89 protein-coding genes, 1 tRNA gene and 4 pseudogenes are annotated in these 103,437 nt (G+C 74.0%); 57 read left to right on the top strand and 37 right to left on the bottom strand.

What is annotated here, in order from left to right; genetic code table 11:
- The 7 genes from LPU43_RS03460 to LPU43_RS03430 form a co-directional block, all read left to right on the top strand.
- The coding region (locus LPU43_RS03460) for a 4Fe-4S binding protein (protein ID WP_229398743.1) at positions 1–378 on the top strand (378 nt) is incomplete at its 5' end.
- Positions 375–1,145, top strand: a complete 771-nt coding sequence (locus tag LPU43_RS03455; RefSeq protein WP_229398742.1) for an NADH-quinone oxidoreductase subunit J — start codon at positions 375–377, stop codon at positions 1,143–1,145. The genes LPU43_RS03460 and LPU43_RS03455, both read left to right, overlap by 4 nt.
- A 58-nt stretch (positions 1,146–1,203) precedes the next feature.
- Positions 1,204–1,503, top strand: coding sequence for an NADH-quinone oxidoreductase subunit NuoK (gene nuoK / locus LPU43_RS03450; protein WP_229398741.1), 300 nt, complete (start codon positions 1,204–1,206; stop codon positions 1,501–1,503).
- Positions 1,504–1,530: 27 nt separating this feature from the next.
- Entirely contained in the window at positions 1,531–3,474 is a 1,944-nt protein-coding gene (gene nuoL, locus LPU43_RS03445) for an NADH-quinone oxidoreductase subunit L (RefSeq protein ID WP_229398740.1), read from the top strand.
- A gap of 64 nt (positions 3,475–3,538) precedes the next feature.
- On the top strand, positions 3,539–5,074 hold the full coding sequence (locus LPU43_RS03440) for an NADH-quinone oxidoreductase subunit M (protein WP_229398739.1): 1,536 nt from the start codon (positions 3,539–3,541) through the stop codon (positions 5,072–5,074).
- Positions 5,071–6,624 (top strand): NADH-quinone oxidoreductase subunit NuoN, encoded by a 1,554-nt coding sequence (gene nuoN, locus LPU43_RS03435; protein WP_229398738.1) that lies wholly within the window; start codon positions 5,071–5,073, stop codon positions 6,622–6,624. The genes LPU43_RS03440 and nuoN overlap by 4 nt, the downstream gene beginning before the upstream one ends.
- A gap of 90 nt (positions 6,625–6,714) precedes the next feature.
- Positions 6,715–7,797, top strand: coding sequence for a polyprenyl synthetase family protein (locus LPU43_RS03430; protein ID WP_229398737.1), 1,083 nt, complete (start codon positions 6,715–6,717; stop codon positions 7,795–7,797).
- A gap of 95 nt (positions 7,798–7,892) precedes the next feature.
- On the opposite strand, the gene LPU43_RS03425 is transcribed toward LPU43_RS03430, so the two are convergent.
- Positions 7,893–9,098, bottom strand: coding sequence for an MFS transporter (locus LPU43_RS03425; protein WP_229398736.1), 1,206 nt, complete (start codon positions 9,096–9,098; stop codon positions 7,893–7,895).
- A gap of 153 nt (positions 9,099–9,251) precedes the next feature.
- On the opposite strand from LPU43_RS03425, the gene LPU43_RS03420 reads away from it, so the two are divergent.
- A complete protein-coding gene (locus tag LPU43_RS03420; protein WP_229398735.1) occupies positions 9,252–10,034 on the top strand; it encodes an IclR family transcriptional regulator in 783 nt (260 codons plus the stop codon).
- Positions 10,035–10,051: 17 nt separating this feature from the next.
- Here LPU43_RS03420 and LPU43_RS03415 read toward each other — a convergent pair whose 3' ends face one another.
- The gene (locus LPU43_RS03415) at positions 10,052–12,169 is read right to left on the bottom strand and encodes a PhoX family protein (RefSeq protein ID WP_229398734.1); all 2,118 of its coding nucleotides are present in this window, start codon (positions 12,167–12,169) and stop codon (positions 10,052–10,054) included.
- 252 nt (positions 12,170–12,421) lie between these two features.
- Between LPU43_RS03415 and LPU43_RS03410 the strand changes: the two genes are divergently transcribed.
- Together LPU43_RS03410 and LPU43_RS03405 are read left to right on the top strand one after the other, a co-directional pair.
- Positions 12,422–12,937 (top strand): sigma-70 family RNA polymerase sigma factor, encoded by a 516-nt coding sequence (locus LPU43_RS03410; protein ID WP_255684276.1) that lies wholly within the window; start codon positions 12,422–12,424, stop codon positions 12,935–12,937.
- Positions 12,934–13,635 (top strand): anti-sigma factor family protein, encoded by a 702-nt coding sequence (locus LPU43_RS03405; RefSeq protein ID WP_229398733.1) that lies wholly within the window; start codon positions 12,934–12,936, stop codon positions 13,633–13,635. Before LPU43_RS03410 ends, LPU43_RS03405 begins: the two co-directional genes overlap by 4 nt.
- Before the next feature lie 25 nt (positions 13,636–13,660).
- On the opposite strand, the gene rarD is transcribed toward LPU43_RS03405, so the two are convergent.
- The 4 genes and pseudogenes from rarD to eccE form a co-directional block, all read right to left on the bottom strand.
- Positions 13,661–14,593 carry an EamA family transporter RarD gene (gene rarD, locus LPU43_RS03400; RefSeq protein ID WP_229398732.1) on the bottom strand — a complete coding sequence of 311 codons (933 nt, stop codon included), beginning with the start codon at positions 14,591–14,593 and terminating at the stop codon, positions 13,661–13,663.
- Positions 14,594–14,631: 38 nt separating this feature from the next.
- Positions 14,632–15,093 (bottom strand): GNAT family N-acetyltransferase, encoded by a 462-nt coding sequence (locus tag LPU43_RS03395; protein ID WP_229399311.1) that lies wholly within the window; start codon positions 15,091–15,093, stop codon positions 14,632–14,634.
- Between the two features lie 70 nt (positions 15,094–15,163).
- Positions 15,164–15,550 carry a phage holin family protein gene (locus tag LPU43_RS03390; protein ID WP_229398731.1) on the bottom strand — a complete coding sequence of 129 codons (387 nt, stop codon included), beginning with the start codon at positions 15,548–15,550 and terminating at the stop codon, positions 15,164–15,166.
- A 62-nt stretch (positions 15,551–15,612) separates the two neighbouring features.
- A pseudogene (gene eccE, locus LPU43_RS03385) lies at positions 15,613–17,569 on the bottom strand (type VII secretion protein EccE).
- A gap of 199 nt (positions 17,570–17,768) precedes the next feature.
- On the opposite strand from eccE, the gene LPU43_RS03380 reads away from it, so the two are divergent.
- Both LPU43_RS03380 and LPU43_RS03375 read left to right on the top strand, forming a co-directional pair.
- Complete coding sequence (locus LPU43_RS03380) at positions 17,769–18,086, top strand: WXG100 family type VII secretion target (RefSeq protein WP_229399310.1); 318 nt, start codon at positions 17,769–17,771, stop codon at positions 18,084–18,086.
- A gap of 25 nt (positions 18,087–18,111) precedes the next feature.
- The gene (locus tag LPU43_RS03375) at positions 18,112–18,405 is read left to right on the top strand and encodes a WXG100 family type VII secretion target (protein WP_229398729.1); all 294 of its coding nucleotides are present in this window, start codon (positions 18,112–18,114) and stop codon (positions 18,403–18,405) included.
- A 129-nt stretch (positions 18,406–18,534) separates the two neighbouring features.
- On the opposite strand, the gene mycP is transcribed toward LPU43_RS03375, so the two are convergent.
- Positions 18,535–19,749: a type VII secretion-associated serine protease mycosin gene (mycP, locus tag LPU43_RS03370; protein ID WP_229398728.1), complete on the bottom strand. Its 1,215-nt coding sequence runs from the start codon at positions 19,747–19,749 to the stop codon at positions 18,535–18,537.
- Positions 19,750–19,901: 152 nt separating this feature from the next.
- Here mycP and LPU43_RS03365 point away from each other — a divergent pair, with 152 nt between their 5' ends.
- Positions 19,902–23,111, top strand: a complete 3,210-nt coding sequence (locus LPU43_RS03365) for an SseB family protein (protein WP_229398727.1) — start codon at positions 19,902–19,904, stop codon at positions 23,109–23,111.
- The gene (locus tag LPU43_RS03360) at positions 23,108–23,473 is read left to right on the top strand and encodes a UCP033725 family protein (protein ID WP_229398726.1); all 366 of its coding nucleotides are present in this window, start codon (positions 23,108–23,110) and stop codon (positions 23,471–23,473) included. Before LPU43_RS03365 ends, LPU43_RS03360 begins: the two co-directional genes overlap by 4 nt.
- A gap of 16 nt (positions 23,474–23,489) precedes the next feature.
- On the opposite strand, the gene LPU43_RS03355 is transcribed toward LPU43_RS03360, so the two are convergent.
- From LPU43_RS03355 to LPU43_RS03345, 3 genes are all read right to left on the bottom strand, one after another.
- Positions 23,490–24,422 carry an alpha/beta fold hydrolase gene (locus LPU43_RS03355; RefSeq protein WP_229398725.1) on the bottom strand — a complete coding sequence of 311 codons (933 nt, stop codon included), beginning with the start codon at positions 24,420–24,422 and terminating at the stop codon, positions 23,490–23,492.
- 134 nt (positions 24,423–24,556) lie between these two features.
- Positions 24,557–26,983, bottom strand: a complete 2,427-nt coding sequence (locus LPU43_RS03350; protein ID WP_229399309.1) for an immune inhibitor A domain-containing protein — start codon at positions 26,981–26,983, stop codon at positions 24,557–24,559.
- A 248-nt stretch (positions 26,984–27,231) separates the two neighbouring features.
- Positions 27,232–29,544: an immune inhibitor A domain-containing protein gene (locus tag LPU43_RS03345; protein WP_229398724.1), complete on the bottom strand. Its 2,313-nt coding sequence runs from the start codon at positions 29,542–29,544 to the stop codon at positions 27,232–27,234.
- 200 nt (positions 29,545–29,744) lie between these two features.
- On the opposite strand from LPU43_RS03345, the gene LPU43_RS03340 reads away from it, so the two are divergent.
- Entirely contained in the window at positions 29,745–30,224 is a 480-nt protein-coding gene (locus LPU43_RS03340) for a hypothetical protein (protein ID WP_229398723.1), read from the top strand.
- Here LPU43_RS03340 and LPU43_RS03335 read toward each other — a convergent pair.
- Both LPU43_RS03335 and acs read right to left on the bottom strand, forming a co-directional pair.
- The gene (locus tag LPU43_RS03335) at positions 30,143–32,851 is read right to left on the bottom strand and encodes an immune inhibitor A domain-containing protein (RefSeq protein ID WP_229398722.1); all 2,709 of its coding nucleotides are present in this window, start codon (positions 32,849–32,851) and stop codon (positions 30,143–30,145) included. The genes LPU43_RS03340 and LPU43_RS03335 overlap by 82 nt on opposite strands.
- A gap of 351 nt (positions 32,852–33,202) precedes the next feature.
- The gene (acs, locus tag LPU43_RS03330; protein WP_229398721.1) at positions 33,203–35,167 is read right to left on the bottom strand and encodes an acetate--CoA ligase; all 1,965 of its coding nucleotides are present in this window, start codon (positions 35,165–35,167) and stop codon (positions 33,203–33,205) included.
- Positions 35,168–35,477: 310 nt separating this feature from the next.
- Here acs and LPU43_RS03325 point away from each other — a divergent pair, with 310 nt between their 5' ends.
- Positions 35,478–36,224, top strand: a complete 747-nt coding sequence (locus LPU43_RS03325) for a Fic family protein (protein WP_229398720.1) — start codon at positions 35,478–35,480, stop codon at positions 36,222–36,224.
- Positions 36,225–36,236: 12 nt separating this feature from the next.
- Here the strand turns inward: LPU43_RS03325 and LPU43_RS03320 are convergent, their stop codons facing one another.
- From LPU43_RS03320 to LPU43_RS03300, 5 genes are all read right to left on the bottom strand, one after another.
- Positions 36,237–36,869, bottom strand: coding sequence for a TetR/AcrR family transcriptional regulator (locus tag LPU43_RS03320; RefSeq protein WP_229398719.1), 633 nt, complete (start codon positions 36,867–36,869; stop codon positions 36,237–36,239).
- Positions 36,764–38,128 carry a methyltransferase gene (locus LPU43_RS03315; protein ID WP_229398718.1) on the bottom strand — a complete coding sequence of 455 codons (1,365 nt, stop codon included), beginning with the start codon at positions 38,126–38,128 and terminating at the stop codon, positions 36,764–36,766. Before LPU43_RS03315 ends, LPU43_RS03320 begins: the two co-directional genes overlap by 106 nt.
- Positions 38,125–39,021 carry a hypothetical protein gene (locus LPU43_RS03310; protein ID WP_229398717.1) on the bottom strand — a complete coding sequence of 299 codons (897 nt, stop codon included), beginning with the start codon at positions 39,019–39,021 and terminating at the stop codon, positions 38,125–38,127. Before LPU43_RS03310 ends, LPU43_RS03315 begins: the two co-directional genes overlap by 4 nt.
- A 309-nt stretch (positions 39,022–39,330) precedes the next feature.
- Positions 39,331–40,134: an HAD family hydrolase gene (locus LPU43_RS03305; RefSeq protein ID WP_229398716.1), complete on the bottom strand. Its 804-nt coding sequence runs from the start codon at positions 40,132–40,134 to the stop codon at positions 39,331–39,333.
- 394 nt (positions 40,135–40,528) lie between these two features.
- Entirely contained in the window at positions 40,529–41,866 is a 1,338-nt protein-coding gene (locus LPU43_RS03300; protein WP_229398715.1) for a C39 family peptidase, read from the bottom strand.
- A gap of 317 nt (positions 41,867–42,183) precedes the next feature.
- Between LPU43_RS03300 and ssd the strand changes: the two genes are divergently transcribed.
- The 9 genes and pseudogenes from ssd (at position 42,184) to LPU43_RS03255 (ending at position 50,327) form a co-directional block, all read left to right on the top strand.
- Positions 42,184–43,287, top strand: a complete 1,104-nt coding sequence (ssd, locus tag LPU43_RS03295) for a septum site-determining protein Ssd (RefSeq protein ID WP_229398714.1) — start codon at positions 42,184–42,186, stop codon at positions 43,285–43,287.
- A complete protein-coding gene (locus LPU43_RS03290; RefSeq protein WP_229398713.1) occupies positions 43,284–44,534 on the top strand; it encodes a TadA family conjugal transfer-associated ATPase in 1,251 nt (416 codons plus the stop codon). Before ssd ends, LPU43_RS03290 begins: the two co-directional genes overlap by 4 nt.
- A complete protein-coding gene (locus LPU43_RS03285) occupies positions 44,531–45,625 on the top strand; it encodes a type II secretion system F family protein (protein ID WP_229398712.1) in 1,095 nt (364 codons plus the stop codon). The genes LPU43_RS03290 and LPU43_RS03285 overlap by 4 nt, the downstream gene beginning before the upstream one ends.
- Complete coding sequence (locus tag LPU43_RS03280) at positions 45,625–46,362, top strand: type II secretion system F family protein (protein WP_229398711.1); 738 nt, start codon at positions 45,625–45,627, stop codon at positions 46,360–46,362. Before LPU43_RS03285 ends, LPU43_RS03280 begins: the two co-directional genes overlap by 1 nt.
- A 49-nt stretch (positions 46,363–46,411) precedes the next feature.
- Positions 46,412–46,579, top strand: coding sequence for a DUF4244 domain-containing protein (locus LPU43_RS03275; protein ID WP_013283643.1), 168 nt, complete (start codon positions 46,412–46,414; stop codon positions 46,577–46,579).
- A gap of 53 nt (positions 46,580–46,632) precedes the next feature.
- Positions 46,633–47,022 (top strand): TadE family type IV pilus minor pilin, encoded by a 390-nt coding sequence (locus LPU43_RS03270; RefSeq protein ID WP_229398710.1) that lies wholly within the window; start codon positions 46,633–46,635, stop codon positions 47,020–47,022.
- Positions 47,023–47,114: 92 nt separating this feature from the next.
- Positions 47,115–47,483: pseudogene (locus tag LPU43_RS03265) on the top strand (Rv3654c family TadE-like protein); the annotation flags it as partial.
- Positions 47,484–47,882: 399 nt separating this feature from the next.
- Positions 47,883–49,262, top strand: a complete 1,380-nt coding sequence (locus tag LPU43_RS03260) for an eCIS core domain-containing protein (protein ID WP_229399308.1) — start codon at positions 47,883–47,885, stop codon at positions 49,260–49,262.
- A 183-nt stretch (positions 49,263–49,445) separates the two neighbouring features.
- Positions 49,446–50,327: a hypothetical protein gene (locus LPU43_RS03255; protein ID WP_229398709.1), complete on the top strand. Its 882-nt coding sequence runs from the start codon at positions 49,446–49,448 to the stop codon at positions 50,325–50,327.
- Positions 50,328–50,335: 8 nt separating this feature from the next.
- Here the strand turns inward: LPU43_RS03255 and LPU43_RS03250 are convergent, their stop codons facing one another.
- From LPU43_RS03250 to sftH, 3 genes are all read right to left on the bottom strand, one after another.
- Positions 50,336–50,914: an LURP-one-related family protein gene (locus tag LPU43_RS03250; RefSeq protein WP_229398708.1), complete on the bottom strand. Its 579-nt coding sequence runs from the start codon at positions 50,912–50,914 to the stop codon at positions 50,336–50,338.
- A gap of 53 nt (positions 50,915–50,967) precedes the next feature.
- Entirely contained in the window at positions 50,968–51,174 is a 207-nt protein-coding gene (locus LPU43_RS03245) for a hypothetical protein (protein WP_229398707.1), read from the bottom strand.
- A 95-nt stretch (positions 51,175–51,269) separates the two neighbouring features.
- Positions 51,270–53,843, bottom strand: coding sequence for a DEAD/DEAH box helicase (sftH, locus tag LPU43_RS03240; protein ID WP_373321644.1), 2,574 nt, complete (start codon positions 53,841–53,843; stop codon positions 51,270–51,272).
- 63 nt (positions 53,844–53,906) lie between these two features.
- On the opposite strand from sftH, the gene LPU43_RS03235 reads away from it, so the two are divergent.
- The 8 genes and pseudogenes from LPU43_RS03235 to LPU43_RS03200 all read left to right on the top strand — a co-directional run bounded on the left by LPU43_RS03235 (position 53,907) and on the right by LPU43_RS03200 (position 64,151).
- On the top strand, positions 53,907–54,263 hold the full coding sequence (locus tag LPU43_RS03235; RefSeq protein WP_229398705.1) for an STAS domain-containing protein: 357 nt from the start codon (positions 53,907–53,909) through the stop codon (positions 54,261–54,263).
- The gene (locus tag LPU43_RS03230; RefSeq protein ID WP_229399307.1) at positions 54,260–54,697 is read left to right on the top strand and encodes an ATP-binding protein; all 438 of its coding nucleotides are present in this window, start codon (positions 54,260–54,262) and stop codon (positions 54,695–54,697) included. Before LPU43_RS03235 ends, LPU43_RS03230 begins: the two co-directional genes overlap by 4 nt.
- Before the next feature lie 354 nt (positions 54,698–55,051).
- On the top strand, positions 55,052–57,427 hold the full coding sequence (locus LPU43_RS03225; RefSeq protein WP_229398704.1) for a sodium-translocating pyrophosphatase: 2,376 nt from the start codon (positions 55,052–55,054) through the stop codon (positions 57,425–57,427).
- 146 nt (positions 57,428–57,573) lie between these two features.
- Positions 57,574–58,116 carry a hypothetical protein gene (locus tag LPU43_RS03220; protein ID WP_229398703.1) on the top strand — a complete coding sequence of 181 codons (543 nt, stop codon included), beginning with the start codon at positions 57,574–57,576 and terminating at the stop codon, positions 58,114–58,116.
- Complete coding sequence (locus LPU43_RS03215; RefSeq protein ID WP_229398702.1) at positions 58,107–58,733, top strand: hypothetical protein; 627 nt, start codon at positions 58,107–58,109, stop codon at positions 58,731–58,733. The genes LPU43_RS03220 and LPU43_RS03215 overlap by 10 nt, the downstream gene beginning before the upstream one ends.
- A 371-nt stretch (positions 58,734–59,104) precedes the next feature.
- Positions 59,105–61,960 carry a type I DNA topoisomerase gene (topA, locus tag LPU43_RS03210; RefSeq protein WP_229398701.1) on the top strand — a complete coding sequence of 952 codons (2,856 nt, stop codon included), beginning with the start codon at positions 59,105–59,107 and terminating at the stop codon, positions 61,958–61,960.
- Positions 61,961–62,056: 96 nt separating this feature from the next.
- Positions 62,057–63,080, top strand: a pseudogene (locus LPU43_RS29025) (IS30 family transposase).
- Between the two features lie 105 nt (positions 63,081–63,185).
- A complete protein-coding gene (locus LPU43_RS03200; RefSeq protein WP_229398700.1) occupies positions 63,186–64,151 on the top strand; it encodes a DUF559 domain-containing protein in 966 nt (321 codons plus the stop codon).
- A gap of 59 nt (positions 64,152–64,210) precedes the next feature.
- Here LPU43_RS03200 and LPU43_RS03195 read toward each other — a convergent pair whose 3' ends face one another.
- Positions 64,211–65,527, bottom strand: a complete 1,317-nt coding sequence (locus LPU43_RS03195) for a D-arabinono-1,4-lactone oxidase (RefSeq protein ID WP_229398699.1) — start codon at positions 65,525–65,527, stop codon at positions 64,211–64,213.
- A gap of 225 nt (positions 65,528–65,752) precedes the next feature.
- Between LPU43_RS03195 and LPU43_RS03190 the strand changes: the two genes are divergently transcribed.
- Entirely contained in the window at positions 65,753–66,337 is a 585-nt protein-coding gene (locus LPU43_RS03190; RefSeq protein WP_373321657.1) for a TetR/AcrR family transcriptional regulator, read from the top strand.
- Positions 66,338–66,365: 28 nt separating this feature from the next.
- Here the strand turns inward: LPU43_RS03190 and LPU43_RS03185 are convergent, their stop codons facing one another.
- On the bottom strand, positions 66,366–67,574 hold the full coding sequence (locus LPU43_RS03185; RefSeq protein ID WP_229398697.1) for an amino acid deaminase/aldolase: 1,209 nt from the start codon (positions 67,572–67,574) through the stop codon (positions 66,366–66,368).
- A 404-nt stretch (positions 67,575–67,978) separates the two neighbouring features.
- On the opposite strand from LPU43_RS03185, the gene tmk reads away from it, so the two are divergent.
- The 6 genes from tmk (at position 67,979) to LPU43_RS03155 (ending at position 73,752) form a co-directional block, all read left to right on the top strand.
- Entirely contained in the window at positions 67,979–70,039 is a 2,061-nt protein-coding gene (gene tmk / locus LPU43_RS03180) for a dTMP kinase (RefSeq protein WP_229399306.1), read from the top strand.
- Positions 70,039–71,328 carry a DNA polymerase III subunit delta' gene (locus LPU43_RS03175; RefSeq protein ID WP_229398696.1) on the top strand — a complete coding sequence of 430 codons (1,290 nt, stop codon included), beginning with the start codon at positions 70,039–70,041 and terminating at the stop codon, positions 71,326–71,328. Before tmk ends, LPU43_RS03175 begins: the two co-directional genes overlap by 1 nt.
- A 204-nt stretch (positions 71,329–71,532) precedes the next feature.
- Entirely contained in the window at positions 71,533–71,862 is a 330-nt protein-coding gene (locus LPU43_RS03170; RefSeq protein ID WP_229398695.1) for a YbaB/EbfC family nucleoid-associated protein, read from the top strand.
- 1 nt (position 71,863) lies between these two features.
- Positions 71,864–72,172 (top strand): hypothetical protein, encoded by a 309-nt coding sequence (locus tag LPU43_RS03165; protein WP_229398694.1) that lies wholly within the window; start codon positions 71,864–71,866, stop codon positions 72,170–72,172.
- Entirely contained in the window at positions 72,172–72,837 is a 666-nt protein-coding gene (locus LPU43_RS03160) for a hypothetical protein (RefSeq protein ID WP_229398693.1), read from the top strand. Before LPU43_RS03165 ends, LPU43_RS03160 begins: the two co-directional genes overlap by 1 nt.
- Positions 72,838–72,915: 78 nt before the next feature.
- The gene (locus LPU43_RS03155; protein ID WP_229398692.1) at positions 72,916–73,752 is read left to right on the top strand and encodes a PSP1 domain-containing protein; all 837 of its coding nucleotides are present in this window, start codon (positions 72,916–72,918) and stop codon (positions 73,750–73,752) included.
- Here LPU43_RS03155 and LPU43_RS03150 read toward each other — a convergent pair.
- Positions 73,728–75,602 (bottom strand): metallophosphoesterase family protein, encoded by a 1,875-nt coding sequence (locus tag LPU43_RS03150; protein WP_373321642.1) that lies wholly within the window; start codon positions 75,600–75,602, stop codon positions 73,728–73,730. The two genes, LPU43_RS03155 and LPU43_RS03150, sit on opposite strands and share 25 nt — an antisense overlap.
- Positions 75,603–75,648: 46 nt before the next feature.
- On the opposite strand from LPU43_RS03150, the gene LPU43_RS03145 reads away from it, so the two are divergent.
- Positions 75,649–75,722 (top strand) — tRNA-Thr (locus tag LPU43_RS03145).
- 114 nt (positions 75,723–75,836) lie between these two features.
- Here the strand turns inward: LPU43_RS03145 and LPU43_RS03140 are convergent.
- Positions 75,837–76,355, bottom strand: a complete 519-nt coding sequence (locus LPU43_RS03140) for a hypothetical protein (RefSeq protein WP_229398690.1) — start codon at positions 76,353–76,355, stop codon at positions 75,837–75,839.
- Between the two features lie 366 nt (positions 76,356–76,721).
- On the opposite strand from LPU43_RS03140, the gene LPU43_RS03135 reads away from it, so the two are divergent.
- The 4 genes from LPU43_RS03135 (at position 76,722) to LPU43_RS28635 (ending at position 79,284) form a co-directional block, all read left to right on the top strand.
- Positions 76,722–77,096 carry a VOC family protein gene (locus tag LPU43_RS03135; RefSeq protein ID WP_229398689.1) on the top strand — a complete coding sequence of 125 codons (375 nt, stop codon included), beginning with the start codon at positions 76,722–76,724 and terminating at the stop codon, positions 77,094–77,096.
- Between the two features lie 331 nt (positions 77,097–77,427).
- Positions 77,428–78,351 carry a hypothetical protein gene (locus tag LPU43_RS03130; protein ID WP_229398688.1) on the top strand — a complete coding sequence of 308 codons (924 nt, stop codon included), beginning with the start codon at positions 77,428–77,430 and terminating at the stop codon, positions 78,349–78,351.
- Between the two features lie 7 nt (positions 78,352–78,358).
- Positions 78,359–78,673 carry a hypothetical protein gene (locus tag LPU43_RS03125; protein WP_229398687.1) on the top strand — a complete coding sequence of 105 codons (315 nt, stop codon included), beginning with the start codon at positions 78,359–78,361 and terminating at the stop codon, positions 78,671–78,673.
- The gene (locus LPU43_RS28635) at positions 78,670–79,284 is read left to right on the top strand and encodes a collagen-like protein (RefSeq protein WP_305073263.1); all 615 of its coding nucleotides are present in this window, start codon (positions 78,670–78,672) and stop codon (positions 79,282–79,284) included. Before LPU43_RS03125 ends, LPU43_RS28635 begins: the two co-directional genes overlap by 4 nt.
- 320 nt (positions 79,285–79,604) lie before the next feature.
- Here LPU43_RS28635 and LPU43_RS03115 read toward each other — a convergent pair.
- Positions 79,605–80,054, bottom strand: a pseudogene (locus LPU43_RS03115) (SRPBCC family protein); the annotation flags it as partial.
- A gap of 174 nt (positions 80,055–80,228) precedes the next feature.
- On the opposite strand from LPU43_RS03115, the gene LPU43_RS03110 reads away from it, so the two are divergent.
- Positions 80,229–80,768, top strand: a complete 540-nt coding sequence (locus tag LPU43_RS03110) for a DUF4240 domain-containing protein (RefSeq protein WP_229398686.1) — start codon at positions 80,229–80,231, stop codon at positions 80,766–80,768.
- A 1-nt stretch (position 80,769) separates the two neighbouring features.
- Here LPU43_RS03110 and LPU43_RS03105 read toward each other — a convergent pair whose 3' ends face one another.
- Positions 80,770–81,255, bottom strand: coding sequence for a GNAT family N-acetyltransferase (locus LPU43_RS03105; RefSeq protein ID WP_229398685.1), 486 nt, complete (start codon positions 81,253–81,255; stop codon positions 80,770–80,772).
- A 127-nt stretch (positions 81,256–81,382) separates the two neighbouring features.
- Here LPU43_RS03105 and LPU43_RS03100 point away from each other — a divergent pair, with 127 nt between their 5' ends.
- Positions 81,383–82,678, top strand: a complete 1,296-nt coding sequence (locus LPU43_RS03100) for a serine hydrolase domain-containing protein (RefSeq protein ID WP_229398684.1) — start codon at positions 81,383–81,385, stop codon at positions 82,676–82,678.
- Positions 82,679–82,776: 98 nt separating this feature from the next.
- Here the strand turns inward: LPU43_RS03100 and LPU43_RS03095 are convergent, their stop codons facing one another.
- The 3 genes from LPU43_RS03095 to LPU43_RS03085 form a co-directional block, all read right to left on the bottom strand.
- Positions 82,777–84,087, bottom strand: coding sequence for an MFS transporter (locus tag LPU43_RS03095; protein ID WP_373321641.1), 1,311 nt, complete (start codon positions 84,085–84,087; stop codon positions 82,777–82,779).
- Entirely contained in the window at positions 84,084–84,722 is a 639-nt protein-coding gene (locus LPU43_RS03090) for a winged helix-turn-helix domain-containing protein (RefSeq protein ID WP_229398683.1), read from the bottom strand. Before LPU43_RS03090 ends, LPU43_RS03095 begins: the two co-directional genes overlap by 4 nt.
- Before the next feature lie 75 nt (positions 84,723–84,797).
- On the bottom strand, positions 84,798–85,415 hold the full coding sequence (locus LPU43_RS03085) for a pyridoxamine 5'-phosphate oxidase family protein (RefSeq protein WP_229398682.1): 618 nt from the start codon (positions 85,413–85,415) through the stop codon (positions 84,798–84,800).
- Positions 85,416–85,580: 165 nt separating this feature from the next.
- On the opposite strand from LPU43_RS03085, the gene LPU43_RS03080 reads away from it, so the two are divergent.
- Genes LPU43_RS03080 through LPU43_RS03070 form a run of 3 tightly spaced genes read left to right on the top strand, consistent with a single transcriptional unit; the run spans position 85,581 to position 87,746 of the window.
- Positions 85,581–86,087: a DUF2231 domain-containing protein gene (locus LPU43_RS03080; protein WP_229398681.1), complete on the top strand. Its 507-nt coding sequence runs from the start codon at positions 85,581–85,583 to the stop codon at positions 86,085–86,087.
- Entirely contained in the window at positions 86,084–86,635 is a 552-nt protein-coding gene (locus LPU43_RS03075) for an Hsp20/alpha crystallin family protein (RefSeq protein WP_229398680.1), read from the top strand. Before LPU43_RS03080 ends, LPU43_RS03075 begins: the two co-directional genes overlap by 4 nt.
- 7 nt (positions 86,636–86,642) lie before the next feature.
- Complete coding sequence (locus LPU43_RS03070) at positions 86,643–87,746, top strand: glycosyltransferase family 9 protein (RefSeq protein WP_229398679.1); 1,104 nt, start codon at positions 86,643–86,645, stop codon at positions 87,744–87,746.
- 88 nt (positions 87,747–87,834) lie between these two features.
- Here LPU43_RS03070 and LPU43_RS03065 read toward each other — a convergent pair whose 3' ends face one another.
- On the bottom strand, positions 87,835–88,698 hold the full coding sequence (locus tag LPU43_RS03065) for a glycosyltransferase family 2 protein (RefSeq protein ID WP_229398678.1): 864 nt from the start codon (positions 88,696–88,698) through the stop codon (positions 87,835–87,837).
- Positions 88,695–90,557 (bottom strand): D-glycero-beta-D-manno-heptose 1-phosphate adenylyltransferase, encoded by a 1,863-nt coding sequence (rfaE2, locus tag LPU43_RS03060; protein WP_229398677.1) that lies wholly within the window; start codon positions 90,555–90,557, stop codon positions 88,695–88,697. Before rfaE2 ends, LPU43_RS03065 begins: the two co-directional genes overlap by 4 nt.
- A 190-nt stretch (positions 90,558–90,747) precedes the next feature.
- On the opposite strand from rfaE2, the gene LPU43_RS03055 reads away from it, so the two are divergent.
- Both LPU43_RS03055 and LPU43_RS03050 read left to right on the top strand, forming a co-directional pair.
- Positions 90,748–91,299 (top strand): type 1 glutamine amidotransferase domain-containing protein, encoded by a 552-nt coding sequence (locus LPU43_RS03055; protein ID WP_229398676.1) that lies wholly within the window; start codon positions 90,748–90,750, stop codon positions 91,297–91,299.
- Between the two features lie 39 nt (positions 91,300–91,338).
- Positions 91,339–93,015, top strand: coding sequence for an MDR family MFS transporter (locus LPU43_RS03050; RefSeq protein ID WP_229398674.1), 1,677 nt, complete (start codon positions 91,339–91,341; stop codon positions 93,013–93,015).
- A gap of 18 nt (positions 93,016–93,033) precedes the next feature.
- Here the strand turns inward: LPU43_RS03050 and LPU43_RS03045 are convergent, their stop codons facing one another.
- Positions 93,034–93,525: an NUDIX domain-containing protein gene (locus LPU43_RS03045; RefSeq protein ID WP_229398672.1), complete on the bottom strand. Its 492-nt coding sequence runs from the start codon at positions 93,523–93,525 to the stop codon at positions 93,034–93,036.
- Positions 93,526–93,581: 56 nt separating this feature from the next.
- Between LPU43_RS03045 and LPU43_RS03040 the strand changes: the two genes are divergently transcribed.
- Positions 93,582–95,234 carry a fatty acid--CoA ligase gene (locus tag LPU43_RS03040; RefSeq protein WP_229398670.1) on the top strand — a complete coding sequence of 551 codons (1,653 nt, stop codon included), beginning with the start codon at positions 93,582–93,584 and terminating at the stop codon, positions 95,232–95,234.
- A 184-nt stretch (positions 95,235–95,418) separates the two neighbouring features.
- Here LPU43_RS03040 and LPU43_RS03035 read toward each other — a convergent pair whose 3' ends face one another.
- Positions 95,419–96,423: an NADPH:quinone reductase gene (locus LPU43_RS03035; protein WP_229398668.1), complete on the bottom strand. Its 1,005-nt coding sequence runs from the start codon at positions 96,421–96,423 to the stop codon at positions 95,419–95,421.
- A gap of 294 nt (positions 96,424–96,717) precedes the next feature.
- Between LPU43_RS03035 and LPU43_RS03030 the strand changes: the two genes are divergently transcribed.
- Positions 96,718–97,443 (top strand): DUF981 family protein, encoded by a 726-nt coding sequence (locus LPU43_RS03030; RefSeq protein WP_229399304.1) that lies wholly within the window; start codon positions 96,718–96,720, stop codon positions 97,441–97,443.
- Positions 97,444–97,477: 34 nt separating this feature from the next.
- Here LPU43_RS03030 and LPU43_RS03025 read toward each other — a convergent pair whose 3' ends face one another.
- From LPU43_RS03025 to LPU43_RS03015, 3 genes are all read right to left on the bottom strand, one after another.
- Entirely contained in the window at positions 97,478–98,119 is a 642-nt protein-coding gene (locus tag LPU43_RS03025; RefSeq protein ID WP_229399303.1) for an HAD family hydrolase, read from the bottom strand.
- Between the two features lie 44 nt (positions 98,120–98,163).
- The gene (locus LPU43_RS03020; RefSeq protein WP_229399302.1) at positions 98,164–98,988 is read right to left on the bottom strand and encodes an SCO6745 family protein; all 825 of its coding nucleotides are present in this window, start codon (positions 98,986–98,988) and stop codon (positions 98,164–98,166) included.
- Positions 98,989–99,195: 207 nt separating this feature from the next.
- Positions 99,196–99,855: an FKBP-type peptidyl-prolyl cis-trans isomerase gene (locus LPU43_RS03015; protein ID WP_229398666.1), complete on the bottom strand. Its 660-nt coding sequence runs from the start codon at positions 99,853–99,855 to the stop codon at positions 99,196–99,198.
- 161 nt (positions 99,856–100,016) lie between these two features.
- Between LPU43_RS03015 and LPU43_RS03010 the strand changes: the two genes are divergently transcribed.
- Positions 100,017–100,409 (top strand): PPOX class F420-dependent oxidoreductase, encoded by a 393-nt coding sequence (locus tag LPU43_RS03010; RefSeq protein WP_229398664.1) that lies wholly within the window; start codon positions 100,017–100,019, stop codon positions 100,407–100,409.
- Between the two features lie 59 nt (positions 100,410–100,468).
- On the opposite strand, the gene ku is transcribed toward LPU43_RS03010, so the two are convergent.
- Positions 100,469–101,485 carry a non-homologous end joining protein Ku gene (gene ku, locus LPU43_RS03005; protein ID WP_229398663.1) on the bottom strand — a complete coding sequence of 339 codons (1,017 nt, stop codon included), beginning with the start codon at positions 101,483–101,485 and terminating at the stop codon, positions 100,469–100,471.
- Between the two features lie 84 nt (positions 101,486–101,569).
- Between ku and ligD (LPU43_RS03000) the strand changes: the two genes are divergently transcribed.
- Complete coding sequence (ligD, locus tag LPU43_RS03000; protein WP_229398661.1) at positions 101,570–102,514, top strand: non-homologous end-joining DNA ligase; 945 nt, start codon at positions 101,570–101,572, stop codon at positions 102,512–102,514.
- Positions 102,504–103,409, top strand: a complete 906-nt coding sequence (gene ligD / locus LPU43_RS02995) for a non-homologous end-joining DNA ligase (RefSeq protein ID WP_229398659.1) — start codon at positions 102,504–102,506, stop codon at positions 103,407–103,409. The genes ligD (LPU43_RS03000) and ligD (LPU43_RS02995) overlap by 11 nt, the downstream gene beginning before the upstream one ends.
- Positions 103,410–103,437 lie beyond the last annotated feature (28 nt).

Below are 103,437 nucleotides of genomic sequence, written 5' to 3'. Positions count from 1 at the left end.
GCGTCCATCTACCAGATCAACTACGCCCGCTGCATCTTCTGCGGGCTCTGCATCGAGGCCTGCCCGACCCGGTCGCTCACCATGAGCAACGAGTACGAGCTGGCGCGCGACAACCGGCAGGACCTGATCTTCACGAAGGAGCAGCTGCTCGCGCCGCTGCTGCCGGGCATGGAGCAGCCGCCGCACCCGATGCGGCTCGGCGACAGCGAGAAGGACTACTACGTCGGCGCGCTGACCAACCCCGGCACCTCGGCCGGGGCCGAGCACGCGGCGAACAGCCCGGGCCGCTACCAGGTCGAGGAGCACCCCGGGGTGACCTTCCCCGGCGCCGAGCAGCACGCCCAGCGGGCGGCGGCGGGCAAGGGAGAGAAGGCATGACCACGCAGACGGTGCTCGCCGCGGCGGGCGGGGTCTCCGGGGGCGAGGAGGTCACCTTCTGGATCCTCGCCCCGCTGGCGCTGATCGGCGCGATCGGCATGGTCGTCGCCCGGAACGCCGTGCACTCGGCGCTCTGGCTGGTGCTGACCATGCTCTGCCTGGGCGTGTTCTACGTCCTGCAGGCCGGGCCGTTCATCGGCATGGTGCAGATCATCGTCTACACCGGCGCGATCATGATGCTCTTCCTGTTCGTGCTGATGCTGGTCGGCCGGGACTCCTCGGACTCGCTGATCGAGACGCTGCGCGGCCAGCGGGTCGCCGCGGTGCTGCTCGGCGTCGGCTTCGCCGGCCTGGTCGGCGGCGGCCTCTACCGGGCGCTCGACGGCGTCCCGGCGGTCGGCCTGGAGCAGGCCAACGCCGAGGGGAACGTGCAGGGCATCGCCCGGCTGCTGTTCACCAAGTACGTCTTCGCCTTCGAGCTGACCTCGGCGCTGCTGATCACGGCGGCGGTGGGCGCGATGGTGCTGGCGCACGTCGAGCGGCGCAAGGCCGACAAGATGGACCAGGTCGCCACGATGAAGGCCCGCTTCGCCCCGGGCAACTACCCCGGCCCGAAGCCCGGACCGGGCGTCTTCGCCACCTCCTCCTCGGTGGCCACCCCGGCCCGCCTGCCCGACGGCCGGCTGTCCGAGCGCAGCATCCCCGAGATCTTGCCGGTCCGGGAGCTGACGGCTGAGGAGACCTCGCTGAAGGGGACGGACCAGTGAGCCCGAGGAGTGCAGCGGAGCGGAGCCCCGCAGTCGCGAACGAAAGGGTGGCTCAGCCATGACCCCGGACTACTACCTCGTGCTCGCGGCGGTGTTGTTCACCATCGGCGCGGTCGGGGTGCTCATCCGGCGCAACGCGATCGTGCTGTTCATGTGCGTCGAGCTGATGTTGAACGCGGCCAACCTGACCCTGGTCACGTTCAGCCGGATCAACGGCGACCTGAACGGCCAGATCATGTCGTTCTTCGTGATGGTGGTGGCCGCGGCCGAGGTCGTGGTCGGCCTCGCGATCATCATGGCCATCTTCCGGACCCGGCGCTCCGCGAGCGTCGACGACGCCAACCTGCTGAAGTACTAGAGGGGCCCTGCGGTGGGAGAGATTCTGATGAACGCCCCGGCTGAGCCGGCAGGTGCCGTCACCTATGCCCCTGCGGAGGGGCTGCTGGGCAGCTTCTGGCTGCTGGTGGCGATCCCGCTGGCCAGCGCGGCGATCCTGTTGCTGCTCGGCCGGCGGGCCGACCGGTGGGGGCACTGGCTCGGAGTGGCCGCGATCGGTGCCTCCTTCGTGCTCGGCCTGACCTACTTCTTCCAGCTTCGCGGCCTCGACAACAAGTCGGCCGAGCTGAGCCTGTGGGACTTCATCGCCGTCGGCGACTTCCACGTGGACTTCGGCCTGCTGTTCGACCCGCTGGCTGCGGTCTTCGTCCTGCTGATCACCGGGGTGGGTTTCCTGATCCACCTGTACGCGGTGGAGTACATGTCGCACGACGGGGGCCGGCGGAGGTTCTTCGCCTACTTCAACCTCTTCGTCGCCGCGATGCTCCTGCTGGTGCTCGGCAACAACTACGTGATGCTGTACTTCGGCTGGGAGGGCGTCGGCCTGGCGTCGTACCTGCTGATCTCCTTCTGGTACGGCCGGCCGAGCGCGGCCACCGCCGGCAAGAAGGCGTTCCTGATGAACCGGGTCGGCGACGCCGGCCTGGCCATCGGCATCTTCATCATGTTCGCCAACCTGGGCACCACCCAGTACGACGAGGTGTTCAACGGCGTCGGCTCGCTGACCGCGACCACGGTGCTGGTGCTCGGCCTGCTGCTGCTGCTCGGCGCGGCCGGCAAGTCCGGCCAGTTCCCGCTCCAGGCGTGGCTGCCGGACGCGATGGAGGGCCCGACCCCGGTGTCGGCGCTCATCCACGCGGCCACCATGGTCACCGCGGGCGTCTACCTGATCGCCCGGTCGAACCCGGTCTTCTCGGCCAACTCGACGCTCCAGCTCGTGGTGGTCAGCGTCGGCGCGCTGACCCTGCTGCTCGGCTGCGTCATCGGCGCGGCCAAGGACGACATCAAGCGGGTGCTCGCCTGGTCGACGGTGAGCCAGATCGGCTACATGTTCCTCGGCGTGGGCCTCGGCGGCGGGGCGTACGCCCTGGCGATCATCCACCTGCTCGCGCACGGCTTCTTCAAGGCCAACATGTTCCTCGGCGCGGGCTCGGTCATGCACGGGATGAAGGACCAGGTGGACATCCGCCGCTTCGGCGGGCTGTCGAAGCACATGAAGATCACCTGGCTGACCTTCATGATGGGCTGGCTCGCCATCATCGGCATCCCGCCGCTGTCCGGGTACTTCTCGAAGGAGCCGATCATCGCGGCGGCCTTCGCGCGGGAGGACTGGACGGCCTGGCTGTTCGGCGGGGCCGCGCTGCTCGGCGCCGGGCTCACCGCGTTCTACATGACCCGGCTGTTCGTGCTCACGTTCCACGGCCCGAAGCGGTGGACCGAGGACATCGAGCACCCGCACGAGTCGCCGAAGCTGATGACGATCCCGCTGATCCTGCTCGCGATCGGCTCGGTGATCGCCGGTGGCCTGATGGCGTGGGACGACGGCCTGGCCTCCTGGCTGACGCCGGTGCTCGGCGAGGCCGGCGAGGGGCACGAGGCGGTGCTGTCGCACTCGGTGATCACGGTGCTGTCCCTGGTCGTCACGGTCGCCGGGGCCGGGCTCGCCTGGTTCCTGTTCCGCGGCGGCACGGCCACCGAGCCGCAGCCAGCCGGGGTGCTGGTCACCGCCGCCCGGCGCAACCTCTACACGGACGCCTTCAACGAGGCGGTCTTCGAGAAGCCGGGGGTCTTCCTCACCCGGGCGCTGGTCTTCCTCGACAACCGGGGCGTCGACGGGCTGGTCAACGGCCTGGCCGCCGCCGTGGGCGGGGGCTCGGGTCGGCTCCGGCGGCTGCAGACCGGCTTCGTGCGGTCGTACGCGACCTCCATCCTGACCGGCGCGCTGCTGGTGGTGGCGGCATTCCTGGCCGTGCAGGCGGGGTGGCTGGCGTGATCGACCTCTCTACGGCCGCCCCCGCCGGCGGACCACGCAGTGACGACGGAGGTAAGGCCGCATAATGTCCAACTTCCCGTTCCTCTCGGTGCTGACCGTGGCGCCGCTGGTCGGCGCGCTGGTCGTGGCCGTCCTGCCGCGCCGCCGGCCGGAGCTGGCCAAGCAGGTGGCCTTCGGGTGGTCGCTGCTGGTGCTGGCCCTGGCGGTGGTCATGTGGGTCGCCTTCAAGGTCGACGGTGACCGGCTCCAGTTCCGCGAGTCGTACTCCTGGATCCCCCAGTGGGACGCCCGGTTCACCTTCGCCGCCGACGGCATCGCGCTGGTGATGCTGATGCTGATCGCGGTGCTGGTGCCGCTGGTGATCCTGGCGTCCTGGCACGACGCGGAGGCGTCGAAGCGCTCGGTGCCGACCTACTTCGCCCTGCTGCTCGTCCTCGAGTGCACGATGATCGGCGTCTTCGCCGCCGCCGACGTGTTCCTGTTCTACGTGTTCTTCGAGGTCATGCTGGTGCCGATGTACTTCCTCATCGGCAGCTACGGCGGCCACCAGCGGCAGTACGCGGCGGTGAAGTTCTTCCTCTACTCGCTGGTCGGCGGCCTGTTCATGCTCGCTGCCGTGATCGGCCTCTGGGTCGTCGGCGGGAAGACCTTCGACTGGCAGGCGCTGACCCAGGTGGACATCTCCACCGGCACTGAGCGCTGGCTGTTCCTCGGCTTCTTCCTCGCCTTCGCGATCAAGGCGCCGTTCTTCCCGTTCCACACCTGGCTGCCGGACGCCGGTGGCGCCGCCCCGGCCGGGGCGGCCGCGCTACTCGTCGGCGTGCTCGACAAGGTCGGCACCTTCGGCATCCTGCGGTACTGCCTGCCGCTGTTCCCGGAGGCGTCGAAGTGGTTCGCGCCGTGGGCGCTGGCGCTCGGGGTCATCGGCATCATCTACGCGGCGCTGCTGGCGGTCGGGCAGAACGACCTGAAGCGCCTGGTGTCGTACACCTCGATCGCGCACTTCGGCTTCATCGGGGTCGGCATCTTCGCCTTCACCACCCAGGCCGGCACGGGCGCGGTGCTCTACATGCTCAACCACGGCCTCGCCACCGGCCTGCTCTTCCTGGTGGTGGGGATGCTGGTGGCCCGGCGCGGCTCGGCCCTGATCAGCGACTTCGGCGGCGCGGGCAAGCTCGTGCCGCTGCTGGCCGGGGTGCTCTTCTTCGCCGGCCTGGCCTCGCTGGCCCTGCCCGGCACCGCGCCGTTCGTCTCCGAGTTCCTGGTGCTGATCGGCACGTTCACGGTGAACAAGCCGGTCGCGGTGATCTCGACGCTCGGCATCATCCTGGCCGCCGCGTACGTGCTGTGGATGGTGCAGCGCACCACCCAGGGCACGCTCAACCCGGCCCTGGCCGAGATCGAGCCGATGCGCCGCGACCTCAACCTGCGCGAGAAGGCCGTGGTCGCCCCGCTGATCGCGCTGATCGTGCTGCTCGGCTTCTACCCCAAGCCGGTCACCGATGTCATCAACCCCGCCGTCCAGGCGACCATGCAGGACGTCGGGAAGACGGATCCCGCCCCTGAGGTCGGCGGCGTCGTCCAGGAGGCCGCGAAATGACCGAGCTGAAGTTGCCGTCGATCGACTACGCGGCGCTCGCTCCGATCCTGATCATGCTCGGCACCGCCCTGCTGGGCGTGCTGGTCGAGGCCTTCGTGCCCCGCAGGCGGCGGCACCTGGTGCAGCTCAGCCTGGCGCTGCTGGCGGTGCTCGCCGCGCTGGTGATGGTGATCCTCAACGCCGACGACCGGCTGCTCACCGCGGGCGGGGCCATCGCCGTGGACGGGCCCACCCTGTTCCTCCAGGGCGCGATCCTGGTCCTCGCCGCGATGGCGCTGCTGCTGATCGGCGAGCGCTCGGTGGAGCGGGGCGGGGCGTTCGTCGCCCAGGCCGCCGTCACCGCCGAGTCGGCCGACGACCGGCGGCAGGCCGAGGGGAGCAACGGGGCCACCGAGGTCTACCCGCTGACCTCCTTCGCGATCGGCGGAATGCTGATCTTCGTGGCGGCGAACGACCTGCTGACCATGTTCATCGCCCTGGAGGTCTTCTCCCTGCCGCTCTACCTGCTCTGCGCGCTGGCCCGCCGCCGGCGGCTGCTGAGCCAGGAGGCGGCCATGAAGTACTTCATGCTCGGCGCGTACGCCTCGGCGTTCTTCCTCTTCGGCGTGGCCCTGGTGTACGGCTTCACCTCGGGCATCCCGGGCCGGTCGGCCGGCGTCGACTTCGCCACCGTCCACGCGGCGGTCACCGAGTCGCCGGCCAGCGAGGTGCTGCTCTTCGGCGGCATGGCGCTGATCGCCATCGGCCTGCTGTTCAAGGCCGCCGCCGCCCCGTTCCACGTCTGGACCCCGGACGTCTACCAGGGGGCGCCGACGCCGGTCACCGGCTTCATGGCGGCCTGCACGAAGGTTGCCGCGTTCGGCGCGCTGCTGCGGGTCTTCCACGTCGCGTTCTCCGGGGCGGCGTGGGACTTCACCCCGGTCCTCGGCGCGGTGGCGGTGCTGACCATGCTGGTCGGCGCGGTGCTGGCGGTCACCCAGACCGACATCAAGCGGCTGCTGGCGTACTCGTCGATCGCCAACGCCGGGTACCTGCTGGTCGGCGTCCTCGCGCCCAGCAAGGACGGCCTGGCCGGCACGATGTTCTACCTGGTCGCCTACGGCTTCTCGGTGCTCGCCGCGTTCGCGGTGGTGACCCTGGTGCGGGACGCCGACGGGGAGGCCACCCACCTGTCCCGTTGGGCGGGGCTGGGCCGGCGTTCGCCGTTCTTCGCCGCGATCTTCACGTTCCTCCTGCTGGCCTTCGCCGGTATCCCGCTGACCAGCGGGTTCATGAGCAAGTTCGCCGTCTTCGCCCCGGCCCTGGACGCCGACCAGGCGTGGCTGGTGGTGGCCGGCGTGCTGACCAGCATGGTGCTGGCGTTCCCGTACCTGCGGGTCGTGGTGATGATGTGGCTGTCCGAGCCGGGGGACTCCACCCCCACGGTGACCGTGCCGGGCGGGCTCACCTCGGCGGCGCTCATGATCGGCGTGCTGGCCACGTTGGTGCTGGGCGTGGTCCCGGGTCCGCTGCTCGATCTCGCGAACGGTGCCGCCGAATTCGTGCGATGACCGACGTATCCCCACGACGGGGCCGGCCCGCTGTCGCGGACCGGCCCCGTCGCCGTATCCCCCGTCCGGAGCAGGTCGAACGGGTGTGGCATGGTGGATAGCGTGGTGATTCCCGCTGGCGAGCGTTCAGGTGCCACCGGCTCCGCTCGGCGGGGCCGGCAGGGCACGGGTCAGTTCGGCGCGCTCGGCCTCTACCTGGCCGATTCCCGCGTCGAGGCGTCCGTGCTGGGTCTGCTGGAGTCCGTCGAGGCCGAGCTGCGGGCCAGCGTGGCCAGCGCCGACCCGCTGGTGACCGAGGCCGCCCGGCACCTCGTGGAGGCCGGCGGGAAGCGGTTCCGCCCGCTGCTGGTCGCGCTGGGTGCCCAGTTCGGTGACCCGACGGGCCCGCTGGTCGTCCCCGCCGCGGTGGTGATGGAGCTCACCCACCTGGCGACGCTCTACCACGACGACGTGATGGACGAGGCCGCCGTGCGACGGGGCGCGCCGAGCGCCAACTCGCGCTGGACGAACTCCGTGGCGATCCTGGTCGGCGACTACCTCTTCGCCCGCGCCGCGGACATCGCGGCGGACCTGGGCACCGAGGCGGTGCGGTTGCAGGCGCGCACGTTCGCCCGGCTGGTGCACGGCCAGATCGCCGAGACGGTGGGCCCCCGCGACGGGCAGGACCCGGTCGCCCACTACCTGCACGTCATCGCCGAGAAGACCGGCTCGCTGATCGCCACCTCGGCCCGTTTCGGGGGCATGTTCGGCGGGGCGTCCGCCGCGCACACTGAGGCCCTGGCCGGGTACGGCGAGACCATCGGCGTCGCCTTCCAGCTCTCCGACGACCTGCTCGACATCGCCAGCGAGTCGGCGCAGTCGGGCAAGACCCCCGGCACCGACCTGCGCGAGGGTGTGCCGACCCTGCCGGTGCTCTACGCGCTCGCCTCGGACGACTCGGACGCCGCCAGCGTGCGGCTGCGGGAGCTCCTGGCCACCGGCCCGCTGGTCGACGACGCCCTGCACGCCGAGGCCCTCGGCCTGCTCCGCGAGTCCCCGGCCCTGAAGCGCGCCCGGGAGACGGTCCGCACGTACGCCGAGGACGCGAGGCAGCAGCTCTCCCCGCTCCCCGAGACCCCGTCCCGGCGGGCCCTGGAATCCCTCTGCGACTACATCGCCGACCGCACGAGCTGACCGCGCCCCGCCTGGCCGCTCTCCCCGGCCGCCCTCCCCGTCGATCATGGAGTTGGCGGCACCGTCGATCTCCGAAAGCGCCGCCAACTCCATGATCAACGGGTCGGGGTCGGGGTGGGGGCAGTCAGAAGGCGGGCGGCCGTGAGCATGAGGGCGGACGCCAGGAGCATGGCCGCCGCAGCCGCCAGCCACATCGTGGGGTAGCCGAAGGCCTCGGCCGTCGCGCCCAGGGCCAGGGGCCCGAGGCAGCCGCCCGCGTACACGCCGGTCTGGGTGATCGAGGTGGCGGCGGCCGGGGCCCGCGGGTGCAGCCGGGCCACCGCGAAGGTCATCAGGCCGGGCCAGGCCCAACCCAGGCCGAACCCGAGCACCACGCCCGCCACCAGCGGCAGCGTGCCGCCCAGGGCGAGCAGGACCACCCCGACGGCGCCGACGGCGAGCATCCCGGCGACGAGCGCCACGTGGCCCCCGTCCCGGCGGTCGGCGAGCCAGCCGAAACCGACCCGGGCGGCCACGCAGACCACGCTGCCGAGGGTGAGGGTCAGCCCGGCCAGGCTCGGCGACAGCCCCCGGCCGGCGGCGGAGTCGACCAGGAAGGTGCCCAGGGCGTTCGCGGCGGCAGCCGCGAGCGTCGCGGCCACCCCGACCACCACCAGCGCCCAGGTGGCCCCGCCGGCCCGTCGGGCCCCGGCGGGCCGCGCGGGGCCGTCCTCCCGCCCGGGTACGGCCGGCAGGGCGGCCAGCCCGGCGACCGCGCCCGCGACGAAGGCCCACCGCCAGCCGGCGGTCACCGCGACGGTCGGCACCGCCAGCCCGGCCAGCAGGGTGGAGAGCGGGACCGCCGCCTGCTTCACCCCGAACGAGAGCCCCTGCCGGCGCGGCGGCACGTGCCGGACCAGCGTGGCGTTGCTGGCGAGCTGCCCCAGGGCGTTGGCGGCGGCGCCGAGGGCGAGGAGCCCGACCAGTACCGGGTACGAGCGGGCCAGCGTCGCCACGGCCAGCATGGACCCGGCGGAGAGCAGGATGCCGGCGCGGGCCACCGTGGCCGGGTCGAGCCGCTCCACGAGGGCGCCGGAGGGCACCGAGGCGAGCGCGCTGACGCCGAAGTAGACGGAGACGGCGAGCCCCAGCCCGGCCGGGGAGAAGCCGAGGTCCTCGCCCATCTGCACGGCGAGGCCGCCGACGAGGAAGACGGGCAGGACGCAGGCGACGGTGGTGGCGACGGCCCCCGCGCCGGCCCGCAGGGGGCGACGCTCGGCGGCCCGCGGGGCGGGGGCGGGGTCGGAGACGGTGCTGCTCATGGTGCCGCAAACCTACGCGAGCCCGGCTCGGACAACTCATCGTGTCGCTCGGGGCACCGACCGTTTACGATGATCTGGCGTCGTCGATCCCAACAGGCATTTCGCCGAGCGCCTGTTTTTCATATGGTGTAAGCCCCGGCGGCGGAGGTGGTTGTGCGCGACCCCCTGGCGGAACCTTCGGACCTCATCCGGAGCGTGTCCCGCGCGCTACGCGTGCTCGAATCGGTCGGCCGTGCCTCGAAGGGCCTGACCGTCAAGCAGATCGCGCGGCGCTGCGAGCTGACCGTCGCGACGACGTACCACCTGGTCCGCACGCTGGCCTACGAGGGTTACGTGATCCGCCGGGAGGACGGCACGTACATCGTCGGGCTGGAGATCGCCGACCGGTACCGGGAGCTGGTCACCGCGTTCCGGGGGCCCGCGCCGGTGGGCGAGTGCCTGCGGCGGGCCGCCCTGGACACCGGCTACAGCCACTACCTCGGCCGGTTCGTCGGGGGCCAGGTGGCGATCACGGCGGTCGCCGAGGGGCACCGCTCGCCGTACCTGGAGGATCTGGTCCCGGGCTTCGACGAGGGCGCCCACGCGACCGCGCTCGGCAAGGCCCTGCTGGCGACCCTCACCGTCGAGCAGCGCTTCCGCTACCTGCGGGACTACGGCATGCGCCCGTTCACCAGCGCCACCCTGACCACCCCGGAGGCGCTGGAGGCGGACGTGGTGGCCGGCGACCGGCGGGGGATGCAGCTCGAACTGGGCCAGTTCCGGCAGGGGGTGGCCTGCGCCGCGGTGCTGGTCACACCGGACAAGGACATGGAACGGCGGGTCGTGCTGGCCTGCGCGCTACCGGCGGGCGAGATGATGACCTCCGCCCGGGTGGTCCGGGCCAAGCTGCTCACCGCCGCCCGCGCGATAGCCGACGCCGCCGCCGCCGAAGGCTGACGGGCTGTCGATGCCGGTCAGCGCCCGATCGGCCCGCCGTCGAGCCGCCAGGCGACCACCACGCCGGGCTTGGCGTGGTCGCCGTCCGGCCACGTCGACGCCGGGTTCTCCACGGTCGCCCCGGTGACCTCGCCGGGGTGCTGCACCGCCACGAACACCGAGCGGTTGTCGCCGGTGATGAACGGGCCGCAGGTCTCCGCGCCGAGCGGCACGGTCAGGAACTGCTTGAGGTGCCCCCGCTCGGGGCCCTCGACGGCGGTGGCGAAGAGGCCGTCGTTGCCGCCCAGCGCGTTGCCGTCGGTGGAGATCCAGAGGTTGCCGGTGGCGTCGAAGGCGACGTTGTCCGGGCAGGAGATCGGGGAGACCTTCGTCCTGTCGTACCCGGCGAAGTGGGTCGACGGGTCGGCCGGGTCGCCGCAGACGATCGGCAGCGACCAGGCGAAGGTCTCGGCCGCGTTGTCGTCGCCGTCCTCGACCAGCTCCAGCACCTGACCGTGCTTGTTGAGGTTGCGCGGGTTGGCCTCGTCGGCCGCCGCCTTGTTCGCCTTGCCCCGGTCGCCGTTGTTGGTCAGTGCCACGTAGACCTTGCCGGTGAGCGGGCTCGGCTCGACGTCCTCCGGGCGGTCCATCTTGGTCGCCCCGACCTGGTCGGCGGCCAGCCGGGTGAAGGTGAGCACGTCTGCGGCGGTCATCCCCGTGACGTACGAACGGTCGCCGCTGACCAGCCTGATCCAGCGGCCCCGGCCGTCGAACGCCCCGTCGGACGGCAGCCGCCCCGAGCCGTCGATCTCGGCGGCCGAGTTGCCTTCGAGCTGTGCCACGTAGAGGGTGCCGGACTCCAGCAGGGTCAGGTTGTGGCGGCGGGCGGCCCGCGACCCGCCGGGCACGAACCTCCGGTCCGAGACGAACTTGTACAGGTAGTCGAACCGCTCGTCGTCGCCCATGTACGCCACCGCCCGGCCGCCGCGCGAGATGATCACGTTCGCGCCCTCGTGCTTGAACCGGCCCAGGGCGGTGTGCTTGCGCGGCCGGCTGCGCGGGTCGTACGGGTCGATCTCCACCACCCAGCCGAAGCGGTGCGCCTCGTTCGGGTGCCTCGCCAGGTCGAAGCGCTCGTCGGCGCGGTCCCAGCGACGGCTGCCGACGGGGTACCGCCGCGTGGTGTCGATGCCGTACCGGGCCAGCCTCGGCCGCAGCTCCTCCGGCGCGGCGTCGCCGCCGACGAAGTACTGGTTGAAGTTCTCCTCGCCGGAGAGCACCGTCCCCCACGGGGTGACGCCGCCCGCGCAGTTGTTCAGCGTGCCGACCACCGTGCGGCCCAGGGGGTCGGCGGCGGTGCGCAGCCACGCGCAACCGGCGGCGGGGCCGGTCAGCTCGAACGTCGTGGACAGCGCGGTGACCCGCCGGTTGTACGGCCGCCGGCCGCCGGAGACGGGCCGCCACCGCCCGGTGCCGTCGACCCGCTCCAGCTCGACCACGCTCATGCCGTGCGCCGCCATGGCCACGCGCACCTGCTCGACGGTGAGCGCGTCGAGACCGGCGAAGCCGGGGAACATCAGCTCCTCGTTGGTGTACTCGTGGTTGACCACGAGCAGCGCCCGCCGTCCCCGCTCGTCCAGCGGCAGCACCCCCACGAAGTCGTTGTTGTAGCCGAACTGGGTCGCCTGCTTGGCAGAGGTCTGCGCGCGCACGTCGAAGGCCGGCGCGCCCGGCACCACCGGGTCGCCCCAGCGGATCACCACCGCGTGGTCGTACCCGTTGGGGACCACCAGCGTGTCGAGCCGGTTCGGCGGGATCGGTGTGAAGGTCAGCGCCCCGCTGCCCACGCCGCCCGGTGGGCGGCCGAAGCCGGCGGCGGTCGGGGCGGCGTCCGGAGCGCCCGGCGCGGCGGAGGCGGCGCCCGTCCCGGCCAGCGCGCCGCCGAAGCCGAGGACGAGCGCGCCCACCGCGCCGGCCCGGACCACCCCGCGCCGGGACACCTCGGCGTTCACCACGTCGCCCAGGTACGGGTTGTCGGAGATGTTGGGCACCGGGTGGTCGCAGGCGTTGCCACACCGGTACCGGCAGGTCATGACGTCGCGGCTGCCGTGGCGGGTGGCGCTCAGCAGGGGAAGCAGCCGGGGACGGTCGCTCATCGGGAGGTGCCTCCTGGAAGAGTTGGGGGCCCGCCGGGACCGTCGCCCGACGTGCATACCCGGCGGACGCTAGGCCGACGCGGTGAGCGCGGATCGGCCCGGACGTGAACCGGGTGTGAACACCTTTTCCGGGCGCGCCCGGGGTGATCCGGCGTTGAACCGGTCGAGGGCGCCGGGCGTGCTTACCGGGCGGACGCACGCGCTGCCCGACTGTGGAACCGCTCGACTCCGCGACGCGACGAGGAGGCCGCCATCAGCGACCACGACGCGCGACTGCTGCGCACGTTGCACGACGAGCACGCCGACGCGCTGCACGCGCACGCCCTGCGGCTGGTCAACGGCGACCGGACGCGGGCCGAGGACCTGGTGCAGGAGACGTTGCTGCGGGCGTGGCGGCACCCGGAGTCGCTGGACCCGACGCGGGGCTCGGTGCGGGCGTGGCTGTTCACCACCGCCCGGAACCTGGCCATCGACGCCTGGCGGCGACGCTCCACGCGGGTCGGCGAGGTCTACACCGACGAGCTGCCGGAGCCCCCGGAGGCGGTCGACGAGGCGGAACGGGCGGTGCAGGCGTGGACGGTCGCCGAGGCGCTGGACCGGCTCAGCTCGGCCCACCGGGAGGTCCTGGTCGAGTGCTTCTACCAGGGGCGGTCGGTGGCGGAGGTGGCGGCCCGGCTGGGCGTGCCGGCGGGGACGGTGAAGTCCCGCACCCACTATGCGCTGCGCTCACTACGGTTGGTGCTGGCGGAGATGGGGGTGACCGAATGACCCGCTGCGAGTTCGCGCACGACGACGGCGCGTACGTGCTAGGGGCGCTCGCCCCCGCCGAGCGGGCCGCCTACGAGCGGCACCTGGCCGGCTGCGCCTGCTGCCGGGAGGCGGTGGCCGAGGTCGCGGCGCTGCCCGGGCTGTTGGGTCGGCTCGATCCGGCCGGGCTGAAGCGGCTCCTGGGGCCGAGGCCCGCCGCCGCCGACCGGGTGCCCGTGCCGCCCGCCGAGGACCGCAGGCGCCGACGCCGCGAGCGGTGGGCCACCCGCCGCCGGTACGTTCCGGCCGCGCTGGCCGCCGCCGTCGTGGCGGTGCTCGCCGGGCTCGCCGTGCCCGGTCCCCGGTCGGGCGGCGAGGCGACCCCGACGCCAACCCCGCAGCCGCCGATGGTCTCCATGCGGCCGGTCGCGGGGTCGGCGCCGCTGCGCGCCGAGGTGCGGCTCGCCGGCACCGCGTGGGGCACCGAGGTCACCATGCGCTGCGGGTACGACCGGCGCGGCGGTCGCCGCGAGGCGTACACGTTCCGGCTGGTGGCGCACGGCCCGGACGGGAGGACCGAGCAGGTGGGCTCCTGGCTGGCCGCCCCCGGCGACGAGGTGCGCTTCACCGGCGTCACCCGCTTCACCGGCGGTGAGCTGGTCCGCCTGGAACTCCTGCGGGCCGACGGCACCCCCGTCCTCGCCTACGACGCCCCCTGAGCGGGCGGCCCGGCGAGGGGTCGGGTCAGCGGCCCGGACCGGGGGTCGCGAGCGCCAGGTCGGCCGGGGCCGGGGTGCGGCGGGCACGGCGGGAGTGGCGCAGGGCGTCGACGGTGAAGACCAGCAGGGCCAGCCAGACCAGGGCGAAGCCCGCCAGACGGGCCGGGGGCATCGGCTCGTGGAAGATGAGCACGCCGCAGGCGAGCTGGAGGATCGGCGCGACGTACTGGAGCATGCCCAGCGCGGTCAGCGGCAGCCGGTTGGCCGCCCCGGCGAAGAACAGCAGCGGGATCGCCGTCGCCGCCCCGGCGAGCACCAGCAGCGCGGTGTGCCCGATGGAGACGTGGCCGAACGTGGCCCCGCCGTCGGCGGCGAGCCAGCCCAGGTAGCCGAGGGCGGGCAGCGCCAGCACCGCCGACTCCACGAAGAGCCCCTCCGCCGCCGGCAGCCCGAGCCGCTTCTTGACCAGCCCGTACGCGGCGAAGCTGACCGCCAGGGTGAGGGCGAGCCAGGGCAGCCGGCCGTAGTCGACGGTGAGCACGGCCACCGCGCCCGCGCCGACGCCCAGCGCCACCCACTGCCCGGGGCGCAGCCGCTCGCGCAGCACGCCCACCCCGAGCAGCACCGACACCAGCGGGTTGATGAAGTAGCCGAGCGCCGTCTCCACCACCCGCTCGGAGTTCACGCCATAGATGTAGGTGCCCCAGTTGACGGCGACCAGGGCGGCGGCGAGCACGATCCCGGCCAGCGCCCGGGGCCGCCGCGCCAGCGCCCGCAGGAAGCCGATGTTGCGCATCGCGGCGAGCAGCAACGCGACGAAGACCACCGACCAGACGATCCGGTGCGCCAGGATCTCCATCGGGCCGGCGGGCTTGAGCAGCTTGAGGTAGAGGGGGAAGAAGCCCCAGAGCAGGTACGCGCTGAGGCCGTAGAGGTATCCGAGGCGGAGCGGGGTCACGGCTCCACTGTAAGGGGTGGAGCGGCCATCTGTTCCTTTCAGGTGACCTGGCTCACCCGATCGACGTACTCCATCCAGCGGCCCGGGTCGACGGGGGCGAAGCCGACCTTCGCGTACACGTCGTGCGCATCGACGGTGGCCAGCACGATCCGGCGTACCCCCAGCTCGGCCAGATGGTCGCGGACCGCGCCGGCCAGCCAGGTGCCCAGCCCCCGGCCCCGCGCGGAGCGGTCCACGTAGACGTCGCAGAGCCAGGCGAACGTCGCCCCGTCGGTGACCACCCGGGCCACCGCGACCTGGCCGCCGTCGCCGGCCCGGTAGACACCGAACGGCAGCGAACCGGCGAACGCCCGGTCGACGGTCTCCCGGTCCCGCCCGAGCGCCCAGTAGGCGTCCGTGGAGAGCCAGTGGTGCACCAGGCCGAGGTCGAGTCGGGCCGGGTCGGTGCTGAGCTGGTGACCGTCGTCGCGGGTCACGGTGAAGGCGTGGGCCGGGGTGATCACACCCCGACGCTAGCCCCGCCGACCCGTCCGTTCGCCGGCCAATTCCCGCCCGGTGGCCGGGGCCCGCTCAGTCGCGGTCGAGGACGGTGCCGAGCAGCCAGGTGACGATGCCGACGAAGAGCGCGCCGAGCACCGCCTCGGGCCAGAAGCCGTCGACGTGGAACGGCAGCCCCACCTCGCCCGCGATCCAGCTCGTGAGCAGGAAGAGCAGCCCGTTGACCACCAGCGCGATCAGGCCCAGGGTCAGCAGGTAGAAGCCGCAGCCGACCGTCTTGACGATCGGCTGGAGCACGGCGTTCACGACGCCGAAGATGGCCGCGACGACGACCAGCGTGACGACCGCCTCGCCGGCCGAGGCGGTGTCGAGCGTGATGCCCGGGATGAGCAGGGTGGCCAGCCAGAAGGCGACCGCCGTGCTGCCCAGCCGGATCAGTGAACCCGTGAGGAGACCCATGGCCACGGATGGTGTCACGCCGCCGCCACCGCCGGGAACCGCGCGGGCCTGCACCGAGCGGCTCAGCCCCGGCCCGGTGCCCCGATGAGCTGCGACTCGATCGGGGTGGGGCGGAGCAGCGCCCAGCGCAGGGCCCGCCGGTTGACCACCGCCACCATGTCCTCCCGGATGCGGGTCAACCACTCCGCCGAACCGCCGAGGCCCAGCGCGGCCCCGGCCACCGCGGCCTGGCCGGGGCTCAGCGGTTGCAGCACCACCAGGTCGGCGCGGCCCAGCGCGTCGGCGTCCGCCGGGGTGAGGTCGTCGCGCACCACCAGGGTGGACTGCCAGGCCGGCCCGGGGCCGTCGTCGCCGGGGGGCGCGCCCGCGTCCACCACGAGCAGCAGCGGCCGCAGCGGCGAACCGGCCGCGCCCTCCACCGGCCGACCCGGCGACAGCACCGGAATCGGCCCGTCGGGCGTGCCGACGCCCCGGACGAACCGCTCCCACGCGCGCGGACGCGTCGTCCGGACCGCCACCCGGGCGCCCAGCGCCATCGCCCGCAGAACCACCAACTGGGCTGCGCGCACGCCGCCCACCAGCACCAGCCGGGTGCCCTCCGGGCGGAACAACCGGATCGTCACGGCCCCGCCCCGCCGGTTGGCCCCGACCATCAGCCCCGCCTCGCCGACCGGTAGCTCCAGCGCGTCCAGGGTGGCGGGGTCGGCGGCTGCCCCCGGCACGCCGAGCGCCAGCGGCAGCGTGCCGGCCAGCGCGGGAAGCTGCTGGCCGTCGAGCCGGTCGACCGCGCCGCCCGCGTCGTCCACCAGCCGCCGCAACGCCTGCGCCGCCGCCGACAGCTCGCCGGGGGCCCAGGCGGCCAGCCGTACGGCCAGCTCGGCCGGCGTGGCCGCGTCGTCGGCGCCGGCGCGCGGGCCCACGCAGAGCGAGACCGTGGTGGCCGCAGCCGGCAGGGTGAGCAGCCGGGACGCCAGCCGCCGCCCGCCGTCGACCCGAGTGTCCGGCCCGTGGGCCCGCGCACCGGCCCCGAGCCGGACCCGGAACGTGGCCTGGAGCAGGCCCCCGGTCCGCACCGTGGGCCAGGACTCCAGCACCGGCTCGCCGTCGCAGTGGTGGGCCAGCTCCCCGAGCACGCGCAGCGCGGCGTGCTCGCCCAGCGGGCGGGCCGCCACCGGCCCCAGTCGGCGCACGATCCGCCGCACCACCCCGGAGAGGGCGGCCCGCAGGCTCTCGTCGCTCCAGCCCTCCACCCGCAGGGCCCGCACCGCCAGCAGCGCCGAGTCGCGGCCGGCCAGCCGTCCGTCGGTGAGCTGCCGGTACGACGTCGCCACCGTGCTGCCGCCGACGGCGGCGGCCGGCGCGGGTGAGCCCACGAGCAGGAGCTGGAGTCGGAGCGGGGGCAGCTCCGGGCCGGGCGGCGGCAGCAGCGTCGACGGCGCGGGCAGGAGCCGGGGGCGGTCGCCGAGCGGGTCGCCCGGGTCGCCGAGCTCCAGCACGGCGGTCAGGCCGTCGGCGTCGTCGAGCACCGCCGCCGGGTCGCCGGCCAGCTCCACGGCGCGGACCACCGCGCCCGGGTCGAGCAGATCCAGCAGCGCGCCCGGCCCGCTCCCCGGCGCGAGGGCGCGCCGCCGGCAGAGGTGGCCCACCCCGACCCCGAGCCAGGAGTGCAGCCACCGGCCCCGGACCCGCACCCAGGCGCCGGCCAGCAGCGGCGCGGCCACCAGCGCGGCGACCGCCGTCACGGCCGCGCCCCGACCCGTCGCGGCGGCGACCAGCGCCACCGCCACCTGCGTGGCGATCACCTGGCCGGCCCGCACCCGGGCCGCCGGCCGCCGCGCGGCGGGAATCCACCGCGCGGGCAGGGGCTGTCGGTGTGCCGGCGTTACCGGGGCCGGATGCGTGGCCGGGGCCGTGGTCGTGCTGGCCGTCACCGCGTCTCCTCAGCGCTCGCCCGGCGACGGGCGAGGTCGGGCCCGGCGTCGGTGCGGACGGTGCCGCAGCGTCATCGTATGACTCCACCCCGGCACGGCGGGGCCCGTCGTTGTCCACAGGGGACCGTCACGGGGTAGCAGAACCGCCACCGGGCCGCTACCGTCAGCGACGAACCCGCTGACCTGCCACCCCCCCCGAGACCTTCCGCCGGGCGGGGCGAGCGGCGCGTCCGCCGAGGGCGCGCCCGACGGCCAGCCACGATCGAGGAGACGAGGTGACGTCCGGGGTGTCCCAGACCCAGGCAGAAGCCGCGGTCATGCAGCAGACCGCCGCGAAGTTCGAGCAGGTCGACCAGTCCCTGCAGTCCATGCTGACCGGCCTGCTGGCCCAGTTGGAGGTGTTGCAGCAGGCGTGGCGGGGCGCCGGTGGGCGCTCGTTCGAGCAGGTCAAGCAGCAGTGGTCGCAGGACCAGGCGGCGCTGCACCGGGCGCTGCGGGAGACCGCGGGCGCCATCCGCACCGCCGGCCAGCAGTACGACGTATCCGACAGCGAAGCCGCCAGCCGGGTCTCCGGCACCAACCGCGGCATCCAGTTGCCGCTGTAGCACCTCCCGGAAAGGGGATCATCCGATGGACCACGGTGTGCTGGTCGTCAACTTCGCCGCCCTGCAACAGTCCGGCGCCGACATCCAGTGGGCGCTGAACACGCTGGACAGCCAACTCGGGCAGCTCGAACGGGACGCCGCGCCGCTGGTGGCGAGCTGGGACGGCGAGGCCCGGCAGGCGTACGAGCAGCGGCAGGCCCGCTGGCGCTCCGCCTCCCAGGACCTCCAGGCGATGCTGCGCGACATCAAGCTCGCCGTCGACGACTCCGCGTCCGACTACCTCGACACCGAGAAGCGGAACACCAACCTGTTCCAGTGAGCCGCCCCGGCGGCGGCGCCCCGGCCGGTCGGTCCGCCGGGTGCCGCCGCCGAGGCTGGTCGGTCCGGCGGGTGCCGCCGCCCGGCTCTCCATCGGCCCGCCGGGTGCCACCGTCGTGGTGTCCGGCGCTCAGTCGGCCGGGCGCCAGCGGCGGCGCAGGCCCCGGGGGAGCACCACGGCCAGCAGCGCCGCCCCGGCCACGGCCGCCCCGGTGACGGCGGCGACGGCCAGCGACCGGTCCCGGGCCGCCGCGCGGCGGGACTGCCGGGCCAGCAGCGCCGGATCGGCCCGCTCCGCCGGCAGCGCCCAGGCCGCGCGCTCCCGCCCCCCGGGGCCGGCCCCGGTCTCGGCGACCGCCCGGTGCGGGTTGAGCACCCCGGCGCCGTACCCGCCGCCGACGCCGTCGCCCGGGGCCGGGTCGGCCGTGGCGAGGAGCCGCCCGGTCACCTGCGCGGCGGTCAGCTCCGGGCGGTACTGCCGCACGAGGGCTGCGGTGGCCGCCACGAACGGGGCGGCGTAGCTGGTGCCCTCGGCCCGCCGGTGCCCCTCGGCCGGGGCGGCCATCAGCACCTCGCCGCCGGGGGCGACCAGGTCGACGTACGGGCCGGTCTGGGAGAAGTCGGCGCGCCGCCCGTCGGGGCCGATCGCACCGACCCCGAGCACCCCCTCGTAGGCCGCCGGGTACGGGCGGGGGTCCCCGCTGTCGTGCAGGTTGCCTGCGGCGGCCACCACCACCACGTCCCGCGCCACCGCGTAGCCGACCGCCGCCCGGACGGCCGGGTCGTCCGCGTACAGCACGACGGAGAGGTTGAGCACGTCGGCGTCGTGGTCGACGGCCCAGCGGATCGCCCGCGCGAAGTCGGCCGCGCTGACCGTGCGCCCGGACTCGCGGCCGGAGACCACCTGCTGCTCGCTGACCCGTACGGGCAGGACGCGCGCGGCGGGGGCGAGGCCCCGGAACGCCACCCCGGGCTGCGGCCCGGCCGCGATGATGCTCGCCACACCGGTGCCGTGCCCGGCGCAGTCCGCGCCGCCGTCGCCGCCCGGGTCGAGGAAGTCGGCCCCCGGGGCGACCCGCCCGGCCAGTTGCGGGTGCCGCCGGTCCACCCCCGAGTCGATCACCGCCACGGTGACGCCGGCCCCCGTCGCGAGCGCGGAGAGGCGCTCGGGGGCGTACCGCTGCTGTGCCCACGGGGTGGCCGCGACCGGACGGGCCGGCGCGGGCGGGGTGGCGCAGTCGGGCGCCGCGCGGGGCGTGCCGGCCGCGTGTGCCGGGGCGGGCAGCGCGGCCAGGAGCGCCGCCGCCGCAGTGGCGAGGGCGGGGCGCGCGACGGGCCGGGACATCGACCGCCTCCGTATGGTGTCGGCTCCGGAACAGGATGTTATCCGCATCGGGGCCGCCCGGCCGGGCGGCACCGGCCAGCCATTGTGATCTTGTTACTACCTTGTAGGTTGTACGCGATGCCTATGGCCTGTTCGCGGGAGGAGAGGTGGCCGTGACCGACTGGGAGCCGGCTACCGAGGCCGAAGCGGCGATGCGGGACGCGCTGCGCGCCAACGACCAGGAGCTCTACTTCCGCATCCTGGCCCGCACCGAGCTACTGCTGCCGGTCTCCGCGGAGGCGCTGTCCGGGCAGGCCCCGCCGGGCTGGGGCACCTGGACCACCAACGGCCGCACCCACGTTCTCGCGTTCACCTCGCCCGCCGCGCTGCGGGCCTGCCTGGGCGGGAACCCCGCGCCCAGCCGGCGCAGCGCGTACGCCGCCCTCGCCGCCGAATGGCCGAACCACGAGTGGTGGCTCGCGGTCAACCCCGGCCTGCCCATCGAGGGATACCTGCCCGCCTGGTTCGTCTCCCAGCTCTCCCGGGGCGACGTGCGGCTGCCCGGCCGCACCATGGGCGCCCGGGCCCGCCTGGAACGCGCGGAGTCGGTCGCCAAGGCCCGCGCCACCGCCGTGGTCGCCGGGCGGGACGCCACCGTGGCGTCGGCCCCTGGCCCGCAGGACGCCACGCGGGGCGGACCGCCCGCCCCGGTCACCAGGCCCGAGGCGGTCCCGCCGGAGGCCGCGCCGGCGATGACCCCGCTCCGACCGCCTGCCCCGGTGGACGGGCCCCTCGCCGCGCCCCGCCCCGACGGGCCCACGGCGCGCGGGCCCGGTGCCCTCGGGCCGGCCGGAACGGGCGCCGGCCCCGCCGACCCCGGGCCCGGCCGGCAGGCCGACGGGCTGGCGGCCGATCCCGCGCCGGGCGGCTCGGGGTGGCTGAACGTGCGGCGTCGACCCCCCGCGCCACCAGCGCAACCCGCACCGGCCGACACCCCGGTCGGTGCCGCCCGGCCGGTCGACCCGCCGGGCCCGTCCGCCCCGCCCAACTCCTTCTTCGAACCGGCGTCCGGCCGGAACCGGGCGGCCCGGCCGCTCGGCGAGCCGCGCCGCCCGGCCGAGCAGGCCGCCCCGCCGGCGCGGGGGTTCGCCGCCGGCGGCCAGGCGTTCCCCCGTCGTCGGCCCGCGCCGGAGCCGCTCGCCGAGCAGCAGACCCACGCCTTCCGCCCTGGTGCCCCCGCCGAGCCGCCGACGACGGCCTTCCCGCCCGCCCAGACGTCCCCGGGCGACACGTCCCATGCCGGCGAGCCGCCCCCGGCCTTCCGCCCCGCGTCCACGGGGGAACCGCCCCGCACTTCCCCCGACCAGGAGGCCACCCGCCCCATCAGCCTGGGCGGCGGTGCTGCGGCGGCGGAGGTCACGCGCCCCATCAGTCTCGGCGGCGGTGCTGCGGCGGCGGAGGTCACCCGCCCCATCAGCCTGGGGGGCGGTGCGGCGGAGGTCACGCGCCCCATCAGTCTCGGCGGCGGTGCTGCGGCGGCGGAGGTCACCCGCCCCATCAGCCTGGGCGGCGGTGCGGCGGCGGAGGAGGCCACCCGACCCATCGGCCTCGGCGGCGGCCCGGCGGCCGACGAGGTCACCCGCCGTCTCGGCGTGACCGGCGGCCCGGCCTCCGGTGAGCTGCCGCGCCGCGGGCCGGTGCCCGGGGTCGCGCAGGCGTTCCCGCGCCCCCGCCCGGGTGCGGCCGACGAGGAGGCCACCCGGCCCCTGCCGGGGCAGCCGGCGACCCCCGTCGAGGAGCTGACGGAGGAGGCACCCGGGGCGCTCGCCGAGTCCGCTGGCGAGCCGACCGCGACCCGCCGCTCCTTCTCGCCCATCGTCATCGAGGGCACGGTCATCGAGGGCACGGTCATCGAGTCGCGGGAACTGCCCGCCACGCAGGAGGCGATCCCGCTCGGCCCCGGGGCGTCCGCGCCGCCGGCCCCCGAGCCCGTCGTCGCAGACCCGGTGACCGGTACGCCCGCCGCCGGGCCCGACGAGCAGGTCGTCGCGTCCGCCGCCCCGGCAGCGGCCGAGCCGACGATGTCGCTGTTCACCCCGGCGGGGCGGCCCGAGCCCGACGCGGCGGCCGACTCCCCCTTCCACCCGACCGACGAGGCGTCCCCCGCCCCGCCCCCGGCCCCCGTCGCCACGGCCCCGACGCCCGACCCCGCCCTCACGCCCAGCGCGGAGCCGACCACCGCCCCGGGGCCGACCACCGATCCGGACCTGAGCACCGCCCCGGAGTCGACCACCGATCCGGAGCTGGACACCGCCCCCGGGTGGGGCACCGATCCGGGGGCGAGCACCGATCCGGGGACGGCAGCGGCCTCCGAGCCGGCGCCCGACCTCGACCCCGAGCCCGAGTTCCGGGCGGCCAACGACGTCGAGGAGGAGCTGCTGGCCGCAGCCGGTGCCGGCAGCACCGACACCTTCCTCTCCACCCTGCTCCTGGCCCGGGTGCTGCTGCCCGTCGCGCCGGACTCCGCGCCCGGCAGCCGCCCGGGGGAGCCGGGCTTCGTCTGGCGGACCGAGCGGCTCGACGGCGAGACGTACGTGGTGGTCTACACCTCCCCGGAGCGTCTGGCCGACCACCTCGACGAGCCGGTGGAGACGGTACGGGTCAAGTTCGCCCGGCTGATCCGCCGCTGGCCGGACGACGCCTGGTCGTTCGCCGTGAACCCGAACACGCCGGTGGGCGCGAAGCTGCCCGGCGAGCAGATCGTCGCCCTGGCGAACTGGGCCGCCGAGGTGGGGCTCGGCGACGACGTCGAGGCCGAGCCGGAGCCGCAGCCGCAGGCGGTCCCCGAGGCGTCGGCCGGGGCGTCCCGGCACGTGCCGCCGCCGGTGGACCCGAGCCGGCCCGTGGTGATGCAGAAGACCATCGCGCCGAGCCAGCTCTCCTACTACCTGGAGCGCGGCTACGACCGGGTCTCCGGCTTCGTGCACCGGGCCAACGAGCTGGCCCACCTGAACACCCCGGCCAGGCTGCACGACGCGTTGGGCCTGAGCTACCCGGGCTCGCCGTTCTCCCGGGACGCCGAGGAGATCTACGTGCTGCGCTGGCCGGCGCACCGGCCGAGCCTCTACCGCATCCCCTACGGCGGGCAGAACGAGGCCGCGATGCGGGCGATGGAGGGCTGGGTCATCGAGCGCCCGCCGTTCCGGGGCAACGGCTTCGCGCCGGGGGAGAGCAGCGACGTCGTGGCCGAGTTCAAGGTGGACAGCGCGCGGCTGCCGCACGGCGCGCAGCTCTGGCGGATCGGCGCGGACGGCACCGAGCGGATGGTCGCGGTGCTGGACACCGACGCGCTGCTCTGGCGACGCCGGGACGGTGGGGCGTGATGCGCGACGGCTACGTGGCCCGCTGGCGGGGCCGGGAGTATCAGGCCAGCCCGGACGGCGAGGACGTGCGGCTGTACCAGCCGGAACCCGGTGACGGCTTCGAGGAGATCCGTCCCGGCCGGTACGTCCGGGTGCTTCCCGCGTCCGAGGTGGACGAGCTGGCGTACGTGCGGACCACCTGCGTGTGGCAGGGGCAGCCGTTCATCGTCCTCGGCGAGCACGACGGCTGGCTGCGGGTGGAGTACACCGGCGGCCGGTGGCCCGTGGCGCAGGCGATGGGCCTGGAGGTCTTCGACTTCGGCGTGTACCAGGGCTGGGCGCCGGCCGGCGAGGTCGCGGACCTGCGCGAGCGGCGCCTCTGACTCCCCGCCGCGCGGCTCAGGACTTCGCCCAGCGCAGGATCTCGCCGAGCACCGTGTCCCGGGCCTCGACGTGCGGGAAGTGCCCGACGTCGTCGAGCAGCCGCCACTCGTAGGGGGCCGTCACGTACCGGCCGGAGCCCTGGGCGGTGCGCGGCAGGGAGGCGGCGTCCAGGGCGCCGTGCAGTTGCAGCGTCGGGGTGACCAGGGGCTTCTGCATGAGCCGGACGAACCGGTAGCCGTGCAGCCGCAGCACCGACCGGAACGCCCAGCGGTAGCCCTCCAGGGCGCAGAACGCCGCCTGTGGGATGCGCATGGCCTCCCGGCAGCGCCGGGCGTACGCGTCGAACTCGGGCCCGTCCACCCACTGCGGCCCGCCCCAGCGGCGCAGCATCTCCTCGACGGCAGCCGCGTCGTCCCGGGTGAGCAGGTGCTCGTAGCGGGGGAGCTGGAACTTGAGCGTCGGGGTGGAGGCGGCGAACTGGCCGCGCGGGTCGGCGAAGATGGCGGCCCGCAGCCGCAGCGGGTGGGGTGCGCCGAGCACCACGAGCCGGCGCACGAGCGTCGGGTGGAACGAGGCGACGGTCCAGCCGATCATGCCGCCCGCCCCGGTGCCGACCACGGTGGCGGCGCGCTCGCCGAGGCCCCGGATCAGGCCGGCGACGTCGGCGGCGAGGGTGTAGCCGTCGTACCCCCGGGGTGGCTTGTCGCTGGCGCCGTACCCGCGCAGGTCGACGGCGACCGCCCGGAACCCGGCGTCGGCGACGGCCGGCAGGATGTCGTGCCAGGCCCACCAGTGCTCGGGGAAGCCGTGCAGGAGGAGCACCATCGGGCCGGTGCCGGCCTCGACGACGTGGAAGCGGCTGCCGTTGGCGCCGACGAAGCGGTGCGTCCACGGCCCCTCGGTGAGGACGCAGGACTCGTCGACAACCCCGCCGCGCTGCTCGGTCATGGCCCCAGCCTAGGACCCCGGCGCGCGGGGCGGTCCCGGCGATCCGACCCGGCCGGTGGCACCGGGGTGCGGAAAGGGCGATGCCCGGGCAGGTGACCTGCCCGGGCATCGCGGTGGTGCGGTCGATCAGCCGATCAGGAGAAGCGGACCTTGACCGAGGTCCCCTTCTCCTGGAGCACCTTGATCTTGGTGCCGGTGGCCGGGAGCTTGACGCCGTGGTTCGGCAGCTCCGGGTACCAGTACTGCTTGGTGTCGTCGAACAGCGGCTGCGCGGCCTGACCCCGGACGTACTGGGCCTGGCCGTTGATGTGCAGCGTGAACGAGTCCGCCTTGCGCAGGCCGAACGTCGCGTCGTAGACCTGGACGCGGGCCCGCCACGGGTTGCCGGTCAGGTTGTAGATCGGCGCCGGGTGCGCGTCGATGACCATGTTCCGACCCTCGCCCGGGTGGGCGAACGTGTCGTTGTCGGGGAACCGGAGGTTCCAGTACGAGATCAGCAGACCCTCCTGGTACGCGTAGTGGTCCACGTAGTCCGGGCGGGTGGTGCCGTAGCCGAAGTAGTACGGGCCGGTCTTGAGGTACTTGTCGTACGACACGTACGTCCGGTTGCCGGCGATGTAGTAGTTGTCGAAGAGCCGGGTGTACGTCGCGTCGACGGTGCTGAAGCCCTTGAGCGTCCAGGTGCCGGTGCCGTTCTCGGCGCCGTCGGAGGAGAGGGTCTGCCCGTCGGCGGTCAGGGTGACGTTGTCGCCGAAGAAGCCGCCCGAGGAGACGCCGCCGTCGGTGACGTAGCGGAGGCGGACCTGCGCGACCTTGCCGGCCACCGAGTTCAGCGGGACGTTGAGGTCGGTCCACCGGCCGCCGCTGCTGCCGGTGAGGCCCGGCGTCGGGTCGTTGCTCGACACCGGCGGGATCGGCCGGCCGTCCACGGTGCCGGGGAGCGTCGCCCAGGTGGCCCCGCCGTCGGTCGACGCCTCGAAGAAGAGGTAGTCGTAGCCGGCCTCGATGTCGTACCGGCCCTTGAGCGACAGCGCCGCCGAGGTCTTCCCGGTGAGGTCGACGGTCCTGGTCATCGCGTTGTCCAGGTCGTCGTCGTTGCCGGAGAAGAACTGCTTGCTGCCCTCGAAGGGCTTGCCGTAGTTGAAGGTGTACTCCCGCTGCGGGAGCACCACCACGGCGGCCTGCGGCTTGGCGGAGTTGTACTCCTGCGGGCCCAGCTCCAGGGTCTTCTTCTGACCGGCCTTGACCACCTCGTAGTCGAGCCAGCCGAGCTGGAGCTTGTTCCAGGCGCCGAGGTCGCCGCCGCGCTCGCCGATGCCGCCGTCGCCCGGCCTGCTGAGCCGGCTCTGGGCCATCAGGGTCCAGTGCTCGTTGTTGTTGTCGCCGCCGTTCATGACGTTGTAGTCGTCCGGCAGGCCCAGGTCGTGCGCGTACTCGTGGTAGAAGACGCTCCGGCCACCGTTTTCCGGCTGGATCGTGTAGTCACGGATCCAGATGCCGGTGTTGCCGATCTCGGTGCCGCCGATCGGGAAGTTCGGCGGGCCGGTGCGCGAGGTGTTGAAGGCAGACCAGCGGTGGCTCCAGATCGCGTCCTCGCCCTGGTACGGGTCGCCGTCGGCCTGGTCGCCGCCGGAGTGGACGATCTGGAAGTGGTCGATGTAGCCGTCCGGCTCGTTGAAGTCGCCGTCGCCGTCGTAGTCGAAGCGGTCCCACTGGTCGAAGGACTGCATCTCGGTCTTGATCTGGGCGTCGGTGCGGCCCTTGGCCTTCTGGTCGGCCACCCACTGGTTGGCGGCGTCGCGCACCAGCTCCCAGGTGTTCTGGCAGTTGTTGTCGGCGCAGACGGCGGGGTCGCCCGTCGGGTCGTCGTCGGCCTTCGGGTCGTCGGAGCGACCGTAGCGTGCCGCGTTGTACTTGACCTTCACCCAGTCGGTGACCTGGCCCTCGACCGTGTACCGGCCGGACGACTGGGCCTCGAAGTACTTCTTGACCGACTCGTCGTCCTTGCCCTTGCCGAAGTACAGCTCGCGGAAGTAGTCGGCGCTGTAGTCCGCCTGCCACACCGTCGAGTTGTCCACGGCCCGGTTCGGGGCGGGGATCTCGTTGTGCTGCGGACCGTCGAACGTGCGCGGACCCGCGATGTCCGGGTTGATGTCCTTGTCGGGGTAGTCCGGGTGACGCTCGTCGCCGTACTCGGCGAGGATCACGAAGATCCGGTCAGTGCGCTCCCGGGCCAACTCGACGTACTGGTCCTTCTTGCCCGCCTTGGCGCTCCGGGCCCCGGCCGCAGCCGCCGCGCTACCGGCGGTCTCGCCGACCTTGACGACGGTGCTGCCGTTGATCTTCTGCGCCTTGGCCCGGCCGGACAGGACCTCGCTGAGGCCCTCCTGGCGAAGCGCGCGGCGCTTGTCCTCGAACTTGTCCGGCAGATCGTGACGATCCGCTGGGGCCTTCTCGGCGGCCGACGGGGCGGCCGGCGGGAGCTTCGGAGTCGGCGCGGCGCTGGCGGACGTGCCCACCACCAGTCCCGATGCCGTCAGCGAAAGCCCGAGCAGACCCACTGCGACTTTCCGCACGTGGTACCTCCGGTGTGAGGGAGCCGGCCCAGACGGGGGTAGGGCCGGTGGTCCCACGGGTGGGACCAATGGTGAACATAGAGTCTGGTGGGACCGGTGGGAAGGTACGCGCGGCCATTTGTGGCAGTCTTTCGTCGGCGACGCCCTCCACCGTCACAATCCACTTGATCCCGTGCATGCGGGAAGGGGCCGGTGGCGTCGCCGCCACCGGCCCCTTCCCGTCGATCAGGAGATCAGTTCTTGACCACGATGGTCATGTTGTCCGTCGGCTTCTTGCCCTGCGTCAGGATGGCGATCGTGGTGCCGGTGCCGGCGACCTTCACCGAGTTCTGCGGGTTCTCGGCCGACCAGTAACGGTCGATCTTGCTGTCGTTGAACACCGGGTTCGGGTTGAGCTTCGGCACGGTGACGCCCACGCCGTTGACGTGGAACGTCTGCGCCGGCTTCGCGTACCAGCTGAACGTGGCGTCGTAGCCGTTGCGCCGGTTGGTGATGGTGCCGCCGGCGCTGGTCCGGATCGGCCCCGGGCGGACGTCCACCGGGAGGTTCAGGCCGTAGCCCGGGTGCTCCGAGGTGTTGTTGTCGCCGTAGGCGTAGTTCACGTACCAGACCAGCAGGCCGGGCTGGTTCGGGAACCGCTCGACCCAGTTCGGGCGGCTGTTGGCGAAACCGTAGTTGTACCCACCGGTGCGCAGGGTGTCGTCGTACCCGAAGTACGTCCGGTTCTCCGCGATGTAGAAGCGGGGGTACGAGTCGGTGACCGAGCCGCCCATCCGGGTGAAGCCCTTGGCCGTCCACGCCGGGTCGAGGCTCTCCGCGCCGTCGGTCCAGACGGTGGTGCCGCCCTTGACCAGCGAGATGTTGTCCAGGAACGCGCCGGCCAGGTGGACGCCGCCGTCGCTCTGGTAGCGGTAGCGGAACTGCACGGTCTGCCCGGCGTACGCCGACAGGTCGTAGGTCAGGTCGATCCACTCGCCGTTGCTGGAGCCGTCGACGCCGGTCTCACCCGCGTCGATCAGCGAGTTGCCGAGCTGCGACCAGGTGGCGCCACCGTTGGTAGAGACCTCGGCGTAGAGGTAGTCGTAGTCCTCTTCGATGTCGAACCAGGCCTTCGCGGTGATCGACGCGGACGTCGTACCGGTCAGGTCGAGCTGGCGGGCCAGCGTGGTGTTCAGGTCGTCGGCGCTGCCACCCCACCACTCGTTGGCCCCCGCGAACGGGGTGTTGTACGAGGTGGTCTGGGTCTGCGGCGGCAGGTTCACCACGACCGCCTGGGCCTTCGGCCCGTCGCTGTCGCCGGCCGGGCCGAGCGGCAGGACCGTGCTGCCCTTGCCGTACTCGACCGTGGAGTGGTTGAGCCAGCCCATGAGGAGCTTCGACCACGGGTCCATGTAGCCCGGCGTCGAGCCGATGTCGTCCTTGCCGCGGCTCAGCCACGAACCCGAGGCCATCAGGCTCCAGAAGCCCACCCCGTTGTCGCCACCGTTGGTGTCGTAGAGGTCCGGCAGGCCGAGGTCGTGGCCGTACTCGTGGGCGAACACCCCGAGGCCACCGTTCTCCGGCTCCGTGGTGTAGTCACGGATCCAGATGCCGGTGTCGCCGATCTGCACGCCGCCGGACAGGTTGCCCGCCGGGCCGGCGCTGCCGGCCAGGTTCGGGAACGCGGCCCACCGGTGCGACCAGATGGCGTCCTCGCCCTGGGCGCCGCCGCCGGCCTCCTCGCCCTCACCGGCGTGGACGGCCTGGAAGTGGTCGATGTAGCCGTCGGGCTCGTTGAAGTCGCCGTCGCCGTCGAAGTCGTAGCGGTCCCAGACGTCGAACTGCTTGAGGTAGTCCTTGATCTGCTGCGGCGTCTTGCCGGCGGCGACCTGGGAGTCGTACCAGGAGGTGGCGCTGTCCTTGACGAAGTTCCAGTACCCGTCGGCCTCGGAGATGGCGGGGCTGCCGTACCGGGACTCGTTGAAGGGCACGGTGACCCAGTCGGTCACGTCGCCGCCGACGGTGTACCGGCCACCGGACTGCTTGAGGTAGAAGTCCCGCATGGACTCGCCCTCGCCGTAGAACATGTCCTGGTAGTGGGCGCGGTTGAAGTCGGAGCGCCACAGCGTGCTGTTGTCGTCGGTGGCGTCGCCGTTCCAGTTGCGGTCCGGCTGGGCGATCTGGTTGACCTTCGGGCCGGCGGTGCCGCCGGTGCGCGGGTCGGTGCGGTCACCGAACTGGACCAGCATCGTGAAGATCGGGTCGACCTTCGGCGCCTGCTGGTACTCGACGAACTTGTCGTTCTTGATCTGGATGACCTTGGAACCGTTGCGCGTCTGGAGCTTGACCTTGCCCTGCAGCAGGTCGGCGACGGCCTGCTTGCGGACCTCACGCTGCTGGTCCGCCTTGGCGTCGGGCAGGTTGTCCCGACCACGCTCGACCTTGGCCTTGCCGGCCCCGGGGATCGGCTCCGCCGCCGGGGCGGCGGACACTGGGGCCGTGACGACGCCGGTCGCCAGCAGCGCGGCCGCGGCCGAGGCCAGACCGGCTGTGACTCGTCTCCTCAAAGGTCCTCCTCCTTTGTGGAACTGTGACATGACGGCCGCCACCGAGGTCGCCGCTGTCATGCGTGCGCCTGTCACCCTCGCAGAGGATTCGGCCGTTGTCACTGCTTGACAAGCCCGGGAAATCGGCGGAAAGGCGCGGGCGAAGGCCACCAAATCGGGGCCAACCGGCGGCATTGCGCGGGGTCGTTCCACATTACGGTTTGGCTACGGCAGCCGACGCCGGCCGCGCCGCCCGCGCCGCCTACGACGTCCGCGCCGCCTACGACGTCCGCGCCGCCTACGACGTCCGCGCCGCCTACGACGTCCGCGCCGCCTACGACGTCCGCGCCGCCTACGACGTCCGCGCCGCCTACGACGTCCGCGCCGCCTACGACGTCCGCGCCGCCTACGACGTCCGCGCCGCCTACGACGTCCGCGCCGCCTACGACGTCCGCGCCGGCCACGACGCCCGCGCCGCCTACGACGCCCCGCGCCGGCGACAACGCCCCGCGCCGGTCCCGGGGGCCCCGGCGTCCGGGCCGCCGTCGCACAAGGAGCGGGGCCCGCCCGGAGCGATGTGCTCCGGACGGGCCCCGCCGGGACGTGCGACTGACAGCGGTCAGGGCCGCGCCGAGGTCACCTTCACCGTGGCGACCTTGTTGTCGAACGCGGTGCGCTTGACCGTGAGCGAGACGCCGTAGTTCACGCCCTGGTCACCGGGGTTGCCGGTGCCCAGCACGATCGCGCCGCCGCCCAGGGTGACCCCGTAGAACTGGGTCGCCGGGGTGCCGTCCGGGTTGACCACCCGGGTCGTGTACGGCGCGTTGTTGCGCGACGGCACCACCACGGAGGCGTCGTTGTCGCGGGCGTACGCCGCGCCGTCGCGCATCTCGATGCCCGGGTACCAGCCCTTGGCGTCGGTGAAGCCGCGCACCGGCTTCTGCGAGGCGAACCACGTGCAGTACTCGCTGTACGGCTCGTCCGGCGCCTCCAGGCACTCCCGGAACCCGGGCGTCTTGTTCAGGCCGAACGCCGCGTTCGCCGACTGCGGCCGGCTCGGCAGGTTGTCCAGGACCGACGGGTCCTTCTCGGCCGCCGTGCCCTTCCGGCGGTACGGGTCGTAGTGCGAGTCGACGATCAGCAGGCCGCCCTTGGCGCCGTAGCTCGGCAGCGCGGTCATCTGCGCGGTCGTGTGGTTGACGTCGCCGAGCGCGGTGTCCCGGTACCAGACCAGCATGCCCGGGGCGTTGTAGGAGAACTTGTCGACCTTCCACGCCTCGTGCGAGTAGACCGTGTCGTAGCCGTACTTCAGGCCGTTGTCGAAGCCGTCGAAGTTGCGCCACTCGGCCAGGTAGTAGTGCGCCCGCCGCTCGGTGCCGGAGTTGACGTTCCAGCCCGCGCCGGTGGTGTCGGTGAAGGTGCCGCCGGTGGCGGTCCAGCCGTTCGCGCCACCCTCGACGTCGTCGCTCCACACGGTCGCGCCGCCGGCCGTGACGGAGAAGTCGTCGGCGAACCAGCCGCGCTCCACGAACGCCTCGTCGCTGGCGTAGCGGAGCCGGACCTGCACGGTCTGCCCGGCGTACGCCGACAGGTCGACGTAGTCGTGCCGCCAGCCGTTGGTGGAGCCGGTCAGGCCGTACTTCTTGTTGCCGAAGTCGACCATGCGGCCGTTCGGGTCGGCGTAGTTGTCGTTCGTGGTGACCAGCGCGCCACCGGCGTCGTAGACCTTCTGCTCCTTCCAGGTCGCCCCGCCGTCGGTGGAGAGCTCGACGAAGCCGTAGTCCCAGTCCGCCTCGATGATGTAGTTGTTCCACATCCAGAACTTGGCGTCCGCCGCCGCGGGCACGTTGACCTGGCGGCTCAGCTTGACGTCGGCCCAGTTCTGGTCCGCGCCGCTGTGCCACATCTTCGTGCCGCTGTGCGGCACGGCCATCGTGAGCACCTTGTCCGGCAGGTCGACCTTGATGCCGTCCGCCGTGCCGACGGGCGTGCGCGAGGTCTGGCCGACGCGGATGTCACGCGGCTTGGTGCCCGGGGCGATGGTCACCGGGTCGGCCCAGCCGAGCACCCACTTGTCCCAGATGCCCATGTGGGTGGGGAGCGCCTGGAAGATCTCGCCGCTGTGCGACCCGGAGGCCATCAGGTCCCAGAAGTCCACGTCGGAGTCGGCGTTGCCGGAGCTGTCGTAGAGGTCCGGCAGGCCCAGGTCGTGGCCGAACTCGTGGGCGAAGACGCCGACGCCGGCGTCCTCCGGCTGCACGATGTAGTTCGACGCCCGGATGTTGGTGCCGGGGATGGTGTAGCCGCCCGCGATGGTCGAGGAGTGCGCCCAGACCGCGTAGGTGCCCTCGGCGCCGCCGCCGCGCGACTTGCCCTGGCCGGCGTGCGTCAGCACGAGGTGGTCGATCACGCCGTCCGGCTCGAAGAGGTTGCCGTCGCCGTCCCGGTCGGCCTGGTCCTCGATGTCGTAGTCGGCCCAGGGGAAGTTCGGGTCCTTCGCGGCGAGCGCGTCGATGGCGTCCGTGGCGAGCCGGCCCGCGCCCTGCGGGTTCTCCGGGTGGCCGTTCATGGCCTGCTCACGGCCGGCGACCCAGTTGCCGTTCTCGTCCTGGAAGCAGCGCGACGCCGCGTACCAGCCCTCCGAGTGCGGCACGGTGACCCACGGGCTGGCCTGCCCGTCGACCGTGTACGCCCCCTTGGACATCTCCAGGTACATGTTGCGCATGGTCCGGCCGGCGAGGCTGACGCCCTTCTTGCCGTCCGGCCCCGTCAGGTCCGTGCGGACGCGCTCGGTGATGCCCTTCTCGCTGTAGAGCATCTTGTTGTAGTGGTCCGGGGAGAAGTCCGGCACCCACATGGAGTTGTTGTCCTTGTGCGGCAGGCTCGCCGGGTTCGGGATGTTGTTGTGCTTCGGCCCGTTCTGCACGGTGCCGGGGACGCAGGTCCGGTCCTCGAAGACCGTCTTCGGGACCATGACGCCGGTGAAGTCGTCGTTGGCCTGGTCGTTGAACTCCACGAGCAGGGTGAGCAGCTTCGCCGTCTGGGTCTTCTCGGCCTTTTTGATCCACCGTGGGCTCTTGCCCGTGCGGATCGCCTGGGCCTCCAGCTTCGCGAGCTGCCGGGCCGTCACCGGGTTGCCGGCGGCGAACTTCCGGTCGTACGCCTGGGCCTCGTCCGCCGCGCTGGTGTACACGCCGCCGGGGCCCTTGACCTCCTTGCCGGCGGTGTCAGGCTGCACCTCCGGCTCGGCGTAGTTGATGTAGTGCTCGTCGGCCCCGATCGTGGCGGGGGCCGGGCGGGACGTCTCGGCCGACGCGGTGCCGGTCACGGTCAGTGACGCGGCTGCGAGGGCAATGGCGGGCAGCGCGACGAGTATCCGCCTGCGTGACCCGGTTCGGGGGTTGGTGTGCATGCCGCTCCGTTCTGGGGCATGGGAGAGGGAACCGGCCGGGCCTGCGCAGTGACATGCGTCGAACCGGCCGATGCGGCTGAACCTAAAGGACAGAGGAGTCTTCCGACAGTGGGAATCGACCCCTGTGTCCGTTCAGGCCGGTGCCTCTCCACCGACCGTCCGACCGCCCGAGGCGGCCCGCTCACCCCACGTCGGCGTGCCGACGGCACGAACGCAGGTGGGTGGCGGCCCGAACGGACCGCCACCCACCTGCGGGTACGCCTGTCGTCACTCCTCGTCGGACTTGCCGCCGCCCATGCCGGTGGAGATCAGCTCCATCACCGAGGAGTCCTGGAGCGTGGTGACGTCGCCCAGCGACCGGTTCTCCGCGACGTCCCGCAGCAGCCGACGCATGATCTTGCCGGAGCGGGTCTTCGGCAGCTCCGGCACCAGCATGATCTGCCGGGGCTTGGCGATCGGGCCGAGGGTCTTCGCGACGTGGTTACGCAGCTCGGTGATGAGCTTCTCGCCCGCCTCGCCCGAGGTGTCGGCCGTGCCGCGCGGGATGGCGAACGCCACGATCGCCTGCCCGGTGGTCGGGTCGGTCGCGCCGACCACCGCCGCCTCCGCGACCGACGGGTGCGACACCAGGGCGGACTCCACCTCGGTCGTGGAGATGTTGTGGCCCGACACCAGCATCACGTCGTCGACCCGGCCGAGCAGCCAGATGTGCCCGTCGTCGTCCTTCTTCGCCCCGTCCCCGGCGAAGTACATGCCCTCGAAGCGGGACCAGTACGTCTCGACGAACCGGTCGTCGTCGCCCCAGATGGTGCGCAGCATCGACGGCCACGGCTCGCGCAGCACGAGGTAGCCCCCGCCGCCGTTGGGCACCGACTGGCCCTGGTCGTCCACCACGTCGGCGACCACGCCCGGCAGCGGGGTCATCGCCGAACCCGGCTTGGTCTCGGTGACGCCGGGCAGCGGGGAGATCATGATGGCGCCCGTCTCCGTCTGCCACCAGGTGTCCACGATCGGCAGCTCACCCCGGCCGACGTGCTGGCGGTACCACATCCACGCCTCGGGGTTGATCGGCTCGCCGACGCTGCCCAGCAGCCGCAGGGAGGACAGGTCGTAGCCAGCGGGGATGTCCTCGCCCCACTTCATCATCGTGCGGATCAGCGTCGGGGCCGTGTACAGGATGCTGACCTTGTACTTGCCCACGATCTCCCAGAACCGGCCCTTGTGCGGGGTGTCCGGCGTGCCCTCGTACATGACCTGGGTGGCGCCGTTGGCCAGCGGGCCGTACACGATGTAGGAGTGGCCGGTCACCCAGCCGATGTCGGCGGTGCACCAGTAGACGTCGGTCTCCGGCTTCAGGTCGAACACGGCGTGCGCCGTGAACGCCGCCTGCGTGAGGTAGCCGCCCGTGGTGTGCAGGATGCCCTTCGGCCGGGCCGTGGTGCCGGAGGTGTAGAGGATGAACAGCGGGTGCTCGGCGTCGAACGCCTCGGCGGTGTGCTCGGTCGACGCCTGCTCCACCGTCTCGTGCCACCAGCGGTCCTTGGCCGACCAGGCGACCTCCTCGCCGGTGCGGCGGACCACCAGCACGTGCTCCACCGACGGGCAGTTCGCCACCGCCTCGTCCACCGTCGGCTTCAGCGCCGACGGCTTGCCCCGGCGGTACCCGCCGTCGGCCGTGATCACGACCTTGGCGCTGGCGTCCTGGATGCGGTTGGTCAGCGCGTCGGCGGAGAAGCCGCCGAAGACCACGCTGTGCGTCGCGCCGATCCGGGCGCAGGCCAGCATCGCCACCGCCGCCTCGGGGACCATCGGCAGGTAGATCGCCACCCGGTCGCCGGCCGCCACGCCCAGCTCGGTCAGCGCGTTCGCCGCCTGGCAGGTGAGCTTGTGCAGCTCGGCGTACGTGATGGTGCGGGTGTCGCCCGGCTCGCCCTCCCAGTGGATGGCGACCCGGTCGCCCAGACCCGCCTCGACGTGCCGGTCCAGGCAGTTGTACGCCACGTTCAGCCGGCCGCCGACGAACCACTTCGCGAACGGCGGGTTCGACCAGTCGAGCACCTGGTCCCACTGCTGCGCCCAGGTCAGCCGGCCGGCCTGCCGCTCCCAGAACGCGAGCCGGTCGGCGGCGGCCTCGTCGTACGCGTCGGCGGTGACGTTGGCGTTCGCGGCGAGTTCGGCCGGGGGCGCGAACTGCCGCGTCTCGTTCAGCAGATTGGCCAGTGCCTCGCTCATGCCGGAACTCCCTCGTCGCTTCGTGACCTGCGTCGCGTACCCCGCAGAGGTTAGTCCGACGACGCCCGCCCGCGACAGGTGCCGTCGCGGTGCCCGCGCCGAGCGGCCCCCACCTCGCGCCGAACTGTAAGGAAAGCATCCTATTAACGCCTCCGGTCGGAAGGAGGGCACCCCTCTCAACCGCTCCACTGGTCGGGACGCGGCCGCAGCGGGCTACGGCAGACGTGGCGCGGGTGCGGCGCGGGTGGCTCGCGTCGCGTTGTCGGTGGCTCGGGCTCGGGCGGGTCGCCCGGGTCGCTAGCGTGGCGGGGTGACCACCGACCCGCTCGCCCCGCTGCTCGCGCTCGCCGACATCGCCCCCGCCGTCGAGCGGGCCCGCGACCGCGTCGACGCGGCGATGCGCCACCGCGCGCTGCGCCGGCACGGCGGCCAGGTAGCGGCCGAGGTCAGCCTGCGGTCCGCCGTGGCCAGCGCCGCCCTGGAGGGGTACGCCCACGAGCGCGAGTCCGTCCGCGCCGGCACCGTCACCGATGCGGTGCTCCAGGGGGCGCTGCGGGTGGCCGGCGCGCTGCCGGGGCTGACCGAGCGCTGGCCGAGGGCGCCCCGGCAGGTCCTCGCCCGGCTGCACGTCCTCGCCGCCCGGGACGCCGTACCCGAGAACGAGCTGGGGCGGCCGGTGGCCGACCCGGTGGTCGGCGCCCGGCTGGACGGCCTGGCCGGGCTGGTCGCCGGCGGCACGACGGTGCCCCCGCTGGTGCTCGCCGCCGTGGTGCACGGCGAGCTGCTCAACCTGCGCCCGTTCGCCGGGCCGTCCGGACTGGTCGCCCGGGGCGCGGCCCGGCTGGTGCTGATGTCCGCCGGCTTCGACCCGCGCGGCCTGGTCGCCGTCGACGTGGGCCACCGCGAGCGGGAGCCGGAGTACGTCGGCGCGGCCGGCGCCTTCGCCACCGGCACCCCGGACGGCCTGCGCTCCTGGCTGCGGCACTACATGGCGGCCGTGGAGGTGGGCGCCGACCAGCTCACCGCCGTCGGCGACGAGATCCTCGCCGCCGCCTGACCGGCCTGGTCTTCAGCCCCGCCGGACCGCGCGGTCGATCTTCGCCCGCAGGGCCCGCCGGGCGACCGGCCCGAGGTCGTCCACGATCTCGATGAGCAGGGCGAGCTGGTCGAGCGCGGACATCGCCCGCTCCGCCCCGGCCCGGTCCACCCCGTCGTAGAGCTCCAGCCCGACGAACGCCGCCGACACGGCCCGGGCGAGCCCCGGCACGTCCGCGATCTCCGCGAACGGCGACCCGGCGAGCAGCCGGCCCAGGACGGCCTCGATCTCGTCCACCCAGAGCTGCAGCGCGCCGGCCGTCGGGGCGGCCAGCCGCTCGTCGGCCTGCGCCCCGGCGAGCAACTGGGCGAGGACGGAGACGTTGCCCAGCTCCCGCTCCTGTTGGTGCAGGGCGCGGCCGGCGGCCAGCAGCTCGCGCAGCGAGCCGATCCCGGCCAGCCGCGCCGACCAGTGCGCGACCCGCTCGGCCGCGTTGGCCCGGCAGGCCGCCGCGAGCAGGTCGTCCACGCTGCCGTAGTGGTAGAAGACCAACGCCTGGTTCACCCCGGCGGCGGCGGCGATGGTGCGGGCCGAGACCCCGGCGATGCCGTGCTCCCGGATCGCGGCCATGGCCCCGTCCAGGAGACGTTGCTTCGTGTCGGACATCCCTCTCCTCGCGTACCGGCCGGATGCGGCGGAGCGATCATCGCATCGCTCACGAGCTGCGCGAGCCAGCCGACCCCGGGCAGTCGCAGCGCCCAGCCGACCAGCGCCCAGCCGAGGTCCACGTGTTCGAGGGCGCGGGCGACGGCGGCCACCCCCCGTTCCCGGTGACCGTCCCCGCCCACGTACTCCGCCCGCCACAGCACCCCGTCGTGCGTCGCGGCGGAGGCGACGGTGAGGCCCACCGGGCGGCGGCGGGCCAGGAACCGCCACACCGCCGCGCACGGGCCGCAGCCGTCGTCGAGCCAGAGGACCGCCGGTGGCCCCGACGCGTACGGCCGGCGGCGCGGCCACCAGTCGCGTACCTCTTCCCGGTACGCCCACCACTCCCGCGCGTACCGGCCGGCGAGGTCGTGCCGCTCGTGCGGCCCGGCCACCGCCGCCGCGCACGCGACCGCCACCACCGCCGCGCCGACCAGCGCCGCACTGCGGGTCACCGTGGCGGTGAGCAGCACCAGGGCCACCGCGCCGGCCTGCATCGGATTGGCCAGATAGGCGTACGGCCCGGTGGTGACCAGCCGCCGGGGCGGATCCCAGGGGTACGGCGTGCCGCCGCCCCGGACGGCGAACTCCCGCACGGCGGCCAGCGCCGGGGTCGCCACCAGCAGGGCCACCTGCCCGAGGAGCAGCAGCCCGGACGGGGACAGCCCGGTGATCCCGGCCCACGACCCGTCGCCGAGCTCGAAGGCCAGCGTCGGCACGAACCAGAGCAGCAGGGCGGCGAAGACGCCGACCTGGAGCAGCACCCGGGCAGCGAGGCGGTGCCGATCCGCGCACCACCGGCCGAGCAGTTGGGCGGGCAGGGCCACGGCGAGCAGCCCGACCGCCTCCCCGACGAGCCAGTGCGGGCCGAGCCGCACCAGCGGGGCCAGGGCGGGCATCGCCACGGCGTCGAGCCAGAGCAGCAGGCCGAGCGCCAGCGGCAGCGGCAGGATCCGGCGCAGCAGCACGGGCAGCGGGCCCCACAGGGCCGCCCAGCCGATCCACAGGTCCACCGGCAGCCCCCGGTACGCGCCCCGCACCGGCGCGAAGGCGTACCAGCCGGTGTGCCGGGCCGCCTCGGAGAGCGCGGCGATGCCGAGGGCTGCGGCGACGAAGGCCAGCAGCGCCGCCGCCCGCGCGTCCCGGCCCCGGTCCAGCCGGGTGGCGGCGAGCACGGCCAGCAGGGGCACCGCCAGGCTGAGGTGGCGGGCCGCCGTCACCGGGGCACCATCATGTCGAGCAGGTGCCTGACACCCTCGCCGACCAGGAACTGTTGCAGCGGGCCGAAGTACCAGGAGGGGTCGAGCCCGCGCCGGTAGTCCACGGTGATCCGGACCTCGGTGTGCCCGGCGTCGACCGCCCGCCAGCGCAGGTCCGCGTGCCGCCAGCCCAACCAGCGCGCGGTGATCGAGGTGTCCTCGACGAAGCGGAAGCCGACGTGCCCCGGCGCGGCGGTCTCCACCTCGGCGAGCAGGTGGCCGCCCGGCCCGTGCGCGCTGCCGTGGTAGCCGAACATCCAGCGGTCACCGACGGCCAGGCCGTCGCCGCTGACCTGGTCGGGGGTGGGCACGCCCAGCACCCGCAGGGGCACCGACCGGACCGGTGCGGGACGGGGCCCGGCGGCGAGCCGTTCGGCGACCCGGTCGACGGGCAGCGCCACCACCCGGACCACCTCGACCGACTGCTCCGGGGCCAACCGGGGGGCGACGCCGCTGCCCTCCAGCCCGGGCAGGAGCAGCAGCGGCACGGCGAGGAACGAGTACGCCCGCGAGGCGTTGTGCAGCGCGCGGATCAGCGCGGTGGTGCCGTGCGCCACCGCGTACACCAGCGGGGCCGCCAGGACGACGCACACCGCGCCCTCGTGCAGCGCCACCGCCGCCAGCAGCAGGACGATCGTGGTGACCACGAAGACCCGGCCGTGCGCGGTGCGCCCCGGCGTGAGGGCGAGGCCGGCGGCGAGGAGCACCGGGAGCGCCACGAACAACAGGGCGCTGTCGGCGCGCCCCGAGCGGACCGTGGCGGCGAAGACGACCAGCCCGAAGAGCCCGATCAGCCCGGCCAGCACCCAGTTGGCGGCTGTCCGCCGGGGCGGCTTCTCGTCCTGCTCGGGCATGGCGGCCTCCTCGTTTTGAGCACCTGCTCAAAACGAGGGTAGGTGAATTTGAGCGAATGCTCAACAGGGGGTTTTGGTGCTCTTCCGGGTTCTTCTGGCTGGGTCGGGGTGGGGCGTCAGGGGCCGGCCGGAAAGTGGACGGCGTCGCACCCCGGGTGGCGTCGAACCCGGGTGGCGTCGGACCCGGGCGGTGTCGAACCCCCGGCGGCGTTGCACCCGGGGCAGTGGCAGGCCGGAGGGGAGGGTGCTCGCCGGACGGCAAGGGTGGGGTGGCGGAGGGCCGGGCAGTGGTCCTTCCCGGCCGCCCGGTCAGGGGACGGGGGCGATGCGGGTGCGGCGGTGCCGGCCGTACCAGGCGATGCCGATCGCGACCCCGACCCCGACGCTGAGCGCCGCCGCGGCGACCGGGACGGCGGGGCGTTCCCGCAGCCGGCGGCCCAGCGGGATCGGGTGCCGGAACTCCAGCACCGGCCAGGCGTTCTCCGTCGCCAGCTTGCGCAGCGCCCGGTCCGGGTTGACCGCCGTCGGGTGGCCCACGCACTCCAGCAGCGGCCGGTCGCTCACCGAGTCGGAGTACGCGTACGAGTCGGCGAGGTCGTAGCCCCGCAACTCGGCCAGCTCGCTGACCGCCTCGACCTTGCTCGGGCCGGCGGCGTAGAACTCCACCTCACCGCTGTAGCGACCGTCCTCCACCGTCATCCGGGTGGCGATCACGTCGGTGATCCCGAGCAGCTCGCCGATCGGCCGGACCATCTCGTCGCCGGAGGCGGAGACCAGCACGACGTCCCGGCCGGCGGCCTGGTGCTCCTCGATGAGGGCCGCCGCCTCGGCGTACACGTAGGGATTGATCAGCTCGTGCAGGGTCTCCGCGACGATCTGGCGGACCTGCTCCACCTGCCAGCCCTTGCAGAGCGCGGCGAGGTAGTCCCGGGTCCTGGCCATGGTCTGCTCGTCGGTGCCGCCCAGCCGGAACATGAGCTGGGCGTACGCGGACTTCACCACGTCCCGCCGCGTGATCAGCCCATCGCGGTAGAACGGCCGACCGAACGCCAACGCGCTCGACTTGGCGATGACGGTCTTGTCCAGATCGAAAAAAGCGGCACTTCGGCCCACGGCGCGAAAGTCTAGCCGGATGGTCTATCGTCGGCGGGTGCCCGGGGTGTGAACACCGGCCGGGCCCCTCAAGCGACCCCTGCTGCCCGCGCTGTCAGTGACGGCCATCACACTCTCCGCGCAGAATTTCGCAGGGAGTAGATGCGCCAGCACTCGACGTATACGGGTTGCTCAGGCATGCTTGTGCTTGCGACGAGTGCTCACATCTCGGACGACTTGCAAGCCCTCGGCGGTTGCACCCCCCGTGGCCGCTGAGCCGGTTCGGCTCACACCCCCCCGGAGCCGAACCTCCCGACGACCCCCGTCACCCCCCGACGGGGGTCGTCCCTTTTCGGCTCGGGTGTTCAGGTCTCATCTCCGTCCGTGCCCGAAGGGCCCGTCCGGCCGACTGTCGCTACCAGTTGGTGGAGCCCGTCACCTGCGGCCAGGCCACCCCGGTCGGCTTGATGAGGTAGGCGATGCCGCCGGAGCCGCTGCTCGTGCCGCCGCTGGACGTGGTCCGCCTGGTCCGCTGCCAGACCTGCTCGAACTGCCCCCGCGAGTAGACGTGCCGTACGGCGTCGTTGCGGGGTGAGGCCGGGTCGTTGGCGATCACGTCACCGGTGGGGGTGAAGCCGACCACCACCATCAGGTGCCCGGCGGTGTCGTAGCCCGCCCCGGTCAGCTCGCTGGCCAGGAAGGACACGCTGGTCACCACGGGGATGCCCGCGGCGATGAAGTGCTCGACCTCGTCGAGCGAGTGCAGCCGGGTCACCTTCGTCTCCAGCCCGGGGAAGCTGGCCGCGTAGGCGGTGTTGAACGGCCAGTTGCCGGCCCCCTGGTACTGGTAGTCGTAGGTCATCCGGGCGGCGTGGTCGACCGTCGGGTCCGCGTGGCCGGGGCTCACCCAGGACGTGTCGGCGGCGGAGGGCCTCCGGCCCCAGTACTCGACGACCATCTCGACGGAGGTCGGCGAGCACCAGGCCTCGCCGCCGCCGCCGTACTGGGTGTAGTGGCCGGTGTGGACGTTCTGCGAGTAGCGGGGTACCGCCAGCTCGGTGCCCCAGGCGATGTGGCCCGTGCTCGGGGCGGCGGTGAACCGGTCGGGCACGTTCGAGCTCATCGCGCCGACCGAGCGGACCAGCGGGGAGGCGGTCCGCGCCGGGTCGCGGTAGAGGGTCAGCCGGAGCTGGTACGCCCGCAGCAGCACCCCGGCGCTCGCGTTGTCGATGACGAAGGTGTCGGCCTGGATGCTGGACGTCCTGTCGCCCTGCCTGTCGACGGTGGTCCGCTTGATGTCGCCGTCGCCGGAGGCCCAGCGCCCCAGCACGTACCACGGGGTGCGGGTGCCGGTGGTGTAGGTGCCCTGGAGCTCGACCTGGAGCCAGGTGCCGGCCGGGGAGTCGGCGTTCCAGGAGGCCACCAGCTCGCTGGCGCCGAAGCCGATCTCGGTCAGCGGCGAGGTCCAGGTGCCGTACGCCCAGGTCCGCCTGGTGCCGGTGTGCGGGTCCTTGTAGATCGTGGTGCCGGTCGGCGTGCCGAGGGCGAGCCCGGCGGCGGTGACGGTGGTGCCGGCGGTGGCACCGGCTGACAGGGTGGCCCCGGACCAGCCCTGCCAGGTGACGCGCTCGTCGTGGGTGACCGTGCCGGCACCGGCGGCCGGGCCGGTGGCCCCTGCGGAGGCGGTGGTGCCGAGGAGGGCGAGCGCGGTGGCGCCCGCGAGGGCGGCGGCGCGCAGCGGTGTCATGGCCATGGCAGCTCCACAGGGTGAGGCATCGTTGCCGTTCACTGTCCTGGACGGCGGGAAGCTTCGCCATATATAGACGTATTGAAAATTATTGCCGTAGCTGGTTCTCGTGAGGACGTGTGCCGGCGCTCCAGCGCCGGGGTTCCTGCCCGCAACCACGACCTGCGGTAGAGCGCGAGGCCATAGCAGATCAACCCGTCCTCCGGGCGTTGTCCACAGCGCGCTCGGTTATCCACAGGCCCCGGCTCGCGACCGCCGCGGACCGGTCGCACCCGGGCACGCTCTCCGGCAGCACCCCCCGAGCCCGACTGCTGGAGGCCGCGATGCCGCCCCGTACCTCGCTCTCGCCGCGCCGGCGGCTGCCGCTGCTGGTCACCTCCGACGACGCCCTCCTCGACGACCTGCTCCGGCTCGCCGCAGCAGGCGGCACCGAGGTCGAGGTGGCCGCCGACGCCGCTGCTGCCCGGTCCCGCTGGTCGCCCGCGTCGATGGTGCTGGTCGGCGACGACCAGGCGCAGGCGTGCCTGCGGGCGCGGCTGCCGCGCCGGCCGCGCGTGGTCCTGGTGGGCCGCACCGGGCAGCTCGACCCCGCGTGGGAGATCGCCGAGCTGATCGGGGCCGAGCACGTCGCCACGCTGCCGACCGCGGAGCCGTGGCTGGTTGACCGGTTCGCCGAGTGCGCGCCCGGTGGGGCCGGCGACGCGGCGGCCCGGGTGGTCGCGGTGCTCGGCGGCCGGGGCGGGGCCGGGGCCAGCGTCCTCGCCGGCGGCCTGGCCGTCACCGCCGCCCGGGCCCGGCTGCGCACGCTGCTCGTCGACGCCGATCCGCTCGGCGGCGGGCTGGACCTGGTGCTCGGCTGGGAGCAGCTCGACGGGCTGCGCTGGCCGGCGCTCACCGACGCCGACGGGCGGGTCGACCCGCCGGCGCTGGTCCGGGCCCTGCCCAGCCGGGGTGACCTGGTGGTGCTCTCCTGGGACCGGGGCGACCCGCTGGCCCTGCCCGCCCCGGCCATGGCGGCCACCCTGGAGGCCGCGCGGCGCGGGCGGGACTTCGTCGTGGTCGACGTGCCCCGGCACCTCGACGACCCGGCCGTGCTCGCGTTGCAGGCCGCCGAGCAGGCGTTCCTGGTCGTACCGGCCGAGCTGCGCGCCACGGCGGCGGCGGCCCGGGTCGCCGCCGCTGCCGCCCCGCACTGCCCGCAGCTCTCCGTCATCGTGCGCGGCCCCGCGCCGGGCCGGCTCAAGGCCGTGGAGGTGGCCCGCGCCCTGGGGCTGCCGCTGGCCGGCACGCTTCGCCCCGAGCCGGGGCTGTGCCGGGGGCTGGAGCGCGGCGAGGCGCCCGCCGCCGACGGGCGCGGCCCGCTCGCCGCGCTCTGCCAGCGGATCGTCGGCGAGCTGACCGGCCTGCCCATGCCGGGTGCGGCGTGACCGGCCCCGCCGACGGCGAGCAGCTCGCCAGCCGGGTACGCCAGCGCTTCGCCACCACGGCGACCCCGGTGACCCCGGCGGCCGTGGTCTCCGCCGTACGCGCCGAGCCCGCCGCCGCCGTCCTCGGGGACACGACGGTGCTGCGGATCGCCGGCCGGGTGCACGACGACCTCGTCGGCGCGGGGCCGCTGGCCCCCCTGCTCGCCGACGCGCAGGTCACCGACGTCCTCGTCAACGGCAACCGCGTCTGGGTGGATCGGGGGCAGGGCCTGTACCAGGTCGCGGTGCCGGTCGGCACGCCCGACGACGTGCGGCGCCTGGCCCAGCGCCTCGCCGCCGGGGCGGGCCGCCGCCTCGACGACGGCTGCCCGTACGCCGATGCCCGGCTGCCCGACGGCACGCGGCTGCACGCCGTGCTGCCTCCCGTGGCGACGGACGGGCCCTACCTCTCCCTGCGCACCTTCCGTCAGCGCCCGTTCACGCTGGACGATCTCGTGCGGCAGGGCACCGTGCCGCAGCCGGTCGCCCCGGTGCTGGCGGCGGTGGTGGCGGCCCGGCTGGCGTACCTGGTCGTCGGCGGCACCGGCTCCGGCAAGACGACGCTGCTGAACACCCTGCTGGGGCTGGTGCCGGCCACCGAGCGCATCGTCCTGGTCGAGGACGCCGCCGAGCTGCGGCCCGTGCACCCGCACGTGGTCGGGTTGCAGGCCCGCACCTCCAACGTGGAGGGCTCCGGCGCCGTCGGCCTCAGCGACCTGGTCCGGCAGGCGTTGCGGATGCGGCCGGACCGGCTGGTGGTCGGCGAGTGCCGGGGCGGGGAGGTCGTCGACCTGCTCGCCGCGCTGAACACCGGCCACGACGGCGGCGCGGGCACGCTGCACGCGAACGCGCCGTCGGACGTACCGGCGCGGTTGGAGGCCCTCGGCATGCTCGGCGGGCTGCCCCGGGCCGCACTGCACGCGCAGGTCGCCGCCGCTCTCCAGGTGCTGCTCCAGGTCCGCCGGGGCGCGCGGGGCCGCGTCCTGGAGTCGGTCTGCCTGCTGCTCCCCGACGGCCCGGACCACCTGGTCACGGTCGTTCCCGCCTGGGTGCGCGGCCACGGGGCCGGCCCCGCCGCACGGGCCCTCGCCACGCTGCTGCGGGAGCGGGACGTCCCCGTTCCGCCGGTCCTGCGCGAGGCGGGGCCGGGCGGCGTCGAGCGGGGTGGCCGGGCCGAGGCTCCTCCCCGCCACGGGGAGCCCGGGTGACCACGACCGGATGGCTGGTGACCGTCTTCCTCGTCGCCGCCGCGACGGCCGTGGCGTGGCCGACGCACAGCCGCCGGGCCAGGAGACGCGCGGTGCTGGGTGGGCCGCCTCCGCGACCGGAGGGAGCTGTCGGCTCACCGACGCGGGACCCCGTGCCGGGAGGAACACGCCCGCCCCGGGCCGCCTCCGGCCCGTGCACCCCGGGCCCGTCCTCCGACCGGGCCGGCTACCGCCCCTCACCCGTTCAGGTCGGCTGTCGCCCCTCGCCCAGCCCCGCTGGTCCTTCCGGCCCGCTCGGGCCCGGCGGGCGGCCGGGGCCGCCCGGTCGGCGCGATCCGCGCAGGCCGGCAGCCGCCCTGCTCCAGCCCGACCCGGCCACGCCGCCGCACCCGGTTCCGCCTCCCGGCGGAATGGGCGGCGGGCGTACCCGGTCGTGGGCGGCCGGCGTCCGCTCGCTGCGCGCGCCGGGCTGGCTGTCGGCCTCGCCCCGGCGGGCCCCGCTGGTCGGGGGCGTGGTGGGTGCGGCCTCCGGTGCCGTCCTGGCCGGGCCGGTGGCCGCCGTGGTGGTCGGCGCGTACGGCGCGCTGGCCGTGCGCGGGCTGGTCCGCAGGCGTCTCGCCCGGCGGGCGCAGCTCGCGCGGCGGCACAGCCTGGACCAGCTCTGCGCTCTCGCCGCCGACCTGCGCGCGGGCGTTCCGGTGTTGACCGCCGCCGCCTCCCTGTCCAACGACGCTGCCCCCGCCGCTCCCGACCGGCTCGGGCGGCTGGCCCGCGCGGCGGTCCGGCTCGCCGACCGGACCGGCGCGCCCCTGGCCGACCTGCTCGAACGGATTGAGGCCGACGCCCGGGCCACCGACCGGGGGCTGGCCGCCGCCGCAGCCCAGGCGGCCGGGAGCCGAGCCACCGCCTGGCTCCTCGCCGCCCTGCCGCTCGGCGGCATCGGGCTCGGGTATGGGGTCGGCGTCGACCCCGTCGCGGTCCTCCTACGCACGCCGATCGGGGGCGGCTGCGCGGTGGTGGCCGTAGTCCTCCAGCTCGCCGGCCTGCTCTGGGCGGAACGCCTCGGCGCGGCACCGGACGGGAGCCGCTGATGTTCCGCCAGGCGATCGCCGCCGGCTGTCTCGCCGTGGCGGCCGTGCTCGCCCTTTCCGTCGGTACGCGGGTGAACGCTGCCCGGCGGCTGCGCGGCCTGGCCCGGCGGACCCAGCCCGCCGAGCGGGTGCGACCGGCGTGGTGGCCCGATCCGGTACGCCTCGGGGCCGGACTGGCCGGGGTGGCCGTCCTGATCGTGCTGGGCGGCTGGCCGGGCCTCCTCGGCGGCATCCTCGCCGCCGTCGCGGCGGACCGGGGGCTGCGCCGGATCGAGCCGCGCGCCGCCCGGGAACGGCGGCTGCGGGAGGCCGCCGACCTGCCCCTCGCCGCCGACCTCCTCGCCGCCGCGATGCGGGCCGGGGCACCCGTCGACCGTTCCGTGCTGGCGGTGGCCGAGGCGCTCGGCGGGCCGCTGGGCGACCGCCTCGGCCGGGTCGGCCGGACCCTGCTCCTCGGCGGCGGGCCCGAGGAGGCGTGGGCGCACCTCGCCCCGGTGCCGGGGGCGGATCGGCTGGCCGGCGCGGCGCTGCGCTCGTCGAACAGCGGTGCCGCGTTGGCCGGCGCGCTGACCCGCCTCGCCGACGACCTGCGCGGCGACCGTGGGACCGCAGCCGAGGCGTCCGCCCGCCGGGCCGGCGTGCTCATCGTGCTGCCGCTGGGGCTCTGCTTCCTGCCGGCCTTCATTCTCGCCGGCCTGGTGCCGGTGATCGTCGCCGTCCTCGGCGACGTGCTCTGAGCGCCGTCGGCCGACCGGCCGCGCGGCGAGACGTCGAGAAGGGAACAACATGCGGAAGCTGCTCACCCGCCTGCGCGGCGACGCCGGGATGAACACCGCCGAGTACGCCGTCGGCACGCTCGCCGCCGTCGCGTTCGCCGGCATCCTGCTCAAGGTGCTGACCTCGGGCAACGTCCAGTCCGCGCTGACCGCCGTGATTGACCGGGCCCTGAAGTGACACCCCGCCGGCAGGCCGGGCCCGACCATGGGACGCCGAGACCCGTCGGGCCGATGGCCCCCGGTGACCCGACCGGATCGGGGCGACCGAGGCCGCCCCGGGACCGTGGGTCGTTCACGGCCGAACTGGCCGCCGGCCTGCCGGCGGTGCTCCTGCTCCTGCTCGCCGGCCTCACCGCCGTGAACGCGGTGGCGACGCAGGCCGGCTGCCTGGGGGCGGCCCGGGAGGCGGCGCTCGCCGCCTCCCGGGGCCAGCCCGGCGTCGCAGCGGGCCAGGCGGCGGCCCCCGGCGGGGCCGACGTCTCGGTCGCGGTGGTCGGCGACCGGGTCACCGCGACGGTACGGGCCCCCGTGCGCGCCCTCGGTGCCCGGCTGCCCCGGATCACCGTGACCGCCACCGCGGTCGCCGCCGTCGAGCCCGGCGCCCCGGGCCCACAGCCGTGACGAACCGCGCAGCCCCTACGGGCAGGGCCGTCCGGCTGGTGCGCGCTCCAAGCAACGGCAGCCCGGGAGAGGCCGAGGCGAGCGAGACGACAGTGAACCGGCGGCGCGGAGACGGCCGGGGTGGAGACGATCGGGGCGGGGCGACCGTGTGCCTGCTCGCCGTCGGGCTGGCGTTCGTGCTCGTCGGCGTCTTCGGCGCGGCCGTCGGTGCCGCCCGGATGGCACGTCAACGGGCGGCGGTGGCGGCGGACTTCGGCGCGCTCGCCGCAGCGGCGCAGACTCCGACGGGCAGCGAGGTGGCCTGCGCGTCCGCCGACGCCGTCGTCCGGGCGAACGGGGCGCGGCTGACCGGCTGCCGGCTCGACGGGCTGGACGCTGTGGTGACGACGGAGGTGACCGTCACGCCGGTACCCGGCCTCACCCGGGTCGCCAGGGCGACCGCCCGAGCCGGCCCAGCCAGGGCAACCGTTCGAGCTGACCCAGCCAGGGCGACCGCCCGAACTGACCCAGCCAGGGCGACCGCCCGAACTGGCCCCGCCAGGGCGACAGCCCGCATCGGCCTGGCCAGGGCGCGAACGTCGTCGGCGGGCGACCATGGCGGCACGAGCCAAGGCCGCGTCGCCGTCGTTCAACCCGGTGGCTCACGCTTGGATGCGGCGAGCAGAGCCCATACCCGCACGGGGTGGGCGCACGGCCCTCAGGGGCAACAGGTGTGCCCGGCGGGCTCTCGCCGGACGGCGTCCCGCGCGCGAGGGTGGAGTGGCGATGATCGCCCGGCTCGTCCCGGGCGGACTCGTTGCCGGCCCGGCCCCACACCCGTCCGAACCGGTCCGGCGGAGCCCCGTCGAACGGAGACGATCATGCGCGCACGGCAGGATCCGGAGCGGCAGCGCCTCACGGGCTCCCCACACCGCACCACGCCCGTCCAAGACGCGGCACTCGCACCCGCGCGCCCGACCCATGCCGACCTGGGGCCGGAAGCCCTCACGCCGGCCGCGCTGGCGGCGCTCCAGCGCGCCATCGGCAACTCCGAGGTCAACCGCCTGCTGGCCGGGGAGTCGCCGGTCCAGCGGTCGACGGTGCCAGAGGTGCTGCGGTCCCCGGGAGCACCCCTCGACGAGGTGACCAGGGTCGACATGGAGGCCAGGCTCGGCGCGGACTTCTCCGATGTCCGGCTGCACACCGGCACGGCGGCGGAGCAGTCGGCCAGCGAGATCGGGGCACGCGCCTACACCTCGGGCAACCACGTGGTGATCGGCCGGGGCGGCGGCGACCCGCACACCCTCGCTCACGAGCTGACCCACGTAGTCCAGCAGCGCCTTGGCGCCGTGGACGGCACGGACCGCGGCGACGGGCTGCGGGTCAGCGATCCGTCCGACCGGTTCGAGCGGGAGGCCGAGGAGAACGCGACCAGGGCACTGTCGGCGGCACCCGCGTCCCTCGCCGCCCCGCCGGAGCATCATGCCGCGCACCCCGGGCACGATGCCGGGAGCCCGGCGGTCCAGCGAATGATCGCCGTGATGGACCAACAGACGGGGGAAGGCTCCCTGATAGAGGCGAACGACGTGCCCAATCATCCGGCGTTCGCGGGCCTCGGCCTCCCCCCGGCGATGATCGCCGACCTGCAGGCGCTGGCCGCAGACGACGAGATCTACGAGGTCGAGGAGGCGCTGGCAGTGGTACGCCACACCGTGACCGGCGGGGTCAACGTCGTCAGCAAGGAAGAGGCCAGCTTCCTGGGCGGCCTCGCGAAACGGCGCGGTCAGGTGTCGTCCTACGACCCGGACATGACGTCGACGGCACAGTTCGCCCTTGCCAGTGTGGGCGTGCCCGCCGGTGCGGTGGTGCTGCACCGGGATTCCATCACGGCCTTCGGCAACCACGTGCCGCACACCGACATCTTCGTGCCGCACCCGGGGCCGTGGACGAAGCTGCCGCCGCCGAACGACCTCGCCTCCTGTCTCGACGTGGTGATGGGGCCCGCGAGCCACGCCTACGTGCTCACCGACAACGAGCCCGCCCAGGGGTTCGCGGAGAGCCTTCTCGCAGGCATCAACAGGGTTAACAGCGCCAACGCCGGCGCGGCCGGCCACAGTCCCCTGACCGTGACCGTCAGGGAGCTGAACGTGCAGGAGGGCTCCGAGGTCGAGCTCGGGAACGCGGAGTACGAGCGGACCAGCGTCCCGCTCAAAACCCAACACCAGCCCAGCTACCGGCTGGTCCGCGTCTCCCGTGCCTGAACGCCCGCCCGCCTGAACGCGACCTGGAAGAAGGCCAGGAACTCAGCCCGGCCGCTCTGTTTGATCGACTCCGTGTCGGCGATGTGGCGGTGTCCCGGCGGCGGGAAGCCGCCATGTCGCTGACATGGTGCGTGTGGTGGACCTCCCGAGGAGCGTCGGGTCAGCCCGGGGTGTCCTCGTCTGATGAAGGGGCCGGGTGCGCCGGAGGGCGCGCGTCACCTGGCCGAGGCGTACCAGGTCGCGTCGGCGGTGCTGCGCAAGCTCGGGGTCGACGACCTGGCGTGGCTGGCCGCGGACCGGGCCCTGGCGGTCGGCCAGGGCACCGACGACCAGCTCCTGACGGGTGCCGCCGCCGTCCAACTCGGGTACGCGCTGCTGGCCCAGGGACAGGCCCGGCACGCGGTGGAGATCAGCGTCGCGGTGGCCCACCGGATCGCGCCGCCGAACCCGCTCGCCGGCCCCGCCGACCAGCTCTCCGTCCACGGGACGCTGCTGATCGTGGCCGCGCGCGGGGCGGCCACCCTCGGGCACGCCGACAGCGTCGGCGAACTGCTCGACCAGGCCGGCGCGGCGGCGGAGATCGTGGGGGAGGGGCAGGACCACTACCGGACGTCGTTCGGCCCGACGGTGGTCGAGCTGGCCGGGGTGGCGGCGACGGTCGATCTCGGGGAGGGCCCCACCGATCCCGCCGCGCATCGGCGGCTCGTCGCGGGCATTGCCTTTTGTCGGCTGCCGCCGGAGCGCCGGGCGGCCTACCTGCTCGACGCGGCGAGCGGGTTCCTGCGGGCCGGTGACCTGGCGAACGCGGGCGAGGCGATCGTGAGCGCCGACCGGCTGGCGACGGCGGAGGTCCGGCACCGACCGGTGGGGCATGCGCTGGTGGCGGCGATCGTCCGCCGGTCGCCGACGGCGAGCCCCGACCTCCTGCGCCTGGCGGGAGGAGATGGGCGTGGTGCTCTGAGCCTCTCCGCCCCGAGGCCCGCGCAACTTCAGGGAAAGTGCGGCCATGTCGCGCCGCGAGGCCCCACCTTCCCCGAAGTTGTGCAGATCTTGACCGCGTTTTAAGCGAGGGGTCAGCGGCCCTGGAGGGCGTCCAGGCCGATCGCCATGGCGATCACGAGCCGCCGGTCGATCTGCGGGTTGTGCACCTCGACGACGTACCGGTCGCGCAGGCCCCACTTCTTGATGACCGAGAACACCGGCTGGCCACCGGCGGTGAAGTCGAAGTGGTACGGCAGCCAGGACAGCGAGTCCACGAACCGGCGCAGCAGCGCCACCGGCATGCTCCGCTCCTGGCCGGTGACCTGCGGCAGGCCGGCCTGCTCGACGTGCCACGTCGAGCGCAGCAGCGACTGGGCGAAGTCCTTGCGGAACAGGCCGATCGGGTTGCCGGCGTGGTCGGTCACGTCGTACGTGGCACCGATGTCGAGCCGCTGGCGGGCCTTGAAGCCGAGCAGCGGCTGCTGCTTGCTGTCGTCGGTGTAGATGGTCACCTGCTCCTTGAAAGCGAGCCGCTTCTGCTGCGCGAACGCCAGCAGCCCGCCCTCCGACCCGTCGGGGGCGACGGAGTGGACCTCGTACTGGTTGACCATCATCCGGATGCGCTGCCGGACGTGGAACTGCCGCTGCTGCTGCAAGGCTTCGAGCTGCATGGGGAATCTCCTTCGAATGTCGCCGGAGTCTCGCACAGCGTCGATTCCGGTGTTCACCGCCCGCCGTCGGCCGTCGCCTTGAGCGCCCACGAGTCCAGCACCCGCTGGATGCTGCGCAGCCGCTCGTTGATCTGGTCCAGCCGTTCGGCCTGGGCGAGCGCGGCCAGCGCGTTGCCGAGGGCGATCTGCTGGTCGGGGGTGAGTTTCTCCTGGTCGATGGTGTAGAGCAGGTCGACGGTCTCGGCGATGGTGTCGGCCACGACTCCTCCTCCGGCGGGTAACGGCGTTCATGTGGTGGCGAACCCGAGAACGCATGGAAGCGCTCCCATGCATCAATGCCCCGCCGGGCCCCGATCTATTCCTGCGAGCCGGCCGCCGCCGAGTCCGGGGCGTCGGCCGGGCCGGGCTGCTGGGGCGGCCCGGCGGGCGGAAGGTTGGCCAGCACCACGTCGAGGACCCGCACGGCGTCCGGCTTCGACAGCGGGTTGTTGCCGTTTCCGCACTTCGGGGACTGGACGCAGGACGGGCAGCCCGCCTCGCACCCGCACTCGGCGATGGCCTCGCGGGTGGCGCGCAGCCACTGCGCCGCCGTCCGGTAAGCCCGCTCGGCGAACCCGGCCCCGCCCGGGTGCCCGTCGTACACGAAGACGGTGGGGGCCTCCGTGTCCGGGTGCAACGCCGTGGAGAGCCCGCCGATGTCCCAGCGGTCGCAGGTGGCCATCAGCGGCAGCAGCCCGATCGCGGCGTGCTCGGCGGCGTGCAGCGCCCCGGGGACGTCCGCCGGCTCGACGCCGGCCGCCGCCAGCGACTCGGGCGACACGGTGAACCAGACGGCCACGGTGCGCAGCTCGCGGGCCGGCAGGTCCAGCGGCCGGGTGTCGATCACCTCGCCCGTGGCGATCCGCCGCCGCTGGTACGACACGACCTGGCTGGTCACGTCCACCTCGCCGAGGAAGAGCCCGACGGGGCCGGCGTCGACGTACGAGCGCACCGACGCCACGGTCAGCGAGGTCACGTCCCGGGCGTGGGTGGACCAGTCGGGCTCCTCCGGGTGCACCAGCGCGCACCCCTCCTCCAGGTCGAGCGAGTCGACCACGTACGACACGCCCTGGTGCAGGTGCACCGCGCCGGGGTGGACGAGGAAGTGCGACGACCCGCCGTCGACGGTGCCGAGCAGCCGGCCGGTGGCGGCCTCGACCACGCAGACCGGGGCCCCGCCCTCGCCGCGCAGGTCCACCTCGGGCCGCTCCCGGTGCCGCCAGTACCAGCCGGTCGGTCGCTGCCGCAGCGCCCCCGCCTCGACCAGCGAGTCCACCGCCTCCTTCGCACCGGAGCCGAAGAGTTCCAGGTCGGCCGGGGTGAGCGGGGCCTCGTGTGCGGCGCAGGCAAGCTGCGGGGCGAGCACGTACGGGTTGGCGGGGTCGAGCACGGTGGCCTCGACCGGCCGCCCGAACAGGGCCTCCGGGTGGTGCACCAGGTAGGTGTCGAGCGGGTCGTCCCGGGCGACCAGCACGGCGAGCGCCTCGTCGCCGGAGCGCCCCGCCCGCCCGGCCTGCTGCCACAGCGACGCCCGGGTGCCCGGCCAGCCGCAGATCAGCACCGCGTCCAGCCCGACGAGGTCGACGCCCAGCTCCAGCGCGTTGGTCGAGGCGAGCCCGAGCAGGTCGCCGCGCAGCAGCGCGCGTTCCAGCCCGCGCCGCTCCTCGCGCAGGTAGCCGGCCCGGTAGGCGGCCACCCGCTCGCCCAGCCCGGGGACCGCCTCGTCGAGGGCCCGCCGGGCGTTGGCGGCCACCACCTCGGCGCCCTTGCGGGAGCGGACGAAGGCGAGGGTGCGTACCCCCGCCGCGACCGTGTCGGCGAGCAGGTCGGCGGTCTCCCGCAGCGCCGACCGGCGGGACGGCGCGAGGTCGGCGACGCCCGGATCGGCCGCGTCGGTGTCGGCGGGCAGCAGCGGGGGCTCCCAGAGGGCGAACGTCACGCCGCCGCGCGGGGAGGCGTCCTCGGTGACGGCCGTGACGGGCAGGCCGGTGAGCCGCCCGGCCGCCGTCGCCGGGTCACCGGCCGTGGCCGAGGCCAGCACGAAGACGGGCCCAGGGGTACCGCGCGAGCCGGCGAGCGCCCGACCGGGGGTGCTGCGCGAGCCGGCGAGCGCCTGACCGGGGGTACGGCCGAAACGGGCGCACTGGCGGCGCAGCCGGCGCAGCACGTGCGCGACGTGCGAGCCGAACACGCCCCGGTAGGTGTGGCACTCGTCCACGATCACGTACGTCAGGCGGCGCAGGAAGCCGGACCAGTGGGCGTGCCCGGGGAGGATGCCGTGGTGCAGCATGTCCGGGTTGGTCAGCACGAACCGGGAGTGCCGACGGATCCAGTCCCGCTCGGCGCGCGGGGTGTCGCCGTCGTAGCAGGCGGGGCGTACCCCCTCCAGCTCCAGGCCGGCGACGGCGCGGAACTGGTCGGCGGCGAGCGCCTTGGTCGGGGCCAGGTAGAGCACGGTGGCCCGGGGGTCGGCGAGCAGGGTGGCCAGCGCCGGGAGCTGGTACGCCAGCGACTTGCCGGAGGCGGTGCCGGTGGCGACGACGACGTGCCGGCCCGCGTACGCGAGGTCGGCGGCCTCGGCCTGGTGCCGCCAGGGCGCGACCACGCCGCGCCGGGCGAACGCCGCCCGCAGCTCCTCGGGCACCCACCCGGGCCAGGGGGCGGGTTGCCCGGCGCGGGCCGGCACCCGCTCGACGTGGGTGACCGGGTCGGCGGCGGTGCGTGCCCGGAGCCGACGCAGCAGTTCGGCCGGGGCCGCCACGGGCGGGCGGTCGGGGCCGTGGCCTGCGGCTACGGTTGCTGCGGGGGGCACGTCCTGCACTCTCGCACAAGTGTTCGGCGTCGACCGCCGGGGGTGCGGGTAAGGGGAAGCCTGCGCCGGTGACCTCACGGATGGCTTTGCCGGGGATGGTTAGATGCCCAGGAGAGTTTACGACTCTTGCGAGGAGGACCGATGGAGCTGTCGCTGGCGACGCGTGCCGTGGGGGAGCACACGGTGCTCGAGGTCGGCGGTGAGGTCGACGTCTACACCGCCCCCCGCCTGCGCGAACGGCTCTTGGAGCTGATCGACGGCGGGGCCCGGCACGTCGTGGTCGACCTGGGCCGGGTCGACTTCCTCGACTCCACCGGCCTCGGCGTGCTCGTCGGCGCGCTGAAGCGGCTGCGGGCGGCGGGGGGCAGCTTCGCGCTGGTCTGTGCCAAGGAGCCGCTGCTCAAGATCTTCCGTATCACGGCGCTGGACCAGGTCTTCCCGCTGTTCCCGACGGTCGACGCGGCGATCGGGGTCGACCCGGCCGGCGCCGGCGCCTGATGGCCACGGTTCGGCTCTCCTTCTCGCCGGCCCCGGTGCACGTGCGCACCGCCCGGCTGGTCGGCGTCGCGGTGGCCCGCCGCGCCGGCGTGCGCGAGGACCTGCTCGACGAGGTGCGCCTGGCCATCGGTGAGGCGTGCACCCGGGCGGTGGCCCTGCACCGGCAGTACCAGGTGGCCGAGCCGGTGCTGGTGGAGATGTCCGACACCGGCGCGTACTCGGTGCGGGTGGTGGACCGGGCGCCGATCGAGGCGAGCATCGGGCTGGCCGCGCTCGACGCCGACCAGCTCGCCAACGAGTCGCTCGACGAGGACGACCTGACCACCGGCGTGGGCTTCGCGCTGCTCGCCGGCTTCGTCGAGGATCTCCAGGTCCGCCCGGTGGAGGAGGGCGTCGGCACCGAGGTCCGGATGGTCTGGCCGGTGAGCCGCTGACCGCCCCGCCCGGCCCGCCGGGCTGATCTGTCACTCGAAACAAACTGATTTGCTGCTCAGGCCGCTCTCCCGTCGGGGAGGGCGGCCTCGACGTCGTGACGAGCCTCTATATCAGATTTTTCCTCATAACACAGCGACGAAGATCATCGGCGGCGGGAGGCCCTCGGTGTGACCCCCAGCACTACGGAGGGCTACAGTACGCGGGTTGTCAGCAAGTGATCCCTCCCGCACCCAGCGGGTATGGGTGTGCGTCGCTGCCCCGCGCGACCGGGCCGGCGCGCTTGCGATCGCATCCAGGCGTCGGTCTGTGCGTCTCCACCGGCCGGCGCGAGCGTTCGGTACAGGAGGACACAGATGTCCGGGACCTCGGCCGCAGAGGGCGGCGCACTGTCCCTCACCGGAGCCAACCTGACGTACGTCGTCATCGCCGCGGTCATCGCGCTGGTGGCACTCGTCTTCGCCGCAGCCTTGACCAAGGCCGTGCTGGCAGCCGGTAGGGGCACCACCAACATGCAGGAGATCTCCGGGGCGGTACAGGAGGGGGCGTCGGCCTACCTGCTCCGGCAGTTCAGGACCCTCGGCATCTTCGTGGTGATCGCCGTGGTGCTGCTCTTCCTGCTGCCCGTGCACGACACCGACGGCAGCGAGACGGCGGTGAAGATCGGCCGCTCCGCCTTCTTCGTGGTGGGCGCCCTGTTCAGCGCGTTCATCGGCGGCGCCGGCATGTGGCTGGCCACCCGCGCGAACCTGCGGGTCGCCGCCGCCGCGCGGGAGCGGGAGGGCGGACGTGAGGGCGCCATGAAGATCGCCTTCCGCACCGGCGGCGTGGTCGGCTTCCTCACCGTCGGCCTCGGCCTGTTCGGCGCGGCGCTGGTCGTCCTGCTGTTCAAGGGCGACGCCCCGACCGTGCTGGAGGGCTTCGGCTTCGGCGCGGCCCTGCTGGCGATGTTCATGCGGGTCGGCGGCGGCATCTTCACCAAGGCCGCCGACGTCGGCGCCGACCTGGTCGGCAAGGTCGAGCAGGGCATCCCCGAGGACGACCCGCGCAACGCCGCCACCATCGCCGACAACGTGGGCGACAACGTCGGCGACTGCGCCGGCATGGCCGCCGACCTCTTCGAGTCGTACGCGGTCACGCTGGTCGCCGCGCTGATCCTCGGCCGGGCCGCGTTCGGCGACGAGGGCCTCGTGCTGCCGCTGATCATCTCCACGATCGGCGTGCTCGTGGCGATCTTCGGGGTCTTCATCACCCGGCTGCGCGCCTCCGACCGCAACGGCCTCACCGCCATCAACCGGGCCTTCTACATCTCCGCCGTGGTCGCCGCCGCGCTGGTGGCCGTCGCCTCCTACGTCTACCTCAAGCCGACCTGGGCCGACCTGCTCGGGCCGCAGTGGCGCGACAGCCTCGGCGTCGACGGCGGCGACCCGCCGTTCGGCCCGCGCGGGCTGACCATCGCCGCCGTGGTCATCGGCATCGTGCTGGCCGCCGCGATCCAGGCGCTGACCGGGTACTTCACCGAGACCACCCGACGCCCGGTGCAGGACATCGGCAAGAGTTCGCAGACCGGCGCGGCCACCGTCATCCTCGCCGGCATCAGTATCGGCCTGGAGTCGGCGGTCTACTCGGCGCTGCTGATCGGCGCGGGCGTCTTCGGCGCGTTCCTGCTCGGCGGCGGCTCCATCACGCTCTCCCTGTTCGCCGTGGCGCTGGCCGGCACTGGCCTGCTCACCACCGTCGGCGTGATCGTCGCCATGGACACCTTCGGCCCGATCTCCGACAACGCGCAGGGCGTGGCCGAGATGTCCGGCGACATCGACGACCACGGCGCGCGCATCCTCACCGAGCTGGACGCGGTCGGCAACACCACCAAGGCGATCACCAAGGGCATCGCGATCGCCACGGCGGTCCTCGCCGCCACGGCGCTGTTCGGCTCGTACACCGACACGCTGCGCACGGCGTACGCGGACGCGGGCGTCGGCGACGTCGGCGCGGAGATCCTCAACTCGCTGAACGTGGCGAACCCGCGCAACCTGGTCGGCCTGATCATCGGCGCGGCGGTGGTCTTCCTCTTCTCCGGCCTGGCCATCAACGCGGTCTCCCGCTCGGCGGGCGCGGTCGTCATGGAGGTCCGCCGGCAGTTCCGCGAGCTGCCCGGGATCATGGACCGCACCCAGCGCCCCGAGTACGGCAAGGTCGTCGACATCTGCACCCGGGACGCCCAGCGCGAGCTGATGACCCCCGGCCTGCTCGCCATCCTCGCCCCGATCGCCGTCGGCTTCGGCCTCGGGCCGGGCGCGCTCGCGGCGTACCTGGCCGGGGCGATCGGCGCCGGCACGCTCATGGCGGTCTTCCTGTCGAACTCCGGCGGCGCCTGGGACAACGCCAAGAAGCTCGTCGAGGACGGCGCGTACGGCGGCAAGGGCTCCGACGCGCACGGCGCCACGGTCATCGGCGACACCGTCGGCGACCCGTTCAAGGACACCGCCGGCCCGGCGATCAACCCGCTGATCAAGGTGATGAACCTGGTCTCGCTGCTGATCGCGCCGGCCGTCGTGGCGTGGAGCGTCGGCGACGACCGCAACGTCGGCCTGCGCATCGGCATCGCGGTGGTGGCGACGCTGATCATCGTGGCGGCGGTGGTGTTCAGCAAGCGCAAGGGCATCGCGATGGGTGACTCCGACGACAGCGGCGCCAGCGCCGGCCGGCGGCCGGAGAAGGTCAACGCCTGAGCGGTGGCACAGCGGGTTCCCGGCCGGCCTCGCGCCTGACGGCCGGGAACCCGCTCCCGCCGGCAGCCCTGGGGCGAGCCGGCGGGGGCTCGGCGGCGGGAAACCGACCGGTGGCACATCCGGGCGGAGGCCGTACGCTGCATCGCATGTGCACGTGCCGGGCGGGGGCCGCCGGAAAGCTCACGGTGGTCGTCGCCGCGCTCATCCTGGCGCTGACCGGGTGCGGCGGCGGCCCCAGCCCCCGGGTCTGGGCGGCTTCGGTCTGCGAGGCCCTCACCCCGTGGCGGGCCGAGATCAACAAGCTGACGAGCAGCACCCAGCAGCAGATGACCGCGCAGACCACCCCGGCGCAGGCGAAGGAGAACCTGGTGCGGCTCTTCGCGGGCGCGGAGGAGGCCAGCGAGACCGCCCGCCGCAAGGTCGACGAGGCCGGCATCCCGGAGACCGACGACGGCGAGGACATCTCGAAGGGCTTCCAGGCGTCGCTGGGCAAGGTGCGCGACGCGTACGGCCGGGCCCGGGACACCATCGCCGGGCTGGGCACCGGCGAGGCCACCACCTTCTACGCCGGGGTGCGGACCGCCGTGGAGACCCTCAACAAGGAGTACGACGCCGGCGCGCTGGACACCAGCCGGCTCAGCTCCGAGGCGCTGCGGCAGGCCTTCGACGAGGTCCCGGAGTGCCGCTGACGTCCCCCGACCGCCCTCCCGACCCGGTCCGGCAGCTCTCGCTGTTCGGGGCCGAGGCGGCGGACCCGTCCGTCGCCGACCTGGCCGGCCTGCTCGCCGGCCCGGGGGAGGTGTTCCGGATGGGCGGCACCGCCCGCCTGTCGGTCGTGGTGGACGCCGCCTGGCGGGTGCACGTGCTCGTCGCCGAGCTGGCCCGGCGCGGGCTTCCCACGACGTGGGAGGCGACCGGTGACGGACGGCACCTGGTCCGCACCGCGTACGCGAGCACCCTCGCCCCGCTCGCGGTCGCCTGGCTGCCCGACCCGGCCTCCCCGTCGGCCGAAGGCGTGAAGCGACCGCCCGCCGGGTTCCACCTCAACGGCCGGCGACTGCGGCTCTGGGTGGCCGCCGCCGGGTCGGCCGACCCGGCGGGCTTCCTGCTCCGCCTCGGCGCTACCGACCTGCCCTGCCGGGAGCCGGTCGGCGCCGCCCTGGCCGCCGTCGGCCTGCCGGCGGTGCTGCTCGACGCGGGGGCGGGCGGCCCGGCGTACCGGATCACCGGCCGCCGCCGGCTGGCCCGGCTGGCGGACCTGCTCGGCGACCGCCCGCCCGCCGCGTCCCCCGCCGACTGGCCCTGAGCCACCCACCTGTTTCATGGTCCACTTCTCGGGGAAGAGATCCACTTCTCCGGGGGAGCTGTCGGATCAGGGACCGTCGGTCCGCCGGGGGCGGCGCGCGGAAGGGCTGGTCGGACGCCGACGACACCGCCACGTCGTCACAGTGACCCGCTCGGGGGCCTACCCACGGTGTACCGTGACGCCGTTCGGCGAGACCGTCGCGGTGCGGTGCGGCCCCGTGCCGCGCGGGGGTGGCGGTTTGCCGCCCGCGAAACCCGAAACGCGGGCGGCGCGTTACGTTGGACATCCGGACCGCCGGCGGTCCCGGCGGACCGACGGTGGTCCGCGCCCGGAACCGGTCGGCCGCGAGCAGGAGTGAGGTCGCAGGAGACGTGCCGAGCAACGCCAGGACCACCCGTCTGGTCATCGTCGAGTCACCGGCGAAGGCCAAGACGATCTCGGGCTACCTCGGCCCGGGGTACGTCGTGGAGGCCAGCTTCGGTCACGTCCGCGACCTGCCGCGCAACGCCGCCGACGTGCCCGCCAAGTACAAGGGCGAGCCGTGGGCCCGCCTCGGGGTGGACGTCGACAACGGCTTCCACGCCCTCTACGTGGTCTCGTCCGACCGCAGGCAGCAGATCAGCAAGCTGGTGAAGCTGGCCAAGGAGGTCGACGAGATCTTCCTGGCCACGGACGAGGACCGCGAGGGCGAGGCCATCGCCTGGCACCTCGCGGAGACGCTCAAGCCCAAGGTGCCGGTCAAGCGGATGGTCTTCCACGAGATCACCAAGCCGGCGATCCAGGCCGCCGTGGCGAACCCGCGCGAGATCGACCGGGACCTGGTCGACGCGCAGGAGGCGCGGCGCATCCTCGACCGGCTGTACGGCTACGAGGTCTCGCCGGTGCTGTGGAAGAAGGTCATGCCGAAGCTCTCGGCGGGCCGGGTGCAGTCCGTGGCGACCCGCATCGTCGTCGAGCGGGAGCGCCAGCGGATGGCGTTCCGCACCGCCGAGTACTGGGACATCCTGGCCACCCTGGCCGTGGCGAAGCCGGGCGAGGGGCCGCGCACCTTCAACGCCACCCTGGTCGCGCTCGACGGCGACCGGATCGCCACGGGTAAGGACTTCGAGCCGACCACCGGCCGGGTCAAGCCGGGCGCGGGCGTCGTGCACCTCGACTCCGCAGGCGCCCACGGGCTCGCCGCCCGCCTGGCGGGGCGGCCGTTCACCGTCACCCGGGTCGAGGAGAAGCCCTACCGCCGCCGCCCGTACGCGCCGTTCATCACCTCCACCCTCCAGCAGGAGGCGGCCCGCAAGATGCGGTTCTCGTCCCAGCAGACGATGCGCACCGCGCAGCGGCTCTACGAGAACGGCTACATCACCTACATGCGTACCGACTCGGTGAACCTGTCGGAGACCGCCATCGCGGCGGCCCGCCGGCAGATCGTCGAGCTGTACGGCGAGCGCAGCGTGCCGCCGGAGCCGCGCCGCTACACCGGCAAGGTGAAGAACGCGCAGGAGGCGCACGAGGCGATCCGCCCGGCGGGGGACAACTTCCGCACCCCGGGCGACGTGGCCAAGGAGCTGTCGGCCGAGGAGTTCAAGCTCTACGAGCTGATCTGGCGGCGCACCATCGCCTCGCAGATGACCGACGCCGTCGGCTCCAGCGTGTCGGTGCGCATCCGCGCGGTCTCCTCCTCGGGCGAGGAGGCCGACTTCGGCGCGACCGGCAAGACGATCACCGACCCGGGCTTCCTCCGCGCGTACGTCGAGTCGTCCGACGACGAGAACGCCGAGGCCGAGGACGCCGAGCGCCGGCTGCCCAACCTGGTCAAGGACCAGCCGCTGACCGCCGACGAGCTGGCCGCGCAGGGCCACCACACCCAGCCGCCGTCGCGGTACACGGAGGCGTCGCTGGTCAAGGCCCTGGAGGAGCTGGGCATCGGCCGCCCGTCGACCTACGCGTCGATCATGCAGACGATCCAGGACCGGGGGTACGTGACGAAGCGCGGCCAGGCGCTCATCCCGAGCTTCCTGGCGTTCGCGGTGACCGGCCTGCTGGAGCGGCACTACCCGCGCCTGGTCGACTACGACTTCACCGCCAGCATGGAGAACGAGCTGGACGAGATCGCCGGTGGCGACCACGCCGCCGTCGACTTCCTCACCGCGTTCTACTTCGGCAGCCCCGACGGCACCGGCGACCGGGACATCGCCCGCTCGGGCGGGCTGAAGAAGCTGGTGACGGAGAACCTCAGCGAGATCGACGCGCGCAGCGTCAACTCCATCCCGCTGTTCACCGACGACGAGGGCCGCGAGGTCGTCGTCCGGGTGGGTCGCTACGGGCCGTACCTCCAGCGTGGCGTCCCCGGCGAGGAGCCGGCGGCCCCGGCGGAGGGCGAGGAGGGCGGCGGCCAGGGCGACCGCGCCCCGATCCCCGAGGGGCTGGCCCCCGACGAGCTGACCCCCGAGAAGGTGCACGAGCTGTTCCTCGGCGGGGGCGGCGAGCGCAAGCTCGGCGACGACCCGGGCACCGGGGAGCCGATCCTGCTCAAGTCCGGCCGGTACGGCCCGTACGTGGCCAGCGGGGAGCGCAAGTCGTCGCTGCTGCGCTCGCAGTCGCCGGACTCGCTGACCCTCGACGAGGCGCTGCGGCTGCTCAGCCTGCCCCGCCTCGTCGGGGTGGCCCCGGACGGCGTGGAGGTGTTCGCCAACAACGGCCGCTTCGGCCCGTACGTCAAGCGCGGTGACGAGTTCCGCTCGCTGGACTCGGAAGAGAAGATGTTCACCGTCACCCTGGACGAGGCGCTGGCCCTGCTGGCTGCCCCGAAGACCCGCCAGCGCCGCGCCGCCGCGCCGCCGCTGCGGGAGATGGGCGTCGACCCGCTGACCGAGAAGCCGCTGGTCATCAAGGACGGCCGGTTCGGCCCGTACGTGACCGACGGGGAGTTCAACGCGTCGCTGCGCCGGGGGCAGACCCCGGAGCAGCTCACCGTCGAGCAGGCCTCGGAGATGCTGGCCGAGAAGCGCGCCAAGGGCCCGGCCCCGAAGAAGGCGGCGAAGAAGGCCCCCGCGAAGAAGACCGCTGCGGCCAAGAAGACGGCGGCCGCGAAGTCCACGACGGCGAAGTCGACGACGGCGGCGAAGTCGACGACGGCGGCGAAGTCCACGACGACGGCAGCCAAGGCGAAGGCGGCGAAGCCCGCCGCGAAGAAGGCGGCCCCGAAGAAGGCCGCCTCCCGCCCCGACTGACCCCTCGCCAACGAGATCTTGGAAGGAAACGGCCCCTACACTTGAAGTCAACCGTTGGTTGCAACACCTTCGTTGATCCTGGTGGAGGTGGTGGTGATGGCAGCTCGGTTGTCGTCGGCGGAGCGGGAAGAGATCGGTTTGGGTCGGGCGGCGGGGTTGTCGATCCGTCAGATCGCGCGGAGGTTGTCTCGGTCGCCGTCGACGGTGAGTCGGGAGGTGGGCCGGTTCGAGCGGTACGGGCAGGTGTACCGGCCCTCGGCGGCGGACTGGGCGGCGTGGCTGCGTCACCGGCGCGGTAAGCGGCCTGCGAGGTTGGTAGGTGACGGGCCGTTGCGGCGGCGGGTCGTTGATCTGTTGGCGCAGCGGTGGTCACCGTGGCAGATCAGTCGGCGACTGCGACGTGATCACCCGGAGTCTCCGGAGATGTGGGTGTCGCACGAGACGATCTACCAGGCGATCTATCTGCAGGCGCGGGGGAACCTGCGCGCGGAGTTGACCCGGCAGGTGGCTTTGCGTTCCGGTCGCGCCGCCCGGCGCCACCGGCCCGTCGCCGGTGGGCCGGTCCGCTCGCAGCGGCCCTGGCTGGGGCTGAACATCAGCGCCCGACCGGCGGAGGTCACTGACCGGGCGGTACCCGGGCACTGGGAAGGCGACCTCGTCGAAGGCGGCCGAGGGCCGGCAGGAGGATCGGCGATCGCGACCCATCGTGGAGCGGCATACCCGCTTCGTGATCCTGGCCGCCCTGCCCGAGGGAAAGGTGTCCGAACACGTCGTGACGCAGTTGACCACCATGATGGGCTGGCTACCCCGTCGGCTGTTGGCCTCGCTGACCTGGGACCAGGGAAGCGAGATGGCCCGCCATGCCCAGTTCACCATCGCCACCGGCTGCCCGGTCTACTTCTGCGACCCCCACAGCCCCTGGCAACGCGGCACCAACGAGAACACCAACGGCCTACTACGCCAGTACTTCCCCAAAGGCCGCACCGACTTCCGCACCATCAGCCAAACCGACCTCGACGCCGTCGCCGACCAACTCAACGCACGCCCCCGAGAAACCCTGGGCTGGGACACCCCAGGTGAGAGAATGGCCCAGCTCCTCGGTGTTGCAACCACCAATTGAAACCGCCACAGGGGCCAGTTCCTTCCAAGATTTCGGCGTTGTCCACAGGGGCAGCGGAGAAGGCGGCGGGTTCGGCACCGTAGCCGTGTGGCTGACCGTAGACGTGTGGCTGGTCGTGACCGGGGGACTTTGGCGCAGTGGCGGCGGGCGCTGCCGGGTGAGTACGCCGACGAGCTGAGCCTGCTGCTCTTCCGCCAGGAAGAGGTGATCAGCCTCCGCCAGGCGCTACGGCATCTGACCCGAAAGGCGATTCGTCACCGGGTCGACACCCGGCGCTGGCGGCAGGTGCACAGGGCTGTGTTCGTCGCCCACAGTGGCCCGGTGAGCGTCGATCAGCTCCATTGGATCGCAGTCCTCGCTGCCGGGCCTGCCGCGATGCTCGGCGGGCTGACCGCCGCCCAGGCGGGCGGCCTGCGCGGGTTCCCCAGCAGGCCCGTGCACCTGCTGTTACCGGCCACCTGCCGGCGGAGTCCGTTACCGTCGGGCGTGCTGGCACACCGCACCGCGCGACTGCCCGAGGAGGACGTGCTCGCCGTCGGGCAGCCGCGCCGGACGACCCTCGCCCGGTCGGTCGTCGACGCGGCGCAGTGGGCCAACAGCGACGACGAGGCCAGGGCGGTGATCGCCGCCGGATTCCAGCAGCGGCTTATCGGGGGCGACGAGGTGCGCCAGGTCGTCAGCCGGCTGCCCCGGGTGCGTCGGCGGCGGCTGATCCTGGGCACCGCCGACGACGCGGCTGGCGGAGCGCACTCCCTGGCCGAGCTCGGCTTCCTCGGCCTGGTACGCCGTGCGGGTCTGCCCGAGCCGACCCGCCAGATGGTCCGGTACGACTCGACCGGCCGCCGGCGCTACCTCGACGCCTACTTCGAGGAGTGGCAGGTGCACGTCGAGATCGACGGCGGGCAGCACCTCGACCCACGCCAGGCGTGGGCCGACATGCGACGGCAGAACGCGCTCTGGGTCGACGGGGACCGGGTCCTGCGTTTCCCGTCCTGGGCCGTGCGCTCGCACCCCGACGAGGTCGTCGCGCAGCTTCGGGCCGCTCTGCGCGCGGCGGGCTGGGCCGGTTGACGCGTTGGCGATAGATCTTGGAAGAATCCGGCCCCTCCAGGGGCCATTTCCCTCCAAGATTAGTGGCCCAACACAGTGGTCAGGTGGGGGGAGGTGAAGATGCCGTTCGGGTCCAGGCGGGTGCGGAGGCGCTGGAAGTCGGCGAATCTCGGGTACGCCGGCGCGAGGGACTCCGCGTCGCGCCAGTGCAGCTTGCCCCAGTGCGGGCGCCCACCCAGGTCGGCGGCGACCTCCTCGACGGCCCGGAAGTACGGCTCGTACGGCCTGCCGACGTACTGGTGCACCGCGAGGTACGCCGAGTCGCGGCCGTAGCCGTGGGAGAGCCAGATGTCGTCGGCGGCGGTGAAGCGGACCTCGACCGGGAACTGCACCTTGAACGGGAGCCCGTCGACGATCCGGCGCACCGCCGCCAGCGCCTCTGGCAGGGCGGCGCGCGGCAGGGCGTACTCCATCTCGGTGAAGCGGACCCGGCGCGGGGTGCAGAAAACCGTGTCGGAGCGGCCCGTGTAGGTGCGCTCGGTGAGCGCCCGGGCGGAGACCGCGCTGATCGCCGGCACCAGGCCCGGCGCGGCCCGGCCGAGCCGGCAGGCCCCGCCGAGGACGGTGTTGGAGAGGAACTCGTCGTCGAGCCAGCCGCGCCAGCGGGGCAGCGGTCGGTTGTCGGCGGGCACCCGGTCGTTGGTCTTGACCTGTACCCGGTCGGTGTAGGGGAACCAGTAGAACTCGAAGTGGTCGTGCCCGGCGACCAGGTCCGGCAGGCCGGCCAGCACCTCGGCGAGCGGGGCGGGGCGCTCGTGCGCGCGGAGCACGAAGGCGTCCACGACGCGCAGGGTCACGTCGGTGAGCACGCCGAGCGCGCCGAGGGACACGCGGGCGGCGGCGAAGACGTCGGGGTGCTCCCCGGCGGAGCAGCGCAGCACCTCGCCGGTGCCGGTGACCAGGGTGAGCGCCTCGACGAAGGTCGACAGGCAGCCGTACGCCGCGCCGGTGCCGTGGGTGCCGGTGGAGATCGCCCCCGCGATGGTCTGCGCGTCGATGTCGCCGAGGTTGGGCATCGCCAGCCCGTTCGCGGCGAGCAGTGCATTGAGCCGACGCAGCGGCATCCCGGCCGGTACGGTGACCAGGTGCCGATCCCGGTCGATTCGTACCTCGGTGTCCAGGTCGGTCAGCTCCATCCGGCGGTCGTCGGCTCGGGCGACCGCGGTGAAGGAGTGGCCGCTGCCAACCGGGCGGATTCGCGCGCCAGCCGCCACGGCGGCGCGCACGGCCTCGGCGACGTCGGCGACCGTGCGGGGGCGGAGGACGGCGGTGGCGGTGCTGCGCTGGTTGCCGGCCCAGTTGGTCCAGGCGGCGTCGAGCGGGGCGGTACGGGCCATGCGCGCTCCTCGACATGAACGTGAAGTGTCTTCATATCAGGAACGTTGTGCCTGGTAAATACCGCAATCGAGGTCCGCTCGTTGTACCGGTAGTCACACACTCGTGACGTGCAGATATGTTCATCCGTCGAAGGGGGGTGGCGTCGAGTGTCCACACCAGCCGCCACGACCGGGCCGTTGCGCCGGGTACCGGTCCAGGGTCGAAGCGTCGCGCGGGTCCAGCGGATGCTGGACGCCTGCGCCGAACTCGTCGACGAGGTGGGGTACGAGGGGCTGACCACGACCCTGCTCGCCGAGCGCGCCGAGGTGGCGATCGGATCGGTATACCAGTTCTTCCCGGACAAGCGGGCGATCGTGCAGGCGTTGACCCTGCGCACTATGGAGTCCTACCTCCAGCGGCTCGACGAGCGGTTCGCCTCCGACGACCTGACCCACTGGTGGGACGGCGTCGGCGCGGGGATCGACGAGTACATCACGATGCACCGCACCGTCCCCGGCTTCCGCACCCTGCACTTCGGAGACGTGGTCGACCTGCACCTGCTCGACGAGCAGCGGGACAACAACGGCGTGATCGCCGACCAGTTGGCCCGGGTGCTCACCGAGCGGTTCGGGATGACCGACGAGCCGCGCCTGCGGTTCTGCCTGGAGATCGCCGTCGAGACCGCGGACGCCCTGATCAAGCTGGCGTTCCGCCGCAGCCCCGAGGGGGACGAGCGGGTGCTCGCCGAGGCCAAGTCCCTCATCCGGGAATACCTGCACCAGCACGTCGAGGCCCCGGCCGAGGCGCCCGTCGAGGCCCCGACCTCCTGATGCGGGGCACGCCGGGGGGTGGGCGCGGCTACAGGAAGGCGCGGCCCTCGCCCCGGTAGGTGGGCACGGTCGCCGCCACCCGGTCGCCGTCGACGAGGTGCAGCTCGTTCACCCGCTCGCACAGCTCGCCGGCCTTGGCGTGCCGGAACCAGACCCGGTCGCCGACCCGCAGGCCGGCCGCCGCCGGCCCGGCCAGCGGGGTCTGCACCTCGCCGGCCCCCTCCGGGCCGAGCAGCTTGAGCCCGCTCGGCAGCCAGGGCGCGGGTAGGCGGCTGGCGGCGGGCGGGCCGGAGGCGATCCAGCCGCCGCCGAGCACGGTGGCCAGCTCGGGCGTCGGCCGGCGGACCACCGCGCAGGCGAAGAATGCCGCCGGGGTCGGCCGCCAGGCGCGGTACGCGTCGAACAGCGTCGGCCCGTACAGGCCCGAGCCCGCGGTGACCTCGGTGACGGCGGGGTCCGCGCTGGTCGCGGCCACGCTGCCGGTGCCGCCGCCGTTGACGAACTCCAGGTCGGCGTGCTCGCGTACCGCCGCCACCGCCGCGCCCCGGCGGGCCAGCAGCTCGTGGTACGACCGGCGCTGCACCGCCCGGATCGCGGCCCCCAGCGCGGTGCGTCCCGGCGGGGAGTCGCCCAGCCCGGCGATCTGCGCCTCGTACGCCATCAGGCCGACCAGCCGGAAGCCCGGCCGGCCCGCGACGGTGGCGGCGAGCGTGCCGGCCGCCCGCGCGCTGTGTACGGGTGAGCGCCGCACCCCGACGTGCAGCCGCCCGCGCAGGGGCCGCCAGGAGGCGTCGAGGTCGAGGCAGACCCGCAGGGCGGGCCGGCCCTGCGGCGGGCACACCGCGTCGACCAGGTCGAGCTGGCCCACGTCGTCGATCATGAGGGTGACCCCCCGGGCCAGCTCCTCGTCGGCGGCGAGCGCGGCGAGCGCCGCCCGGTCGGTCGTCGGGTACGCCACCAGGGCGTCGCCGGTCACGCCGGTGCGGACCAGCCAGCTCGCCTCGGGCAGGGTGAACGCCATCACCCCCCGCCAGCCGGGCCGGCCCAGCACCCGGCCGAGCAGGTCACGGGCCCGCACCGACTTGCTGGCGACCCGGAGCGGCTTGCCCCCGGCCCGGGTGGGCAGCGTCGCGGCGTTGGCGTCGAACGCCGCGAGGTCGACCACGGCGTACGGCGGGTCGAGGTGGGCCGTGGCCCGCTCCAGGCGCTCGCGCAGTATGTCGCTTTCGGTGGTCACGTCTGCACGCTAACTGTCGAACGGCCAATGCGAAAGATGCTCGCGTACGGGGCCAGCGAGCCGGGGCGTCGGCGGCCTACGCTCGGCGAGCAGGCACTGTCACGGAGGGGAAGGCCCCCGACCGGGACTAGAGTGTTGCACCGGGACTGCCCAGCGTTGGGCCGGCACGTGGAGGTACGGCCATCGAAAGCCAGAACAACGGCGAGTCGCCCGGCGTGTCGTCGCCCGGTGGCGGGCCGGACGCCGCGCCCACCGACCCGTCGACCCCCCAGCCCGCCGGGGAGCAGGACGCCCCGCCCGCCGCCCAGCCCGGCGGCCCGGCCCCCGCGTCGGCCGCCGACCGGTCCGGGGCCGCCGCGATCCGCTCCGTGCTGCGCATCCGCCCGTTCCGCCGGCTCTGGATCGTGCTCGGCGCGGCCTCCTTCGGCGACTGGCTGGGCCTGCTCGCCACCTCCGTCTTCGCCGCCGCCCAGGTCTCCGGCAGCACCGCGCAGGGCGCCGCGTTCGGCACCCTGATCGCGATCCGGCTGCTGCCCGCGCTGATCCTCGGCCCGGTGGCCGGCGTCCTCGCCGACCGGTTCGACCGGCGCTGGACGATGGTCATCTGCGACGTGCTGCGCTTCCTGCTGTTCGCCTCCATCCCGCTGTTCGCCCTCACCGGGGCCAGCGGCGGCCTGGTGGTCGGCTGGGCGGCGATCGCGACCTTCCTGATCGAGACGATCACCCTGCTCTGGATCCCGGCCAAGGAGGCCGCGGTCCCGAACCTGATCCCGCGCGCCCGGCTGGAGGCGGCCAACCAGCTCACCCTGATCACCACGTACGGCCTCACCCCGATCGCCGCCGCGCTCGGCCTGGCCGTGCTCGACCGCAGCATCCGGGGCGCGACCGGCGGCGAGATGCCCTCCTGGGCGGAGCCGGCCCAGCTCGCGCTCTGGTTCAACGCGTTCTCCCGGCTGGCCACCGCGCTGGTGGTCGCGTTCGGGATCAAGGAGATCAGCCAGGCGCAGACGAGCGAGGCGGACCGCACCGAGCAGGGAGTGAGGCACCAGTTCACCGAGGGCTGGAAGTACATCGCCCAGACCCCGCTGGTTCGCGGCCTGGTGCTCGGCATCTTCGGCGCGTTCGCCGGCGGCGGCATCGTGATCGGCACGGCGAAGTTCTTCGCCGCCTCGCTCGGCGCCGGCGACGCCGCCTTCTACCTCCTCTTCGGCGCGATGTTCGTCGGCCTCGCCCTGGGCATCGGCCTCGGCCCGATGATCGTGCGGGACATGTCCCGGCGGCGCTGGTTCGGCATGAGCATCGTGCTGGCCAGCGCGTCCGTGGTGTTGCTCGCGTTCGCCATCCACCTCTCCATGGCGATGCTCGGCGCGATCCTGGTGGGAGCGGGCGCCGGGATGGCGTTCCTCGCCGGCACCACGCTGCTCGGCGGCGAGGTCGCCGACGAGGTGCGGGGCCGGGTCTTCGCGGTGGTGCAGATCGGCACCCGGCTGGTGCTGATCCTGGCCATCGCGCTGAGCAGCCTTCTGGTCGGCGTCGGCGGCTCCCGCCGGCTGACCATCGCCGACCTCGGCGTCTCGGTCTCCTCCACCCGGCTGCTGCTGCTCGCCGCCGGCGCGGCCGGCATCTTCGCCGGGATCAGCGCGTTCGGGCAGATGGACGACAAGAAGGGCGTGCCGGTCCTCGCCGACCTGTGGGGATCGATCCGGGGCCGCCCGCTGATGCCGGCCGAGCAGTTCGTCTCCAACGGGCTCTTCGTGGTCTTCGAGGGCGGCGAGGGCGCCGGCAAGTCGACGCAGCTCGCCGCGCTGGCCGAGCGGCTGCGCGGGCAGGGCCGGGAGGTGGTGGTCACCCGGGAGCCGGGCGCCACCGGGGTCGGCGAGCGGATTCGCGCCCTGCTGCTCGGCACCACCGACGAGGCGCCGTCGCCGCGCGCCGAGGCGCTGCTCTACGCCGCCGACCGCGCGCACCACGTCGCCACCGTGGTCCGCCCGGCGCTCGTCCGGGGCGCGGTGGTGATCAGCGACCGGTACGTCGACTCGTCCCTGGCGTACCAGGGGGCCGGGCGGACGCTCCCCGTCGACGAGGTCTCCTGGCTCTCCTCCTGGGCCACCGGCGGGCTCAAGCCCGACCTGGTGGTGCTGCTCGACGTCGACCCGCGCACCGGCCTGTCCCGGGTGGCTGCGCGCGCCGAGAGCGCCGACCGGCTGGAGGCCGAGTCCGTCGCCTTCCACGAGCGGGTCCGGTACGCCTTCCTCGACCTCGCCGCCAGCGACCCGAAGCGCTACCTGGTGCTCGACGCGTCCCGCGCGGTGGGGGAGACCGCCGAGCTGGTCGCCCGCCGGGTGGAGGAGTTCCTGGTCGACCCGGACGGCATCGTGCACCCCCGCCCCGCCCAGGGGCCGGACACCTCGGTGCAGCCCGAGTTATCCGACGCGGAGCTGGTGACGATGGAGCACCGGACCTGATGTCGGACGCCTTCGCCGACCTGGTCGGGCAGGACGACGCGGTCGAGACGCTGCGCCGGGCCGCCGCGTCGGCCGCCGCGGTGCTCCGCCGTCCCGCCGAGGCGGGACGACCGGCTCCGGCGGGGGAGCCGACCGGGGCGGGACGACCGGCCCCGGCGGGGGAGCGGGCCGAGGCGGCCGGCGGGGGCGCGGGCGTCGACCCCGCGGCCGGCATGACCCACGCCTGGATCTTCACCGGGCCGCCCGGCTCGGGGCGTTCGGTGGCCGCCCGGGCCTTCGCCGCCGCCCTCCAGTGCGAGCGGGGCACCGGCTGCGGCGTGTGCCAGGGCTGCCACACCACCCTCGCCGGCACCCACGCCGACGTCCGGCTGGTGGTGCCCGAGGGGCTCTCCATCAGCGTCGGCGAGATGCGCGCCCTGGTGCTCCGGGCCGCCAGCACCCCGTCCGGCGGCCGGTGGCAGGTGGTGATCATCGAAGACGCGGACCGGCTCACCGAGGCGGCCGGCAACGCGCTGCTCAAGGCCGTCGAGGAGCCCCCGCCCCGGACGGTCTTCCTGCTCTGCGCCCCGTCCACCCACCCCGACGACGTCTCGGTGACCATCCGGTCGCGCTGTCGGGTCGTACCGCTGCGGCAGCCGGCGGCCGACGCCGTGGCCGACGTGCTGGTCCACCGCGACGGCGTGGCCCCCGACGTGGCGCGGTGGGCGGCGGCGGCCGCGCAGGGGCACGTGGGGCGGGCCCGGCGGCTCGCCCGCGACCCGGAGGCGCGCAAGCGGCGGGACGCGGTGCTCGCCGTGCCGCGCCGGCTGACCGGCGTGGGCGCGGCCTTCGACGCGGCGTCCGCGCTGATCGAGGCCGCCGAGGCGGAGGCCGAGGCGTCCGTGGCGGAGACCGACGCCGCCGAGCGGGCCGCGTTGCAGACCGCGCTCGGCGCGGGCGGCACCGGCCGGGGCGCGGCCGGCGCGATGCGCGGGGCGGCCGGCCAGATCAAGGACCTGGAGAAGCGGCAGAAGTCGCGGGCCACCCGGGCCCAGCGCGACGCGCTGGACCGGGCCCTGGTCGACCTGGCCGGCTTCTACCGCGACGCGCTCACCGCCGCGCTGGGTGCGCCGGTCGCCCCGGTGCACACCGACACCGCCGAGCTGGCCGAGGCCGGCGGGCGGAAGTGGGACGCCGAGGGGGCGCTGCGCCGGCTGGAGGCCGTGCTGGAGTGCCGGGCCGCCATCGAGGCCAACGTCAAGCCGCGCATCGCGGTGGAGGCAATGATGCTGGCCCTCTGGAAGGGCTGACCGGCCGCGAGGCGACAGCGCCCGGCCGCCGTCCCGGCGCCGGCCGTTCACCCGCCCGGCCGCGACGGGGCGACGCGGGCGCGCCCCGTCGCCTACCCTGTCCACAGGTCATCGACAGTCGCGATTGCCGTGCGGTACGGTCCGGTGATGCCGCGGTCACGGTGGCGGCACACCCAGTGAGTGCACTGCCGGGAGGAGTCCGCCATGCCTCGGGGGGAGATCGACGAGGCCTGGATCGAGGAGGCGGTACGGCGCTACCGCCGCATCGAGTCGTTGCAGGCCGAGTTCGACCGGGCGGTGGAGACCGTGGAGGTCACCGTGCGTTCCCCCGACGGGCTGGTCGAGGTGGTGGTGACCGCCGGCGGCCGGATCACCGACGTGCGCTTCCTCGGCCCGCTGCACCACCGGCACCACCGGGACGTCGCCGCCTCGGTGCGGGCCGCCGTGATCGCCGCCGCCGACGCCGCCCAGTGGGCCCGGGAGAAGCTGCACAACGAGACGTTCGCCGCGTACCGGCCGCTGGCGGGGGCCTGACGTGGACGAGCTGCGCGCGCTCGCCGACCGGCTGGACGAGGCGGGCGGCACCCTGGAGGCCCTGGCCCGCGCGGTCGTCGCCACCGACCCGCCGCACCCGGCGTTCGGCGCCCTCGTCCCCGGTCGGCCCGGCGAGATCGGGCGGGCGCTGCACCGGGCGTGGACCGACGCCACCGGCGACCGGGCCCGGGAGGCGACGCTCGCGGCGGCCCGGTTGACCGCCGCCGCCTCCGCCGTCCGCGTCGCCGCCGACCGGTACGCGGGCGTCGACGACACCGTCCGGCGCAGGCTGGGCCGGCGGGAGGTCTGATGGACGCGCTGGACCGCCTCGCCGAGCCGGGGCTGGACCTGCTCGACCGGGTGGACACGCTGCTCGCCGGCGGCGCACCCGAGGGCCACCGGCTCTGGCCGCTGCTGCGCCGCATGCGGGTGCTCCCCGGCGACGCCGTGCGGGGCTTCCTCGACCTGCACCCCGCGCCGCTGGCCGACGCCGGCCACGCGGTGCGCACCCTCGTGCGGGGGTACGACGAGGTCTGCCACGCCCTCACCGACCACGCCGCCTGGTCCGGGCCGGCCGCCTCCGCGTACGACCAGGCGCGCTCCGCACTGCTGCGCCACCTCGACGAGGGCCCCGAGAGCCTGGTGGGCCGACTGGAGTCGACCGCCGGGTACGCCGACGCGCTCGCGGACTGGGTGGAGGGCAGCCGGCTGGCGCTGGCCCGGGCCCTGGCCGACGTGCTCGGCTCCGCCGAGGCGGTCCGGGTGCGCGCCGCCACCGCCACAGGGGCCGAGCCCGGCGGCGCGGGGCTACTCGCGGCGGCCGACGTCGCCCACCGGGTGCTGGCCGTGCTCGGGGTGGCCTACGACGGGGCGGAGACGCTGCTACGCCAGTGGTCGCCCAGCCTCGCGGAGACGACGTGGCGCGGCCCGGCGACCGGCAGCCCGCACCACGACTCCCCGCTCCGGGTCCGCTGACCGCCACCGATGCGGCGGGTGACCGCGCGGCCACGCCCGGGGTGGGTCCGGGCCGTCGTCCCGTCGTAGGGTGAGGGCATGGGCATGCTCTGCGCGGTCAGCTTCAACCGGTACGGGCGCCTCTACTACCTCGACCCGGGGGAGTTCCGCCCCCAGGTGGGCGACCGGGTGCTGGTGCCCACCGACGACGGGCCCGAGGTGGCGGAGTGCGTCTGGGCGGCGCAGTGGGTCAGCGACGACACGGACGGCTTCCCCAAGCTGGCCGGGCTCGCCGGCGAGGAGGAGCTGCGCCGCGACGAGTCGCTGCGGCGGCGCAAGGCCGAGGCGAAGGTGGCGGCGAAGCGGCTGATCCGCGAGCACGGCCTGCCGATGAAGGTGGTGGCCGTCGACCACGTCCTCGCCACGGCGGACGGCGGCGGCGAGCGCACGACGGTCTACTTCACCGCCCCGCACCGGGTCGACTTCCGTTCCCTCGTGCGGGACCTGGGGGCCACCCTGCACTGCCGGGTCGAGCTGCGCCAGCTCTCCGCCCGGGACTCGGCCCGCGTGCAGGGCGGCATCGGCTCCTGCGGGCGGGACCTGTGCTGCGCCACCTTCCTCACCGACTTCGAGCCGGTCACCATCCGGATGGCCAAGGACCAGGACCTTCCCCTGAACCCGCTGCGCATCTCCGGTGCCTGCGGCCGGCTGATGTGCTGCCTGAAGTACGAGCATCCCCTCTACGCCGACAGCGGCAGCTACCCGGCGTCCGGCCAGCGGGTCGAGACTCCGGAGGGGACGGCGAAGGTCGTGTCCCGGCACCCGCCGAGCGAGACCGTCACCGTCCGGCAGATCTCCGACGGGGCCACGCGGCGCTGCGCCCTGTCCGACGTCTGCGGCCCCCGCCGCGCCTACGACACCCGCCCCACCGCCTGACCGTCGTCGGGGCGCAGGACGATCGGGGGCTCGGCCAGGCGTGGCACGAGGGGGCCGGTGGGGACCAGCCAGGAGGAGTCGGGCGAGCTGTCCGGGTTGACCCGCCAGTCGCGGGCCACCCGGTCCACGGCCACGGGGTAGACGGTGAGGGTGCCGTCGGGGTCGATCCGCATGCGCAGGAACGCCTTGGCGTCCTCGATGCCCTGCCCGGCGAACAGCTCGTTGAGGTTGACCCCGAACGCGCCCGCGACCAGCAGGTACGCCGCCACCAGCTCGGTGGCCAGGAAGCCGATCACCGGGCCGTAGACGACCACGGCGGCGACTGCGGGCAGCGGCCATGGCCAGTCGACCAGGGGCAGCGCCAGCCACGCCCACGTGCCGGCGGCGGCCAGCCCCACGTGGGCCAGGCCGTGCCCGACGCCGAGGAGCCAGTGCCGCACGTGCCGCTTCCCCCCGGAGCTGGGCGGCTTCGCGAAGAACGCCGCCCCGAGCATCGTCACCACGAGCATCGCCACCAGCGGGACGCTGAACAGCCGCTGCTCGGCCCCGTCGGCCCGGGTCGTCGCCACGCCGGCCATCGCCAGCATGAGCAGGGTGTGCAGGGTGCCCAGCAGGGTACCGAAGCCCGGGTTGCGCCTCGGCAGCCGGGCGAACACCCCCCAGCCGTAGCGCCGGGAGGTGGCCTTGTCGGGGAAACGGCCCGCCAGGTCGTACGGCTGGCTGCGGCTGGCCCGCCGGGAGAGGGTGTCGCGCGGCGGCACCTCGATCCGCTCGGGCAGGTGGTGGGTGGGGTAGAGGTACGCCCCGCCGCTGCCGCAGGTGATGAGCTGCCGGTCCGGGCCGGCGTACCGGGCGTAGTGGTGCAGGTCCCCGGAGACCAGCAGCCGCACCCGCGCCCCGGTCGGCGTGACGATGGTGCGGACGAAGTAGTCGATCGAGTCGTACGCCGTGGGGTGGTCGACGGCCTTGACCCAGGTCGGCGCCGGCACGGCCAGAATCACCTGGCTGCCCGGCCCCAGCTTCTCCGCCACCTTGTCGAAGTAGGTGAGCTGCGGGTCGTCCAGGTAGGAGCCGGACTGGTCGTCGAGGCCGAGCAGCCACCAGCCGGCGGGCAGCTCCACGGCGAAGTAGGAGCGGGACTGCCCGGTCGCCCAGCCACCGAAGTGCCGGTCCCGGGAGCGGACGAACAGGCGCAGGAACGCGGTCAGCCCGTCGTACCAGTCGTGGTTGCCGGGAACGGCGAAGAGGGTGGGGCGCTCGGGCGGCGTGACCGGCAGCGCGGCCTGGTACGGCCCCTTGCACCGATCCTCGTACGCCCCGTAGGACGCCGACGGGTACACCTGGTCGCCGCCCATCACCAGCGTCTGCGCCCGGGGGAGGCGGTGCCCGTCGACCTCCAGCTCGCGCTGGGCGAGCAGGTACGCCACCGAGTACGTGGCGTTGAAGCCGTCGCCGAGGTCGGCGACGTAGTCCAGCCACAGCCCGCCGTCCGGCCCGACCTGCCGGGCGACCCCGTCGCCGAACGCGTTCTGCAGCTCCCGCTTGTCCAGGTACGCCCCGAACAGCATCGCCAGCAGCGTCCGCAGGCCGGTGCTGATCAGCAGCAGCGGCGCGAGCCACGGCACCGGCCGGCGCGGGGTGAAGCCCAGCTCCAGCGGGTCGGTGCTGCGCGGCCGGCGGGCGGTGCGGGCGAAGTCGGCCTCGCTGTCGGGAAGCGCGGCGTCGTCCGGGCCGTCGACGGGGGTACGATCGTCGGTCACCCGGCGGAGCGTAGTGGCGGACGGGCGTTTCCGCTGTCGGGTCTCGCCCGGATCGCCTCCGGTGTCCGGATGCCGGTGGCCGAGGGGCATCCGGCTGGTCCGGCGGGCGGGCGGTGCCGTACACTTGGCGATCGTTGCCGCCTTAGCTCAGTCGGCTAGAGCGACGCACTCGTAATGCGTAGGTCGACGGTTCGATTCCGTCAGGCGGCTCGATACAGAAGCCCAGGTCAGCGACCTGGGCTTCGCCGTTTCCCGAGGTTGGCGACACCGCCGCCGGCGGTGCCTGTCCCGGCTCGCTCGCCGATCATGATCTGGACCATCCGCCTACCCTGGCGAGGCCCGCCGCTTCCGGCGGCGGCGTCGCGCCCGGTTGCCCATCCGAGGAGGGCCGCCCCGCGGCTTCCGCCTCGGCCCGGGCCAGCCGTCGACCGGCTCGAGCAGGCCGACGGCGGCTCGGAGGGGGAGGGCGGCGAGGATCGGCAGGCCGCCGGCCAGCGATACCGCGAAGACCCACTCGATCTCGCCGTCGGGCCACAGCCATGTCGCTCCCGGGCCGCTCACGCGGCCGGCCACGGTGGGCCCCGGCGGCCCGTCGGCGTGCATGAACAGTCGTACCGAATCGATGTGGACGTCGCCGGTGTCGGCGGTGAAGGGGCCGTTGCAGCTCCAGCCCAGGGTCCAGAACTGCGGGTCCCTTGCCGCTGTGTCCTCCGTGCAGGTCACGGCGACGGAGCCGGGGACGCCCCCGGCGCGGGCCCTGATGCCGTCCCAGGCGTCGGGCAGGACGAGGCGCCACCACGGCAGCACGATCGCGACGGCGACGGCGACCATCCCGCCGGCCATGAGGCGTGCCGACCAGTCGGCTTCCCGGATGGCTCCCGGGAGATCTCGCAGCTTCGGACGACGGGCCGGCCGCCTGCGTGCACGCCGCATCGTTGGAGGGTAGCCGGGTGGCCCGGCGCCGACCGCGTCGCGAGATCGGCACTCCGACGTCGGGCGCAAGGTGTTTGCGCTGATCGATGGGGTCGACTAGCGTCGTCGTCGTGAACACCGGACCGGCCCTGAGCCACGCACGGATCGGCGACCCGGTGGAGGGCTGACCGCCCGGCGGGTGCGGCAAGGGCACCTCCCAGGTTCGGCACGTGGACCTCCGCGCGGACTGCGCACCGCAGGTCCCCTTTCCGTGTCGAGCGCAGCGAGGTCAGCCGAATGACTGTCACGTTCAACCACACCATCATCGCCGCCAGGGACCGTAACGAGTCGGCGCGGTTCTTCCGTGAGTTGCTGGAACTGCCGGAGGCGCCGTCCTGGGGCTTCTTCACCAACATCCAGCTCACCGACGGGGTGCTGCTCCAGTTCGCCGAGCCGCCGGTGGAGATCCAGATGCAGCACTACGCCTTCCTGGTCGACGACGACCTCTTCGACCGGGCGTACCGGAGGCTGTGCGACCAGGGCGTCGAGCACTGGGCCGATCCGCAGATGCGGCGCCCCGGCGAGATCAACAACGAGCACGGGGGCCGGGGGGTCTACTTCAAGGACCCCGCGGGCCACGCCATCGAGTTGATCACCCGCCCGTACCTGTAGTCCGCAAATTCCGGCCGGGCACCCCGCATCGGGTGCCCGGCCCCTGCGCGTCGGCCCGCCGCTTCGGCCCGCACCCGCGATAACGCTGCGTATGCACAGTGGAAAAACCTTCGGGTTCTTCTCTCCGGCGAACACTTGGCGGAGATCGACGTAGGCGCGTGTAGCGCTATTCGAAACCCGGACGCTTTCCCTGGTAGATGCCACTGTGCCTGGCTAGCCTTGGGTTCACCGCCCGACGATGTGCACCTTGTGACCGGGCCGGTTCCTGGTCGAAGCAATGCTTACGCAATGTGATCGCCTGCCCGGCCCCCACGCGTTGAAGGGAGTTCCCATGACCCGGGCTCCGGCGAACCTGTTGGCCGTCCGACGCCTGCTGCTGACCCACCTCGACGTCGACCCTGACCGCGCCCGCGACGAGGATCTGGAACCCGCCGAGGTGGGGATCGTCGGCGACGCCTCCCACCGTGGGGGCTACCACTGCGGGTCCGACCGTGTCGTGAGCAACGACTACTCGGTGGTGGAGTCCACCCGGGACAGCACGGGGCTGACCCTCGACGCCTCCGCCCTGGACGTCGGGCCCTTCGCGGTGCGGTCGGCGGGCCGTACCCACGATCTGCGGTCCTTCTCGGTCTGGTGCGTGCAGCAGTGCGTGGCCGGCGTGGCCGACGCGCGTGACGTCAGGGAAATCATCTACTCCCCGGACGGCAGGACGGTCAAGCGGTGGGACCGGCTCGGCAGGCGCAGCACCGGCGACAACTCCCACCTGTGGCACACCCACTTCAGCTTCTTCCGCGACTCCACCAAGGCGGGCCGGGACCAGACCCCGTTGTTCCGCCGCTACCTGACGACCATCGGGCTGATCGGCCCCCCACAATCGGGAGACGACATGAGCGAGAAGGCGGAGAACGAGATCCATCAGGTCTTCACCGGCCTGTTCAACGGCGGGTCCAGCATGGGCCGGTCCGTCGACCCGGACGGCGGCGGGCCGGCGAAGGCCAGCAACAGCCTCGTCGCCAAGCTCGACTACCTGATGTACCGGCTGGACGGCGTCGCCACGGGGGTGACCACCCTGGCGGGCAGGGACTGGACGGACGAGCCGGCGATCATCGCCGGGGTGCTCGCCGGCCTGACCCCGCAGCGGCTCGCCGAGGCGGTGCGGGCCGCCGGCCTGACCCCGGAGGCCATCGCGGCAGCGGTGCCGCCGGACATGGCCCGGCAGGTCGTCGACGAGCTGACCGCCCGGCTGGCTGACTGACGGGCGGGTGGACCTGACGACCATGCTCCCACCCGGCGGGCTCGGCGCGGTCGGTGCCGGCGGGTTGCTCGTCATGGTCGTCCTCTACCTGCTCAACGCGAACCGCGCCGACCGCAAGGAGTACCAGGAGGCCATCGACCGGGCCGAGCGCCGCGCCGACGAGGCCGAGGCGCGACGCTCGGCAGCCGAGGCTCGGCTCGACCTTCTCCAGCGCGCCGTCGACGAGGCCCGCACCGCCCGCCGGGCGGCCGAGGACCGCGCCGACTCCCTGCTGCGGGAACTGACGAGACTGCGTCCGCTCGACCCAGGCGGTGACCCGTGACCGATGACGTCGTTCAGCTACGCGAGCGGATGGACCGCCTCAGCCGCCGCCGTGCCGTGGTGGCCATCGCGGCGACCGCCCTGATCGCCGCCGCTATCGGCTGGTGGGCCGCGTCCCTGGGCCGACACGCCAGTCAGGAGCAGCGGCGGGCGGCCACCGCCGTGTCCGGCGCGGAGCAACTGTGCCAGCAGGTCCGGCAGCTCGGCGGGACGTGCGTCATCGACCCGGCCGAGCTGCGGGGCGTGCGCGGCGCTCCGGGCCCGGCCGGGCCGCCGGGCCCGCCCGGGGTGCCCGGCCTCGATGGCGCTCCCGGGCCTACCGGCCCGCCGGGCCCTCGGGGCGACCCCGGCCCTCAGGGGCCACCCGGGCCGGCGGGGCCCACCGGACCGGCCGGCCTACCCGGCCTCGGCGGCGCGACCGGGCCGAGCGGTCCGTCGGGGCCACGGGGCGAGGAGGGCCCGCGCGGCGAGGCGGGGCCGCCGGGCGAGCGGGGGCCGCAGGGCGAGACCGGCCCGCCCGGACCACAGTGCCCCGAGGGTACGACCGCGCAGGTCGTCACCGTCGTCACCGTCGACGGGACGCAGCGCATCGCCGCCTGTGTGGCCGGGTGAGCCAGCGCGTCACCGGCTCCGGGTCGGCGACATGGCGGCGTCCCGCCCGTTGGTGGCCGCGATGTCACCGACATCGGGTCGGGCACGGTCCAGCGCGTCCCCGCAGCGGTCACAGCACGACTGGCCCGGGCCGTCGCGGCCCGGGCCCTGTCGTACGGTGCCGGTCAGAGGGGACGGTGGCTGCCCCCCGAGCCGGTGAACCCGCCGGTGTGCTGGCCCGCCCCGACGTCGGTCCGCCGAGCGGAGTCGCCGACCTTGCCGCTGTCGCCCCGGGTGCCGGCGGCGTACTCGACGCCGGGCGTGCCGAGCTGGCGGCCCTCGTCGACCGAGCCGCGCCACGCGCCGGTCTCGACCCCACGGCTCTCGATGTACGCCTTGAACTTCTCCAGGTCCGACTCGGCCTGCCGCTCGACGATGTGCAGCTTGTCGCCGGCCTTCTCGACGAAGCCCTCCGGCTCGTACTCCAGGGAGAGCTTGACCACGGTGCGGTCCGTGCCCACCGGCTGGAAGTGCACGGCCCCGGCGTTGGTCGCGCCCTCGGTGGCGGCCCAGGCGACCTTGCGGTCCGGGACCTGCTCCAGGACCTTGGCGTCCCACTCACGCTTGACGCCGGCGATCTCGGCGACCCAGTGCATGCGCCGGTCGTCGAGCTGGCGCACCTCCTTGACGCCGCCCATGAACCGGGGGAACTCCTCGAACTGCGTCCACTGGTTGTACGCGGTGCTGACCGGAACGTTCACCTCGACGGACTTCTCGACCTTGGTCGTCATCGTCCCTCCTTCGGGTTGGTTTCGGTGCTCTCGCTCACGGAGAGCCGTTCTCGCGTCCAGCACCAGTCGTACCCGCCCTCGGTCGGCCCAATCGGGTCCACTGTGGGACGAGGGCCACGTTTGCCGCCCCGATCGCGAGGGAGGATGTCGGGGGTGGTCGTTAGCCTCCGGTCCATGAGCATCACAGTGGACGGGGCGCCGAAGCTGCCGAGCGCGCAGGACGAGGCCCGGTTCTGGGCTCTCCTGGAGGCCGCCTGGGAGCGACTCGGCCCGGAGCCCGTGGCCCTGCGCCGGGCCCTGCGGGAGCGCGGCCCGGCCGACGGTGACGCCGACGCGCACGCCCTCGACGGGTGGTTCGCCCCGTTCCTCGACAACCTGCGCGCCCTCGCGACCGACCTGTCGAGCGAGGAGTTGACCGCCCTCGACCGGGTGGTCGAGCGCAAGCTCCACGAGATCGACCGCGCCGACGTCCACGCGGTGACGGACGGCTCCGACGACGGCTTCCTCTACGCCCGGGGCCACATCGTCGCGCTCGGGCGGGAGTACTACGAGGCGGTGCGCGTCAACCCGGCCCTGGCCGTGCCCGACGCCGGGTGCGAGCGCATCTGCTACCTCTTCGCCCACCTGCACGACGAGCGGTTCGGCGCGTGGCCGCTCACCGGCTCGGGCATCTCCCGCGAGTCCTTCAGCAACCCCGAGGGCTGGCGGGAGTAGCTCAGAACGCCCGGTACATCACGTGGAGGCCGACCCGGCCCAGGCCCGGGTGCGCGAACGCGCCCGGCACCGTGCCGACCACCTCGAACCCGTGCCGCCGGTACAGGTCGACCGCCGCCCGGTTGGACTCGGCCACCGCGTTGAACTGCATCCCGGCGTAGCCGTGCCCGCGCGCCCAGTCCAGCGCGTCCCGGCACAGCGCCGTGCCGACCCCGCGCCCCCGGGCGTCGGCCGCCACCATGAAGCTCGCGGTGGACACGTGCGACCCCGGCCCCGGCCGGTTGGTGCCCATCTTCGCCGTGCCGAGGACCCGGTCGCCCTCCACCGCCACGACGGTCCGCCCCGGCGGGCGCTCCACCCACATGCCGTACGCCTGCTCGGCGGTCGACGCCGGGTCGTAGGTGAACGTCTCCCCGGCCCGGACGACCTCGGCGAAGATCTCCCACACCTGCGGCCAGTCGGCCTCGGCGAACTCCCGGATCAGCACGGCCGCCGATGCTACCGAACACGGCGGAGGTGGTGCTGGCACCACCGCGCCCGGTGGTGCGCCCTGGACAGCGACTGGGCAGTGAGCAGCAATGACCCGACCGGGGCGACTCGACATGCTCTATTGCATGACGACGACGCGGAACACCACAGCCAAGAAGTACCGCCTGGCGCGCAACGCCGCGGTTCTGGCGACCGCCGCGGCCATGCTGACCGCCTCCGTCGGGATCGGCACCGCCGCCGCCGGGGCCACTGAGCGCCCGACGGCGTTCACCCCCGCCCACCAGGGCGGGACCGCCGTGATGGAGGACGTCGCCCGCCGGGTGATGGCGGCCGGCCCGCCCGGATACGTGGCCCGGGTCGACGACGGCCGCCGGGTGACCCGCACGGTTGCCGGGCTCGCGGACATCGCCACGGGGCGACGCATGGCCGCCCGCGACCAGTTCGAGGCCGGCAGCAACACGAAGACCTTCACGGCGACCCTCGTCCTCCAGTTGGTCGACCGTGGGCAGATCGAGCTGGACGCGCCGGTCTCGCGCTACCTGCCGGGTGTGGTGCCGAACGGCCGCAACATCACCGTCCGGATGCTGCTCAACCACACCAGCGGGCTGTCCAGCTACACCGCCGACGGCGGGTTCATGTCCGGCCTGAAGGTCGATCCGCAGCGGGTGTGGACCGACCGGGAGCTGCTCGCCGTGGCGTTCAGGCACCAGCCGAACTTCCCGCCGGGCCAGGAGTGGTCCTACTCCAACACCAACTACACCCTGCTCGGGATGATCCTGGAGAAGCTGACCGGCAAGGGCATGGCGGAGCTGGTGCAGCAGCGCATCGCCGGCCCGCTCGGCCTGCGGCACACCTACTACGCCGACCCGCGGGCCACCAACACCGGCCCGGGCTACGCCCACGGCTACGGGGTCGAGTTCGCCGGCCCGAAGCCGGTCTACATCGACACGGCCACCTGGCCGATCGGCGGCTGGGGCGGCGCCGCCGGGGCCGTCATCTCCACCACCGACGACCTCTCCCGGTTCTTCTCCGCCGTGCTCCAGGGCAAGCTGTTCTCCAAGGCGCAGCTCAAGCAGATGACGACCACGGTCGCCATGCCGGGGGACTTCGGCCTGAAGGGCGGCTACGGTCTCGGGCTGATCAGGCTCGACACGGCGTGCGGCACGGTGTGGGGCCACGGCGGCGACACCCTCGGGCTCCACAGCATCGCCCTGGCCACCGCCGACGGCCGGCGCACCGTGGTCAGCGCCGCCAACGGGGAGCCCTTCGACGCCGAGCCCAACGCCCGCACGGACCACTACTACACGGTGACCATGGCCGCCACCGACGCGTCCGTCTGCGTGATGCTCGGCAAGCCGGTCCCGGCCTCGGTCCTCAAGGACCTGCAGAGCCCGCCCCCCGCCCCGACCACCGCCGGGTAGACCCGGCCCGCCCCGCACGCGACGCCTCCCGGCGGAACCTCGCCGGGAGGCGTCGCCGCGTCCACGGGATGGCCGGCCACCGGCGACCGGTCCCGGGATCAGGTCGGCTCCTCCGGGCACTCGGGGAGTTCGCGCAGGCCACGTACGGGACTCAGGAGCACCCAGAGCAGGCCGAGGAGCGCACCCGCAGTGGCGATCCACAGCGTCGGCCGGACCCCCAGGGCCGCGCCCAGAGCGCCGCCGAGCAGCGCCCCGACGGGTCGGATGCCGTAGTTGACCGTGCGTCGTGCGCCCATCGTGCGGGACAGCAGCGAGTCGGGGGTGAGTGCGGTCTGCACCGAGCCGGTGGTGATGTCGAGCATCATCACGCCGACGCCGGCACCGAACTCGGCGGTGAGGAGCATGCCGAGCACCATCGGCGTCGGCCCGTCGGCCAGCGGGACGAGCAGCAGCGGGGCGGGGAAGGCCAGGAAGCTCGCCACCATCGTCGGCCCGACCCCGAATCGTCGGGTCAGCCGGCCGGCGAGCGCCGCCCCGCACAGCCCGCCCACCGCGCCCGCGCCCAGCACCGCGCCGAGCACGCCGGGGGAGAGGCCGAGCTCCTCGACGGCGTACAGCACGAAGAGCGCCGAGAACATGAAATTGAACAGGTTGAGGGTGGTGGTGCCGAGGAGGATCGACCGCATCATGGGCGCCCGTGCCAGGAACCGCAGCCCGTCGCCGATGCCGAGCCCGGCTCCGCGCGACGGTGCCGGCTCCGTCGGGCGGATCCGGCCCAGGAAGTACGCGGACACCAGGTACGAGGCGGCGTCGGCGAGCATCGCGACCGGGGCGGTGAGCACCTGCACGAGCACGCCGCCGACGCTGGGACCGGCGATCAGGGACATCGCCCGGCTGCCCGAGATGAGGGTGTTCGCGGCCACGTAGTCGGGCCGGCGCACCAGTGACACGAAGAGCGGAGCGCGCGCCACCTCGAAGAGCACGGCGAGCGTGCCCGACGCGAAGGCGATCAGGTAGAGCTGGGGCAGGGCCAGCGCGTCGAGCAGGTACAGCGTCGGCACGGCGGCCAGCAGGAGGGCCCGTCCGAGGTCGGCGAGGATCATCAGCCGGCGCTTGTGCGGCATCCGGTCGACCCACGCGCCGGCGAGCAGCGAGAAGAGCAGGTTCGGGGCGAGGGCGGCGGCGGTCAGGTAGCCCATCTCGGTCGGTCCGGCCCCGGTGCCGAGCACGGCCAGCAGCGGCAGCGCGAGGGTGGAGATCTCGTCGCCGAAGTACGAGACGGTCTGCGCCGACCAGTACCGCCGGAACGTCTGCTCGCGCAGCAGCTCCGACGGCCTGGGCGGCCTGACCCGCCGCGCGGGACCGCCGGGCGCGACGGCGACCGGCGCGACGGCCGTCTCACCACTCACCGGGCCCCCGCACCGGCGTCGGGCGCGGCGAGGCCCGGCGTCGACCCGGGCATGCTCCCGCCCGGCGTCGGATTCTCGTCGACGAGGGCGAGCCGCACGAGGGTGACCCGGCGGGCGTCGGCCGGGCGGCGGGACGGGTCGGTGACGCGGTGTTCGTACTCGGCGAGCAGGGCCTCGATCCGCTGGGTCAGGGTCGCCATCTCGTCGGCGGTCACGTACAGCGGGTCGTCGCTGAAGCCGGTGACCGCGCGCCAGTCCGTCGGCTCCTCGGCGCGGCGGGCGAGGAACTGCTCCGCCTGCCGGGTGTAGTGGGCGAGCTGGGTGGCGTTCAGCGCATCGGCGGCCGAGCGCACCTGCGGGTCGTCCGAGGCGTCGTCCCAGGAGGTGACCGCTGCGGTGGCGCGCCAGGGGCGTTCCCGGGCATCGCCGGCCGGTGCCCGCTCGGCCAGGCCGTACTTGGCGAGCTGGCGTAGGTGGAAGGAGCAGTTGGGGACGTTCTCGCCGAGCCGCTCGGCGGCCCGGGTGGCGGTCATCGGGCCCTCGCGCCGCAGCAGCCCGATCAGGGCCATCCGCAACGGATGCGCGTAGCCGCGCAGGGCGAGCGGGTCGGAGAGGTTCACCCGGGGCAGCGTCATACGCTAAAGCTATCTTTAGAAAGATGTCTTTAGCAATGGCCTACGCGGGCCCTGCCGCAAGGGGCTACCCCGCGATCAGGTGTAAATCGTCTTGGCGTACTCCGGGCCGTAGTGGCGCTCCAGCTCCTCCAGGCTCTCGCCGACGATCTCGACCTCCTTGACCAGCCGCGCCCGGGACGGCAGCGCGTCCGGCTGCCAGGTCTCCGGCCGCCAAAGCTCAGAGCGGAAGAACGCCTTCGCGCAGTGGTAGAAGATCTGCTCGATCTCCACCACGACCGCGAGGATCGGCCGGTGGCCCTTGACCACCATGTCGTCGAAGAACGGGGCGTCGCGCACCAGCCGGGCCCGGCCGTTGATCCGCAGCGTGTCCGTCCGGCCGGGGATCAGGTAGAGCAGCCCGACGTGCGGGTTGTCGAGGATGTTGCGGTAGCCGTCCGCCCGCCGGTTGCCCGGCCGCTCCGGCACGGCGATCGTCGTGTCGTCGAGGACGAGGGTGAAGCCGGGCGGGTCGCCCTTCGGCGAGACGTCGCAGGTGCCGTCCGCGCCGGCCGTGGCCACCAGGCAGAACGGCGAGGCGGCCAGCCACTGCCGGTCCCGCTCGTGCAGGACCCGCCGCTCCTTGTTGGCCGCCCGCGCGTTCGGCGTCCCCAGCAACTCGCGCAGTTCCTCGTGCGAGGTGATCTCCACCGTCACGACATTCCTCCCCGACCGTTGGTCCCGGTGGCGGCGAACGGCGCCGGTGCCGTGGGCCCCCGTCGCGCCTCAGCCTAGCCGGGCGTCGCCCGCGCGAGGTTTGTCCGACGGTGCCCCGGGTACCGCCTGACCCGAGCGCCCCGCCACTGACCAACGGAGGCCGCGATGGAGAGTCGACTCAAGGTGCTCGGGCACCCCGTGCACCCGATGCTGATCACGTTCCCGGTCGGCCTGCTGGTCACCGCAGTGATCTTCGACGTCGTCGACGCGCTCGGCGGCCCGAAGTTCCTCGGCGAGGTGGCGTACTGGAACATCACCGTCGGCCTGATCGGCGGCCTGCTGGCGGCGGCGGCCGGCGCGTTCGACCTGCTCGCCATCCCCACCGGCACCCGGGCGAAGCGGGTGGGCCTCGCCCACGCCGCCGCGAACGTCGCCGTGATCCTGCTCTTCGCCGCCGTCTGGGCGGTCCGGCTCAACGCCGACTCCCGGACGGCCGGCGGCGCGCTCATCGCCATCGAGGTGGTCGCGCTGGCCATCCTCGGCGGCAGCGCGTGGCTCGGCGGAGAACTGGTCGACCGGCTCGGCGTCGGCGTCGACCGGGAGGCCCACCTCGACGCCCCCAGCTCACTGCGGCCCCCGGCGGCCACCCAGCGGATCGGAGACGTGCGATGAGCGAACAGCCCGGATCGGGCGGTGGTTTCGGCCGGGGCTGGCGCGGCCGGCAGCAGAGCTGGGACCCGATGGGGGAGCTCCAGTCGCTGCGCGCCGAGCTGAGCCGGCTGGTCGGCGGGGGGCGGTCCGGCCCGCCCGAGGTGGAGCTGAGCGAGACCGCCGAGGGCTGGGAGGCCGTGGTGCGGTTGCCCGGCGTCGCCCCCGAGGAGGTGGCCGTCGAGCTGGACGACCGGGAGCTCTGCATCCGGGCCCGCTCGGAGGCCGAGGTCAACGCCGACCACGGCATCCCCGGCGGGTTCGAGACCCGGGGCTTCGAGTACCGGGTGGACCTGCCGGCGCGGGTGGACCCCGACCACGTCGACGCGGTGATGGACCACGGCCTGCTGCGGGTCCGGCTGCCCCGGGCGAGCCGCCCCGCGCCCCGCACCATCACCGTCGGCCGCACCGGCCGGCGCGGCACCGGCGACCCGTCCCGCAGCGCCGACCCGGCCGCCGACCGGGAACTGCACCACCCCGACACGGCCGTCGACGAGATCGACCGGCCGTAGCGGGGCCGTGGTCACCCCGTTGCCGCTGGGCCCGGCGGGCGAGCCCGTCGGCGACGTCGCGCGGATCGCCGTGCTGCGCGCCAACGCGCTCGGCGACTTCATCTTCGTGCTGCCCGCGCTGGAGGCGCTGCGGGCCGCGTACCCGGGGGCGGAGATCGTGCTGCTCGGCGCGCCGTGGCACGCGAAGCTCTGGCGCGACCGCCCCGGCCCCGTGGACCGCGTCCTGGTGGTGCCGCCCGCACCCGGCATCCGGGGGCCCGACCCGGGCGAGCCGGCGTCCTCGATGGAGGGTTTCCTGGCCACGGCCCGCGACGAGCGTTTCGACCTGGCGTTGCAGATGCACGGCGGTGGCGGCAACTCCACCCCGATCGTGACCGGCCTGGCCGCGCGGGTCACCGCCGGCCTGCGGGCCGAGGGCGCCCCGCCGCTGGACCGCTGGCTCCGGTACGTCTACTACCAGCACGAGGTGCTGCGCTACCTGGAGGTCGCCGCCCTGGTCGGCGCGCCGGCCACCACGATCCTGCCCGCCCTGGCCGTCACCGACGCCGACCGGGCCGAGGCCGCCGGGGTGCTGGGCGAGCCGACGAGGCCCCGGGTGGCGCTGCACCCCGGCGCGACCGACACCCGCCGGCGCTGGCCGGCGGAGCGCTTCGCGGAGGTGGCCCGCGCGCTGGTCGGCGACGGGTACGAGGTGCTGGTCACCGGCACCCCCGCCGAGCGGGACGTGGTGGACCGGGTGGTCGGGGCGGCCGGGGTGCCCGTGCGCCCGCAGGTCGGCACGCTCAGCGTCGGCGGGCTCGCCGCCTGCTACGCCGGCTGCGCGCTGCTGGTCTCGAACGACACCGGCCCGCTGCACCTGGCGGCGGCGGTCGGCACCGCCACGGTCGGCGTCTACTGGGTCGGCAACGCGATGAACACGGGGCACCCGCTGCGCGCCCGGCACCGGCCGATCGCCTCCTGGACGGTGCACTGCCCGGTCTGCGGCGTCGACTGCACGCCCGGGATCTACCCGCACCGCCCCGGCGACGGCGAGTGCCCGCACCGCGACTCGTTCGTCACCGACATCCCGGTCGTCGAGGTGCTGGAGGCCGCCCGCGAACTGCTCGGGTGAAAGGAAGGGCCCCCTGTTAACGCATACGGTAGAGAAGGGTCCCCTTCTCACCACTTCGGCGGGGGCGAGGGCGGGGCGGCGGCTCGGCTCACGCCGAGTCGGTCAGGACGACCTCCCACGCCTCCACGTCGCGCTCGGTGACGGTGGTCGGCGACTCCAGGTGGTACGCGCCGCTGGGCAGGACGCCCGCGCCGCCGTGCCGCTCCAGCACGGCGAGCTGGGCGGCCACGTCCTCGCCCTGGTGGTTCGCCCCCAGCCGCCGCCAGAAGTCGAAGCCGCCCGAGCCGACCAGCGCCGCCCGGTCGTACAGGACGCACCCGCCGATCCAGGACACCCGGTACGCCCGCCAGGCCCCCGCCGGCAGGTTCAGCCGCTCCGTGACGTGCAGCAGGTTCGCCGCCGAGTGGATCGACGCCCGCAGCCACTGCGGGGTGCCCGGCCGCACCCGCTCCGGCACCGGCCGCCCCGCCCACTCCTCGTAGTGCCCGTGGGTCTCGGGGCGCACGTCGTCGACGTACGACAGCCCGTGCACCGCGTTGCCGACGAAGCCGCAGCCCAGCTCGCCGATCGCGGTGACCAGCCGGCGCAGGGCCCCCGGCTCCAGCCAGACGTCGTCGTCGAGGCAGAGCACGTACCGGGCCGCCGAGTGCCCCAGCAGGTACGCGCGGTGCTCGGCCAGCCCGCGCCGGGGCAGCCGCCGGGTCAGCAGCACCGGGTGGCCCCGGTGGCGCAGCGCCCGGACCAGGGTCGCCGCCGCCGGATGGGCGTACGCCGGGTCGCCGTCGGACTGGTCGCTGACCACCACCCCGAACCCGGGTACGCCCTCCTGGGCGGCGAGCCCGGCGAGGGTGACCGCCAGCTCGGCGGGGCGGTTGCGGGTGGGGATCAGCACGTCCAGCCGGCGCCGGCGGCGGAACTCCCCGGGCGTGCCGGGGTCGAGCGGTCGGTTCACGCCGGCCTGCCGGTCAGCGAGCGCCCGGAACCGGGACCAGCGCCGGAGCCGGGGCCGGAACCGGGATCAGGGCCGGAACCGGGATCAGCGCCGGGGACAGGGCCGGCGTCGAGGCCGGGGGCGTCCGGTCGGCGGGTCGGGGCCGACGCGTCCGTCGCCTGGGCGCGGATGCGGTCGATGATCGCGGAGGTGGAGCGGTCCGGCACGTACCCGAGGGTGCGGACCTGCCCGCCGAGCCGGCGCACCAGCGACGCCTCCGGCACCATCTCCGGCGGGTAGTCGCCGCCCTTGACGTAGACGTCGGGGCGGACCAGCTCGATCAGCGCCGTCGGGGAGTCCTCCTCGAAGACCACCACGTGGTCGACGCAGGCCAGGGCGGCGAGCAGGGTGACCCGGTCCTCCACCGGGTTGACCGGGCGGTCCGGGCCCTTCAACCGGCGCACGCTGCCGTCGGAGTTGACCGCGACCACCAGCAGATCGCCGAGGGCGCGGGCCTGTTCCAGGTAGCGCACGTGCCCGGGGTGCAGCACGTCGAAGCAGCCGTTGGTGAAGACCACCGACCGGCCGGCGACGCGCTGGGCGGCCACGACGGCCGCCAGCTCGTCCGGGGCGACCAGCACCGGGTGCCCGGCGTCGCCGCCCGGCGCGTCGAGCGCGTCGAGCAGCTCCTCCCGCCGGCACACGCAGGTGCCGGTGTCCGAGACGGTGATGGTGGCGGCGAGCTGGGCGAGCTGCGCGGCCGTCGGCAGGGGCGCGGCGGCGGCCAGGGCCAGCGTCATCGCCGCCAGGTACACGTCGCCCGCGCCCACCGCGTGGCTCGCCGGCACCGGGGTGCTGTGGCTGCGCCGGGGCGCGCCGTCCGCCCCGCCGACCACCGCGCCCTCGGTGTCCAGGGTCACCGCGACCACGGCCGCGCCGGTGTGCGCGCGCAGCTCCGCGAGGCGGGACTCGGCCAGCACCGCCCGGTCCACGCCCTCGCCGGCCTCGGTGTTCACGGTCACGCCCGTGCCGGTCACGCTGATCCCGTCGCCGGTCATCGACACCCGGTCCTCCCCGGGCGTCGGCTCGCCGGTGGGCCGGCAGCCCGGCGCGGTCCCCACGGTCAGCTCCGAGGGGCCGTCCGCCGGGTCGCCCCCCGGGTGCTCCAGATGCGGGTACGCGTCGACGCGCGCGCCGGCGCGGGCGAGCAGCCGGGTCGCCTCGGCGAAGCTCGGGGTGACCACGGTCGGCGCGAGGCTCCGCCAGTCGGCCAGGTCGTGGGCGTCGAGGGCGACCGTGGCGTACCGGTCGCGGGCGGCGACCAGCCAGGCGCGCACGGGCGCGGGCAGCGAGCCCAGCCCGTAGTCGCAGACCACCAGGGTCGGCGGCTCGCCGCCAGCGGCGGCCCGCAGCTCCTCGGTGGCCTGCTCCAGCGCGGTGAGCAGCCGGGTCACCCCGTCGGCGTCGAGCGCGTCGTCCGGGTCGCCGGAGTCCTCGCGCAGCAGGATCTGGTTGCCGGCGAGCATCCGCCGCTTGACCGGGGTCGGCCGGCCCGGCTGGTTGATCGTGCGGTCCCACACGCCGGCGCGGTCCAGGCAGTCGTGCAGCTCGTCCCCGGCCACGTCGGCGCCGACGGGGGCGACCAGCACCGCCCGCCCGCCGAGCGCGGCGACGTTCACGGCGGTGTTCGCCGCGCCGCCCGCCGCCGAGATGTGCCGGCGCAGGCTGAGCACCGGGGCCGGCGCCTCCCGGCAGAGCCGGTCGGACTCCGCGAACCGCCACTCGTCGAGCATGGCGTCGCCGATCACCAGCACGGGACGCCCGAGCCAGCCCTCCACGACGGTGGCGAGCCGGCGCTCCTCCGCTGCTGCTCCTGCCATGCCCGCCGGGTCCCCGGCGGGGTCCGGGTCAAACCTGGGCCGGACCGGGCCGCGACGGCCCGCGCAGCGGTGGGGCGGCCCGCACGGGCCGCGCGGCGTGGGGCGGGCCACGGGCGGGCGGCGTTTCGGGCACCGGGGCCCGGGAACCGGCAAGGGGACACGGAAGCAGACCGGAGAGGAGACGGACGAGATGGCAGCGACCACACTTCAGGGCAAGCGGATCGCGTTCCTGGCCGCCGACGGCGTCGAGGAGGTCGAGTACACCCAGCCGCGCGAGGCGGTCGAGAAGGCCGGGGCCACGGCGGAGCTGGTGTCGCTGAAGCCCGGCAAGGTCCAGTCCTTCGACCACCTGGACCACGGCGGCACGTACGACGTGGACGTGACCGCGGCCGAGGCGGACCCCGGCCGGTACGACGCGCTGGTGTTGCCGGGCGGCGTGGCGAACCCGGACTTCCTGCGCGCGGACCCGGACGCGGTCCGGTTCGTGAAGGCGTTCTTCGACGCCGGCAAGCCGGTCGGGGTGATCTGCCACGGCCCGTGGACGCTGGTCGAGGCGGGCGTGGTGAAGGGCCGGCGCATCACCTCCTGGCCGAGCCTGCGCACCGACCTGACGAACGCGGGCGCGCAGTGGGTGGACGAGCAGGTCGTGACGGACAACGGACTGGTCAGCAGCCGTAAGCCGGACGACCTCCCGGCGTTCTGCGCCAAGATCGTGGAGGAGTTCGCCGAGGGCCGTCACTGACGGCAGGCATGTTCCCCGCCGGACGGGAAAGAACGCGGGGTGACCAGCGAAGCGCACGCCGCACCGGAGTTCTCCGCCCGCCAGCTCCGCCTGCTCCTGTTCGGCCTGATGACCGGGATGCTGCTCGCCGCGCTGGACCAGACGATCGTCGGCACGGCGCTGCCGACGATCGTCGGCGAGCTGGGCGGGATCGACCACTACTCCTGGGTGGTCACCGCGTACCTGCTCGCCTCCACGGCCTCCACCCCCCTGTACGGCAAGATGGCCGACCTGTACGGCCGCCGCCCGGTCTTCCTCTTCTCGATCGGGACGTTCCTGGTCGGTTCGCTGCTGGCCGGGCTCTCGCAGGACATGACCCAGCTCATCGTGACCCGGGGCGTGCAGGGCCTCGGCGCGGGCGGCCTGATGACGCTGGCGTTCACCATCATCTCGGACGTGGTGCCGCCCCGGGAGCGCGGCCGGTACCAGGGGCTGTTCGGGGCGGTCTTCGGCCTCTCCTCGGTGGCCGGGCCGCTGGTCGGCGGCTACTTCGCCGAGACGAGCTGGCGGTGGATCTTCTACCTGAACGTGCCGCTGGCGCTGGTGGCCATCGTGGTCTGCTACCGCGTGCTGCGGCTGATCCCGTTCACCCGGCGGGAGCACGCGATCGACTGGCTGGGCGCGGCGCTGCTGGTCGCCGGGGTGAGCTGCGTCCTGCTGGCGCTGAGCTGGGGCGGCACCTCGTACCCGTGGGGCTCGGCGACGATCGTCGGGCTCTTCGCGGCCGGGGCGGTGCTGACCGCGCTCTTCCTCGTCCAGGAGGCCCGGGTCCGCGAGCCGATCCTGCCGCTGCGGCTGTTCCGGGGCCGGACGTTCGCGCTGGCCAACGGCGCGGGCTTCGTCCTCGGGCTGGTGATGTTCGGGTCCATCATCTTCATCCCGCTCTACCTCCAGCTCGTCAAGGGCGCCTCGCCGACCCGCAGCGGCCTGCTGATGCTGCCGATGATGGCCGGCGTCATCGTCACCTCGATCGTCACCGGCCGGGCGATGAGCCGGATCGGCCGGTACAAGTGGTTCCCGGTGGCCGGCTCGGCGGTGCTGCTCGCCGGGATGCTGCTGTTCACCCGGCTCCAGGTCGCCACGTCGCTGTGGCTGGCCTTCGCCTACCTGACGGTGATCGGCGTCGGGCTGGGCCTGTGCATGCAGTCGCTGATCCTCGCCGTGCAGAACTCGGTCGCGGCCCGGGACCTGGGGGCGGGCACGTCCTCGGCGACGTTCTTCCGGTCGCTGGGCGGCTCGTTCGGGGTGGCGATCCTCGGGGCGGTGCTCTCCTCCCGGCTCGGCGACCAGCTCGCCGCCCGGCTGCCGGCCGCGATCGCCCAGCTCCCGCCCGAGCAGCGGGCGGCGGTGGCGGCCCGGGGCGGGACGGACATCTCGATCAACGACCCGGGGACGATCCTGGCCCTGCCCGGCCCGGTCCGGGCCGCCGTCCAGGCCGCGTTCGTCGAGTCGCTGCACCTGGTCTTCCTCACCACCGGGCTGATCGCCGTGGTGGCGGTGCTGCTGACCCTGGCCCTGCCGAACGACCAGCTCCGGGGCGCCGGCCCGCAGGGCGCGACCGGCGGCGCGGACCCGCTCGGCGGGAAGGCCCCCGCCCCCGGCGGCCGGCCGCTGACGAAGGAGTCGAAGGAGGAGGCCGCCGCCGACATGGAGGCCAAGAGCCAGACGATGCTCTGAGCCGCCGCGCTCAGGGGCTCACTTCAGGATCAGGCGGTTGGTCTGCTCGAAGACGTCCAGGTCGGCGAGGGTCTCGGCGACCGAGGTGGAGAGCGGGGCGGGGAACCGGTCGCGGTGGAAGAAGCCCGCGTCGGTCGTCTCGTCGGTGACCCGGGCCAGCTCGCCGTCCCAGTCCTCCACCCGGAAGGCGATCGTGAAGACCTGGTAGGTGTGGCCGTACATGTTGGTGCTGGTCCGGTCCGGGCCGGTGTAGAGGGCGAAGGCCCCGACCCGCAGGGCGCGCAGCCCGGTCTCCTCGCGGACCTCGCGGACCGCGCAGTCGGCGATCGACTCGCCCAGCTCCATCGCCCCCGCCGGCATGGCCCACTGGCCGTTGTCGGAGCGCCTGATCAGCAGCACCCGGCCGGCGTTGTCCCGGACGACGGCGCGGGCACCGACGAACATCAGGGTGCGGTCACCGGCGAGGGCGCGCAGTTGCCCCACGTACGAATCGGCCCAGGAGATACTCACGAGGACAACCTAACGGGGGTTCCCAACGCATAACCCGCGACACTAATTTGTTACCCATGCGTAGCACGATGATGGACGCCCCCCTCCAGGTCGCCCGGATCCTCGACCACGGCTCCACCGTGCACGCCACCGCCGAGGTGGTCACCTGGGCCGGCGGCGGGGAGCCCCGCCGGATGTCGTACGCCGAGGTGGGGCGCACGGCGGCCCGGCTCGCCCACGCGCTGCGCGACGAGTGCGGGGTGACCGGCGACGAGCGGGTCGCCACGTTCATGTGGAACAACACCGAGCACCTGGTGGCGTACTTCGCGGTGCCCAGCATGGGCGCGGTGCTGCACACGCTCAACATCCGGCTCTTCCCCGACCAGCTCGTCTACGTCGCCGACCACGCGGAAGACCGGGTGGTGCTGGTCGACTCGACGCTCGTTCCGCTGCTGGCCCGGGTGATCGACCGGATGGGCGCGGTGCGGCACGTGGTGGTGGTCGGCGGCGGCGACCCCGCCCCGCTGGTGGCGGCGGCCGGCGACCGGATCGCCGTACACCACTGGGACGCCCTGCTGGCCGGCCGGCCGGAGGTGTACGACTGGCCGGCGACCGACGAGCGCGACGCCGCCGCCCTCTGCTACACCTCCGGGACCACCGGCGAGCCCAAGGGCGTCGCCTACTCGCACCGCTCGATCTACCTGCACTCGCTCCAGGTCTGCATGCCGGAGGGGTTCGGCCTCGGCGTCGCCGACCGCGAGCTGGTCATCGTGCCGATGTTCCACGCCATGGCCTGGGGCCTGCCGTACGCGGCGTTCCTCTCCGGGGCGTCGCTGGTCATGCCGGACCGCTTCCTCCAGGCCGCCCCGATCGCCGAGATGATCGCCGCCGAGCGGCCCACGACGGCCGCCGCCGTGCCGACCATCTGGACCGACCTGCTGGCCCACCTCGACGCCCACGACGTCGACACCTCCTCGCTGCGGGAGGTGGTCGTCGGCGGGTCGGCCTGTCCGCCCGCGCTGATGCACGCCTTCGCCGACCGGCACGGCATCGAGATCGTGCATGCCTGGGGGATGACCGAGATGTCGCCGCTCGGCTCGGTCGCCCGCCCGCCGGCCGGGGCGACCGGCGAGGCGGCCTGGCGGTACCGCTACACCCAGGGCCGCATCCCGGCCGGGGTCGCCGCGCGGATCGTCGGCCCGCTGGGCGAGCCGCTGCCCGCCGACGGGGCGTCCGTGGGCGAGCTGGAGGTCCGCGGGCCGTGGGTGACCGCCCGGTACGTCGGGGACGACGCCCCGGACGGGGAGAAGTTCCGCGACGGCTGGCTGCGCACCGGCGACGTCGGCACCCTGTCGCCCGACGGCTACGTCACGCTCACCGACCGGGCGAAGGACGTCATCAAGTCCGGCGGCGAGTGGATCTCCTCGGTCGAGCTGGAGAACGCCCTGATGGCCCACCCGGCGGTGCGGGAGGCGTGCGTGGTGGGGGTGCCGGACGGGCGCTGGGGCGAGCGGCCCCTCGCCACGGTCGTGGTCCGCGAGGGCGCCGAGGTGACCGCCGAGGAGCTGCGCGACTTCCTGGCGACCTCGGTGGCCCGCTGGCAGTTGCCCGAGCGGTGGGCCTTCGTCGAGGCGGTCCCGAAGACCAGCGTCGGCAAGTTCGACAAGAAGGTGGTCCGCTCCCGGCACGCCGACGGCGCGCTCAGTGTCACAGAGTTGACAACGCCGTAACGCTTTCAGGCGGATCGTCGCCTGAAGGGGCAGGGACGTTACTCCTGAACATCCCTCCCCAGGGGCGGCCCCGGCGTTCGCACCGCGCCGGGGCCGCCCGTCTCACGCGGGTCGTCCCGCACCTCCATTCTTGCGAAACTTGTTCGGCTCTGTCCCGACGTCGGCGAAAACAGTCGGTGAACGGCTACTCCGTCGTGGTGACGAGCACCTTGCCGACCACGGAGTTCTCCACCGCCCGGTGGGCGGCGGCCGTGGCGGCCAGCGAGTGGTGGTGCAGCGGCAGCCCGGCCTCCTCGCCCACCCGCACGCCGCCCTGCGCCACCGCCGCCGCCACGTCCCGGACCGCCTGCGCCTTGGCCGCCGTCGGGGCGGTGTAGACCAGCACGAACTGCCAGCGGGCGTTCGGCGCCATCAGCGGCCTGATCGGGAGGGTCACCTCGCCCCCGCCGTCGTCGGCGTAGACGCAGACCGCCCCGCCCCGGCGCAGCACCTGGACGTCGGCCGCCACGTTCCGGGCCGCCGAGACCTCGACGATCGTGTGCACCCCGTCGGGGGCGAACCGGCGGACCTCCTCGACCACGTCCTGCTCCCGGTAGTCGATCACGAACGAGGCGCCGGCCGACGCCGCGAGGTTCGCCTTCTCCGGGCTGCTCACGGTGGTGATCACGGTGGCGTCGGCCCAGCGGGCGAGCTGGATCGCCGCGTTGCCGACCGCGCCGGCCCCGCCCTGCACCAGCACCGTGTGGTCGGCCAGCGCCCCGGGGTGCAGCCGGTCCGGCACGTACTCCCCGGCGGTGAGGCAGCGGTGCGCGGTGAGGAAGGGGATGCCCAGGCTCGCCCCCAGGTCGAAGGAGGCGTCCCCGAGCGGGACCGCCTGCCGCACCGGGACCACGGTGTACTCGGCGGCCGTGCCCCAGGGGCGCTGCCAGGCGGCCTCCCAGACCCACACCCGCTCACCGATCTCCCGGTCCACGCCCGCGCCGACCGCCTCGATCACGCCGGCGCCGTCCTGGCCCGGGATCTGCCAACCGGCCGGCGGGTCCTGCCGGCGGGACTTCCAGTCCGTCGGGTTGACCCCGGAGACCGCCACCCGGACCAGCACCTCGCCCGGCCCCGGCTCGGGCACCGGCCGGTCGACCAGGCGCAGCACCGAGGCGTCGCCGCCGGTCTCGTACACGATCGCCCTCATCGTCGTCCCCTCACCCTCGCCGCCGCCCCGCCCCCGGGGCCGCCGCCGGTTCCGCTACCCGGCCGACCGGGGTTCATTCCGCCCGGTCCCGCCAGCGCCGATCACGACCCCCGTCCGGGCCGGGCCGGCTACGGGTGGCCGGTAGCCGGGAAAGCCGCGAACCGGAAAAAAGAGAACTAGTTTCGGTTACGTTCTGGAGGGTTGCCGCCGCCTGTCCGGCCCCCTCGCCGGACGGATGGAAGGGGGAGCGGTCGTATCGAGCGACCGTCGACGGAAGCGGTTTCTGGGGGCGTGATGAACGTGCTCGCGCAGGACGGATTGAAGATCAACTGGGTGGAGATGCCCACCTACAACACGATCATGGCAATCGCGGCGGGAGCCGGCCTGATCCTGGTGGTCGTCTTCGCCCGACAGCTGGTCCAGGGCCGCGACATCGCCACCGACGGCTGGGCGATGGCCTTCGCCGTACCCGGGATCATCCTCGCCCTGACCGGCCTGCACATGACCCTCACCTGGCCCCTGGCGAGCGGCGGCTTCGCCTTCGACAACATCATCTTCGGCGAGCCGGCGCTGGCGTTCGGGGTGCTCATGCTCGGCGCGGCCCTGGTGTTCTGGAAACGCGGGCCGATGCTCGCGGCCGACCCGCCGGACAACCCCGGCCACCGCCTCGAACTGGTCCGCCAGCTCCTCGGCCCGGTGTCCGTGTTCGTCTTCGCGCTCGGGCTCGCCTGCTTCGCCATCGCCGCCGCCGGCTGGACGTACACCCTCTTCGCGGCCCCGCCCGAGGAGCCGATCTCCGGTGAGTTCGCCGACTACCCCTGGCTGGAGGCGACCTTCATCTCCGGGCTGTACGTGCTGGTCGGGATCGGCGCCGTGGTCCTCCCGTTCGCGCTGCGCCGGCTGGCCCGTCCGCTGCTGCTCGTCGTCGGCATCACCTGGGGGATCGCCGGGGTGGTGTTCCTGCTCTTCGGGGCGCTCAACTACTTCACCCACATCGGGCTGATCGTCAACACCCAGTAGGCCCCCCGGGGGCCGGCGGTCGCGGCCGGGCGGGTCACCCGAGCGCGGTCACGACCTCCGGGGTCAGGTCGCCCACCACCGGCAGCACCACGGCCGCCAGCCCCTCGGCGTCCGGGTCCAGCGGGTACGCCCCGTGCGGCACCGCCACCACCCGCATCCCGGCGGCGGCGGCCGACTGCACCCCGTTCGAGGAGTCCTCGACCGCCACGCAGCGGCTCGGGTGGACGCCCATCCGGGCGGCGACCGCCAGGTACACGTCGGGCGCGGGCTTGCCCCGGGGCGTCTCCTCCGTCGACAGCGTCGCCCGGAACGCCTCCGTCAGGCCCGTCGCGGCCAGCGCCGCGCCGATCAGCCGGGTGGGGGAGGAGCTGGCCAGCCCGAGCGGCCACCGCGCGGCCAGCCGGCGCACCACCCCGTCGGCCCCGTCGATCACCGGTACGCGCTGCGCGTACCGCCGGGTCATCTCCTCGACGACCTCGGCGGCGACCTGCTCAGGGGTCCGGTCGACGCCCAGCTCCCCGCTGAGGTACCGGGCCCACTCGCCGGTGCTCATCCCCATCAGCCGGCGCTGGGTGTCCGGCTGCCAGGTGCCGCCGTGCGCCGCCACGTACGCCCGGCGGACCTCCTCCCAGACCGGCTCGGAGTCAACGATCACGCCGTCCAGGTCGAAGACCATCGCATCCACCACGCCCCCATCCTGCCCGAGCCGGCCCGGCCGGGTCAGGCCGGCGGGGCGGGCAGGCCGATCGGGCTGTCCGGCGGGATGACGGTGTGGGCGGCGCGGGCGAGCGGTGCGAGCAGCTCGCGCAGCCGGTCGACCCGCTCCGCGCCGAGCGCCCGCCACGGGTGCAGGGCGGCGGCGTCGGTGGCGTCCTCCACCGCTCGGAACGACTCCCGGCCGTGCGCGGTCGGCTCGCCGCCCGGCGTCAGCCAGCCCCGCTCGACCAGCCGCCCGTCGGCCGCCCGCCACTCCTCCTCGGACCAGCCCCGGCCCAGCAGGTTCGCCGCCTGCATCCCCGTGGCGACCTTCCAGGCCAGGGTCTCCACCGGGTCCAGAGCGGCGGCGACCAGCGCGGCGATGTGCCCGTCACCCCGGTGCTCGCGCAGGGTGGTGGCCGCCTGCCAGAGCCGGGCCAGCGGGTACTCGGCGGTCGGCAGCGCGGCGTTCGCCGCGCCCAGCACCCGGCCCCCGACCTGCACCGCCCGGGCCGCCGTCTCCAGCAGCTCGGCGGCCTCGGCGAGGTGCCCCTCCGGCAGCTCGTACGTCAGCTCGGCCAGCGCCTGCACCGCCCCGGTGAGCCGGGCGCGCAGGGCCTCCTGCGGGTCGGCGATCTGCCACACCCCCGGCAGCGCCCGGGAGACCGTGCGCGGAGCGAAGGAGAAGAACGCGGCCACCACCGGGGCGGCGTCGACGGGGCCCAGCGGGGCGGCCCGGCCGGCGAAGTAGCCGCGCCAGAACCCGCGCAGCCCCACCGCCTCGTACGCGGCGCGGGCGCGCGGGTGGAAGTAGGTCACGGCATGTACCGGCTCGAAGTGCGTCCACATGTCCCGGGCCAGCCCCGGGTCGTCCAGCGCCGCCACAACGTACCTCCGCGTCGGTTCGGGGTCACCGCGTCGCGGCCGGAGCCGCCCACGGTGGCCCCGAACCTACTGGGCGTAGGCAAGGGCGAGAAAGACCTGTGTGAACTACCGCACCGCACCGGGGCCACCGACCGGGGCCCCGGCCCGCGCCGGCTCGCCCCGCCCGGGGGCTTACTGGGCGGCGAGGACGTCGACGATGAAGCGCAGCGGGCCGGCCGGGCGACCGCTGGAGGCGTCGTTGCCGTACGCCAGCTCGGCGGGGATGTCGAGCTGCACGCGGCTGCCGACCGGCACCCCGACCAGGCCCTGGTCCCAGCCCTTGATGACGTTGCCGGTGCCGATCGGGAAGGTGGCGGGCTCGCCCCGGTCCCACGACGAGTCGAAGGCCTTGCCGTCCTTGTAGAACACGCCCAGGTAGTTGGTGGTGATCTGCTGGCCGGACTTCACCGCCGGGCCCTTGCCCTTGATCAGCGTGGTCACGACGAGCTTCTTCAACTCACCCTTGCCCGCCTCGACCGTCGGCTTCTTGGTCAGCGCCGGGTCCGCCCCCTCGGGGAGCTGCGGGGCCGGCGGCGCGGTCGGCGCGGCGGCCGGGGCGCTGGTCGCCGGGGCGGCGGCCTGCTCGGCCGCGTCGTCGTCGCCCCGGTTGACCAGGACGAAGACCGTGACCAGGATGGCGACGACGGCCACGCCGGAGAGCGCGCCCAGGATCGACTGCCGGCGGCGCTTGGCCTCGGCTGCCTTCTTCGCCGCAAGCTGGGCGGCCAGCCGCCGCTCCGCCTTGCCGCCCGGGCCCTGGCCCGCCGACCGGTTCTGCACACGCTCGCTCACGTCGACTCCCTGATCAAGAGGTGGGGGCCCGGCCGCAGCCGAGGCCAGCGCACACGGTACCCGCCCCGCCGCCGCCGGTGCTCCCTCGCCCGGGTACGGTGTCCGGCCGGTCGGGACACAGTCGCCCGTGTGGGCACCGCCCAACCGGGTAGATTCTGGACATGGCGCTCCTCACCGAAGAAGACCAGGCACTCCTGAACGAGCCGCAGCTCGCCCACGTGGGCACGATCGAGCCGGACGGCACCCCACACGTGACGCCGGTCTGGGTGGACACCGACGGCGAGCACATCGTGTTCAACACCGCCAAGGGGCGGCAGAAGTACAACAACATCCAGCGCAACCCGACGGTCGCGATCTCCGTCGTCGACAAGGCCGACGACTTCCGTGCCCTGTGGGTCAAGGGCACCGCCGAGTTCGTCGAGGAGGGGGCCGACGAGCACATCGACCGGATGGCGCAGAAGTACCTCGGGCAGGAGACCTACCCGTTCCGCCAGCCCGGCGAGGTGCGTGTCATCGTCCGCGTCACCCCGACCCAGAAACTCGGCCGCGGCTGAGGTGTAAGGAAGGGCGCCTTGTTAACAGACGTCTGTTAACAAGGGGCCCTTCCTTACCGCTAGGCGGTCTTGCGGGGGGCCTTCTTCGCGGCGGCCTTCTTGGCCGGGGGCTTCTTCTCGGCGGGCTTCTCGGCCGCCTTCTTCGGGGCCGCCTTCTTCCCGCCCTCGGCCTTCTTCGCCGCCGCCTTCTTCTCGGCGGGCTTCTTCGCCGGCGCCTTGGCCGCCTGCTCCGCCGCCTTCTGCGCCGAGCGGGCCGACGTGATCGGGGTCGGCTCGCCCCCGCCGGCCGGCTGCTCGCCGCGCGCCGCCCGCGCCCGCTCCACCGACGCCTTCAGCGCCGCCATCAGGTCCACCGCCGCGGCCGGGGCCGCCTCGACCTCCTCCGGCTGGACGACCTCCCGGCCCTCCACCTTCGCGTCGATGACCTCCTGCAACGCCGCCCGGTAGTCGTCGGTGAAGGCGTCCGGCTCGAACCGCCCGGCCATCGAGTCGATCAGCGAGCTGGCCATCGCCAGCTCCGGGGGCCGCACCTTCAGGTCCTCGTCCAGGAAACCGAAGTCGGGGGTACGCACCTCGTCCGGCCAGAGCATCGTGTTGAGCAGGAGCACGCCCTCGCGCACCCGCAGCGTGGCGAGCTGCTCCCGCTGGCGCAGCGCCACCTTCACGATCGCCACCCGCTCCGAGTCGACGAGCGCGTCCCGCAGCAGCACGTACGGCTTGGTGGCCGCGCCCTCCGGCTCCAGGAAGTACGCCTTGTTGTAGAGGATCGGGTCGACCTCCTCTGCCGGGACGAACTCCAGCACGTCGATCGCGTGCGAGCTGGTCAGCGGCAGGTCGGCGAAGTCCTCGTCGGTCAGGATCACCATCTCGCCGCCGCCGATGTCGTACCCCTTGGCGATGTCGTCGTAGGTGACCTCCTCGCCGCAGACCGAGCAGGTGCGCTTGTACCGGATGCGACCGCCGTCGTCCCGGTGCACCTGGTGGAAGCGGATGTCCTTCTCCTCCGTGGCCGAGTAGAGCTTCACCGCGATCGAGACCAGCCCGAACGAGACCGCCCCCTTCCAGATCGCCCGCATCCCCGCTCCTCTCCCCGGTACAGATCAGGATCGCAAAGGATCGAAGCGGGCGCGGGCGCTTCGGCCTGCAACTACAGTCAGGAGGTGCCCGGGGCGCCGCTGAAGCCGATGCTCGCGGTGACCGGCCCGCTGCCCGCCGGCGCCGACTGGGCGTACGAGTTCAAGTGGGACGGGGTGCGCGCCCTGGCCGACATCTCCGCCGGCCGCCAGGAGCTGTACGCGCGCTCGGGCGTGCGGATCACCGCCGCGTACCCGGAGCTGCTCACCCTCGCCGAGCAGGTCGACGACGCGCTGCTCGACGGCGAGGTGGTGCTGCTCAACCAGGCCGGGCAGCCCTCGTTCACGGCGCTGGCCGAGCGGATGCACGTGCGGGACGCCACGAAGGCGGCCCGGCTCGCGGCGAGCGTGCCGGTGACGTACATGATCTTCGACCTGCTGCGCCTGCGCGGCGCGGACCTGATCGGCCGGCCGTGGCGCGAGCGCCGGGAGCTGCTGGACGCGCTCGGGCTCGGCGGTGCCCGCTGGGCCGTGCCGCCGGCCTTCCCCGGCGGCCCGGCGACCTACGACGCGGCGGGCGAGCTCGGCCTCGAAGGGGTGATGGCCAAGCGGGTCGGCGCGGCCTACCGGCCCGGGGTGCGCTCGCCCGACTGGGTCAAGGTCAAGCTGGAGGTCACCGGCGACTTCGTCGTCGGCGGCTGGCGGCCCGGCGCGCGCCGGATCGGCGGGCTGCTGGTCGGGGTGCCCAGGCCCGACGGCACCCTCGCCTACCGGGGCCGCGTCGGCGGCGGCATCGGCGCGGCCATCGAGCGTGAACTGCTGCGCGAGCTGGAGCCGCTGGGCACGGCGAACTCGCCGTTCGGGCGCGGCGAGGTGCCCCGCGAGGATGCCCGGGGCGCGATGTGGGTAACACCCCGGGTCGTGGTGGAGGTGAAGTACGGCCAGCGCACCCCCGACGGCCGGCTGCGCTTCCCCCGGGTGCTGCGGCTGCGCCCCGACAAGCCGCCGGAGGAGGTGGACGATGCCGGCTGACCGGCTCAAGGTCGACGTCGAGGGGCGCTCCCTGGAGGTGTCCAACCTCGACAAGGTGCTCTACCCGGGGACGGGCTTCACCAAGGGCGAGGTGATCGACTACTACACCCGCATCGCCCCGGTGCTCCTGCCGCACCTGGCCGACCGGCCGCTCACCCGCATCCGCTTCCCCAACGGGGTCGACGGCGGCTCGTTCTTCGAGAAGAACGCCCCGGCCGCGACCCCCGACTGGGTACGCACCGAGACGCTGCCCGCCCCCGGGTCGAGCAAGGGGCGGGAGACGATCGACTACGTCGTCTGCGACGACCTGCCGACCCTGGTTTGGCTGGCCAACCTCGCCGCCCTGGAGCTGCACACGCCGCAGTGGAGGGTCGGTTCCCCGCCGGACATGATGGTGGTCGACCTGGACCCGGGTGCCCCGGCGGCGCTGAAGCAGTGCTGCCAGGTGGCGCTGCTGATGCGCGATCGGCTGGCCGCCGACGGGATCGACAGCTACCCCAAGACGTCCGGCAAGAAGGGGATGCAGCTCTGTTGCCCGATCTCCGGTACTCAGTCCTCCGAGGTCGTGTCGGAGTACGCGCACCGGATAGCCCGGGAGCTGGAGGCGGCGCACCCGAAGCTGGTCGTGTCGAAGATGGCGAAGAACCTGCGGGGCGGGAAGGTCTTCATCGACTGGAGCCAGAACAACGCGGCGAAGACGACGGTGGCCCCGTACTCGCTGCGGGCGCAGGCGGTGCCGTCGGTGTCGACGCCGCTGACGTGGGACGAGGTGGAGGCGGGTGCGGCGGGCAAGCGCCCGGCGACGAAGCCGTACACGGCGGCCGAGGTGCTCAAGCGCGTCGACAAGCACGGCGACCTGCTGGCCCCCCTGCTCACCGCCGGCCCGAAGGTGTAAGGAAGGGCCCCCTGCAATCGCTTTCTGC

Origin of the sequence: Micromonospora okii, from assembly GCF_020884795.1 — a bacterium.
Classification (GTDB): Bacteria; Actinomycetota; Actinomycetes; order Mycobacteriales; family Micromonosporaceae; genus Micromonospora; species Micromonospora okii.
This window is presented reverse-complemented; position numbering and strand designations above follow the sequence as displayed.

What these genes read in the sequence shown, in the direction of transcription:
- LPU43_RS03455 (WP_229398742.1), top strand. Translation starts at nt 375, where the DNA reads ATGACCACGCAGACGGTGCTCGCCGCGGCGGGCGGGGTCTCCGGGGGC.
- nuoK (WP_229398741.1), top strand. Translation starts at nt 1,204, where the DNA reads ATGACCCCGGACTACTACCTCGTGCTCGCGGCGGTGTTGTTCACCATC.
- nuoL (WP_229398740.1), top strand. Translation starts at nt 1,531, where the DNA reads ATGAACGCCCCGGCTGAGCCGGCAGGTGCCGTCACCTATGCCCCTGCG.
- LPU43_RS03440 (WP_229398739.1), top strand. Translation starts at nt 3,539, where the DNA reads ATGTCCAACTTCCCGTTCCTCTCGGTGCTGACCGTGGCGCCGCTGGTC.
- nuoN (WP_229398738.1), top strand. Translation starts at nt 5,071, where the DNA reads ATGACCGAGCTGAAGTTGCCGTCGATCGACTACGCGGCGCTCGCTCCG.
- LPU43_RS03430 (WP_229398737.1), top strand. Translation starts at nt 6,715, where the DNA reads ATGGTGGATAGCGTGGTGATTCCCGCTGGCGAGCGTTCAGGTGCCACC.
- LPU43_RS03425 (WP_229398736.1), bottom strand. Translation starts at nt 9,098, where the DNA reads ATGAGCAGCACCGTCTCCGACCCCGCCCCCGCCCCGCGGGCCGCCGAG.
- LPU43_RS03415 (WP_229398734.1), bottom strand. Translation starts at nt 12,169, where the DNA reads ATGAGCGACCGTCCCCGGCTGCTTCCCCTGCTGAGCGCCACCCGCCAC.
- LPU43_RS03405 (WP_229398733.1), top strand. Translation starts at nt 12,934, where the DNA reads ATGACCCGCTGCGAGTTCGCGCACGACGACGGCGCGTACGTGCTAGGG.
- LPU43_RS03390 (WP_229398731.1), bottom strand. Translation starts at nt 15,550, where the DNA reads ATGGGTCTCCTCACGGGTTCACTGATCCGGCTGGGCAGCACGGCGGTC.
- LPU43_RS03375 (WP_229398729.1), top strand. Translation starts at nt 18,112, where the DNA reads ATGGACCACGGTGTGCTGGTCGTCAACTTCGCCGCCCTGCAACAGTCC.
- mycP (WP_229398728.1), bottom strand. Translation starts at nt 19,749, where the DNA reads ATGTCCCGGCCCGTCGCGCGCCCCGCCCTCGCCACTGCGGCGGCGGCG.
- LPU43_RS03355 (WP_229398725.1), bottom strand. Translation starts at nt 24,422, where the DNA reads ATGACCGAGCAGCGCGGCGGGGTTGTCGACGAGTCCTGCGTCCTCACC.
- acs (WP_229398721.1), bottom strand. Translation starts at nt 35,167, where the DNA reads ATGAGCGAGGCACTGGCCAATCTGCTGAACGAGACGCGGCAGTTCGCG.
- LPU43_RS03320 (WP_229398719.1), bottom strand. Translation starts at nt 36,869, where the DNA reads ATGTCCGACACGAAGCAACGTCTCCTGGACGGGGCCATGGCCGCGATC.
- LPU43_RS03310 (WP_229398717.1), bottom strand. Translation starts at nt 39,021, where the DNA reads ATGCCCGAGCAGGACGAGAAGCCGCCCCGGCGGACAGCCGCCAACTGG.
- LPU43_RS03300 (WP_229398715.1), bottom strand. Translation starts at nt 41,866, where the DNA reads ATGGCCATGACACCGCTGCGCGCCGCCGCCCTCGCGGGCGCCACCGCG.
- ssd (WP_229398714.1), top strand. Translation starts at nt 42,184, where the DNA reads ATGCCGCCCCGTACCTCGCTCTCGCCGCGCCGGCGGCTGCCGCTGCTG.
- LPU43_RS03280 (WP_229398711.1), top strand. Translation starts at nt 45,625, where the DNA reads ATGTTCCGCCAGGCGATCGCCGCCGGCTGTCTCGCCGTGGCGGCCGTG.
- LPU43_RS03275 (WP_013283643.1), top strand. Translation starts at nt 46,412, where the DNA reads ATGCGGAAGCTGCTCACCCGCCTGCGCGGCGACGCCGGGATGAACACC.
- LPU43_RS03270 (WP_229398710.1), top strand. Translation starts at nt 46,633, where the DNA reads ATGGCCCCCGGTGACCCGACCGGATCGGGGCGACCGAGGCCGCCCCGG.
- LPU43_RS03260 (WP_229399308.1), top strand. Translation starts at nt 47,883, where the DNA reads ATGCGCGCACGGCAGGATCCGGAGCGGCAGCGCCTCACGGGCTCCCCA.
- LPU43_RS03255 (WP_229398709.1), top strand. Translation starts at nt 49,446, where the DNA reads ATGAAGGGGCCGGGTGCGCCGGAGGGCGCGCGTCACCTGGCCGAGGCG.
- LPU43_RS03250 (WP_229398708.1), bottom strand. Translation starts at nt 50,914, where the DNA reads ATGCAGCTCGAAGCCTTGCAGCAGCAGCGGCAGTTCCACGTCCGGCAG.
- LPU43_RS03235 (WP_229398705.1), top strand. Translation starts at nt 53,907, where the DNA reads ATGGAGCTGTCGCTGGCGACGCGTGCCGTGGGGGAGCACACGGTGCTC.
- LPU43_RS03225 (WP_229398704.1), top strand. Translation starts at nt 55,052, where the DNA reads ATGTCCGGGACCTCGGCCGCAGAGGGCGGCGCACTGTCCCTCACCGGA.
- LPU43_RS03220 (WP_229398703.1), top strand. Translation starts at nt 57,574, where the DNA reads ATGTGCACGTGCCGGGCGGGGGCCGCCGGAAAGCTCACGGTGGTCGTC.
- LPU43_RS03195 (WP_229398699.1), bottom strand. Translation starts at nt 65,527, where the DNA reads ATGGCCCGTACCGCCCCGCTCGACGCCGCCTGGACCAACTGGGCCGGC.
- LPU43_RS03190 (WP_373321657.1), top strand. Translation starts at nt 65,753, where the DNA reads ATGCTGGACGCCTGCGCCGAACTCGTCGACGAGGTGGGGTACGAGGGG.
- LPU43_RS03175 (WP_229398696.1), top strand. Translation starts at nt 70,039, where the DNA reads ATGTCGGACGCCTTCGCCGACCTGGTCGGGCAGGACGACGCGGTCGAG.
- LPU43_RS03170 (WP_229398695.1), top strand. Translation starts at nt 71,533, where the DNA reads ATGCCTCGGGGGGAGATCGACGAGGCCTGGATCGAGGAGGCGGTACGG.
- LPU43_RS03160 (WP_229398693.1), top strand. Translation starts at nt 72,172, where the DNA reads ATGGACGCGCTGGACCGCCTCGCCGAGCCGGGGCTGGACCTGCTCGAC.
- LPU43_RS03155 (WP_229398692.1), top strand. Translation starts at nt 72,916, where the DNA reads ATGGGCATGCTCTGCGCGGTCAGCTTCAACCGGTACGGGCGCCTCTAC.
- LPU43_RS03150 (WP_373321642.1), bottom strand. Translation starts at nt 75,602, where the DNA reads ATGCCCCTCGGCCACCGGCATCCGGACACCGGAGGCGATCCGGGCGAG.
- LPU43_RS03140 (WP_229398690.1), bottom strand. Translation starts at nt 76,355, where the DNA reads ATGGCCGGCGGGATGGTCGCCGTCGCCGTCGCGATCGTGCTGCCGTGG.
- LPU43_RS03135 (WP_229398689.1), top strand. Translation starts at nt 76,722, where the DNA reads ATGACTGTCACGTTCAACCACACCATCATCGCCGCCAGGGACCGTAAC.
- LPU43_RS03130 (WP_229398688.1), top strand. Translation starts at nt 77,428, where the DNA reads ATGACCCGGGCTCCGGCGAACCTGTTGGCCGTCCGACGCCTGCTGCTG.
- LPU43_RS03110 (WP_229398686.1), top strand. Translation starts at nt 80,229, where the DNA reads ATGAGCATCACAGTGGACGGGGCGCCGAAGCTGCCGAGCGCGCAGGAC.
- LPU43_RS03100 (WP_229398684.1), top strand. Translation starts at nt 81,383, where the DNA reads ATGACGACGACGCGGAACACCACAGCCAAGAAGTACCGCCTGGCGCGC.
- LPU43_RS03090 (WP_229398683.1), bottom strand. Translation starts at nt 84,722, where the DNA reads ATGACGCTGCCCCGGGTGAACCTCTCCGACCCGCTCGCCCTGCGCGGC.
- LPU43_RS03080 (WP_229398681.1), top strand. Translation starts at nt 85,581, where the DNA reads ATGGAGAGTCGACTCAAGGTGCTCGGGCACCCCGTGCACCCGATGCTG.
- LPU43_RS03075 (WP_229398680.1), top strand. Translation starts at nt 86,084, where the DNA reads ATGAGCGAACAGCCCGGATCGGGCGGTGGTTTCGGCCGGGGCTGGCGC.
- rfaE2 (WP_229398677.1), bottom strand. Translation starts at nt 90,557, where the DNA reads ATGGCAGGAGCAGCAGCGGAGGAGCGCCGGCTCGCCACCGTCGTGGAG.
- LPU43_RS03055 (WP_229398676.1), top strand. Translation starts at nt 90,748, where the DNA reads ATGGCAGCGACCACACTTCAGGGCAAGCGGATCGCGTTCCTGGCCGCC.
- LPU43_RS03040 (WP_229398670.1), top strand. Translation starts at nt 93,582, where the DNA reads ATGCGTAGCACGATGATGGACGCCCCCCTCCAGGTCGCCCGGATCCTC.
- LPU43_RS03035 (WP_229398668.1), bottom strand. Translation starts at nt 96,423, where the DNA reads ATGAGGGCGATCGTGTACGAGACCGGCGGCGACGCCTCGGTGCTGCGC.
- LPU43_RS03030 (WP_229399304.1), top strand. Translation starts at nt 96,718, where the DNA reads ATGAACGTGCTCGCGCAGGACGGATTGAAGATCAACTGGGTGGAGATG.
- LPU43_RS03025 (WP_229399303.1), bottom strand. Translation starts at nt 98,119, where the DNA reads ATGGTCTTCGACCTGGACGGCGTGATCGTTGACTCCGAGCCGGTCTGG.
- LPU43_RS03020 (WP_229399302.1), bottom strand. Translation starts at nt 98,988, where the DNA reads ATGTGGACGCACTTCGAGCCGGTACATGCCGTGACCTACTTCCACCCG.
- LPU43_RS03010 (WP_229398664.1), top strand. Translation starts at nt 100,017, where the DNA reads ATGGCGCTCCTCACCGAAGAAGACCAGGCACTCCTGAACGAGCCGCAG.
- ku (WP_229398663.1), bottom strand. Translation starts at nt 101,485, where the DNA reads ATGCGGGCGATCTGGAAGGGGGCGGTCTCGTTCGGGCTGGTCTCGATC.
- ligD (WP_229398659.1), top strand. Translation starts at nt 102,504, where the DNA reads ATGCCGGCTGACCGGCTCAAGGTCGACGTCGAGGGGCGCTCCCTGGAG.